This window comes from Herminiimonas sp. (assembly GCF_030655415.1).
Genome location: NZ_JAURVN010000015.1, coordinates 282,698 through 397,448, shown reverse-complemented (window position 1 = coordinate 397,448; position 114,751 = coordinate 282,698). Strand labels below are relative to the sequence as shown.

Annotated in this window: 115 protein-coding genes and 1 tRNA gene (2 of these 116 cut by a window edge); 59 read left to right on the top strand and 57 right to left on the bottom strand. The window is 51.6% G+C overall.

Annotated elements, in window-relative coordinates:
• The 31 genes from Q7T66_RS13410 to tatC all read left to right on the top strand — a co-directional run.
• On the top strand, positions 1–1,076 hold the 3' portion of the coding sequence (locus tag Q7T66_RS13410; protein WP_304933987.1) for an MFS transporter. 118 nt of this gene lie to the left of the window's left edge; 1,076 of the gene's 1,194 nt are visible here — the last part of the coding sequence; the start codon falls outside the window, past its left edge; its stop codon occupies positions 1,074–1,076.
• Between the two features lie 14 nt (positions 1,077–1,090).
• Positions 1,091–1,582, top strand: coding sequence for a single-stranded DNA-binding protein (gene ssb / locus Q7T66_RS13415; RefSeq protein ID WP_304933834.1), 492 nt, complete (start codon positions 1,091–1,093; stop codon positions 1,580–1,582).
• Between the two features lie 398 nt (positions 1,583–1,980).
• On the top strand, positions 1,981–3,675 hold the full coding sequence (locus Q7T66_RS13420; RefSeq protein ID WP_304933835.1) for a methyl-accepting chemotaxis protein: 1,695 nt from the start codon (positions 1,981–1,983) through the stop codon (positions 3,673–3,675).
• Positions 3,676–4,154: 479 nt separating this feature from the next.
• Positions 4,155–5,849 (top strand): bifunctional diguanylate cyclase/phosphodiesterase, encoded by a 1,695-nt coding sequence (locus Q7T66_RS13425; RefSeq protein WP_304933836.1) that lies wholly within the window; start codon positions 4,155–4,157, stop codon positions 5,847–5,849.
• 23 nt (positions 5,850–5,872) lie between these two features.
• The gene (locus tag Q7T66_RS13430; RefSeq protein WP_304933837.1) at positions 5,873–7,390 is read left to right on the top strand and encodes an HDOD domain-containing protein; all 1,518 of its coding nucleotides are present in this window, start codon (positions 5,873–5,875) and stop codon (positions 7,388–7,390) included.
• A 74-nt stretch (positions 7,391–7,464) separates the two neighbouring features.
• Positions 7,465–8,178, top strand: coding sequence for a transposase (locus Q7T66_RS13435; protein ID WP_304933838.1), 714 nt, complete (start codon positions 7,465–7,467; stop codon positions 8,176–8,178).
• 174 nt (positions 8,179–8,352) lie between these two features.
• Complete coding sequence (locus Q7T66_RS13440) at positions 8,353–13,041, top strand: glutamate synthase-related protein (protein WP_304933988.1); 4,689 nt, start codon at positions 8,353–8,355, stop codon at positions 13,039–13,041.
• 78 nt (positions 13,042–13,119) lie between these two features.
• Positions 13,120–14,583 carry a glutamate synthase subunit beta gene (locus tag Q7T66_RS13445; protein WP_304933839.1) on the top strand — a complete coding sequence of 488 codons (1,464 nt, stop codon included), beginning with the start codon at positions 13,120–13,122 and terminating at the stop codon, positions 14,581–14,583.
• Between the two features lie 154 nt (positions 14,584–14,737).
• Positions 14,738–15,541, top strand: a complete 804-nt coding sequence (locus Q7T66_RS13450; protein ID WP_304933840.1) for an ABC transporter ATP-binding protein — start codon at positions 14,738–14,740, stop codon at positions 15,539–15,541.
• Positions 15,538–16,317 (top strand): lipid asymmetry maintenance ABC transporter permease subunit MlaE, encoded by a 780-nt coding sequence (mlaE, locus tag Q7T66_RS13455; RefSeq protein WP_304933841.1) that lies wholly within the window; start codon positions 15,538–15,540, stop codon positions 16,315–16,317. Before Q7T66_RS13450 ends, mlaE begins: the two co-directional genes overlap by 4 nt.
• 144 nt (positions 16,318–16,461) lie before the next feature.
• Positions 16,462–16,935, top strand: a complete 474-nt coding sequence (mlaD, locus tag Q7T66_RS13460; RefSeq protein WP_304933989.1) for an outer membrane lipid asymmetry maintenance protein MlaD — start codon at positions 16,462–16,464, stop codon at positions 16,933–16,935.
• Positions 16,932–17,726 (top strand): VacJ family lipoprotein, encoded by a 795-nt coding sequence (locus Q7T66_RS13465; protein WP_304933842.1) that lies wholly within the window; start codon positions 16,932–16,934, stop codon positions 17,724–17,726. The genes mlaD and Q7T66_RS13465 overlap by 4 nt, the downstream gene beginning before the upstream one ends.
• 145 nt (positions 17,727–17,871) lie before the next feature.
• Positions 17,872–18,519: a phospholipid-binding protein MlaC gene (locus tag Q7T66_RS13470; protein ID WP_304933843.1), complete on the top strand. Its 648-nt coding sequence runs from the start codon at positions 17,872–17,874 to the stop codon at positions 18,517–18,519.
• 6 nt (positions 18,520–18,525) lie between these two features.
• Complete coding sequence (locus tag Q7T66_RS13475; protein ID WP_304933844.1) at positions 18,526–18,813, top strand: lipid asymmetry maintenance protein MlaB; 288 nt, start codon at positions 18,526–18,528, stop codon at positions 18,811–18,813.
• A 178-nt stretch (positions 18,814–18,991) separates the two neighbouring features.
• A complete protein-coding gene (locus Q7T66_RS13480) occupies positions 18,992–19,903 on the top strand; it encodes an ABC transporter ATP-binding protein (RefSeq protein WP_304933845.1) in 912 nt (303 codons plus the stop codon).
• Positions 19,900–20,655, top strand: a complete 756-nt coding sequence (locus tag Q7T66_RS13485) for an ABC transporter permease (RefSeq protein WP_112990669.1) — start codon at positions 19,900–19,902, stop codon at positions 20,653–20,655. Before Q7T66_RS13480 ends, Q7T66_RS13485 begins: the two co-directional genes overlap by 4 nt.
• 57 nt (positions 20,656–20,712) lie before the next feature.
• Positions 20,713–20,949, top strand: coding sequence for a BolA family protein (locus Q7T66_RS13490; protein WP_304933846.1), 237 nt, complete (start codon positions 20,713–20,715; stop codon positions 20,947–20,949).
• 58 nt (positions 20,950–21,007) lie between these two features.
• A complete protein-coding gene (gene murA / locus Q7T66_RS13495; RefSeq protein ID WP_304933847.1) occupies positions 21,008–22,258 on the top strand; it encodes a UDP-N-acetylglucosamine 1-carboxyvinyltransferase in 1,251 nt (416 codons plus the stop codon).
• Positions 22,258–22,947, top strand: coding sequence for an ATP phosphoribosyltransferase (gene hisG, locus Q7T66_RS13500; protein WP_304933848.1), 690 nt, complete (start codon positions 22,258–22,260; stop codon positions 22,945–22,947). The genes murA and hisG overlap by 1 nt, the downstream gene beginning before the upstream one ends.
• A gap of 49 nt (positions 22,948–22,996) precedes the next feature.
• On the top strand, positions 22,997–24,313 hold the full coding sequence (gene hisD / locus Q7T66_RS13505) for a histidinol dehydrogenase (protein WP_304933849.1): 1,317 nt from the start codon (positions 22,997–22,999) through the stop codon (positions 24,311–24,313).
• A gap of 19 nt (positions 24,314–24,332) precedes the next feature.
• Entirely contained in the window at positions 24,333–25,151 is an 819-nt protein-coding gene (locus Q7T66_RS13510) for a site-specific DNA-methyltransferase (RefSeq protein WP_304933850.1), read from the top strand.
• A 264-nt stretch (positions 25,152–25,415) separates the two neighbouring features.
• Positions 25,416–26,012: an imidazoleglycerol-phosphate dehydratase HisB gene (hisB, locus tag Q7T66_RS13515; protein ID WP_304933851.1), complete on the top strand. Its 597-nt coding sequence runs from the start codon at positions 25,416–25,418 to the stop codon at positions 26,010–26,012.
• Between the two features lie 53 nt (positions 26,013–26,065).
• Positions 26,066–26,704, top strand: a complete 639-nt coding sequence (gene hisH, locus Q7T66_RS13520) for an imidazole glycerol phosphate synthase subunit HisH (RefSeq protein WP_304933852.1) — start codon at positions 26,066–26,068, stop codon at positions 26,702–26,704.
• A gap of 54 nt (positions 26,705–26,758) precedes the next feature.
• Complete coding sequence (hisA, locus tag Q7T66_RS13525) at positions 26,759–27,544, top strand: 1-(5-phosphoribosyl)-5-[(5-phosphoribosylamino)methylideneamino]imidazole-4-carboxamide isomerase (RefSeq protein WP_304933853.1); 786 nt, start codon at positions 26,759–26,761, stop codon at positions 27,542–27,544.
• Positions 27,541–28,305, top strand: a complete 765-nt coding sequence (hisF, locus tag Q7T66_RS13530; protein ID WP_304933854.1) for an imidazole glycerol phosphate synthase subunit HisF — start codon at positions 27,541–27,543, stop codon at positions 28,303–28,305. Before hisA ends, hisF begins: the two co-directional genes overlap by 4 nt.
• Complete coding sequence (gene hisI, locus Q7T66_RS13535) at positions 28,302–28,706, top strand: phosphoribosyl-AMP cyclohydrolase (protein ID WP_304933855.1); 405 nt, start codon at positions 28,302–28,304, stop codon at positions 28,704–28,706. The genes hisF and hisI overlap by 4 nt, the downstream gene beginning before the upstream one ends.
• A gap of 42 nt (positions 28,707–28,748) precedes the next feature.
• Positions 28,749–29,090: a phosphoribosyl-ATP diphosphatase gene (locus Q7T66_RS13540; protein WP_304933856.1), complete on the top strand. Its 342-nt coding sequence runs from the start codon at positions 28,749–28,751 to the stop codon at positions 29,088–29,090.
• A 54-nt stretch (positions 29,091–29,144) separates the two neighbouring features.
• A complete protein-coding gene (locus Q7T66_RS13545) occupies positions 29,145–29,519 on the top strand; it encodes a histidine triad nucleotide-binding protein (RefSeq protein ID WP_304933857.1) in 375 nt (124 codons plus the stop codon).
• A 47-nt stretch (positions 29,520–29,566) separates the two neighbouring features.
• Positions 29,567–29,797 carry a Sec-independent protein translocase subunit TatA gene (gene tatA, locus Q7T66_RS13550; protein ID WP_304933858.1) on the top strand — a complete coding sequence of 77 codons (231 nt, stop codon included), beginning with the start codon at positions 29,567–29,569 and terminating at the stop codon, positions 29,795–29,797.
• A 70-nt stretch (positions 29,798–29,867) separates the two neighbouring features.
• Entirely contained in the window at positions 29,868–30,368 is a 501-nt protein-coding gene (gene tatB, locus Q7T66_RS13555) for a Sec-independent protein translocase protein TatB (RefSeq protein WP_304933859.1), read from the top strand.
• Between the two features lie 117 nt (positions 30,369–30,485).
• A complete protein-coding gene (gene tatC, locus Q7T66_RS13560; RefSeq protein ID WP_304933860.1) occupies positions 30,486–31,232 on the top strand; it encodes a twin-arginine translocase subunit TatC in 747 nt (248 codons plus the stop codon).
• Between the two features lie 4 nt (positions 31,233–31,236).
• On the opposite strand, the gene Q7T66_RS13565 is transcribed toward tatC, so the two are convergent.
• A complete protein-coding gene (locus tag Q7T66_RS13565) occupies positions 31,237–31,899 on the bottom strand; it encodes a DUF2461 domain-containing protein (protein ID WP_304933861.1) in 663 nt (220 codons plus the stop codon).
• 39 nt (positions 31,900–31,938) lie between these two features.
• The gene (locus Q7T66_RS13570) at positions 31,939–33,114 is read right to left on the bottom strand and encodes a Do family serine endopeptidase (RefSeq protein ID WP_304933862.1); all 1,176 of its coding nucleotides are present in this window, start codon (positions 33,112–33,114) and stop codon (positions 31,939–31,941) included.
• A gap of 13 nt (positions 33,115–33,127) precedes the next feature.
• On the opposite strand from Q7T66_RS13570, the gene Q7T66_RS13575 reads away from it, so the two are divergent.
• Entirely contained in the window at positions 33,128–33,895 is a 768-nt protein-coding gene (locus Q7T66_RS13575) for a Nif3-like dinuclear metal center hexameric protein (protein ID WP_304933863.1), read from the top strand.
• A gap of 159 nt (positions 33,896–34,054) precedes the next feature.
• On the top strand, positions 34,055–34,786 hold the full coding sequence (locus tag Q7T66_RS13580) for a response regulator transcription factor (RefSeq protein WP_304933864.1): 732 nt from the start codon (positions 34,055–34,057) through the stop codon (positions 34,784–34,786).
• A 46-nt stretch (positions 34,787–34,832) separates the two neighbouring features.
• Here the strand turns inward: Q7T66_RS13580 and mscL are convergent, their stop codons facing one another.
• On the bottom strand, positions 34,833–35,243 hold the full coding sequence (gene mscL / locus Q7T66_RS13585; RefSeq protein ID WP_304933865.1) for a large conductance mechanosensitive channel protein MscL: 411 nt from the start codon (positions 35,241–35,243) through the stop codon (positions 34,833–34,835).
• A gap of 274 nt (positions 35,244–35,517) precedes the next feature.
• Between mscL and petA the strand changes: the two genes are divergently transcribed.
• The 7 genes from petA (at position 35,518) to Q7T66_RS13620 (ending at position 41,147) form a co-directional block, all read left to right on the top strand.
• Positions 35,518–36,126 (top strand): ubiquinol-cytochrome c reductase iron-sulfur subunit, encoded by a 609-nt coding sequence (gene petA / locus Q7T66_RS13590; protein WP_304933866.1) that lies wholly within the window; start codon positions 35,518–35,520, stop codon positions 36,124–36,126.
• Positions 36,126–37,532: a cytochrome bc complex cytochrome b subunit gene (locus Q7T66_RS13595; RefSeq protein WP_304933990.1), complete on the top strand. Its 1,407-nt coding sequence runs from the start codon at positions 36,126–36,128 to the stop codon at positions 37,530–37,532. Before petA ends, Q7T66_RS13595 begins: the two co-directional genes overlap by 1 nt.
• A gap of 22 nt (positions 37,533–37,554) precedes the next feature.
• Positions 37,555–38,319 carry a cytochrome c1 gene (locus Q7T66_RS13600; RefSeq protein ID WP_304933867.1) on the top strand — a complete coding sequence of 255 codons (765 nt, stop codon included), beginning with the start codon at positions 37,555–37,557 and terminating at the stop codon, positions 38,317–38,319.
• A gap of 81 nt (positions 38,320–38,400) precedes the next feature.
• Complete coding sequence (locus Q7T66_RS13605) at positions 38,401–39,012, top strand: glutathione S-transferase N-terminal domain-containing protein (protein WP_011872413.1); 612 nt, start codon at positions 38,401–38,403, stop codon at positions 39,010–39,012.
• Positions 39,013–39,131: 119 nt separating this feature from the next.
• Positions 39,132–39,641, top strand: a complete 510-nt coding sequence (locus Q7T66_RS13610) for a ClpXP protease specificity-enhancing factor (RefSeq protein WP_304933868.1) — start codon at positions 39,132–39,134, stop codon at positions 39,639–39,641.
• Positions 39,642–39,669: 28 nt separating this feature from the next.
• A tRNA-Thr gene (locus Q7T66_RS13615) sits at positions 39,670–39,745 on the top strand.
• 202 nt (positions 39,746–39,947) lie between these two features.
• Positions 39,948–41,147: a cation:proton antiporter gene (locus tag Q7T66_RS13620; protein WP_370691651.1), complete on the top strand. Its 1,200-nt coding sequence runs from the start codon at positions 39,948–39,950 to the stop codon at positions 41,145–41,147.
• A 47-nt stretch (positions 41,148–41,194) separates the two neighbouring features.
• Here Q7T66_RS13620 and msrA read toward each other — a convergent pair whose 3' ends face one another.
• Both msrA and msrB read right to left on the bottom strand, forming a co-directional pair.
• The gene (gene msrA, locus Q7T66_RS13625; protein ID WP_304933870.1) at positions 41,195–41,917 is read right to left on the bottom strand and encodes a peptide-methionine (S)-S-oxide reductase MsrA; all 723 of its coding nucleotides are present in this window, start codon (positions 41,915–41,917) and stop codon (positions 41,195–41,197) included.
• 42 nt (positions 41,918–41,959) lie between these two features.
• Positions 41,960–42,574, bottom strand: coding sequence for a peptide-methionine (R)-S-oxide reductase MsrB (gene msrB, locus Q7T66_RS18065; RefSeq protein ID WP_370691652.1), 615 nt, complete (start codon positions 42,572–42,574; stop codon positions 41,960–41,962).
• A 294-nt stretch (positions 42,575–42,868) separates the two neighbouring features.
• Between msrB and Q7T66_RS13635 the strand changes: the two genes are divergently transcribed.
• Positions 42,869–43,834, top strand: a complete 966-nt coding sequence (locus Q7T66_RS13635) for a tripartite tricarboxylate transporter substrate binding protein (RefSeq protein ID WP_304933992.1) — start codon at positions 42,869–42,871, stop codon at positions 43,832–43,834.
• A 263-nt stretch (positions 43,835–44,097) separates the two neighbouring features.
• Here the strand turns inward: Q7T66_RS13635 and Q7T66_RS13640 are convergent, their stop codons facing one another.
• The 14 genes from Q7T66_RS13640 to Q7T66_RS13705 all read right to left on the bottom strand — a co-directional run bounded on the left by Q7T66_RS13640 (position 44,098) and on the right by Q7T66_RS13705 (position 60,901).
• Positions 44,098–45,306 (bottom strand): PA0069 family radical SAM protein, encoded by a 1,209-nt coding sequence (locus tag Q7T66_RS13640; RefSeq protein WP_304933871.1) that lies wholly within the window; start codon positions 45,304–45,306, stop codon positions 44,098–44,100.
• A 146-nt stretch (positions 45,307–45,452) separates the two neighbouring features.
• Positions 45,453–46,088, bottom strand: coding sequence for a UbiX family flavin prenyltransferase (locus Q7T66_RS13645; RefSeq protein ID WP_304933872.1), 636 nt, complete (start codon positions 46,086–46,088; stop codon positions 45,453–45,455).
• A gap of 1 nt (position 46,089) precedes the next feature.
• The gene (grxD, locus tag Q7T66_RS13650) at positions 46,090–46,404 is read right to left on the bottom strand and encodes a Grx4 family monothiol glutaredoxin (protein ID WP_304933873.1); all 315 of its coding nucleotides are present in this window, start codon (positions 46,402–46,404) and stop codon (positions 46,090–46,092) included.
• 59 nt (positions 46,405–46,463) lie between these two features.
• Entirely contained in the window at positions 46,464–48,815 is a 2,352-nt protein-coding gene (locus tag Q7T66_RS13655) for a Tex family protein (RefSeq protein ID WP_304933874.1), read from the bottom strand.
• A gap of 495 nt (positions 48,816–49,310) precedes the next feature.
• The gene (locus tag Q7T66_RS13660) at positions 49,311–49,910 is read right to left on the bottom strand and encodes a hypothetical protein (RefSeq protein WP_304933875.1); all 600 of its coding nucleotides are present in this window, start codon (positions 49,908–49,910) and stop codon (positions 49,311–49,313) included.
• A 147-nt stretch (positions 49,911–50,057) separates the two neighbouring features.
• Entirely contained in the window at positions 50,058–50,243 is a 186-nt protein-coding gene (locus tag Q7T66_RS13665; RefSeq protein ID WP_304933876.1) for a hypothetical protein, read from the bottom strand.
• A gap of 235 nt (positions 50,244–50,478) precedes the next feature.
• Positions 50,479–53,838, bottom strand: coding sequence for a DUF748 domain-containing protein (locus tag Q7T66_RS13670; protein WP_304933877.1), 3,360 nt, complete (start codon positions 53,836–53,838; stop codon positions 50,479–50,481).
• 210 nt (positions 53,839–54,048) lie between these two features.
• Positions 54,049–54,423 (bottom strand): monovalent cation/H(+) antiporter subunit G, encoded by a 375-nt coding sequence (gene mnhG, locus Q7T66_RS13675; protein ID WP_304933878.1) that lies wholly within the window; start codon positions 54,421–54,423, stop codon positions 54,049–54,051.
• Positions 54,420–54,698, bottom strand: a complete 279-nt coding sequence (locus tag Q7T66_RS13680; RefSeq protein WP_304933879.1) for a K+/H+ antiporter subunit F — start codon at positions 54,696–54,698, stop codon at positions 54,420–54,422. Before Q7T66_RS13680 ends, mnhG begins: the two co-directional genes overlap by 4 nt.
• Positions 54,695–55,201: a Na+/H+ antiporter subunit E gene (locus Q7T66_RS13685; RefSeq protein ID WP_304933880.1), complete on the bottom strand. Its 507-nt coding sequence runs from the start codon at positions 55,199–55,201 to the stop codon at positions 54,695–54,697. The genes Q7T66_RS13680 and Q7T66_RS13685 overlap by 4 nt, the downstream gene beginning before the upstream one ends.
• Positions 55,198–56,826 (bottom strand): monovalent cation/H+ antiporter subunit D, encoded by a 1,629-nt coding sequence (locus Q7T66_RS13690; RefSeq protein ID WP_304933881.1) that lies wholly within the window; start codon positions 56,824–56,826, stop codon positions 55,198–55,200. The genes Q7T66_RS13685 and Q7T66_RS13690 overlap by 4 nt, the downstream gene beginning before the upstream one ends.
• A complete protein-coding gene (locus Q7T66_RS13695) occupies positions 56,826–57,167 on the bottom strand; it encodes a Na+/H+ antiporter subunit C (RefSeq protein WP_304933882.1) in 342 nt (113 codons plus the stop codon). The genes Q7T66_RS13690 and Q7T66_RS13695 overlap by 1 nt, the downstream gene beginning before the upstream one ends.
• Positions 57,167–60,097, bottom strand: a complete 2,931-nt coding sequence (locus Q7T66_RS13700; protein ID WP_304933883.1) for a monovalent cation/H+ antiporter subunit A — start codon at positions 60,095–60,097, stop codon at positions 57,167–57,169. Before Q7T66_RS13700 ends, Q7T66_RS13695 begins: the two co-directional genes overlap by 1 nt.
• A gap of 357 nt (positions 60,098–60,454) precedes the next feature.
• Positions 60,455–60,901 (bottom strand): CopD family protein, encoded by a 447-nt coding sequence (locus Q7T66_RS13705; RefSeq protein WP_304933884.1) that lies wholly within the window; start codon positions 60,899–60,901, stop codon positions 60,455–60,457.
• Positions 60,902–61,120: 219 nt separating this feature from the next.
• On the opposite strand from Q7T66_RS13705, the gene Q7T66_RS13710 reads away from it, so the two are divergent.
• Positions 61,121–62,977: an ABC transporter ATP-binding protein gene (locus Q7T66_RS13710; RefSeq protein ID WP_304933885.1), complete on the top strand. Its 1,857-nt coding sequence runs from the start codon at positions 61,121–61,123 to the stop codon at positions 62,975–62,977.
• Positions 62,978–63,097: 120 nt separating this feature from the next.
• Here the strand turns inward: Q7T66_RS13710 and Q7T66_RS13715 are convergent, their stop codons facing one another.
• The 14 genes from Q7T66_RS13715 to Q7T66_RS13780 form a co-directional block, all read right to left on the bottom strand.
• The gene (locus Q7T66_RS13715; RefSeq protein ID WP_304933886.1) at positions 63,098–64,378 is read right to left on the bottom strand and encodes an MFS transporter; all 1,281 of its coding nucleotides are present in this window, start codon (positions 64,376–64,378) and stop codon (positions 63,098–63,100) included.
• Between the two features lie 161 nt (positions 64,379–64,539).
• Positions 64,540–66,126: a BCCT family transporter gene (locus Q7T66_RS13720; protein ID WP_304933887.1), complete on the bottom strand. Its 1,587-nt coding sequence runs from the start codon at positions 66,124–66,126 to the stop codon at positions 64,540–64,542.
• A 56-nt stretch (positions 66,127–66,182) separates the two neighbouring features.
• A complete protein-coding gene (gene lipA, locus Q7T66_RS13725; protein ID WP_304933888.1) occupies positions 66,183–67,214 on the bottom strand; it encodes a lipoyl synthase in 1,032 nt (343 codons plus the stop codon).
• A gap of 187 nt (positions 67,215–67,401) precedes the next feature.
• Positions 67,402–68,052: a lipoyl(octanoyl) transferase LipB gene (lipB, locus tag Q7T66_RS13730; RefSeq protein WP_304933889.1), complete on the bottom strand. Its 651-nt coding sequence runs from the start codon at positions 68,050–68,052 to the stop codon at positions 67,402–67,404.
• 11 nt (positions 68,053–68,063) lie between these two features.
• Complete coding sequence (locus Q7T66_RS13735) at positions 68,064–68,369, bottom strand: DUF493 family protein (RefSeq protein WP_304933890.1); 306 nt, start codon at positions 68,367–68,369, stop codon at positions 68,064–68,066.
• A 69-nt stretch (positions 68,370–68,438) separates the two neighbouring features.
• The gene (locus Q7T66_RS13740; protein ID WP_304933993.1) at positions 68,439–69,287 is read right to left on the bottom strand and encodes a D-amino acid aminotransferase; all 849 of its coding nucleotides are present in this window, start codon (positions 69,285–69,287) and stop codon (positions 68,439–68,441) included.
• A gap of 210 nt (positions 69,288–69,497) precedes the next feature.
• On the bottom strand, positions 69,498–70,676 hold the full coding sequence (locus tag Q7T66_RS13745) for a D-alanyl-D-alanine carboxypeptidase family protein (RefSeq protein WP_304933891.1): 1,179 nt from the start codon (positions 70,674–70,676) through the stop codon (positions 69,498–69,500).
• Positions 70,677–70,790: 114 nt separating this feature from the next.
• The gene (locus Q7T66_RS13750; RefSeq protein ID WP_304933892.1) at positions 70,791–71,414 is read right to left on the bottom strand and encodes an alpha/beta hydrolase; all 624 of its coding nucleotides are present in this window, start codon (positions 71,412–71,414) and stop codon (positions 70,791–70,793) included.
• Positions 71,415–71,470: 56 nt separating this feature from the next.
• On the bottom strand, positions 71,471–71,791 hold the full coding sequence (locus Q7T66_RS13755) for a ferredoxin (RefSeq protein WP_304933893.1): 321 nt from the start codon (positions 71,789–71,791) through the stop codon (positions 71,471–71,473).
• A 37-nt stretch (positions 71,792–71,828) separates the two neighbouring features.
• Positions 71,829–72,986 (bottom strand): VanZ family protein, encoded by a 1,158-nt coding sequence (locus tag Q7T66_RS13760; protein ID WP_304933894.1) that lies wholly within the window; start codon positions 72,984–72,986, stop codon positions 71,829–71,831.
• A complete protein-coding gene (locus Q7T66_RS13765) occupies positions 72,956–73,570 on the bottom strand; it encodes an ABC-type transport auxiliary lipoprotein family protein (RefSeq protein ID WP_304933895.1) in 615 nt (204 codons plus the stop codon). The genes Q7T66_RS13760 and Q7T66_RS13765 overlap by 31 nt, the downstream gene beginning before the upstream one ends.
• Before the next feature lie 21 nt (positions 73,571–73,591).
• Complete coding sequence (locus tag Q7T66_RS13770; RefSeq protein ID WP_304933896.1) at positions 73,592–74,530, bottom strand: MlaD family protein; 939 nt, start codon at positions 74,528–74,530, stop codon at positions 73,592–73,594.
• An 18-nt stretch (positions 74,531–74,548) separates the two neighbouring features.
• The gene (locus tag Q7T66_RS13775; protein ID WP_304933897.1) at positions 74,549–75,442 is read right to left on the bottom strand and encodes an ABC transporter ATP-binding protein; all 894 of its coding nucleotides are present in this window, start codon (positions 75,440–75,442) and stop codon (positions 74,549–74,551) included.
• Positions 75,442–76,569 (bottom strand): ABC transporter permease, encoded by a 1,128-nt coding sequence (locus Q7T66_RS13780; protein ID WP_304933898.1) that lies wholly within the window; start codon positions 76,567–76,569, stop codon positions 75,442–75,444. Before Q7T66_RS13780 ends, Q7T66_RS13775 begins: the two co-directional genes overlap by 1 nt.
• Before the next feature lie 112 nt (positions 76,570–76,681).
• On the opposite strand from Q7T66_RS13780, the gene Q7T66_RS13785 reads away from it, so the two are divergent.
• The 3 genes from Q7T66_RS13785 to Q7T66_RS13795 are packed head-to-tail and all read left to right on the top strand — an operon-like array spanning position 76,682 to position 79,027.
• Positions 76,682–77,467, top strand: coding sequence for a biotin--[acetyl-CoA-carboxylase] ligase (locus tag Q7T66_RS13785; protein ID WP_304933899.1), 786 nt, complete (start codon positions 76,682–76,684; stop codon positions 77,465–77,467).
• Positions 77,468–77,501: 34 nt separating this feature from the next.
• Positions 77,502–78,281: a type III pantothenate kinase gene (locus tag Q7T66_RS13790; RefSeq protein ID WP_304933900.1), complete on the top strand. Its 780-nt coding sequence runs from the start codon at positions 77,502–77,504 to the stop codon at positions 78,279–78,281.
• Positions 78,275–79,027, top strand: coding sequence for an SPOR domain-containing protein (locus Q7T66_RS13795; RefSeq protein WP_304933901.1), 753 nt, complete (start codon positions 78,275–78,277; stop codon positions 79,025–79,027). Before Q7T66_RS13790 ends, Q7T66_RS13795 begins: the two co-directional genes overlap by 7 nt.
• Positions 79,028–79,065: 38 nt before the next feature.
• Here the strand turns inward: Q7T66_RS13795 and Q7T66_RS13800 are convergent, their stop codons facing one another.
• A complete protein-coding gene (locus Q7T66_RS13800; protein WP_304933902.1) occupies positions 79,066–79,290 on the bottom strand; it encodes a cysteine-rich CWC family protein in 225 nt (74 codons plus the stop codon).
• Positions 79,291–79,502: 212 nt separating this feature from the next.
• On the opposite strand from Q7T66_RS13800, the gene argB reads away from it, so the two are divergent.
• Positions 79,503–80,405, top strand: a complete 903-nt coding sequence (gene argB / locus Q7T66_RS13805; protein WP_304933903.1) for an acetylglutamate kinase — start codon at positions 79,503–79,505, stop codon at positions 80,403–80,405.
• Between the two features lie 455 nt (positions 80,406–80,860).
• Positions 80,861–82,459, top strand: coding sequence for a methyl-accepting chemotaxis protein (locus tag Q7T66_RS13810; RefSeq protein ID WP_304933904.1), 1,599 nt, complete (start codon positions 80,861–80,863; stop codon positions 82,457–82,459).
• A gap of 111 nt (positions 82,460–82,570) precedes the next feature.
• Here Q7T66_RS13810 and Q7T66_RS13815 read toward each other — a convergent pair whose 3' ends face one another.
• Positions 82,571–83,533: a TraB/GumN family protein gene (locus Q7T66_RS13815; protein WP_304933905.1), complete on the bottom strand. Its 963-nt coding sequence runs from the start codon at positions 83,531–83,533 to the stop codon at positions 82,571–82,573.
• A gap of 40 nt (positions 83,534–83,573) precedes the next feature.
• On the opposite strand from Q7T66_RS13815, the gene Q7T66_RS13820 reads away from it, so the two are divergent.
• The 3 genes from Q7T66_RS13820 (at position 83,574) to pabB (ending at position 86,868) form a co-directional block, all read left to right on the top strand.
• Positions 83,574–84,299 carry a pyrimidine 5'-nucleotidase gene (locus Q7T66_RS13820; protein WP_304933906.1) on the top strand — a complete coding sequence of 242 codons (726 nt, stop codon included), beginning with the start codon at positions 83,574–83,576 and terminating at the stop codon, positions 84,297–84,299.
• Between the two features lie 28 nt (positions 84,300–84,327).
• Positions 84,328–84,903, top strand: coding sequence for a nucleoid occlusion factor SlmA (gene slmA, locus Q7T66_RS13825; protein ID WP_304933907.1), 576 nt, complete (start codon positions 84,328–84,330; stop codon positions 84,901–84,903).
• 102 nt (positions 84,904–85,005) lie between these two features.
• Complete coding sequence (gene pabB / locus Q7T66_RS13830; RefSeq protein WP_304933908.1) at positions 85,006–86,868, top strand: aminodeoxychorismate synthase component I; 1,863 nt, start codon at positions 85,006–85,008, stop codon at positions 86,866–86,868.
• Between the two features lie 25 nt (positions 86,869–86,893).
• Here pabB and Q7T66_RS13835 read toward each other — a convergent pair whose 3' ends face one another.
• From Q7T66_RS13835 to Q7T66_RS13845, 3 genes are all read right to left on the bottom strand, one after another.
• On the bottom strand, positions 86,894–88,177 hold the full coding sequence (locus Q7T66_RS13835) for a cell wall metabolism sensor histidine kinase WalK (RefSeq protein WP_304933909.1): 1,284 nt from the start codon (positions 88,175–88,177) through the stop codon (positions 86,894–86,896).
• Entirely contained in the window at positions 88,170–88,892 is a 723-nt protein-coding gene (locus tag Q7T66_RS13840) for a response regulator (protein ID WP_304933910.1), read from the bottom strand. The genes Q7T66_RS13835 and Q7T66_RS13840 overlap by 8 nt, the downstream gene beginning before the upstream one ends.
• Positions 88,893–89,111: 219 nt before the next feature.
• Positions 89,112–89,711 carry a Spy/CpxP family protein refolding chaperone gene (locus Q7T66_RS13845; protein ID WP_304933911.1) on the bottom strand — a complete coding sequence of 200 codons (600 nt, stop codon included), beginning with the start codon at positions 89,709–89,711 and terminating at the stop codon, positions 89,112–89,114.
• Positions 89,712–90,014: 303 nt separating this feature from the next.
• Between Q7T66_RS13845 and Q7T66_RS13850 the strand changes: the two genes are divergently transcribed.
• Positions 90,015–90,818: a type IV pili methyl-accepting chemotaxis transducer N-terminal domain-containing protein gene (locus Q7T66_RS13850; protein WP_304933912.1), complete on the top strand. Its 804-nt coding sequence runs from the start codon at positions 90,015–90,017 to the stop codon at positions 90,816–90,818.
• Positions 90,819–90,908: 90 nt separating this feature from the next.
• Here the strand turns inward: Q7T66_RS13850 and Q7T66_RS13855 are convergent, their stop codons facing one another.
• The 4 genes from Q7T66_RS13855 to gpmA form a co-directional block, all read right to left on the bottom strand.
• On the bottom strand, positions 90,909–91,661 hold the full coding sequence (locus Q7T66_RS13855) for a molybdopterin-synthase adenylyltransferase MoeB (protein ID WP_304933913.1): 753 nt from the start codon (positions 91,659–91,661) through the stop codon (positions 90,909–90,911).
• A 127-nt stretch (positions 91,662–91,788) separates the two neighbouring features.
• Positions 91,789–93,264, bottom strand: coding sequence for a S41 family peptidase (locus Q7T66_RS13860; protein WP_304933914.1), 1,476 nt, complete (start codon positions 93,262–93,264; stop codon positions 91,789–91,791).
• A 2-nt stretch (positions 93,265–93,266) separates the two neighbouring features.
• Entirely contained in the window at positions 93,267–94,649 is a 1,383-nt protein-coding gene (locus Q7T66_RS13865; protein WP_304933994.1) for a murein hydrolase activator EnvC, read from the bottom strand.
• An 83-nt stretch (positions 94,650–94,732) separates the two neighbouring features.
• Positions 94,733–95,479 carry a 2,3-diphosphoglycerate-dependent phosphoglycerate mutase gene (gpmA, locus tag Q7T66_RS13870; protein ID WP_304933915.1) on the bottom strand — a complete coding sequence of 249 codons (747 nt, stop codon included), beginning with the start codon at positions 95,477–95,479 and terminating at the stop codon, positions 94,733–94,735.
• 106 nt (positions 95,480–95,585) lie between these two features.
• On the opposite strand from gpmA, the gene Q7T66_RS13875 reads away from it, so the two are divergent.
• From Q7T66_RS13875 to Q7T66_RS13895, 5 genes are all read left to right on the top strand, one after another.
• The gene (locus Q7T66_RS13875; protein WP_304933916.1) at positions 95,586–95,987 is read left to right on the top strand and encodes a rhodanese-like domain-containing protein; all 402 of its coding nucleotides are present in this window, start codon (positions 95,586–95,588) and stop codon (positions 95,985–95,987) included.
• A gap of 45 nt (positions 95,988–96,032) precedes the next feature.
• Complete coding sequence (grxC, locus tag Q7T66_RS13880) at positions 96,033–96,296, top strand: glutaredoxin 3 (protein WP_304933917.1); 264 nt, start codon at positions 96,033–96,035, stop codon at positions 96,294–96,296.
• Between the two features lie 126 nt (positions 96,297–96,422).
• A complete protein-coding gene (gene secB / locus Q7T66_RS13885; RefSeq protein ID WP_304933918.1) occupies positions 96,423–96,917 on the top strand; it encodes a protein-export chaperone SecB in 495 nt (164 codons plus the stop codon).
• An 83-nt stretch (positions 96,918–97,000) separates the two neighbouring features.
• Positions 97,001–97,450, top strand: coding sequence for an SH3 domain-containing protein (locus tag Q7T66_RS13890; protein ID WP_304933919.1), 450 nt, complete (start codon positions 97,001–97,003; stop codon positions 97,448–97,450).
• A 97-nt stretch (positions 97,451–97,547) separates the two neighbouring features.
• Positions 97,548–98,543 (top strand): NAD(P)H-dependent glycerol-3-phosphate dehydrogenase, encoded by a 996-nt coding sequence (locus Q7T66_RS13895; protein WP_304933920.1) that lies wholly within the window; start codon positions 97,548–97,550, stop codon positions 98,541–98,543.
• A gap of 66 nt (positions 98,544–98,609) precedes the next feature.
• Here the strand turns inward: Q7T66_RS13895 and Q7T66_RS13900 are convergent, their stop codons facing one another.
• The 8 genes from Q7T66_RS13900 to dksA all read right to left on the bottom strand — a co-directional run bounded on the left by Q7T66_RS13900 (position 98,610) and on the right by dksA (position 106,264).
• Entirely contained in the window at positions 98,610–98,942 is a 333-nt protein-coding gene (locus Q7T66_RS13900; RefSeq protein WP_304933921.1) for a cupin domain-containing protein, read from the bottom strand.
• 138 nt (positions 98,943–99,080) lie between these two features.
• Complete coding sequence (locus Q7T66_RS13905) at positions 99,081–99,299, bottom strand: hypothetical protein (RefSeq protein ID WP_370691653.1); 219 nt, start codon at positions 99,297–99,299, stop codon at positions 99,081–99,083.
• A gap of 31 nt (positions 99,300–99,330) precedes the next feature.
• Positions 99,331–100,695, bottom strand: a complete 1,365-nt coding sequence (gene hslU, locus Q7T66_RS13910) for an ATP-dependent protease ATPase subunit HslU (RefSeq protein WP_304933922.1) — start codon at positions 100,693–100,695, stop codon at positions 99,331–99,333.
• 59 nt (positions 100,696–100,754) lie between these two features.
• Positions 100,755–101,291: an ATP-dependent protease subunit HslV gene (gene hslV / locus Q7T66_RS13915; RefSeq protein ID WP_304933923.1), complete on the bottom strand. Its 537-nt coding sequence runs from the start codon at positions 101,289–101,291 to the stop codon at positions 100,755–100,757.
• Positions 101,292–101,458: 167 nt separating this feature from the next.
• Positions 101,459–102,913, bottom strand: coding sequence for a hypothetical protein (locus Q7T66_RS13920; protein ID WP_304933924.1), 1,455 nt, complete (start codon positions 102,911–102,913; stop codon positions 101,459–101,461).
• A 171-nt stretch (positions 102,914–103,084) separates the two neighbouring features.
• The gene (locus tag Q7T66_RS13925) at positions 103,085–105,097 is read right to left on the bottom strand and encodes a TonB-dependent receptor (RefSeq protein ID WP_304933925.1); all 2,013 of its coding nucleotides are present in this window, start codon (positions 105,095–105,097) and stop codon (positions 103,085–103,087) included.
• 105 nt (positions 105,098–105,202) lie between these two features.
• Positions 105,203–105,589 (bottom strand): hypothetical protein, encoded by a 387-nt coding sequence (locus tag Q7T66_RS13930; RefSeq protein ID WP_304933926.1) that lies wholly within the window; start codon positions 105,587–105,589, stop codon positions 105,203–105,205.
• Between the two features lie 222 nt (positions 105,590–105,811).
• Complete coding sequence (dksA, locus tag Q7T66_RS18060; protein WP_370691654.1) at positions 105,812–106,264, bottom strand: RNA polymerase-binding protein DksA; 453 nt, start codon at positions 106,262–106,264, stop codon at positions 105,812–105,814.
• Between the two features lie 61 nt (positions 106,265–106,325).
• Here dksA and Q7T66_RS18055 point away from each other — a divergent pair, with 61 nt between their 5' ends.
• Entirely contained in the window at positions 106,326–106,802 is a 477-nt protein-coding gene (locus Q7T66_RS18055; protein WP_370691655.1) for a hypothetical protein, read from the top strand.
• A 95-nt stretch (positions 106,803–106,897) separates the two neighbouring features.
• On the opposite strand, the gene Q7T66_RS13940 is transcribed toward Q7T66_RS18055, so the two are convergent.
• From Q7T66_RS13940 to Q7T66_RS13970, 7 genes are all read right to left on the bottom strand, one after another.
• Positions 106,898–107,962: a GTP-binding protein gene (locus Q7T66_RS13940; protein ID WP_304933928.1), complete on the bottom strand. Its 1,065-nt coding sequence runs from the start codon at positions 107,960–107,962 to the stop codon at positions 106,898–106,900.
• Positions 107,963–108,036: 74 nt separating this feature from the next.
• Entirely contained in the window at positions 108,037–108,564 is a 528-nt protein-coding gene (locus Q7T66_RS13945) for a Fur family transcriptional regulator (RefSeq protein WP_304933929.1), read from the bottom strand.
• Between the two features lie 125 nt (positions 108,565–108,689).
• The gene (xerC, locus tag Q7T66_RS13950; protein ID WP_304933930.1) at positions 108,690–109,646 is read right to left on the bottom strand and encodes a tyrosine recombinase XerC; all 957 of its coding nucleotides are present in this window, start codon (positions 109,644–109,646) and stop codon (positions 108,690–108,692) included.
• Between the two features lie 8 nt (positions 109,647–109,654).
• The gene (locus tag Q7T66_RS13955; protein ID WP_304933931.1) at positions 109,655–110,323 is read right to left on the bottom strand and encodes a DUF484 family protein; all 669 of its coding nucleotides are present in this window, start codon (positions 110,321–110,323) and stop codon (positions 109,655–109,657) included.
• 148 nt (positions 110,324–110,471) lie between these two features.
• A complete protein-coding gene (gene dapF / locus Q7T66_RS13960; RefSeq protein ID WP_304933932.1) occupies positions 110,472–111,323 on the bottom strand; it encodes a diaminopimelate epimerase in 852 nt (283 codons plus the stop codon).
• 68 nt (positions 111,324–111,391) lie between these two features.
• Entirely contained in the window at positions 111,392–112,291 is a 900-nt protein-coding gene (locus tag Q7T66_RS13965; protein WP_304933933.1) for a lipid A biosynthesis acyltransferase, read from the bottom strand.
• Positions 112,288–113,160 carry a lysophospholipid acyltransferase family protein gene (locus Q7T66_RS13970; protein ID WP_304933934.1) on the bottom strand — a complete coding sequence of 291 codons (873 nt, stop codon included), beginning with the start codon at positions 113,158–113,160 and terminating at the stop codon, positions 112,288–112,290. The genes Q7T66_RS13965 and Q7T66_RS13970 overlap by 4 nt, the downstream gene beginning before the upstream one ends.
• A gap of 190 nt (positions 113,161–113,350) precedes the next feature.
• Between Q7T66_RS13970 and metK the strand changes: the two genes are divergently transcribed.
• Both metK and Q7T66_RS13980 read left to right on the top strand, forming a co-directional pair.
• Positions 113,351–114,514, top strand: a complete 1,164-nt coding sequence (metK, locus tag Q7T66_RS13975) for a methionine adenosyltransferase (RefSeq protein WP_112990751.1) — start codon at positions 113,351–113,353, stop codon at positions 114,512–114,514.
• Positions 114,515–114,589: 75 nt separating this feature from the next.
• A protein-coding gene (locus Q7T66_RS13980; protein ID WP_304933935.1) for a M14 family zinc carboxypeptidase crosses the window boundary here: on the top strand, positions 114,590–114,751 show its 5' portion. It continues 768 nt past the right edge of the window; 162 of the gene's 930 nt are visible here — the first part of the coding sequence; it begins with the start codon at positions 114,590–114,592; the stop codon falls past the right edge of the window.

Sequence of the window (114,751 nt, the reverse complement as noted above, 5' to 3'; positions counted from 1 at the left end):
GCGACAGTGCGACCTTGGTCGGGCTGGCTTTGGGGATTTACGGCCTGACGCAATCCTTCGGGCAAATCCCGTTTGGGATCGCTTCGGATAAATACGGTCGCAAGCGTGTGATTGTGATCGGCTTGATTGTGTTTGCGCTTGGTTCATTCATTGCAGCTGCCGCAGACGATATTGTCTGGGTCATCATTGGCCGCGCGGTGCAGGGCGCAGGTGCGATTTCTGCAGCAGTGACAGCTTTCATCGCAGATTCGACCAGAGAAGAACATCGCACCAAAGCGATGGCGATGGTCGGTGGCTCCATCGGGCTAACGTTTGCTGGTTCGCTGGTAATTTCCCCTTTGTTGTATCAGGCGATTGGTATGGGCGGCATTTTTGCGCTGACCGGCATCTTGTCGGTGCTGGCGATTCTGGTGGTTATATATATAGTCCCTGCCGCGCCTGCATTGCCGCCGGGACGTTCATCAATAAGAGAAGTGTTGGCGAATAGCGAATTGATGCGCCTTAACTATGGCGTGTTTGCTTTGCATGTCACGCAAATGGCGATGTTTGTTGTGGTGCCATCTACGCTGATCAAGTTTGGTAATTTGCCGCTGGCCGAGCATTGGAAAATCTATCTACCTGTCGTGATCGCGTCTTTCATCTTCATGCTGCCGCCAATTTTCATAGGTGAAAAGCGTGGCAAGTCGAAACAGGTTTTTGTCGGCGCGATTGCTTTACTATTGCTGGTTCAGATCGGTATGTGGCTGGTGCTATCGCAAACGCAAGTGCACAGCTCGTGGTTGGTGGCGCTGTTGCTGGCATTTTTTGTTGCCTTCAATATCCTCGAAGCTAGCCAGCCTTCTTTGGTGTCGCGCATTGCGCCACCTGCCAGCAAAGGTGCAGCTTTGGGTGTCTATAACACTCTTCAAGCGCTTGGTTTGTTTTGCGGTGGCGCATTGGGCGGTTGGTTGACGCAACACCTAGGTGGCGCGTCTGTCTTTGTTTTGGGTGCAGCATTAACGGTAGCGTGGCTTATAATTGCTGCCAATATGAAAAACGTACCGCGCCGCAGCCAGGTTCAGGCTGCCGTAGTTTAATCGGAGAAAATTTAATGGCATCAGTTAATAAAGTCATCATCGTCGGCAATCTGGGTCGCGATCCTGAAACACGCTACATGCCAAACGGCGAAGCCGTGACCAATGTGGCCGTTGCCACAACGGAAAGCTGGAAAGATAAAAACAGCGGTGACAAAAAAGAAGTCACTGAATGGCATCGCATCACCTTCTATCGCAAACTGGCAGAAATCGCCGGTCAGTATTTGAAAAAAGGCTCATCGGTTTATATCGAAGGCCGTTTGCAAACACGCAAATGGACAGATAAAGACGGCGTCGAGCGCTACACCACCGAAATCATCGCCGATACGATGCAAATGTTGGGCGGCAAGCCTGGTGCTGGCGGCGGCAGTGCATCCATGGATGATGAATACGGCGGCAGTTCACCAGCGCCGCGCCAAAGTTCGGGTGGCGGTAGCAGCGCACCGCGTCCTGCAGCTAAACCTGCGGCATCCAATTTCAATGATATGGATGACGACATTCCGTTTTAATTACTGAATTTAAAAACTAGTCATCTAGTTTTATACAGAAAGCCCGGCGATCTTTTTTGGATCGTCGGGCTTTTTATTTTTTTGCACATTATTTTTATGGAAGTGCTGCGCGCATGTTGATGGCTTTTAAAGTCATTTGCACTTGATCGTGATGCATACGCCAAATATCTCTCTGAAATTAATGCCGACACGTCAATTTATTTTCTTGGTGGCAACTCAAGTTTGTAATAATTACAGTCGTTATAGAGCGACAGGCTGTAATTCGCGTGCTTGTACGAATGGATGTGATTTCTTTGTTACGAGCAATAAGGTTTAACAGTCTGTAGCGATAGTATTGTCTAGAGGTAGTCGTGGTGATTCCCTAATCACCAGTATTTAATAAATTAACAGCGAAAGAAGTGAATATGAAAAATTTAAAAATAGGCGTACGACTGGGTATCGCTTTCGCGCTGATATTGATACTGATGGGATTCATGACCGTGATGGGAATTGCAAGATTGCAGGATGTTGCGAATGCAACTTCCTTGATGGAAGAAGCGACTATCAAAGAAAGACTTTCTCAAAAATGGGTAGAGGGGATTGCGACGAATACAGTGCGCACCTTCGCGCGCGTGAACACCGATGATCCTGAGGACGCAAAAGCGCTGCAAGCAGAAATGACTGTTGTGAGCGCTGAGGTCAGCAAGGTGCAAAAAGAGTTGGAGCCGCTGATACATAGTGACGACGGTAAGAAATTGCTCGCTTTGGTGGTGGACCAACGTAAAACATATAGCGCGATCCGCGACGCAACTTTCAAACTGAAAGAAGAAAAAGGCGAAGGTCCTGAGTTGAAGACGATGATCGATACCAAGATGGCTCCTGTTGCGAAGAGCTACATTCAATCGGTCAGAGATGTAGCGGACTTCCAGGAAAAAATTTTTGCGGACTCCAAAAAACAAGTTGATGCAATTTATGAAGCCGGTCGCAATTTGCTGATCGTGCTCGGCATTATTGCGACAGCGTTGGGCGTGATGCTGGCATTCTTCCTCACTCGCAGTATTACCAAGCCGTTGGACTACGCCGTGAATGTGGCGCGCATTGTTGCTTCCGGCGATTTGCGTAGCCAAATTGTGGTTGATTCGAAGGATGAAACCGGACAATTGCTGCAGGCTCTGAAGGACATGAACGATAGTCTGGTCAATAGTGTTAGCCAGGTTCGCACCGGCATTGATACGATTGCGACCGCCGCCAACGAGATTGCATCCGGCAATCTGGATTTGTCTTCGCGTACAGAAGAGCAAGCAAGTTCGCTGGAAGAAACCGCATCGTCGATGGAAGAGTTGACCTCTACCGTCAAGCAAAATGCAGACAACGCACGCCAGGCTAATCAATTGGCAGTAACGGCTTCTAGTGTTGCGGTGAAAGGCGGCGCAGTGGTATCGCAAGTGGTTGACACGATGGATGGCATCAATGCATCGGCCAAGAAAATTGTCGACATCATTGGCGTGATTGATGGCATCGCATTCCAAACCAATATTCTCGCGTTGAATGCGGCAGTTGAAGCGGCGCGTGCTGGCGAACAGGGTCGCGGTTTTGCAGTGGTCGCATCGGAAGTGCGCAGTTTGGCGCAACGCTCAGCAGCTGCCGCGAAAGAAATCAAAACATTGATCGACGATTCAGTCAGCAAAGCCGACACAGGTAGCCGTCTGGTAGCAGAAGCCGGTACGACCATGGTGGAAGTGGTCGATAGCGTCCGACACGTCACCGATATCATGTCCGAGATCATGGCCGCGAGCCAGGAACAAAGTGCCGGTATCGAGCAAGTGAATCAAGCGATTTCGCAAATGGATCAAGTGACGCAACAAAATGCGGCCTTGGTAGAAGAAGCTGCCGCAGCAGCGGAATCCTTGAATGAGCAAGCAGGTCGTTTGGCACAAGCAGTCAGCGTCTTTAAACTTGATGGCTTGAAGAGTAGTTCCTCAGCCGCCGCGCCGCAAAGAGTTGCACCTGCTGCAAAAGCGCCACCTAAACGTCAGGTTGCCACGGCGCCGACACCCAAGAAAATCACTAATGAACCCCGCGCTGGCGGATCTGACGATTGGGAAGAATTTTAAGTATTGATAGTTTTGTAAAAGCCCGCTGCGTAAGCGGGCTTTTTTACCTCAGCAGGAACTATAGCTTTTGTGAGCGAACATCCAAATTGCCTATTTGTGTATTCAGCAGAGTTGCTAAATCGGGCCAGTTTTCCCAATTTGAAGGCTTGCCACCATTGGCCTTACGTAGAGTTTTATTTTTAAAGTTGAAATTTCGTTTAGGAAATGTTGTTATTTAACACCCATTTTTGATGCCACTAATAGCAAGCCGCATGAAAACAGTGCAAATGTGATTTTTTATTTTTTTAACTGCAATCTTTTCTATTCATTTCTTTTTTGCTGCATTAAGATTTGAAGCTTAATGTAATGTAATTTTACAATTTGATTGGCGGAATTTATCAATTGAAATTATTGTTTAAAAGCATTTTTGTTATAAAAACAATTAATGAAAAGCGCAAAGTCATTTGCTTAACCTTAGTCAAACCCTAGCCGCCTTCAGTATGTTGCCAAAGCGTAACGACACTCAGAGTACCCAGCTCGCCAGTTTGATGGAGGTCGCTGGGGAGGTTGTGCTGCGCCTCAACACGCGCGGCGAAATTCTGTTTGCCAGTGCACGTGCGGCCGAGGCACTCGGTCACGACATTCAACTACTTGGTAGAAACCTGTTTGAGATGGTGCGCCTGTCTGATCGGCACGCGATCGAAGCCGCATTCCGTCAAACTGTGCAATCCCTTGAAGTCACACGCGTTAGTGTGCGAATGTCGACGCAGGCTTCAGTACTGTGGTTCGAGCTGCAAATGATTGCCTACTCAACCGAAACAACCGAGCTGGAAGTGGTGGTGGTTGGGCGCGATATTTCCAGTCAGCAGAAAACCGAAGAACGTCTGCGCCACATGGCCACGCACGACGAACTGACCAATTTACCGAATAGAACATTGCTCGCAGATCGATTGCGCATGACAATCGCGCAATCGCGTCGCACCAATATCGGCTTTACTGTCATTGCGCTGGATCTCGATGGCTTCAAAAAAGTAAACGATGCCTTGGGTCATCCGGTCGGTGACGCATTGCTGCGTATTGCCGCGAAACGTTTGCGCGAAACCTTGCGCGATGTCGATACGTTGGCGCGCGTAGGCGGTGATGAATTTGTCGCCGTATTGCCAGGCGCAGTCGATGAAGTCGAAATTCAAAACGTTGCACGTCGCATGATTTCAGCCATCCAATTGCCGTTTGAAATCAATGGCAATGCCTTGTATGTGAGCACATCAATTGGTGCCGCGGTTTATCCGATACATGGCGATAGCGAAGTGAAATTGCTGGCGCACGCCGATACCGCGATGTACCGCGCGAAGGAAACCGGCAAAGCACGCTGCATCGTTTATAACGAAGCTGCTTTCAACCACATTGAACATGATGTGTCGATGGAAGCCGCGATGTTTGAAGCCGTCAGAAATGGCGAATTCCTGCTGCACTATCAACCTATCGTTGATGCGCGCACCCGCCAGATCATGGGCTTCGAAGCATTGATGCGCTGGATGCGTCCTGATATCGGGTTGGTGCCGCCTAGTCAGTTCATCGCGATGGCAGAAGACAATGGCTTGATCAATTTGCTGGGCGCATGGGCTTTGAAATCAGCTTGTGTGCAACTCAAACGTTTTGAAGAAGTCGCTGGCCGCAAGCTCTATGTCTCGGTCAATGTCAGTCCGCGCCAATTCCGCAATGATCAGTTTCTTAAAATGATGGACGACGCGCTCAAGTTGTCGGGTGTGAAAGGCGATCAGCTTTTGCTTGAGATCACCGAAGGCATTTTGATGTCCGATCCTGAGCATGCAGAACAACTTCTGACAAAAATCGCATCGCGTGGTGTTCGCATTGCGATCGATGACTTCGGTACCGGTTATTCATCGCTGATTTATTTGAAGCGCTTTCCGATTGCGGCGCTCAAGATTGATCGCACCTTTATCAAGGATTTGCCGAACTCCATCAAGGATGCGGCGATCTGCAACGTTATTTTGAGTTTGGCGAGTCACTTGAGTTTACTGACCGTTGCGGAAGGCGTAGAAAACGAACAGCAATTGGAATTTTTATCTGAACAAGGTTGTTCTCTGATTCAAGGTTTTCATACCGGTTTTCCTGAGTTGCCGGCGACCTTGATCGATATTTTGAAAGCAGATGCCGCTGCACTGCAACACTAATCTGCTACGCACAAGATCAACTCATGACAACACAACCTAGCCCCGCTTCGTTAGCCGACAAAACACTGGAGCTCCTGTGGGCACAGGTGCGCCAACGCGGCGACATGCCTGGTTTTTCCAAAGTCGTAACAGCGATTGTCGGCGCCATGCACGGCGATGACGATCGTGAATTCAACATGACCAGAACCGTGTTGTCCGATCCGACGCTGACACAACGCGTGTTGCGTCTGGCAAATAGCGCGATGTATTCCGCGTTCGGACAAGGTATCAACACAGTTTCAAAAGCAGTGATTGTGCTGGGCACTGAAACCATCGGACATTTGGCGTTGGGCTTGAAGCTGATCGATGGATTGGCTGCGGCATCGACAGGGACTTCGAATACGCGCAACGAAATGGGCCGGGCTGTATTGGCAGGACAGATCGCGCGACAAGTTGCTTCTTCATCGACGCAGCGCGATACGGAAGAAGCCGTTGTTTGCTCCATCCTGCATTCCCTTGGCCGACTGATGGTGACGTTCTATCTGCCTGAACAATGGACGCAAGTGCAGGCTCTGGTTGTACAAAAAAATATTCCAGAAAGTGACGCGACGCGAGAAGTCCTCGGTCTGGGGCTGGACGAAGTTGGTCGTGCGATAGGCAAGCGTTGGGGTTTGCCAAGTGGTCTGGTTGAAAGTTTGAAAGACATACCGCCGCGAACTGAACTTGATAATTCAGAAGAACCGTTAGGTCATTCTGATTGGTTGGCAGCAGTGTCCACCATGTCAACACGCTGCGCCGGCGTATTGAGCGTGGATGGCGATGCGGTACTCGCTGATTTGACGATCATCGCGGAGAACTATGCGGACATGCTTGGTCTGGATCCAGCGTTTGTCATGCAAGCGATAGAAGATGCGCAGAAAGTTGCTGCCAACGAGATCTTGCTGGAAAGCGAAGATGCCACCGCTAGCAATGAGAAAAAACAATCGGCACTACCATTCGGCAAGCCGGTCGATTCGATACAGATTCTGCAGCGCGGCGTCGGCGATATGGGTGGCGGCACGACGGCCAGCAATAACACCGGGCAGTTGATGACGGTAGCGTTGGAAACGGTTTATCAAGGCTTGGGCTTGGGGCGTGCCATTGCATTTTTACGCAATCATGATGAAGGAAAATATGTCGCGCGCATGTCGTTTGGCGAAGGCGCAGAAGAGTTGTTGCCGCGCTTGCGATTCAATGATGCGTATCAGCCTGACGTGTTTCACGCTGCGCTCGCCAACGACAAAATGATTTTTGTTGAAGATGCGCAAGCACCGGGCTTCATCAATAAATTGCCGCGCTGGTGGCGTGATGAGTTGAGCACTTCACGTAGATTTCTGATCTTGCCGCTGATGCTGAATTTTCATCCGGTTGGATTTATATACGGCGACTGGCCTCTGGATTTGCCGTCAGTAGGCATTGCTCCGAATGAGGCTGTTCTATTGGATGAGTTGCGCGCACTGATGGTCAAGGCGATCGAACGTCGCTGTCATTCCGAGCCATCATGGGCACGCGCAATGCAATGACGCGTTATAACTGATTCAGTCAAACGGGTGCGATGTCTGCGCCCGTTTGCGATTCTTGTGGTCCAATATAACTTATGGCCCGACTTCCCCGTCTCGTAATTCCAAACCAAGCACATCACGTTATTCAAAGCGGCAATGACGGCCTCGTCATTTTTCGCGACATCGCAGATCACACCGCATTTCTAAGTCGCTTGAAAGATGCATCCAGGCAGTTCAAGGTCGCTATCCATGCCTACGTTTTAATGCCCACGCATTTGCATCTGTTGGTCACGCCCAGCGATGCTGAAGGTTTGGGAAAAATGATGCAGTGGATAGGACGCTCTTACGTTCCTTACTTCAATCAAAAACATGAGCGCAGCGGCACGCTCTGGCAAGGTCGTTATAAAGCGACGGTTATTGATCCTGAGCGCTACTTCATGACCTGTTCCGCCTACATCGAGCTGAATCCGGTGCGCGGCGGAATGGCGCACACCGCAGGCGAATATCCCTGGTCTAGTTATCAACACCACATCGGCATCCGACCTGATCCGATTATTTCCGATCACCCTTTATATTGGTCTTTGGGCAATACGCCGTTTGAACGTGAAGCAGCTTACAAGGCTCTCGTTGAAAATGGTGTTAATGAAGACGAGGTAAGTCGCTTGACCGAAGCGACCTTAAAAGGCTGGGCTTTTGGCTCTGAGCAATTTCAAACTTCGTTGGAAAAGCAGTTGGCGCGACGCGTCAGGCCTGCAAAACGTGGTCGTCCCGCGACCAAAATGGGCGAAGCGCGCACCAAAATATACTAGTCTGCATGCTGTCTCCGGCGCAATCTGGTGCAAAATCCTCTACTCTGTCCCTATTTAATTCCTAGTCAAAATTTGTGGTTATTTTAATTTACTCTGACCCCATTTTTTGAGGTTGAATTTACTGTTGCTGTGCACTATCCTTCAGCCTCAACTTGAAAAGTAGTGGAGAAGTCTATGCATGCGCAAGGTTTGTACGATCCGGCTAATGAACATGATGCTTGTGGCGTAGGTTTTGTCGCCCACATCAAAGGTAAGAAAAGCCATTCCATCGTTGAGCAAGGTTTGCTCATCCTCAAAAATATCGACCATCGCGGCGCTGTCGGTGCCGACAAGCTGATGGGCGACGGTGCCGGTATTCTGATTCAGATCCCGGACCAGTATTATCGCGAAGAGATGGCGAAGCAGGGCGTAACCTTGCCGCCAGCAGGCGAATACGGCGTTGGTATGGTTTTCCTGCCTAAGGAAAACGCATCCCGCATCGCTTGCGAACAAGAGCTTGAGCGCTCGGTATTGGCTGAAGGCCAGGTCGTTCTCGGCTGGCGCGATGTGCTGGTCGACAAAGACATGCCTATGTCGCCAACCGTGCGCGAAAAAGAACCGATTATTCGTCAGATTTTTGTCGGTCGCGGCCGCGACATCATGGTCACCGATGCGCTGGAACGTAAGCTGTACGTTATCCGCAAAGCATCCGGTCACGCGATTCAGGCTTTGAATCTGTTGCACGGTCAAGAATTCTTCGTGCCATCGATGTCGGCACGTACCGTTGTCTACAAAGGTTTGCTGCTGGCTGATCAAGTCGGCGAATACTATAAAGATCTGCAAGATCCACGTTGCGTATCCGCGCTGGCGCTGGTGCATCAACGCTTCTCTACCAATACTTTCCCTGAATGGCCGCTGGCTCATCCATATCGCTTGCTCGCGCATAACGGCGAGATCAATACAGTTAAAGGCAACTTCAACTGGATGCGCGCACGCGAAGGCGTGATGAAGTCGGCTGTGTTGGGCGACGATTTGAAAAAATTGTTCCCGCTGATTTATGAAGGCCAATCTGATACTGCATGCTTCGACAATGCGCTCGAACTGTTGGTGATGGCTGGTTATCCAATCGCGCAAGCGATGATGATGATGATTCCAGAAGCATGGGAAAACCATACGTTGATGGATGACAATCGTCGCGCCTTTTATGAATATCACGCTGCAATGATGGAACCATGGGATGGCCCAGCTGCGATGGCATTCACCGATGGTCGTCATATCGGCGGCACTTTGGATCGTAACGGTTTGCGTCCAGCGCGTTACATCGTGACTGACGACGATCTGGTCGTGATGGCATCGGAATCCGGCGTGTTGCCAATTCCAGAATCGAAGATCATTCAGAAATGGCGTTTGCAACCAGGCAAAATGTTCCTGATCGATCTGGACGCTGGTCGCATCATTGACGACAAAGAGTTGAAAGATACTTACGCGAACGCCAAGCCATATAAACAATGGATTGAATCGGTACGCATTAAGCTAGATGAACTGAACAAAGAAGCGGCAGAAGCCAAGCCAACGACACCATTGCTCGATTTGCAGCAGGCGTTCGGTTATACGCAGGAAGATTTGAAATTCCTGATGTCGCCTATGGCAAGCACGGCTGAAGAAGCAACCGGTTCCATGGGTAACGATTCGCCGCTGGCTGTCATGTCGAATAAAGACAAGACGCTGTACAACTACTTCCGCCAATTGTTTGCGCAAGTAACCAATCCGCCTATCGATCCGATTCGTGAAGCGATGGTGATGTCGCTGGTGTCTTTCATCGGACCTAAGCCTAACTTGCTAGACACGAACAACATCAATCCACCGATGCGTTTGGAAGTGTCGCAGCCTGTGCTCGACTACGCGGATATCGCGAAGTTGCGCAACATCGGCGCCCATACCGGTAGCAAATTCAAATCGCATGAGCTGAACATTTGCTACCCAACCGCTTGGGGCAAAGAAGGTATTGAAGCGCGTCTGGCATCGCTGTGCGCGCAAGCTGTCGATGCAGTGCAATCAGGTCACAACATCTTGATTATTTCCGATCGCAAGATCGATGAAAACCATGTTGCGATTCCTGCGTTGCTGGCAACCTCGGCTATCCATTTGCACCTGGTTAGCAAAGGTATGCGCACCTCGACCGGCTTGGTTGTGGAAACAGGTTCTGCACGTGAAACGCATCACTTTGCATTGCTCGCAGGTTACGGCGCAGAAGCGATCCATCCTTACCTCGCGATGGATACCGTCAGCGCCATGGCAAAAGGTTTGCCAGGCGAATTGTCGCCTGAAAAAGCCATCGCCAATTTCCAGAAAGCAGTCGGCAAAGGCTTGATGAAAGTCATGTCGAAAATGGGTATCTCTACCTATATGTCGTATTGCGGCGCGCAGATTTTTGAAGCCATCGGCCTCAACCGATCGCTGATCCAAAAATACTTTAAAGGCACTTCGTCCAACGTTGAAGGTATCGGTGTATTTGAAGTTGCTGAAGAAGCGTTGCGCTTGCATAAATCTGCATTCAGCGCTGATCCAGTGTTGGCAAATGCACTCGATGCAGGTGGCGAATATGCGTACCGCGTACGCGGTGAAGAGCACATGTGGACGCCGGATGCGATTGCGAAATTGCAGCACTCTACACGCGCCAATAACTTCAGCACCTATAAAGAGTACGCGCAGATCATCAACGATCAATCGAAGCGTCACATGACTTTGCGTGGTTTGTTCGAATTCAAATTCGATCCAGCCAGTGCGATTCCGTTGGATGAAGTCGAGCCAGCAAAAGAAATCGTCAAGCGTTTCGCGTCTGGCGCGATGTCGCTCGGTTCGATTTCGACCGAAGCGCATGCGACGCTCGCGATTGCGATGAACCGCATCGGTGGTAAATCGAATACCGGCGAAGGCGGCGAAGATACCAAGCGTTATCGTTCGGAACTGCGCGGCATTCCTATCAAGGATGGTTCGACCTTGGCATCGGTGATTGGTCACGACGTGGTTGAAGTCGACATGCCTTTGATGCCTGGCGATTCGCTGCGCTCGAAGATCAAGCAAGTCGCATCAGGTCGTTTTGGTGTCACTACCGAATACCTGACATCGGCTGAACAGATTCAGATCAAGATGGCGCAAGGTGCAAAACCTGGCGAAGGCGGTCAGTTGCCTGGCCATAAAGTATCCGAGTACATCGCACGTTTGCGTTTCTCGGTACCTGGCGTTGGTTTGATTTCACCACCACCGCATCATGATATTTATTCGATCGAAGATTTGGCGCAGCTGATTCATGATCTGAAAAACGTCAATCCAACAGCATCGATCTCGGTCAAGCTGGTTGCTGAAGTCGGCGTTGGTACAGTTGCAACTGGTGTCGCTAAAGCGAAGGCCGATCACGTTGTGATCGCTGGTCATGACGGCGGCACAGGTGCCTCGCCATTGTCATCGGTCAAATATGCTGGTTCACCTTGGGAATTGGGTCTGGCTGAAACACAGCAGACACTGATCTTGAACGGCTTGCGTACACGTATTCGCGTACAAGCTGACGGTCAAATGAAAACCGGTCGTGACGTCATCATCGCTGCTTTGTTGGGCGCAGACGAAATGGGCTTCTCGACAGCACCGCTGGTCGTTGAAGGCTGCATCATGATGCGCAAATGCCATCTGAACACTTGCCCAGTCGGCGTTGCGACACAAGATCCTGTCTTGCGTGCGAAGTTCTCCGGCAAGCCTGAGCACATCGTTAACTATTTCTTCTTCATCGCAGAAGAAGCACGTCAGATCATGGCGCAATTGGGTATCCGTACATTCGACGAACTGATCGGTCGTGCTGATTTGCTCGACAAGTCGAGAGCGATCTCGCATTGGAAAGCGAAAGGTCTGGATTTCAGCCGCATGTTCTATCAACCACCAGTGGCAGAAGGCGTGGCGCGTTATCACACCGAAGGCCAGGATCACGCTTTGGAAAAAGCGCTGGACAACAAGTTGATCGCGCAAGCAAAAGCCGCAATCGACAATGGCGAAAAAGTCTCGTTCATTTCGACGATCAAAAACGTCAACCGTACAGTGGGCGCAATGTTGTCGGGTCAGGTCGCGAAGAAATACGGTCATGAAGGCCTACCTGACGACACGATCCACATCCAGTTGCAAGGTACCGCAGGCCAATCGGCTGGCGCTTTCCTCGCACATGGCATTACTTTGGATCTGGTCGGTGAAGGTAACGATTACGTTGGTAAGGGCTTGTCGGGCGGTCGCATCATCGTGCGTCCAAACACCGAGTTCCGCGGTCGCGCAGTAGAAAACATCATCAGCGGGAACACGCTGTTGTACGGCGCGGTTGCTGGCGAAGCATTCTTCAACGGCGTTGCAGGCGAACGTTTCGCTGTTCGTAACTCAGGCGCGGTAACGGTTGTCGAAGGTACTGGCGATCATGGTTGCGAATACATGACAGGTGGCACCGTTGTTGTATTGGGCGAAACCGGTCGTAACTTTGCTGCAGGTATGTCGGGCGGTATCGCGTATGTCTACGATCCAAAAGGTGACTTCGCTGGCAAGTGCAATATGTCCATGGTTTCACTGCACCCTGTGATGTCCGCAGCTGAGCAAGAAGACAAGGCAGAGCACAACTCCTGGCACAGCCATGTACGTGGCGCCGACGCGCAAACCGATGAAGCAATTCTCAAAGGTTTGATCGAACGTCACTTCAAGTACACCGGCAGCACACGCGCCCGCGCATTGTTGGATGAGTGGAGCAGCGCACGCAGCAAGTTCGTCAAAGTATTCCCATCGGAATACAAACGCGCGCTGGCTGAAATGCACGCGGCCAAGGCTGAGCAGGCAGTGTCCACCAAGGTCGCAGTGTAAGACTGCTGTCAACAAACGATGACATGGCCAGCTCGCACAGAGCTGGCCGCAACGAATGGTTTAGAAGGCGAGAGAAACATGGGAAAGATTACCGGCTTTATGGAATTTCAGCGCTTGCGTGAAGCGAGCGAAGAACCGGAAAAACGCACCGCGCATTACAAGGAATTCACGCTGCATTTGAGCGATTCCGAAGCAAAAATTCAAGCAACACGTTGTATGGATTGCGGCATCCCGTTTTGCAATAACGGCTGCCCGGTCAATAACATCATCCCTGACTGGAATGACCTGGTGTACAGCGGCGCTTACAAGCAAGCGCTGGACACTTTGCACTCGACAAATAATTTCCCGGAATTTACCGGTCGCATTTGCCCGGCACCATGCGAATCCGCATGCACGCTCGGTATCAACAACGATCCAGTCGGCATCAAATCAATCGAGCATTTCATCATCGACAAAGGTTGGGAAAGCGGTTGGGTTGTGCCGCAACCAGCAACAGTTAAAACCGGCAAAAAAGTTGCTGTGGTCGGCGCTGGTCCTGCAGGTATGGCAGCAGCGCAGCAATTGGCGCGCGTTGGTCACGATGTAACCGTATTCGAAAAGAACGATCGCGTTGGCGGCTTGCTGCGTTATGGCATCCCTGACTTCAAGATGGAAAAATCGCACATCGACTTGCGCGTCAAGCAGATGGAGGCCGAAGGCGTGAAATTCCGCACCAGCGTTTTAGTTGGCAAGGATTTCCCATCGAACATTATCAACTGGGCAAAAGAAACGATTTCGCCAGAACAGTTGAACAAGGATTTCGACGCAGTGATCATCAGCGGCGGCGCAGAACAACCACGCGATTTGCCAGTTCCTGGTCGCGAGTTGAAAGGCGTACATTTCGCGATGGACTTTTTGCCTTTGCAAAACAAGGTCAACGCCGGCGACAAGGTCAAGGATCAGTTGGTCGCAACTGGCAAGCACGTGATCGTGATTGGTGGCGGCGATACAGGTTCTGATTGTGTCGGTACCTCGAATCGTCATGGCGCTGCATCGATTGCACAATTCGAATTGCTGCCGCAACCACCGGAAGAAGAAAACAAACCGATGGTCTGGCCTTACTGGCCAACCAAATTGCGCACCTCGTCTTCGCATGAAGAGGGTTGTGAGCGTGATTGGGCGGTTGCGACCAAACGCCTGGAAGGTAAAAACGGCAAGGTTGAAAAACTGATTGCTGCACGCGTTGAATGGAAAGACGGCCGCATGCAGGAAGTGCCAAATTCGGAATTCGAAATGAAAGCCGATTTGGTCTTGTTGGCGATGGGCTTTGTTTCGCCAGTCGCACAGGTTCTGGAAGCATTCGGCGTCGAGAAAGATGCACGCGGCAACGCCAAGGCAACTACCGATGGCGAAAATTGCTATCGCACTTCAGTCGATAAAGTTTTTGCTGCCGGCGATATGCGCCGCGGTCAATCTCTGGTCGTTTGGGCAATTCGTGAGGGTCGTCAATGCGCACGTGAAGTCGATATTTTCTTAATGGGCGATTCGGTTCTGCCACGTTAATTAGTATCGCTTGAATAAAAGCCCGCTACTTTTTACGAAGTAGCGGGCTTTTTTACAACGCTTTACGAAAATGCAGTTATTCAAAAATCGTATGAACAAGAGTGATTTCTCGTTCTGAACTACAATTACGGCATTGCAATAGAAATACGCCGCTGTGTCTAATCTCGTTGAAATCCGTGATCTCCATTTTAGCTATGATGAACGTTCGATTCTGTCGACGCTCAACATGGATTTCCCGCGTGGAAAAGTCATTGCTGTCATGGGCGGTTCGGGCTCGGGTAAAACCACCGTTTTGCGTCTGATAGGCGGGCAGTTGCAGCCGCAGTCGGGCAAAGTAACGGTTGATGGCAACATCGTGCACGAGATGGAAACCAAGGCGCTGTATCAGATGCGCCGCAAAATGGGCATGCTGTTTCAGCACGGCGCATTGTTCACCGATATGTCGGTATTCGACAATGTCGCTTTCCCTTTGCGTGAACATACCAATCTGTCGGAAGAACTGATACACGATCTGGTCTTGATGAAATTGCACACAGTCGGTTTGCGTAACGCTGCGCAATTGAAGCCAGCTGAAATCTCTGGTGGTATGGCGCGTCGTGTTGCATTGGCACGCACGATTGCACTTGATCCGCAGTTGATCATGTATGACGAGCCGTTTGCCGGCCTCGACCCGATTTCTATGGGCATGACTGCCAATCTGATCCGTAAATTAAATGATGCACTGGGTTCGACCACGATCCTGGTGTCGCACGATGTGCATGAATCGTTTTTGATTGCCGATTACGTCTACTTCTTGTCCAGCGGCAAAGTCGTGGCGCAGGGTACGCCGGCAGAAATGATGGTTTCTACTGATCCGTATGTGAAGCAGTTTGTGAATGCTGAGCCTGATGGCCCGGTACCGTTTCACTATCCTGGTACGTCGCTTGCAGATGATCTCGGTTTGGGGGCGCGCGCATGATTGCTGCGTTTCTGACGTCGATAGGGCGAGGTGTACGTGAATTCGTTACGAATCTCGGTTTTGCTACACGTATTTTTTTCAGTGTGATTGCTGCATCTGGTGGCCTGCTGCGTAGGCCGCGTTTAGTGGTTAGCCAGATTCACTTTATCGGCAACTATTCGCTGGTATTGATTGCGGTTGCCGGTTTGTTTGTTGGCTTTGTTCTCGGTTTGCAGGGTTATTACACACTGAATAAATACGGCTCAGAGCAAGCTCTAGGCTTGCTTGTTGCTTTATCACTGACACGTGAACTTGGCCCGGTTGTAACTGCACTCTTGTTTGCCGGCCGTGCTGGGACTTCGTTGACCGCGGAAATCGGTTTGATGAAAGCCGGCGAGCAGTTATCAGCAATGGAAATGATGGCGGTCAATCCGATACAACGTGTGTTGGCGCCGCGTTTCTGGGCAGGCGTGATTGCTATGCCGGTACTGGCGGCAATTTTCAGTGCTGTCGGCATCATCGGTGGTTACATCGTCGGCGTGAAAATGATCGGGGTCGATGAGGGTGCGTTCTGGTCACAAATGCAAGGCGGCGTTGACGTTTGGAATGATGTCGCGAACGGTGTGATTAAAAGTATTGTGTTTGGTTTTGCTGTGACCTTTGTCGCTTTGTATCAGGGCTATCAAGCGCAGCCGACGCCGGAAGGTGTTGCAAGAGCGACAACCCGCACCGTGGTCATCGCGTCTTTATCCGTGCTGGGACTGGACTTTTTGTTAACGGCCTTGATGTTCAGTTAAGCGCACGAGTACGAAGCGCTTATTGTGCTTTTCGATTAAAATGTGCGCCCCCTCGATACTTTGATTGTGGCGCAGGGTAAGGCGATTTATATTGAGTTTTATGTCGATAAAAAGCGCTTTCTCCCATATTTGAGGTATCTGTTTATGCAAAGAAAATCATTAGACTTATGGGTTGGCCTCTTTGTGCTGCTGGGTGCAGCCGCCTTGTTCTTTCTGGCGATGAAGGCTGGCAACATGAGTTCGCTGTCGTTCGAGAAAAACTACACGGTAGTGACTCGTTTTGACAATATTGGTGGTTTGAAACCACGTGCGCCGGTTAAAAGCGCAGGCGTTGTGGTTGGTCGAGTTGCAGATATTAAATTCGACGACAAGAGCTATCAGGCATCGGTGACGCTGGATATTGAAAGCCGTTATCAATTTCCAAAAGATACGTCAGCCAAGATTTTGACTTCGGGTTTGTTAGGTGAGCAATATATAGGGCTTGAGGCCGGTGGCGATACCGCCAATCTGGTTGCAGGTGACAGAATTACAATGACACAATCGGCGATGGTGCTGGAGAATTTGATTAGTCAATTCCTCTTCAGTAAAGCAACCGAAGGGAAAGAAGAGCCAAAATGAAAAACATGAATAAAGCCATTCTATTCGCCTCAGCAGTATTCCTGAGCGGCTGTGCAACCACTAACGGCAGCAATACGGATGATCCTCTCGAAGGTTTCAATCGCACGATGTTTGACTTCAACGACGGACTGGATCGCGTCGCCTTGAAGCCAGCTGCGACTGCCTACCAGGAAGTGTTGCCATCGTTTGTGCAAACCGGCGTGAATAACTTCTTCGGCAATATTGGCGACGTATGGACCATGGTTAATAATTTCCTGCAAGGGAAAGCAGATCAAGGTTTTTCAGACGTGATGCGCGTGACGTTTAACACGACCTTCGGTCTGGGTGGTTTGCTTGATATCGCATCAGAAGCCGGCATTCCAAAACACAAAGAAGATTTCGGTCAAACCTTGGGTAAATGGGGCGTAGCTCCAGGTCCGTACGTCGTCCTGCCTTTGTTTGGCCCATCGACAGTGCGCGACACCGCTGCATTGCCGGTCGACATCTACGGCGACTTGTGGACTTACACAACACCGGTTGATGTGCGTAATGTCGGCGCTGTGGTTCGTGTGATCGATGCGCGTGCATCGGCATTGAACGCTACCAATTTGCTGGAAGATGTTGCTCTCGATCGTTATACCTTTATCCGCGGCGCTTATTTGCAACGTCGTGAGAGTCAGGTAAATGACGGCGAAGAGTCGGTCAAGCCGAAAGCAGACAAGGCTGTTAGCCCACAAAGTGATGCAGCACCATCGCAGCCAGCATCCGATGCTGCCGTTGCTGTAGATAAAGCTTTGGAACCACAAGGTTAAGAAACTGTCGAAAGCCTTGCAAAAGAGCCAGTCGCACTCATGTAGCGTAAAGGCGCGTTGGATAGGATAGTGTTAATCCGGCGCGTATGGCATCCGCAAGTCTTGGGCTATTTAAATAGCTAGCTATAAACCGAATTGGGAAAAGATGAAATTATTGCAAAAATTCATGTTGGCGTTTGCGGCGATGGCTTTCACCGCATACGCAGCCGCGCAAGAAGCGCCTGACGTATTAGTCAAACGCATCAGTGAAGAAGTCATGGCGCTGGCCAAATCCGACAAAGATATCCAGGCAGGAAATCCTCGTCGTGTGCAGCAAGTCGTCGAAGAAAAAATTCTGCCGCATGTCGATTTTCAACGTATGACTTCGTTGGCTGCGGGCCGTCACTGGCGCGAAGCGACGCCTGATCAACAAAAGCAATTGACGACTGAATTCCGCAGCTTGCTGGTGTACACATATTCCGGCGCGATTTCGCAAATCCGCGATCAAAAACTGGAATATCGTCCATTGCGTGCCGATCCTGCGGACACAGACGTGATCGTAAATACGCAAGTGTTGCAACCACGTGGCGAGCCAATTCAACTCAGCTATCGTCTTGCGAAGTCGGCTAATGGCTGGAAAATCTACGATATCAATGTACTCGGCGCATGGTTGGTTGAGACATATAAAGGTAGTTTTGCTGCGGAAATCAGCAAAGGCGGCATCGATGGTTTGATTAAAGCCCTGTCCGACAGAAACAAGAAACTTGCCGGCAGCATTGCTAAAACCGGTAAAACCCCTGCTCCTGCGCAGTAATTAATCATGTTCCAACCCGGCGCATCGCTCACCTTCGACAATGCCAAAACGGCATTGGATGCGGGCTTGCAGGCGATCGCCGGTGGTCAGACCGACATTGATTTTTCCAATTTGGTCACGGTTGATTCGGCTGCCGTAGCGACGATATTGGCTTGGCAACGCGTGGCTTCAGCCAAGGCTGTTTCTTTATCTTTTCGCAATATCCCTGCAAATTTGCTCAGCCTGATTTCCCTGTATGACGTGACTGCCTTGATAGCGCCGAATATTGCTCGCGCCGATCTGCCGCATCATTGACCTTTTTTTCGCGGTCAATTCTCTGAAGACTCCTTCGCCACTCGCTGTATAAGTGCCCTAAAACGGCGGCGTGTAGCGAAAATCCAATATAATCAAGGGTTTCGCCGTTCGGTCAGCGTGTTTGCGCAACGAACAGCGGTATCAGCGTTTCATTTTCCGTAAAGTGCGATTAGCCACCATGGCTGCAATTCAAATAAACAATGTCGAAAAAAGCTATCGCGCGCTGAAAGCGGTGAATGGCATTTCACTTTCTATCGAAGAAGGTGAATTTTTCGGCTTGCTCGGCCCTAACGGCGCGGGCAAAACCACCTTGATCTCCATCATTGCCGGCTTGAATCGCGCAGATTCCGGCACGGTAGAAGTGCACGGTCACGATGTCGTGACCGACTATCGCCAAGCGCGCAAGTTGCTCGGAGTCGTACCGCAAGAATTGGTATTCGATCCTTTCTTCACGGTTCGTGAAACCCTGCGCATGCAGTCCGGTTATTACGGCTTGAAGAATAACGATCCGTGGATAGACGAGGTCATGCATCACCTTGATCTGACCAACAAGGCCGATGCGAATATGCGCGCTTTGTCTGGTGGCATGAAGCGTCGCGTGTTGGTCGCGCAAGCGCTGGTGCACAAGCCACCTGTGATCGTGCTGGATGAGCCGACGGCTGGTGTCGATGTCGAGTTGCGCCAGACCTTGTGGAAGTTCATTTCGCGTCTGAATCGCGAAGGGCACACCGTTGTACTGACCACGCATTATCTGGAAGAAGCACAAGCCTTGTGCAATCGCGTTGCGATGTTGAAAGCCGGCCAAGTGGTCGCGCTTGATTCAACCTCTGCGCTGATCAAACGCATCTCCGGCTCGCAACTTGTGGTGCAACTCGCATCAGGATCTTTGCCGGATGAGCTGAAGGATTTGGTTTCGCATCCTGAAGAACTGGTGCTGGGCAATAAATATACTTTGCGCGTTAGCGAATACAAAGACGTCGAGCCGATACTCGCCAAGCTGCGTTTGTCCGGTGCCGTCATAGAAGATATGCAATTGCAGCAAGCCGATCTGGAAGATGTATTTATTCAGATCATGGAAGGTGAAAAATGACCGGCTTCCAAACGCTGTTCTATAAAGAGATGCTGCGCTTCTGGAAAGTGGCGACGCAAACTGTTGCCGCACCGATTTTGACTGCTGTGTTGTACCTGCTGATTTTTGGTCACGTGCTGGAAGATCATGTGCAGGTTTATCCCGGCGTGAAATACACAGCCTTTTTGGTGCCTGGCTTGGTGATGATGAGCGTGTTGCAAAACGCGTTTGCCAATTCGTCATCATCGCTGATTCAATCCAAGATCACCGGCAATCTGGTGTTCGTGTTGCTGACGCCTTTGTCGCACTGGGAATTGTTCGGTGCTTACGTATTGGCTGCGGTGGTACGCGGTGTGGTGGTCGGCAGCGGTGTGTTCCTCGTCACTGCATGGTTTGCGGATATGTCGTTCGCGGCGCCGTGGTGGATTTTGATCTTCGGTATTCTCGGCGCGAGCATGCTGGGTACCATGGGTTTGATCGCTGGCATTTGGGCAGAAAAATTTGATCAGCTGGCAGCGTTCCAGAACTTCTTGATCATGCCGGCGACTTTCTTGTCTGGCGTTTTTTATTCGGTACATTCCTTGCCGCCGTTTTGGCAAACCGTGTCGCACCTCAATCCATTCTTTTACATGATCGATGGCTTCCGTTATGGCTTCTTCGGTCAATCAGACGTTGATCCTTTAATCAGCTGTCTGGCTGTTGCGTTCTTTCTGTTGCTGCTTTCAGGTTTGGCAGTTCAGTTGCTGAAAAATGGTTACAAGCTGCGTCATTGATCGTTCGCGTGACGCTTTTATTTATTCACTTATCATTCAATATTAAAAGGCAAAATCATGTTGCCCACACCAGAATTAGTTAAAAGTTATATCGCTGCAGGCATGGATTGCACGCACGTAGAAGTAAGTGGCGACGGCGCGCATTTCGAAGCGGTAATCGTATCGAATGCATTTGCCGGCAAGCGTTTGATCCAGCGTCATCAATTGGTCTACGCCGCGCTCGGCGATCGCATGCGTGAAGAAATCCACGCCTTGTCGATGAAGACAATGACGCCGGAAGAATTCCAAAAGTAATACGCTTGCAGAGTTTGCATGCATTACTTAAACCAACTCATTAATGGACAAGCTTTAAATGGATAAGCTTTTAATTCAAGGCGGTCATCGTCTTTCCGGCGACATCGACATCTCCGGTGCGAAGAACGCTGCTTTGCCTATTTTGTGCGCAGGCCTGTTGACTGCTGACTCTGTTCAGCTCAGCAATGTACCTTTGCTGCAAGACGTGGCGACGATGTTGAAGTTGCTGCGCCAAATGGGTTTGCAGATCGAGCAAGATGGCGAGAACGTCACCTTGAATGGCAGCGGCATCGACAAGCTGGAAGCACCGTACGAAATGGTGAAAACCATGCGCGCATCTATCTTGGTGCTCGGTCCATTGCTGACACGTTTCGGCGAAGCTAAAGTATCTTTGCCTGGCGGTTGCGCGATTGGTTCGCGTCCTGTCGATCAGCACATCAAAGGTTTGCAGGCGATGGGCGCAGAGATCACGATCGAAGCTGGCTACATTCATGCAAAAGCAAAGCGTCTGAAAGGCGCACGTATCGTCACCGACATGATTACCGTCACTGGTACTGAGAATCTGTTGATGGCGGCTGTGCTGGCAGATGGCGAAACGATTTTGGAAAACGCTGCACGCGAACCAGAAGTCACTGATCTTGCGAATCTGCTGGTGGCGATGGGCGCACAAATTGCCGGCATCGGTACCGATCGCTTAGTGATTCAAGGTGTAGAACGTTTGCACGGCGCATCGCATGCAGTGATTCCTGATCGGATCGAAACCGCGACTTTCCTGTGTGCGGTGGCCGCGGTTGGTGGCGACGTTACCTTGCGCAAGGCGCGCACCGATACGCTGGATGTGGCATTCGACAAGTTGCGTGAAGCGGGTGCAATTTTGACTTCGGCGGATGATTGGATACGCGTGCAAATGTCGTCGCGTCCTAAAGCAGTGAGTTTCCGTACCACCGAATACCCGGGTTTTCCGACCGACATGCAGGCGCAATTCATGGCGATGAACTGTATCGCCGAAGGTAGCAGCCGCGTGATCGAAACGATTTTCGAAAATCGCTTCATGCATGTGCAGGAAATGAATCGTCTGGGCGCATCGATTACGATTGAAGGCCATACAGCGATTGTGAATGGCGTCGAAAAATTGGTGGGTGCGCCTGTGATGGCGACTGATTTGCGTGCCTCCGCTTCGCTGGTGATTGCTGCATTGGCAGCCGAAGGCGAAACCTTGATCGACAGGATTTATCATCTGGATCGCGGTTACGATCGCATGGAAGTCAAACTGTCCGCAGTCGGTGCACATATTCAGCGAGTGAAATAATGACGCAATCAGATTTAAAAGTGGATGCACAAAATAATCCGCAGCAACTGACGCTGGCTTTGTCGAAGGGCCGCATCTTTGAAGAAACCTTGCCGCTGCTGGAAGCTGCCGGCATCAAGGTCACCGAAGATCCAGAAACTTCGCGCAAATTGATTTTGCAAACCAACGACGCAAATGTGCGCGTGATTATCGTGCGGGCATCCGACGTGCCGACTTACGTGCAATACGGTGCTGCCGACTTCGGCGTGGCAGGCAAGGATGTCTTGCTTGAGCACGGCGGCGAAGGTTTGTATCAGCCCATCGATTTGAATATCGCAAAATGCCGTATGTCAGTCGCGGTGGAAGACGGCTTTGATTACGCCAGTGCAGTGCGTCAAGGCGCACGTTTGCGCGTCGTGACTAAATATGTACAGACTGCGCGGGAACATTTCGCCGCTAAAGGTGTGCACGTTGATTTGATTAAACTGTACGGCTCGATGGAGCTCGGCCCGCTGGTTGGTCTTGCTGACGCGATCGTCGATCTGGTCAGCACTGGCAGCACCTTGCGCGCGAATCATCTGGTTGAAGTCGAGCACATCATGGAAATTTCATCGCGCCTGGTCGTGAATCAGGCCGCATTGAAATTGAAGCGTGAACGTTTGCAGCCCATACTTGAAGCATTTGAAAAGGCGTCGAAACGCCAGTCTTGAAATAATGAACCAGCAACTTCATTTCTACATGACTAGATAGAGAACAATGATGTCCATACAAATCCGAAAATTTGATTCCACTCATCCTAACTTCAAGGCGCAACTCGCCGATGTGTTGGCATTCGAGGCGAGCGAAGACGAAGCGATAGATCGCGGCGTCATGCTGATTCTGGATCATGTAAAGCGCGAAGGTGATGCAGCGGTATTGCGATATACACAGCAGTTCGATCATGTAGCCGCTGCGGATATGAGCGCGCTGGAAATTTCACAAGACGAATTGCAAGCTGCGCTGAATAACCTGTCGCCAGTCCGTCGCGCTGCGTTACAAACCGCAGCAGATCGCGTGCGTGCGTATCACGAACGTCAAAAGGCTGAAATCGGTTCTAACGGTTTTAGTTATACCGAGGCGGACGGCACAGTATTGGGACAAAAAGTTACGCCGCTGGATCGCGTCGGCATTTACGTTCCTGGTGGTAAAGCTGCGTATCCATCATCGGTATTGATGAATGCGATTCCCGCCAAAGTGGCAGGCGTGCAAGAAGTCATCATGGTAGTGCCGACGCCGAATGGGGTGAAGAATGAATTGGTGTTGGCCGCCGCTGCGATGTCGGGCGTTGATCGCGTGTTCACGATTGGTGGCGCGCAGGCCGTAGGCGCACTCGCGTACGGCACCGCAACGATTCCGCAAGTCGATAAAATCGTCGGTCCTGGCAACGCATATGTGGCAGCCGCTAAACGTCGCGTGTTTGGCACAGTCGGTATCGACATGATTGCAGGTCCATCGGAAATTTTGGTGATCTGCGATGGCACCACGGATCCTGATTGGATCGCGATGGATCTTTTTTCGCAAGCCGAGCACGATGAATTGGCGCAATCGATTTTGATTTGCCCTGATGCTGCTTACATCGAGGCCGTTGCAGATAGTATCAATCGCCAATTGGCCGGGATGCCGCGCAAGGATGTGATCGCGACTTCGCTGACCAATCGCGGTGCGATGATCAAAGTACGCGATATGGATGAAGCGTGCGAGATCGCGAATTCGATTGCTGCTGAACATCTGGAAATTTCTACAGAAAATCCACAACATTGGGCAGACAAGATTCGTCACGCAGGCGCGATGTTCCTTGGTCGTTTTTCGTCCGAATCTTTAGGCGATTATTGCGCGGGTCCAAATCACGTGTTGCCTACTTCGCGCACTGCGCGTTTCTCATCCCCTCTCGGCGTTTATGATTTTCAAAAGCGTTCCAGTATGTTGCAAGTAAGTGAAGGCGGGGCACAGACTTTAGGCAAAGTCGCAGCAGAACTTGCCTACGGTGAAGGTTTGCAGGCACACGCTCGTTCAGCTGAATATCGGCTGAAAAAATGACGTGCTTCCAGGCCCCGCAATGACGGAATGGCGCGATCGCATTTTTTGCGAAGATGCGCTGGCAGGCCTGGCGCGTATTCCCGATGGCGCTATCGATTTGATCATCGCGGATCCGCCTTACGGTTTGGGCAAGGATTACGGTAACGATTCAGATAAGCTCGATGCCGATGCTTATCTGTTATGGATGGAGCAATGGGTCGATGCAGCATTGCCCAAGCTTAAGCCCAACGGCAGCCTGTATATTTTCCTGACGTGGCGCTATTCGCCGGAAGTATTTGTCATGCTGAAGAAGCGCATGACGATGGTCAATGAAATTATCTGGGACAGACGCGTGCCATCGATGGGCGGCAGTACACGCCGATTTTCATCGGTGCACGACACAGTCGGATTCTTTGCCAAAGCCAAGGATTATTACTTCGACCTCGACGCGATACGCATTCCCTACGACGCGGTAACCAAGAAAGCCCGTTCGCGTTCGATTTTCGTTGGCGCAAAATGGCTGGAACTGGGTTACAACCCGAAAGATGTGTGGAGCGTTTCGCGTCTGCATAAAGAGCATAAAGAACGCGCCGATCATCCAACCCAAAAGCCGCTGGAAATTATCGAGCGCATGTTGAAAGCATCGTGTCCGCCAGACGGCGTGGTACTGGATCCTTTCATGGGCAGCGGAACCACGGCGGTGGCGGCCAAACGCTGCGGCCGCCATTTTGTTGGTTTCGAACTGAATACCGAATATTGCGATTTGATAGCAAAACGGCTGGCAGCGCTTGATGTAAAAGATGACGAAGCGGTGGTCATCCTCGACGATCAAGGAAAATCTGTCCCAGAAGAGATCTGACAAGCTTCTTATCGGATTCATTAGTTGCTCTGAAGAAGAGCCACGAGTCGTTTAACGCTGTTTTTGCATCCGCATTACCACTCGCAAATGTAAAAAATGCGGAGATAGGCAGATTCAGTCGCTGGAACGCAAAGTGCTTGCTGAAAATATGGGTAAAATGCATGTATTGTCAGAAAACGCTTTCGGTTTGGCCTAGCAACATCAGGAAATATCTACACCTCGACGGTTTTAAAACCTCATTCTCATCGTAACGGTCAATCGAATATGTCTACGCCACGCACCGCAGAAATCACCCGTAATACCAACGAAACGCAAATCCGCGTTGCGATCAATCTCGACGGTACAGGTAAACAAAATCTGAACACCGGCGTGCCTTTCCTCGATCACATGCTGGATCAAATTGCACGTCACGGTCTGATCGATCTGGATATTGAAGCCAAAGGCGATTTGCATATCGATGCGCATCACACGGTGGAAGACGTCGGCATCACGCTCGGCCAGGCTTTTGCCAAAGCGCTAGGCGATAAAAAAGGCATCCGTCGCTACGGCCATGCCTATGTACCGCTGGATGAAGCGCTGTCACGCGTCGTTATCGATTTCTCCGGTCGTCCAGGCTTGGAATTCAACGTGCCATTTACGCGCTCGATGATCGGTGCATTCGACGTCGATCTGACCAGCGAATTCTTTCATGGCTTCGTAAACCACGCGTTGGCGACCGTGCACATTGATAATCTGCGCGGCGTAAACGCGCATCATCAGTGTGAAACCGTATTCAAGGCATTCGGCCGCGCATTGCGCATGGCTGCAGAGCTGGATCCGCGTTCCGCTGGCACGATTCCATCGACCAAAGGCAGCCTGTAAGCTGTTGTTTGCGAACAAGAATGTTTCAATTCACTGAAATCTGAATCATCGGTATGAACAAAATAGTTGTAGTGGATTACGGAATGGGCAATTTGCGTTCAGTGGCGCAGGCCCTGCGCCAAGTCGCGCCGGAAGCAGATGTACGTATTTCTGGCGAGGTTGCCGATATCCGTTCTGCTGACCGCATTGTGTTGCCAGGGCAAGGCGCAATCCCGGATTGCATGCGTTCGCTGCAGGAATCCGGTTTGAAAGAGGCGGTGCTGGAAGCGGCTGCCAATAAACCATTATTCGGCGTCTGCGTAGGCGAACAATTGATGTTCGACTGGAGCGAAGAAGGCGATACGCCAGGCTTGGGTCTATTCCCCGGCAAGGTCATCAAGTTCCGTTTCGAAGATCGCCTGCAGGAAGACGGCTCGCGCTTCAAAGTCCCGCAAATGGGTTGGAACCGCGTGCATCAATCCTTGTCCCATCCTTTGTGGAACGGGATTGCCGATGACAGCTATTTTTATTTCGTGCATAGTTATTACGCAGTCCCTACAGATCGTGCGCACATCGTTGGTGAAACGCCATATGGCGCACCGTTTTGTAGTGCGATTGCTCGCGACAATATTTTTGCAACGCAATTCCATCCGGAAAAAAGCGCAAGCGCCGGTTTGCAACTGTATAAAAACTTTGTTCACTGGAAGCCTTAAGCACTCATCGGCAAGCTTCATTTCTCTAACTAACTTTTTAAACTCAACGCATCCATGCTGCTCATACCTGCCATCGATCTCAAAGACGGTCACTGCGTTCGCCTGAAACAAGGCGATATGGAACAAGCTACCGTATTCTCCGAAGACCCAGCCGATATGGCGCGCCACTGGCTGGAGCAAGGTGCACGTCGCCTGCATCTGGTTGATTTGAACGGCGCGTTCGCCGGCAAGCCTAAGAATGAGCCCGCAGTCAAAGCCATTCTGCAAGCAGTCCGCGAATACGCAGAGAAAAACGGGATTGAAGAAATCCCGGTTCAGCTCGGCGGTGGGATCCGTGATTTGGATACGATAGAACGTTACCTCGACGATGGTTTGAGCTACATCATCATCGGCACCGCTGCGGTCAAGAATCCTGGCTTTTTGCACGATGCATGCAGCGCTTTCCCGGGCCAGATCATTGTCGGCCTCGATGCCAAGGACGGCAAAGTCGCAACTGACGGCTGGAGCAAATTGTCCGGTCACGAAGTGATCGACCTGGCGAAAAAATTTGAAGATTACGGTTGCGAATCGATCATCTACACCGACATCGGCCGCGACGGCATGATGGGCGGCGTAAACATCGAAGCGACGGTCAAGCTGGCGCAAAGCATGACAATTCCGGTGATCGCATCCGGCGGCGTGCACAATATCAAGGACGTTGAATCCTTGTGTGCAGTGCAGGACGAAGGCATTGAAGGCGTGATCTGTGGCCGTTCGATTTACGAAGGCACATTGGATCTGCGCTCAGCGCAGGACAGGGCAGACGAATTGAGCGGTTTCGAACCGGAAGCAGACGAATGACATTGGCAAAACGCATCATCCCTTGTCTGGATGTGACTGCTGGTCGCGTCGTCAAGGGTGTCAATTTTCTGGAATTGCGCGACGCCGGTGATCCGGTAGAAATCGCCAAACGTTACGATGATCAGGGCGCGGACGAAATTACTTTTCTCGACATCACCGCGACCTCGGATGGCCGCGACCTGATACTCGACATTATCGAAGCTGTCGCATCGAAGGTATTTATTCCATTGACGGTTGGTGGTGGCGTGCGCGCCGTCGACGATGTGCGGCGTTTGTTGAATGCCGGCGCAGACAAAGTTGGTATTAACAGTTCAGCGATCAGCAATCCACAACTGGTATTCGACGCGTCGCAAAAGTATGGTTCGCAATGCATAGTCGTCGCCATCGATGCGAAGAAAGCATCGGATGGCCGTTGGGAAGTTTTTACACATGGCGGCCGCAAGGCAACCGGTCTGGATGCGATCGAATGGGCCAAGAAAATGGAAAGCCTGGGCGCGGGTGAAATCCTGCTGACCAGCATGGACAGAGACGGCACCAAGATTGGTTTTGATCTTGACTTGACGCGTTCGGTATCGGATGCGATCAGTATTCCGGTGATCGCATCGGGCGGCGTCGGTGGTCTGCAGGATTTGGCAGACGGTGTAAAAATAGGTCGTGCCGATGCTGTATTGGCAGCGAGTATTTTTCATTACGGTCAGCACACAGTGCAGGAAGCCAAGCGCTTCATGGCCGAACAAGGTATTGCGATGAGGTTGGTATGAGCGGCAGCGCAAAATGGTTGAATAAAGTGAAGTGGGATGAGCACGGCCTAGTGCCGGTCATCGCACAAGAAGTTGGTACTAACGATGTATTGATGTTTGCGTGGATGAATCGCGAAGCATTGGAAAAAACCATCACCTCCGGCGAAGCAATTTACTGGAGCCGCTCGCGCAAGAAGTTGTGGCACAAGGGTGAGGAATCCGGTCACACACAAAAAGTGCATGAAGTGCGCCTCGATTGCGACGAAGATGTGGTCTTGCTAAAAGTGGAGCAGGTCGGTGAGATTGCTTGCCACACCGGACGTCACTCGTGCTTCTTCCAGAAATTTGAAGGCGATGTAAAAGAGGGCGAATGGCAAACGGTAGAGCCGGTGCTGAAAGACCCGAAGACGTTTTACAAATAAAATTTAAAAATAAGTTTAAAAATAAAACAAGGCAAACTCGTCATGAGTGAAACACTGAAACGTTTGTCCGATGTACTAGAGTCGCGCAAACCAGCGAATGGTGGTGACCCGGAAAAATCGTATGTGGCCAAACTGTTCGTCAAAGGCGACGACGCGATTTTAAAAAAAATCGGCGAAGAAGCGACAGAGTTGGTCATGGCAGCAAAAGATGCGCGTGTTGATGGCGATAAATCGCATGTGCTGTATGAATGTGCCGACCTCTGGTTTCACACCGCAGTGTTGCTCGCGCAATTTGATCTGAAGCCACAAGATGTACTCAACGAACTGGCGCGCCGCGAAGGCATTTCCGGTATAGCCGAAAAGGCCAGTCGCAAAGCCGACTGACATGCGTTGCATTTACTTGCGCCTGATTTGATCATAGCCCCCACGGAGATTCATTTGGATAATTGTATTTTTTGTAAAATTGCCGCCAAACAAATTCCTGCGCAAATTATTTACGAAGACGACGATGTGCTCGCATTCAACGACATCAATCCGGCTGCGCCTATTCACTTCCTGATCATTCCAAAAAAACATCTGGCAACTTTGGCAGATTGCAATGAAAGCGATGCCGCTTTGTTGGGTAAAATATCCTTGCTTGCTCCCAAGTTGGCAAAAGAGCTTGGTTGCGGTTACAGCGTGGATGCGAACGGTGCGCCGCAAGGTGGTTTTAAAACACTATTCAATACCGGGCCTGATGGTGGGCAAGAGGTGTACCATCTGCATATGCATGTGATAGGCGGTCCGCGTCCGTGGCAGCGCTCACTGGCTTAACGAACGATTCTGAATTCCGGACGACAGCGTCCTTTGAGGAGAAAATAATGGGTTCATTTAGTATCTGGCACTGGTTGATCGTACTGGTTATTGTTGCACTGGTTTTCGGCACCAAAAAAATCGGCAGCATGGGTACCGACGTCGGCAAAGCAGTCAAAGGATTCAAGGATGGCATGAAAGGTGAAGATGAAAAACCTACTGCCCAGAACGCTGCGCCTACACAAGTTGTAGACAAAGGTACTGTTGATGTTGAAGTGAAAGAGAAGTCGAACAGCTGATGTCTTGTGCGTTGCGTAACGGCTATCGCCATGACGCTGCTCACAAATCATTTAGCCTATCGTCCATCCTATGATCGATATTGCCTTCTCCAAACTTGCGATCATTGGTGTTGCGGCACTGGTGTTCATCGGGCCGGAAAAATTGCCTAAAGTAGCGCGCATGGCCGGCACTTTGTTTGGTCGTGCGCAACGCTATATCAATGACGTCAAATCCGAAGTAAGTCGCGAGATGGAGCTGGATGAGCTGCGCAAGATGCACAAGGATGTGCAGGATGCGGCCAGCGATGTTGAGCGCAGTATTACGAAAAATATATCCGCAGCAGACAGTGGTTTGCATTCTGCGTGGGAAGGTTCGGATACCGACATCAATCCTTTGATGGAGCCGCCGACCTACGATCAGTCATCAGACAAATCGAAAAATTTTCGCAAGAAAAAACTGGCTGCGACTTCTGCAGTGCCTTCCTGGTACAAACGTCAAAGCGGACAAAAATCGCGCGTCATTTCTGGTGCGGCACGCATGGCAAAATTTCGTCCGGCGAGTGCGCGCAAGTCCACGCCTTTTTTCAATTGATGCACCGATAAAAATAAACGGTCGCAGCAAATATGTTTGCGCAGCCGTTTAATTTGAATAATTAATTATTCTCTCCGGTGCTTGCAACGCTGCAGCACACTGAATGAAGATAAAGACATGCTAGGTAACGAAGATTCATTCATTTCACATTTAGTCGAGTTGCGCAGTCGCTTGATGAAGGCGTCTATCGTCGTGATTGTGATTTTTCTTTGCCTGATGCCTTGGGCCGGCGACATTTACGACTTCCTCGCGCGTCCGATGATGTTGGCATTGCCCGAAGGTAGCAAGATGATCGCGACCGGCGTGATCACACCATTCCTGATCCCGGTCAAGGTCACGATGCTGGTGGCCTTTATTATCTCGTTGCCGTGGGTGCTGTATCAGCTATGGGCTTTCGTTGCGCCAGGTTTGTATACGCACGAAAAGAAGTTGATCGCCCCGCTGGTGATATCGTCGTCAGCCTTGTTCATGATCGGCGTTGCCTTCTGTTATTTCTTTGTGTTCGGCGTCATTTTTCATTTCATCAATAACTTTGCACCTAAGTCGATTTCTGTCGCGCCGGATATCGATAGCTACTTCGGCTTTGTGATGACGATGTTCATCGCCTTCGGCCTGACGTTTGAAGTGCCGGTGATTGTGATCGTGCTGGTGCGCATGGGACTGGTCTCTGTGGAGAAACTCAAACAGATACGTCCTTACGTGATTGTCGGTGCATTTGTGATCGCAGCGGTGGTGACGCCGCCGGACGTGATGAGCCAGTTATTGCTGGCCGTTCCTTTGTGTATTTTGTACGAAGTAGGTTTGCTGTTGGCGCCGCTGTTCGTGAAGATCACGCAGGCGCCTAAAGAATCCGAATCGACCTGAATCACTAAGCCTGGCGCAGCCAGGTAATCAGCGGATAGGCATCCTTGAATTCGGATGCCAAGGTCTTTTCCAGGTCCGTCACTTTCTTGATGTCGACTTCTTTCCATACGATGAAGCTTTTCAACTTGATGTATTCAAGATGCGGCACATCGGCGTCAAAACCTTTTGGTGGGCGCGTCAATTTCCCTTCCTGCTGCAAATCGCCGTAAGTCTCTTTCAACTTCTTGTTTTTCAATAGCTTTGAAAATCCCGTTGCATCGGCGATGACGTATTCACGTATCGCGCGCAAGCGCTCAGCTGGCGGCATCCATTCGCCACCTGCAATCAGCAATGTTCCAGTTTGATCAATGTGGAAGTAATAAGTCGGGCCGCCGCCTTGACTGGGCTTCTTCAAGCCGCTGGCATTGATCGCTGCAGAGAAGTGCGTCTTGTACGGAATCTTCTCTTTCGAAAAACGCATATCGCGATTGATGCGGAACAAGGCTTTCTTTGGATTGCAGCCTGCAACTGCTGGATCAAACTTGCTAATGTCCGCGATCAAGCCAGTTACCAACTCCAAAAATTCAGCGCGCAAAATATCGTAGCGTGGTTTGTTCATGACAAACCATGCGCGATTATTGTTTTCCGATAACTCGGCCAGGAATTGTGTGAGGTCGCGAATATGCATAAAGGTGTGTCTGATTAAGTGCGTCTATCTTTTTGGATATTATTCAGCGGTGCGTGGCGGCGCTTTCGGACGCATACCAATTGTGATGTTTAGCGTAGTTTCCTGATTCCTGCGCAACACGACCATTTTGGCTTTTTTGCCTGGCGAAAGTTGCGCGATTTGGTTCAGCATATCCGCCATATCCGTTACCGCTTTGTCTTCCACGGAAACCAGAATATCTCCCGGCTGCATCCCCGCTTTATCTGCTGGGCCGCCTTTCAATACGCCGGCAATAATGGCGCCATTGGTTTTCTTCAGGCCAAAGCTTTCTGCCAGTTCAGGTGTGATGTCTTGCGGCTCGACGCCGATATACCCGCGGACTACCTGACCGTTCTTGATGATTGCATCCATCACCGATTTGACGGTGGTGACTGGGATCGCGAAGCCTATGCCTAGCGAGCCTCCACTACGTGAATAGATTGCGGTGTTGATGCCGAGCAGATTGCCGTTGGCATCGATCAATGCACCGCCAGAGTTGCCCGGATTGATCGCCGCGTCGGTTTGAATGAAGTTTTCAAACGCATCCAGAATGCCCAGATGATTGCGGCCCAGGGCAGAAATAATACCCATCGTGACCGTTTGGCCCACGCCGAATGGATTGCCGATTGCCAGTACTGCATCGCCGACGCGCGCATCTTCTACATGACCAAGCGTGATGGCAGGTAGATTATCCAGATCGATTTTGACGACGGCCAGATCAGTTTCTGGATCGGCGCCAACCACTTTGGCAATTGCTTTGCGGCCGTCAGCCAGCGCAACTTCGATTTCATCCGCCGCTTCAACCACGTGATTGTTGGTGAGGATGTAACCTTGTGCACTGACGATCACGCCTGAGCCGAGGCTGACTTGTTTTTCTTGTTGATCATCAAAACGATCACCGAAAAACTTCCGGAAAAACGGATCGTCCATGAATGGATTTTGCGAAGGCGCGGCAGTTTTGCTGGTGAAAATGTTAACTACCGACGGCATCGCTATTTTGGCAGCATCGCGAAATGAGCCTTGCGTTGCTGCGGCATTTGGCGGCGCCTCCAGCATCGGCACCGATGTCGCGCTGCGGATTTTTTGCCCGCCGCCTAATACGCCACCTGCCCACTCGGGCTTCAAGGTCGTTACAATAAACAAAATTGCTAAACCGACAGTTACGGTTTGCGCAAACAACAGCCAGAGACGTCGCATAAAGGTAGGGAAAATGAGTCAGAAAATGATAGATAGAGATGATCTTGCCAAATATCTGGCGAGAACGCTTGATATTACTCGTTTTCGAGATTTTTGCCCAAACGGCTTGCAGGTTGAAGGTCGTAAAGAAATTAAAAAACTGGTGAGTGGCGTGACTGCGAGTCAGGCTTTGCTTGAGGCAGCGATTGAAAACGGTGCCGATGCAATTCTGGTGCATCACGGTTATTTCTGGCGCGGCGAAGATGCCCGCGTGATCGGACAAAAACACAAGCGTTTGAAATTGTTGCTGGCAAATGACGTCAATTTATTCGCCTATCATTTGCCGCTCGATATGCATGCAGAGTTTGGCAACAATGCACAGCTCGCGCGACGCCTGGGCTTGCAAGCTGAATCCCGTTTTGGTGAAGATGATCTGGGCTGGTTGGGCGCAATGAACGATGCCTCGATTACATCGGTAGCGGATTTGGCGCAGCAAGTCGAACGCCAATTAGGCCGCAGGCCGCTGGTGATTGGCGATCCCGCACAAAAGCTAGGCAAGATTGCCTGGTGCACGGGCGCTGCGCAAAGTTTGTTGGGCGATGCGATTGCCGCTGGTGCCAACGTATATTTAAGCGGTGAAATTTCCGAACCAACAGTACATTTGGCGCGTGAGAGTGGCGTCGCTTATCTTGCATGCGGGCATCACGCCACCGAGCGTTATGGCGTGCAGGCTTTGGGCGAACATCTGGCTGCACAATTCGGCATCGCCCATCACTTTATCGACATTGATAATCCAGTGTGATTTATTGACGTGTATATAGATGTGTTTATTAATTCGCGCATTGATTCGTTTCAACACGGTACGTATGACAAATCTATAAATTGCTATGGTATAACTACCAATTCGAAAATAGACAGAGCGCGCATCGTATGCGTGCCAGAGACAGGGATACCGATAATCATGTCGCAACCGATAACGGATACGCCGTCTAAGCCCATCACAGTTTTAGTTGTTGAAGACGACGCGGTAACACGGCGCGCATTGTGTTTAGGGATAGAAAAAGAACCTGCATTCAAATTGCTGGACGCACTCGATAGTGTGAAGTCAGCATTGAGCTGGTTACTGCAACAACAGCCAGATGTCTTGCTGGTTGATCTGGGTTTGCCAGACGGCTCGGGGATAGACATCATACGTTTTTGCGCCGAGCGCTATCCCGACTGCAACATCATGGTTATCACCACCTCCAGCGATCAAGACAGCGTAGTCGACAGCATAGAAGCCGGCGCATCCGGATATGTTTTAAAAGATGCGGGTCAACTTGATATCGGACGTTCTTTGCTGGAACTGCATACCGGCGGTTCGCCTATTAGTCCAACGATTGCCCGCAAGCTTTTGTCACGCATGCGCGATGATAAAAAAGTGACCGATGCGGCGTCTGAGCAAGTCGATAAGGAAACCGGTCCGCAAGTATTTTTGACCAAGCGTGAAGCGGCTATTCTTGATTTGATCGCATGTGGCGATAGTTACGGTGATGTCGCCAAACAGCTGACCTTGTCAGTCGGCACCGTGCAGACGCATATTAAAAATATTTACGACAAGCTGTCTGTGCATTCGCGCGGCGAAGCCGTGTATGAAGCCAATCGTCGTGGTTTGCTGCAGATGGATCAGCTTAAATCCAAGCGTGATGCTTGATGTAGAGGTATCAAATAAAAAGCCGCCAAATCTGGCGGCTTTTTATTTATTTTTTCAGTGAGTCGCGAATTTCGCGCAGCAACACAATATCTTCTGGTGTTGCAGCTTCCACTACAGGCTCATCTTTTTTCAATTTATTCAGAATGCGTACCATCTGAAAAATGATGAATGCCAAAATAAGGAAGTTGATCGAAATCGTGATGAAGTTACCGTATGCGAAAACAGCGCCAAGCTTCTGCGCCTCTACCAACGGCAGGCTTGGATCTTGATTATTCAATGGTAAATAATAATTGGCGAAATCGAGTCCGCCGAAAATTTTGCCGACGATAGGCATGATGATGTCCTTAACCGCCGAATCGACAATTTTGCCGAATGCTCCGCCGATAATGACCGCAACTGCCAAATCAACAACGTTTCCTTTTATTGCAAAAGCTTTAAATTCCTGCATCATGCCCATGGCAATTCTCCGTTTAACATGTTTGTAAAAGTGCAATGCGCCAGCGTATCCTAGATTTAGGGGGCTTAAACGTCAAATTAAATTTCCGCTATTTCAGGCAAATTCGATGGATAATGCGTCGCAAATAAGTAGATACAACAACAGAATTATTATAAAAGTTCAGCAAAATGGGCTTTGAGACAGCGATTCTCTTCAAAACGGACGTTGCCTTCGATATAATCAAAGGTTGCTAGAAGTTTCGTACAGATTTCGCATTTTGACGATTGGGGTTGGTATGAGTAACGAAAAGCAGGTCGATTCCGGTCGACGTGGCTTGCTCGTCGCCACGTGCGCAGCAGGCGGTGTGGCTGGGTTGGCTACAACAGGCGTTTTAGTATCTACATTTCAGCCTTCGGAACGTGCGAAAGCTGCCGGTGCACCTGTCGAAGTTGACATCAGTTCTCTGGTACCAGGCGAACTCAAGACCGTGGAATGGCGCGGTAAGCCAGTCTGGATCTTGAAACGTTCGCCCGAAATGCTGGCAGGTATCAAACAGGTTGACGGTGAAGTGGCCGATCCGAACTCGGAACGCAAGCCGGATGAATTGACACCGGAATATGCTCGCAATGAATATCGCTCCATCAAGCCAGAAATCCTGGTTGCGGTTGGTATCTGTACTCATCTCGGCTGCTCGCCTGTAACCCGCTTCCAGACCGGCGCACAGCCTTCGCTGCCAGATGATTGGCATGGCGGCTTCTTGTGCCCATGCCACGGATCGACCTTCGATCTGGCTGGTCGTGTATTCAAAAACAAACCTGCGCCCGACAATCTCGAAGTACCACGTCACATGTTTGTGGGTGATTCCAAACTGGTCATCGGTAAAGACGAGAAAGGCGAGGCGTAATCATGGCTTTCCACGAAAAACAACTTCCTGCCGACGCACCTATTGCAGAAAAAGCATTGAACTGGGTCGACGCGCGTTTCCCGCTGTCGTCTACTTATAAAGCGCATCTGTCCGAGTACTACGCGCCGAAAAACTTCAACTTCCTGTACGTATTCGGTTCGCTGGCATTGTTGGTGCTGGTGATTCAAATCGTTACCGGTATTTTCCTCGTGATGCATTACAAACCGGACGCCGCTCTGGCATTCGCTTCGGTTGAATACATCATGCGTGATGTGCCTTGGGGCTGGTTGGTGCGCTACATGCATTCGACTGGTGCTTCAGCGTTTTTCGTGGTGGTCTATATTCATATGTTGCGCGGCCTGTTGTACGGCTCGTATCGCAAGCCACGTGAATTGGTCTGGTTGTTCGGCGTCGGTATTTTCTTGTGCCTGATGGCTGAAGCGTTCTTCGGTTACTTGCTGCCTTGGGGCCAAATGTCGTATTGGGGTGCGCAGGTTATTGTTAACTTGTTCGGCGCGATTCCTTTCATCGGCCCTGATCTGTCGCTGTGGATTCGTGGTGACTATGTCGTTTCCGATGCAACCTTGAACCGCTTCTTCGCGTTCCACGTGATCGCGATTCCATTAGTGTTGATCGGCCTGGTTGTGGCGCACATCGTTGCCTTGCACGAAGTAGGTTCGAACAATCCGGATGGCGTTGAAATCAAGGAAACATTGGATGAAAAAGGCGTTCCGCGCGACGGCATTCCTTTCCATCCTTACTACTCGGTGCACGATATTTTCATCGTGACGATTTTCCTGTTCGTGTTCACCAGTGTGGTGTTCTTCGCGCCGGAAATGGGTGGTTACTTCCTCGAGTACAACAACTTCGTTCCAGCTGACCCGCTGAAAACGCCGCCGCATATTGCTCCGGTCTGGTACTTCACGCCTTTCTATTCGATTCTGCGTGCGGTTACTTCAGACTTCATGGTGTGGCTGGCTGCAGGTGTCGCCGCATACGTCGCGCTGATCATTTTGAAAACGCGTTTGGCGACCAAGTTCAAAGCTGCCGCTGCGGTAATCGGTCTGCTTGTCATCGTAGCGATGTTTGTTACCGATGCAAAATTCTGGGGCGTGGTGTTGATGGGCGTATCGGTCATGATCATGTTCGGTCTGCCATGGTTTGATGTGTCGCCGGTTAAATCGATACGCTATCGCCCAAGCTGGCACAAATACATTTATATCGTTTTCGGCATTATGTTCGTCGTCCTCGGTTATCTTGGTGTGCAAGCGCCTACACCTATCGGTACTGCGGTTTCGCAGATTGGTACCTTCATCTACTTCGGCTTCTTCCTGCTGATGCCATGGTGGAGTTCGATGGGAACGTTCAAGCCTGTGCCGGATCGCGTCGTTTTCCATCCGCACTAAGCCGCAAAGGGATAATAGAATCATGAACTTGATGAAAAAACTGATTGCGACGCTAGTACTTTTACCAGGCTTGGCATTGGCCGCGGAAGGTGGCTTCCCACTGGATAAAGCGCCAGACCACACCAAAGACCTCGCGGCTTTGCAGAACGGCGCCAAGCTCTTTGTTAACTATTGCTTGAACTGTCATTCGGCATCCTCTTTGCGCTACAACAAGTTGCAAGACTTGGGTCTGACCGAAGAACAAATCAAGACCAATTTGCTGTTCACGTCCGACAAGGTCGGCAGCATGATGACGATTGCGATGACGGCGAAAGATGCGAAGGAATGGTTTGGCGCAGCGCCACCGGATTTATCGGTGATCGCCCGTGCCAAAGCATCCAGCGCAGGTTCGGGACCGGATTGGCTCTATACCTATCTGCGTACCTACTATAAAGACGATACGCGCGCGACTGGCTGGAATAACCTGACTTACCCTAACGTGGCAATGCCGCACGTATTGTGGGAGTTGCAAGGTACACGTGCAGCCAAGTTCGTCGACGAAAAAGATCCGCATGATGCGAGCAAGGTGATCCATAAATTTGCTGGTTTTGAGCAAATTACTCCTGGCACGCTGACTGCACTTGAATACGATAAATCCGTTGCTGATCTGGTGTCATTCATGACCTGGATGGCTGAGCCTGCTCAAAATACCCGCAAACGCCTAGGCGCTTGGGTATTGATGTTCCTGGGTGTATTTATCGTAATCACCTGGCGCTTGAACGCTTCCTACTGGAAAGATATCAAGTAATTTGTTGCCCGTACTCTGCGGGCATTTGTTTTGGGGTGAGCCGCCTGCGTCTCACCCCTTTGTTTCTAAGGAACTATAAAAATGATGGTTCTCTATTCGGGCACCACTTGCCCATTTTCGCAACGCTGCCGCCTGGTCCTGTTTGAAAAAGGCATGGACTTTGAAGTACGCGATGTGGATCTGTTTAACAAACCAGAAGACATCTCGACAATGAACCCGTACGGCCAAGTGCCGATTCTGGTTGAGCGCGATTTGATTTTGTACGAATCCAATATCATCAATGAATACATCGATGAGCGTTTCCCGCATCCACAATTGATGCCGGCTGACCCATTGATGCGTGCTCGTGCTCGTTTGATGTTGTTCAATTTTGAAAAAGAATTGTTCATCCACGTCCACGTGTTGGAAAACGACAAAGGCCGCAGCGGTGAAAAAGCGCAGGAAAAAGCACGCAATGAAATCCGCGATCGCCTGACCACGCTGGCACCATTGTTCCTGAAAAACAAATACATGCTGGGCGATGAATTCTCGATGCTGGATGTCGCGATCGCTCCATTGCTGTGGCGTTTGGATCACTACGGTATCGAATTGTCGAAAACTGCTGCACCGTTGATGAAGTACGCAGAACGCATCTTCTCGCGTCCTGCTTACATCGAAGCGTTGACCCCATCTGAAAAGGTCATGCGTCGTTAAAATTTGCGCCATGCATCAAGGTCGTTGAGTGAAAGCCTGATTTCTATCTTGTACTTCATTCAACGACATTGTCTACATTTCATGGCACACTTTTTACCTGCATCGCATCGATAGGCATCATGTCTGAAACTTCTACCAAACCTTATCTGTTACGTGCCATTTACGAATGGTGCACGGACAACGGCTATACACCGTACATGGCCGCGGTAGTCGACGCGGGCACACGCGTGCCTATGGAATTCGTCAAGAACGGCGAGATCGTCCTCAACATCAGCTTCAGCGCCACGAGTGGCTTGAAGATGGACAACGATCTGGTTCGTTTCAGTGCGCGTTTTGGCGGCGTCTCTCGCGACATTTCGGTTCCTGTCGATAATGTTGTTGCCATCTATGCACGCGAAAACGGGCAGGGCATGGCGTTCGAGGCGACTGTCAAGTCAGACGATGCAGAGGGCGCGGACGAGCAAGCTGAAGATTCTTCAGCCCAGCCTATCCAGTCTTCATCAGGGCCTGCATTGACTTCGGTGCCTACCGCACCCAAGCCAAATGAAAAAAATGTGGCGGTTGAATCGGACGATGAGCCTGATCCACCAAAAAAAGGTGGAAGACCTACACTAACTCGGATTAAATAGCGTAGAATACGCGCTGCGAAAAAGTTTCGCCGACTTAGCTCATTTGGTAGAGCAGTTGATTTGTAATCATCAGGTGGCCAGTTCGAAACCGGCAGTCGGCACCAAATAAAAACCCTCTGTAACGAAAGTTGCAGAGGGTTTTTTCTTGCCTGCTCGCATCGCGTCTGCAATTTGCGACAGCCCTAATTCGGTCGCAAGCGAATAGGCTTGGCTAGACTAGGGAAGTTATTTACACTCGCTGGGTTTTGACTGTTAGCGCGGTTGCAACGGACTATCTACCCACTAAGGCAGACTTATATGCATGCAATGACCACTACTGAAATTTTCCTGATCGCGATGCTGCTGATTTTCAGTGTGCCGTACCTGATCTGGCGCATTTTCAAAACCGATTACTACGCGCCTCTCGTCGTGGTGCAAATCATTGCCGGCATTTTGCTCGGGCCCGGCATCCTCGGCGCAGTTTTCCCTGACTATTACAAATTCGTATTTACGCCACCGGTTATTCAATCGCTGAACGGCATTGCCTGGTGGGCGGTCATGTTGTTTGTCATGATTGCCGGTATCGAGCTTGATTTGAAAAAGGCTTGGGAGCATCGACGCGAAAGCTGTATTACAGCTGGCTTGGCATTAGGTAGTCCCTTGTTCTTCGGCTGCATCGCTGCTGCGGGCATGCTGATGTACAGCGGTTGGATCGGTCCCAAAGCAATGACCTGGCAATTTGTGTTGGGCGTAGGCATGGCATGCGCGGTAACAGCATTGCCGATTCTTATTTTGCTGATGGAAAAACTCAATATTTTGCGGCAGCCGATCGGCCAACGCATCTTGCGTTACGCCAGCTTGGACGACATCGCGATATGGGGCGTCCTCGCAATCATCTTGCTAGACTGGACACGCGTCGGCAGGCAGGTCGGATTTTTGCTGGCATTTGCAGTGGCTACATTCCTGTTTCGCCGGCTCATGGTCAAGCTGGAAGAAAGTGACCGCTGGTATGTAAGCTTGATCTGGTTAGCGGTCTGCAGTTTTGCGGCTGATTGGGCTGGCTTGCACTTCATGGTTGGCGCCTTCCTCGCTGGCGCAGTGATGGACGCGCACTGGTTTAATCAGGAGAAGATGGACCTGTTGCGACATCACGTGCTGCTGACCATTATGCCGGTATTCTTTCTGAGCACAGGCTTGAGAACAAACTGGGATGTCGGTGGGATCGCGGTATTTGCGGCGGCGGCAGTATTGCTGATTGCCTCCGTATTCGGCAAGCTGGCGGGCATTCATGCCGCCGGTAAAATTCTTAAGTGGGAAAAAGGTGAAGCTTCGATTATCGGATGGTTGTTGCAGACCAAAGCGCTGATCATGATCATCTTCGCTAATATTCTGCTGGATAAGCAGATCATCACCAATGAAACATTTACCGCATTGTTACTGATGGCGGTGGCTAGCACGATGCTTACGGTACCTATCGTGTATCCAAAATTGCAAAAATTGAAGTCACTGATTTTCAAGTCGAACTGAGCTGCTTACGATGCGAGCACATAGCATGTGCTCGCATTTCATCAAAATCAGAATTTCATTTGCTGTGCCTTGTTCGAGGCTACCGGCTCGTCCACATATACAGCAGGGAATATCCGCTTCAAGTTGCTGATTTTCGGCAGATCGTTATAGACGATATAAGGATGCCGCGGATTACGCTGTAAGAAGTTCTGATGATATTCCTCCGCTGGATAGAACTCTTTCAGCGGCGTGATTTGCGTAACGATGTTGCTGCGAAAAACATGCGCCTGATTCAATTGCGCGACGTACGCATCCGTTACTTTTTGCTGTGCGTCATCAGTATAAAAAACCGCAGAGCGATACTGTGTTCCGCTGTCTGGCCCTTGACGATTCAATTGCGTTGGGTCGTGCGCGACAGAGAAGAATATCTGCAATAACTCACCGTACGATACTTCCGCTGGGTCAAAAGTGATTTGCACTGCCTCGGCATGGCCGGTGCTGCCGCGACTCACCAGATTGTAATTTGCATTCGCCTTGTCACCGCCCGCATAGCCCGACACCACATTGCGCACGCCGCGCACATGTTCGAATACGCCTTCCACTCCCCAAAAACATCCACCTGCAAACACCGCCGTTTGCAAAGCGCCCTTGGCTTTGGCATTGTCGATTGCCGGGCGCGCGATTACTACCGGTGCTTCGGCCGCTTGCAGTATTGGGGATGCGAAACCCCCTAGTGTCAGCAAGGATAGAAAAGCAATTTTAGCGCTGAGTATTCTGTTGCTTGATTTCATTGAATGCTCCTGAAGATACAGCGTACAAAAACGATCTGTTATTTATCCGCGAGGCACAAAATTCAGCGACACGGAATTCATGCAATAACGCAAACCAGTAGGTTTCGGACCATCGTTAAAGACGTGGCCCAAATGTGCGTCACACAGCGAGCAAGAAATTTCATCGCGCTGCATGCCGAAGCTGCGATCAGAACTCTTGCTCACATTTAACGCAGAGATCGGCTGCCAGAAGCTAGGCCAGCCGGTGCCAGATTCAAACTTGGTTTTGGAATCGAACAAGGCGTTGGCGCAGCAAATGCACCGATACAAGCCGTCGCCATGACTCTTCGCATACTCGCCGCTGAATGCGCGTTCAGTGCCGGCTCTGCGTGCGACTTTGAACGCTTGCACAGACAACTGCTTGCTCCATTGCTCATCGGCCTTGATGACTTTTGGGATCGTCACAATTTTTTCGCTCTTGCCGGACGCTGAAAAAATCTCCACCGATACTTCACTTGGTTTGGCTGCAGATTCCTTCGCAGTGCTCGCAGCAACAACTTCGCGTGAAAAGATGCCGCTGAACAAAGCCGCGATGCCGCCTTTCAATAAAGTACGGCGCGAACTGGTTTCATCATCAGGCTTCTTAGTCCCGCTGACGCTAGGTCCATCTTTGATCATCTTGTCTCCTTGATAAAGCATGCGAAAAATTCGCGCTCGTATGGATGTATACGTTCCGCGAGCATCAACGGATTCGCTTTCACCTGTTATTTCGTCGTACAGCGAAAAAGGTTACGGATGGTCAACGATAAATAGTCGCTGGTATATGGGTGTGCCGGATTTATGGCGAATTAGCTTGACAAACGTTTCCATAAATATAATCCTGCGCATTAAGAGGTGCTTGTATACAAAAAATGGTTATATTGTATGCAGAATACTCTTTAATATAAAAAATACAATTTTGGAGACAAGATGATGAAACTTAGAATCCCCCTCTTGGTGATCGCTGGACTTTGCCTATCCGTCAGTGCATTTGCGCAGACCTGGCCCACGAGACCGGTGACGTTGATCGTGCCGTTCCCTCCGGGTGGCGGAACCGACGCCTTTGCACGCCCGTTGGCGGCGCAGCTGACCAAACAGCTCGGAAAGGCGGTCATCATCGATAATCGCGGTGGCGCAGGTGGCACTCTTGGTGCGGGCGTAGCAGCGAAGTCAGCACCTGATGGCTACACGTTTTTCGTTGGCGCAGCGCATCATGCGATTGCACCGGCGCTGTATTCAAAGCTCGCTTACGATCTCCAAAAAGATTTCATCCCGATTACCGTCATTGCCACACCGCCACAGGTGATCGTGGTCAACACGCAGCGCGTTCCGGTGCAGGATCTAAAAGGTTTGCTGGAGTACGTAAGAAAGAATCCTGGCAAGCTGAATTTCGGCTCGGCCGGTAACGGCACCTCGCATCATTTGGCGGGTGAGCTATTCAAGATCCAAACCAAGACCTTCATTACCCATATTCCATACCGCGGCGCAGGTCCGGCGCTACAGGACTTGATCGGGGGGCAGCTCGATCTCATGTTCGACGGACTCGGTTCCTCGGCCAGTCATGTAAAGAGCGGCCGCATCAAGGCACTTGCCGTCGCATCTGCCAAGCGCGCACCTGGCTTTCCCGACGTTCCGACGGCTGCGGAAGCCGGTGTGCCAGGCTATGAAGTATCCACTTGGTACGGTCTGTGGGCAATCAAGGGCACCCCACCCGAGGTGGTCGAGCGCATGACCGAAGAAGTGAAGAAAGCGCTGGCGTCCCCGGAGATCCAGCGAAACTGGACGAGTGCCGGCTCGGATATTCCGAACATGTCACAGGCGGAATTCACCGCGATGATCTCGTCCGAAATGGCGCGCTGGGCGGAGGTTGTCAAGAGCTCCGGCGTCAAGCTGGAATAGGGCAAGAGCACACTGCCGACTGAGCATGAGATGCCGGCTGTGCGCATCGTCGCCCTGGAAATAATTTATGCAGGAAAAAGCTTTAAGGGCATATTTTTATAGGTGTCGGGAGGTTGTTCATATCGGCATGAACGTTTCGGAATGGATGCTTGTGCTGATGTAATCAGCAGCTAGCCAGCTCGAAACAGACGGCCGGCTCCACACTAAAAACCCTCAGCCACGAAAGTTGCGGAGGGTTTTTTCTTGCGCGCGGCATTCTCTGTTTAGAAAAGATCTTGCTGATCGCAAGCCTTGCCATTTGATTTTGCCTGCGCCGGAATATGCAAGGGCCGGCGAAAGCGTGAAGCATCGAGCGCGTGAAAACGATGTGAATGTCCAGTGAGGCCTAACCGCTTTGCCGCTTTCTCAAAGCGTTGCCGAATCAGGTCGGCCCAAATCCCTTCGCCGCGCATGCGGGTACCAAAATTGGCATCGTAATCTTTGCCGCCACGCATTTCCCGCACGTGATTCATGACGCGTTGCGCGCGATCCGGGAAATGCGTCTGCAACCATTGCTGGAACAAGGGACTAACTTCCCACGGCAAACGTAGCACGATGTAATGCGCACTGATGGCACCTGCCTCCGCGACTGCGGCTAGTACGCGTTCCAGATCCGGTTCGGTAATAAAGGGGATCACGGGCGCGATACTGACGCTGACCGGAATGCCGGCATCTGTCAGCGTGCGTATCGTGCGCAAGCGTCGCACTGGTGCCGCGGCTCTGGGTTCCAGCGTGCGTGCGATGGCGGGATCGAGCGTTGTGATGGTGATCGCTACGGCCGCTTGTCGCTTGGCGGCCATTGCGGATAACAGGTCGATGTCGCGCTCGATCAATGATGATTTGGTGATCAAGCCCACCGGATGTTCGCACTCGTGCAATACCTCGAGCACGCGTCGGGTCAATTGGTATTCACGCTCGCAAGGTTGATAGGCATCGGTGTTGACGCCGAGCGCGATGGGCTGCGCGACATACGAAAATTTGGCTAGCTCCTGACGCAATAATTCTGGGGCGTTGATCTTCGCAAAAATTCGACTTTCAAAATCCAGGCCGGGCGAAAGTCCCAGATAACTATGCGTGGGCCGCGCAAAGCAGTAGATACAACCATGTTCGCACCCGCGATACGGATTAAGCGAAACGCTGAACGGAATATCAGGTGACGCATTGCGCGTCAGGATGCTTTTCGCTTTTTCTTCAGTGACATAAGTTTTCCAGGTAGGCGGCGCAGTGTTATTGCTTCCATCTTCGTTGAATAGGTGATCACCATTCTCATCAGATCCATTGCCGCAACTATCATTCAGCCAGCCGTCATCAAACCGTTCGCGCGCCTGCATTTCATAACGGCCTTGCAGGTTGGAAACAGCACCGCGACCTTTACGCGCTGTGGGCATCTGCACCAGCGGCTGCGTTTCATTACTGAAGTCGTCATCGGACATTTCTTCCTCATAAATACTGTGTTTATGTACAGTATATTATGCGCAGGAAGCCATGCGATCAATCAGGAAATCCCAATCGTTTGCGGATGCTTGGTAGATTTAAATTGCGGAATGAAACTGAGGAAGTTTAGAAAAAAACACGCAGATTATTGCGCGTCCGGCTTAACTTTCAAGCCTTGCCAGCGTGGCGTCAACGCATGCTGTATCTCGAATAAATCCAGTACGCGACCAACGGTGTGATCGACCATATCTGCAATCGATGCAGGGCGATGATAAAAACCGGGGAGAGGTGGAAAAATGATGCCGCCCATTTCGGTAACAGCAGTCATATTGCGTAGATGCGCCAGATTGAATGGGGTTTCACGCACCATCAAGACCAAACGGCGGCGCTCTTTTAAAACCACATCAGCCGCGCGCGTGATCAGATTGTCGGACAAGCCATGCGCGACGGCAGCCAGCGTTTTCATCGAGCAGGGCGCGACGATCATGCCGTCAGATTGAAAAGAGCCGCTGGCAATCGATGCGCCCACATCACGCACGTTATGCACGACATCTGCCAACGCTTCGACGTCTTTGCGCTTCATGTCGAGTTCTTGATGCAGATTCAGCATGCCAGCTTCAGAGATCAGCAGATGCGTTTCTACCTCTGCATGATCGCGTAAAACTTGCAGCAGCCGCACGCCATAGATGACACCGGTCGCACCGGTGATCGCGATGATTAATCGCTTCCGGCGCGGTGCTTGCGGCTGCGCTAATGAGAGTGCGTCAGCAGACGCAGTCACATTAAGCTTTCAACAAAGTTTGCAGTTCGCCGGACGCGAACATCTCGTTCATGATGTCGGAGCCGCCGATGAATTCACCTTTGACATACAACTGAGGAACGGTAGGCCATTGGGAGTAATCCTTGATGCCCTGGCGAACTTCTGCGTCATCCAATACGTTGACGGTGATCAGATCCGTTACGCCGCTTTCTTTCAGCAATGCAATCGCTTTGCCTGAGAAGCCACACTGTGGAAATTGTGCCGTGCCCTTCATGAATAAAACAACCTCATTTTGGGTTACGGTTTCTTTGATCCAGGATTGTACGTCGTCGCTCATTACTGCCTCGCTGTGTAAGTTAATGCGTCATTATAAGAAAAACCGGCCGCTTCTGCTGCTTATCCCTTGAGTTTGGCAAAAGCCGCTGCCATCGCGCTACTACCGGACTCCGCTTGCCGTCCTTGTTGGTTCTGATGCTGCGACAGGCGCTTGCTATCGTTACGATCTGCGCGTTGCTCAGGTTTGCTGCCAGCCACTGGTGCGGCATCGGATAAACGCATTGTCAAAGCGATACGTTTTCGTTTCTCATCCACTTCCAGCACTTTGACCTTCACGACCTGACCGGCTTTTACCACCGTGTGTGGATCTTTGACAAAGGTGTTCGACAGCGCGGAAATATGTACCAGCCCATCCTGATGCACGCCGATATCGACGAACGCTCCGAAGGCTGCAACGTTAGTCACCACGCCTTCCAGAATCATGTCAGGACGCAAATCGCGCATCTCTTCCACGCCATCCTTGAAAGTCGCTGTGGTGAACTCTGGACGCGGATCGCGACCTGGTTTCTCCAGCTCTTTCAAAATGTCGGTAATCGTCGGCACGCCAAACTTCTCATCCGCATATTTGGCCGGATTCAAAGACTTCAATGTTTTTTCGTCACCGATGATACTTTTTACATCGCGCTTGATGTCAGCCAGGATTTTTTCAACCAGCGGATACGACTCCGGGTGCACTGCCGACGCATCAAGTGGATTGTCGCTGACCATCACGCGCAAGAAACCTGCAGCTTGTTCAAACGTCTTGTCGCCCAAACGCGGCACTGCGCGCAAATCGGCACGCGATGCAAACATGCCCTTCATGTCGCGATAGCTGACGATGCTTTGTGCAACGCTATTGTTCAAGCCCGACACGCGCGCCAGTAATGGTGCAGAGGCAGTGTTGACGTCAACCCCGACCGCATTCACGCAATCTTCGACGACCGCATCGAGCGAACGCGCCAATTGGGTTTGGCCGACGTCATGCTGATACTGGCCGACGCCGATTGATTTCGGATCGATCTTCACCAGTTCGGCCAATGGATCTTGCAAGCGGCGTGCAATGGATACTGCGCCGCGTATTGAGACGTCCATATCCGGTAATTCGCGCGACGCAAATTCAGATGCTGAATACACCGATGCGCCGGCTTCCGACACAACGATTTTCGTCAGCTTTAATTCAGGACGCAGCTTGATCAAGTCTTGCGCCAGCTTGTCGGTCTCGCGCGATGCGGTGCCGTTGCCGATAGAGATCAATGCAACTTTGTGCTTCTCTGCCAATTGCGACAGCGTGTGCAAAGTGCCTTCCCAATCGTTGCGCGGTTGATGCGGATAGACGGTCGCGGTATCGACCACTTTGCCGGTCGCATCGACCACCGCAACCTTGACGCCGGTACGCAAACCTGGGTCGAGACCCATGGTTGCGCGCGGGCCAGCCGGTGCTGCCAGCAGCAGCGCTTTCAGATTCAATGCAAAAACGTGAATCGCTTCGACTTCTGCTTTCTCACGCAAGTTGGTCATCAACTCGGTTTCCAGATGCATGAAAGTTTTCACGCGCCAGGTCCAGCGCACGGTATCGGCCAGCCATTTATCGGCAGCACGATTTTTATTGCTGATACCGAAGCGCGCTGCAATGCGGCCTTCACACGGATTGTGCGGCGCATCCCACTTTGGTTTTTCTTCTTCGGTATCCAGACGCAAATTGACGTTCAACATTTCTTCGCGGCGACCGCGGAACAATGCGAGTGCGCGATGCGAAGGAATGGTACCGATGGTCTCCGAGTAATCGAAATAATCGGCGAATTTCTCACCGGCATCCTGCTTACCTTCGACTACTTTGGATTCAACGATGCCGTGCTCAGTCAGGTATTCGCGCAAGGCTTGCAGCAACGTTGCATCTTCGGCAAAGCGCTCCATCAAAATCTGGCGTGCGCCATCGAGGGCAGCTTTGGTATCAACCACGCCGGGATTGTCGATGCCATCCACGGTGAACGCAGGCTTCAAATATTTCGCCGCTTCTTCTTCAGGATTCAATGTTGGATCAGCCAGCAATGCATCGGCTAATTCTGTCAGGCCGGCTTCGACTGCGATCTGCGCCTTGGTGCGACGTTTTTGCTTGTATGGCAGATACAGATCTTCCAGACGGGTTTTGTCTTCTGCATGTGTGATAGCGTCGAGCAGCGCCGGCGTCATCTTGTTTTGTTCTTCGATGGATGCAATGACGGCTGCGCGTCGGTCTTCCAGTTCGCGCAAATAGCGCAGGCGTTCTTCCAGCAAGCGCAGCTGGATGTCATCCAGGCCGCCGGTTGCTTCTTTGCGGTAACGGGAAATAAAAGGCACGGTCGCGCCTTCATCCAGCAAGGCGATTGCCGCAGCAACTTGTACGGGTTTGGCCGCGAGTTCGACGGCGAGACGTTGTTCTATGGAAGGCAGCATGAATATTGATTAATGAGTGTAGCGAGCGCTAGATGATACGCAATCTAGACGATTGCGCCAGTCTTGACAGAGGTGAAAACTCGGGAGATGAAATGCAGTTTATTGAGGGATGTTTCTTGTTGTCACGTTTGCTGGTAGCTGATGGGGTGTTTTCTTCGGGCTGGCTCAGTTGCCGGGGGTAGCCCGGCGGCTAGTTACCCTTTTTTGCTTCGCCAAAAAAGGTAACCCAAAAAAGCGACCGCAAGCCGCTGCCCTTCGGGTTCCCGTTTGTGCAAATCAAAAAATGGGAAGCGAACGAAACTCGCTGCGCTCAGACAGCGTTCACTTCTTTTTCCATTTTCTGCTCCGCACAAACGGCAGCGTCAAAGCGGAAGAACGATTGGTTCGGCTCGCCTTCTGCATTGCAGAAGCACAAACCTTAATGACGATGAATTGAAATAGCCGTGTTTGCACTCAGCTAACAAACAAGCTTGCGTGCCTAGGTTCAGCGACGAGTCAGAATACTTTTTCTGTGTCATGAATAATGTCTTCCTTACGCCATAAAAACGGAGCCCACAAAAGATATAGGGCACCTACACGCCAAACTATATAGTTTGCAAGTGCTTTGTGATTTTGGGTACCAATATCCATTTCTAAAATAGCCATAACGTTCACACCGAGAGTAACTAGTTGGAAAACACTAAGTGCAATTGCTGGCTTCACGCCTGGCTTCTTTATCAGCCATATAAGACCAATACACGGAAGACTCATATCTATTAAGAGAAACGTTGCTGATAGTGGCATTAACCCTTTTAGGTAAAGAATTAAGTAAAAGGTCGTAGGAATGACTATCAAACTAATTTGTACTGCGATAGTAGGAAGGAATGGAATTGCTTTTCGATTTAAGAATTTCTTCCCGCACCAAGACGTCACGCCGTAAGCCGCTAACAGCAGCAGTACAAATATGCCGGAATATAGACCAACTGCTAGCCCTGCGATACCTGTAAAAAGGCCTATGCCGTCGTTTGATTTCTTGATGGGAGATTGAAGTTTAGGCCTTTCCTCAAAGAAGGTCTTCCCGCATTGAATGCAATGGGTACTTTTGTCTGAACTCAATGTGAAACATTTATCGCAATACATAAAATCCTAACGTTGAAGGTAAGGGGCTGCGACGCGATGGCGGTTGAAGAATTTCGCCACGTCAGTTCTGCAGTCACTTATGATTGATGGGGTTAGCCCGCGAAGTTAATTGGAGTATTCGTTTTAGTCCTTCCTAGGCGGCCAAAACTCGAAAAACATTCCAACAGCAGTAGTAGCAACAACAACCAATGCTTGAGGCGTTATCAAATCTTTTTCTGGAAATAGCCAATTCAAACCAACAGCAATAGCTATCCCGATGACACAACCTACGGCAGTGCCGGGAGCAACGATAAGGTCGATGATGCTCATAGCGCCTAACTCGGTTTAAACCGGAGAAGTGATGGATAATTTGGGAGCCGCTATGTAACTGGGCGCGCCTTTCCCGTAAAAATTCACATGGTTACTTCATAAAAAAAGTACTGCGAGAATCAGTAGCCGTAAACAAAATCAAAAGCGGCAACATCAATTCTTCTGTAGCGTTGGTCTTTTCCCCTGATTAAAAGCGATTAAAAGTCTGTATCGCTCTGTTTTTTTGCAAGCGCCGTTATTTCAAAGAAAAATCCACACGATTCGCCTTCGCTTTAGCCGCGTCGTCTTTAGCACCTTGATTACCCGACTTCGAACCCAGTATGAAAATCCGCGTATCCGGGACTTTGCCTTCACCGGTCAGCCAGTCCTTCACCGCTTGTGCGCGGCGATTGGCTAGTGAATTCAAATCGTCGTCGCTGACGGTGGCGTTGGTGCTTAAAAGATTTTCCATTTCTTCAACCTGTATATCTTTTTGCAGGCCGACCATATTGCGTGGTTTCTTGAAGTCGGCGTCTTTATAAACACGTTTCAACAAGGCTGGATATTCTTGTGGCGTAATGGTGATGCTGTTTGCTTCAGCGGATTCGCCGCGACCGACCATGTCTTTTAATTTCAAGGCGCGGACTCTGCGGTCTATGGATGCTTTTTTCAAACCTTCGCGATCTGCTTCAGGATCGGTGCGGCCTGTGATTTCGAGTTTCAGCGCAGGGCGATCCACTAATATTTTCGCCATGCTTTTCAGTTTGGTTTCGCTAGCGTCATTGATGCGGGCGCGGCCTGCGTCGAATTCAAGCATCGATAATTCTTCGCCGCCACCGAACATCGAACTCAGCAAGCTGAATGGTGCTGTTACTGCTTTCGTCAGGATATTGACGATGACCTTGACGATCAAGCCGCCTACGGAAAACTGAGGGTCATCGAGTGAGCCGCCTATCGGTAGATTGATGTCGATCACGCCGTTTCTGTCACGCAGCAGCGACAGGGCAAAGCTCACAGGTAGCGTTGTTGCAGTTGGGCTTTCAATTTTTTCGCCTAGCGTTAGTTGTTCTAGAACTAGTCGATTCTGCGCAGTGAGTACGCGATTCTCTACCTTGTAGGCGACGTCAAAAGAGAGCTTGCCTTTCTCGATGCCATAGCCGATGTAACGGCCGGAATAAGCGGATAGCGGCGCCAGTTCCATGCCTTGCACTGCGGCTTTGATATCCATCGTCAAATCGCCCTTGAGCGGATTGATCTTGCCGTCGATGTTGAGCGGTGCGCTATTTACTTCGCCTTTTAAATTGACGTTGGCGCTGGAATTTACATCCGACGACAAGCCACTAACCACTCCACCAAATTTCATCAGGTTGGCGGTGTAGTTTGGTTTGATGAAATTATCGGTAAAGCGAACGTGGCCGCCTTGCATCGTCAATTTCTTGATTTTGATAGGTGGAATATCGCTGGCTGCTTTTGCTGGCGGCGGTAGTACTGCGGTTTTTTCTGCGACGGGTGCAATCGGTGCCGGTGCTACGGTCGGTGCTGCTTCTGTCACGCTTTTTTGTACGCCGCCGGTGTTCACTACGCGGATATCTTGCAAGTTGATGCGGCCGTTTGGATCGAGAATTACGCGTGCAAAGAAATCATTGAGCGCAATTTGATCGATGTTCAGGGCGAGCGGTGAGAGGCGTACATCCATGCCGCCGAAATACAAAGACTTCCAGCGTAAAAATTCACTGGTGCTGAGTTTGTCTACGGTCGCGAGATTGCCCAGCGTCAGATCGCCTTTGAAGCCGCCCAGCAGTTCGCCATTTTTTCCTTCGTCTATTTGCAGCGTGCCTTTGCTGGAGATGTCAGCGCGCGTCAAAAGAATATTGATCTTGTCGGTGATGTAGGGCTGCACTTGCATGATGTCGACGTTCTTCAAGTCGAGCGCCAGATTTGCATGCAAAGGTGCCATGCCGAGATCGCCGCTGACTGCCAGCTTGCCGGTTTTATTGACCGCAGCTTGCAAGTCGAGTTTGCCGCGTGCTCCAGCCTTGGTCGAGATGTCTTGCAGGGCTAACTTCAATGGTTCTATAGTGGTGACAGCGGGACGTTTCAGGCTGCGATCTTCCAATCGTGCTGACCAATTATCGATGCCAATTTTTTTGACATTGACGACGTAAGCAGCGCTGGCATCGTTACTTTTAGTTTTGCTGCTAGCAGGCGCTGCGACTTTGCCGGAGTCTGCGCGTGGTTTGTCTTGTTGCAAAAAGAAAGCGGCTTGATTCGAAACGACTTCATCGACGCTGACGATTTTGCTGCCAGTATCAACTTCAATTTTGCGCACGCTCAGATCAAACTTTTCTGCCTTGGCTTGCATAGGATGCGCAGTCTGCATATCGGTAAAACGCAGCGCGGCATTTTTAATATCCAGTTCTGCCAATGCAAAACTGAGTGCAGCTTTCGGTTTGGTAGGTTCCGCAACCACTGCCGGTTTTGCTGTTGTAGTTGGATCTGCAGTCGTGATTGTTGCAGGTTCGACCGCAGGTTTTTTCGCTGTTTTTAATGGCGCTGCGCCTGTCGGTGGCACCAGCAGATTTTCAAAATTGAACTGCTGATTTGCATTGCGTGTAATGTCAGCTTCTACACCGTTGATTGCTAGCTTGGCGACTTCTATACGATCGCTCAGCAGGCTCGCATCTTTTAATGTGACGGCAAGCTCAGGCAGTTTGATGATGGATTTATTGTCTTGATCATTCAGCTGCAGCGATTTCAACTTGATGTCGCCGCTCAGCAGCAGCGCTGGCGCTTTATCTTTTGGTTGCTGAAAATTCGCGATCAAATGTAGATCAAGGCGTGCACTTGGCACTTTGAAACGCGGCGTGCCCGGGATGTATTTCAAATACGTAGTGAGATCCAGATTGTCCAGATTCAGGTCAACCACAGCTTGTACAGGATCGGCAAAGGGGAGTGTTTTTCCCTTGATCAGCAGCGGCGTGTCGTTGACGTTGGCGCTTAATAATGGCTCGACGAATACATCGATTTTGGAATGCAGTGATGAAATAAAGGGCACGCCGATTTTCAAGTCAGTGACCTTGTGCACGGTCTTGGCTGGTTTGTCATCGAATTCAATATGTCCTCTATCGATCTCGATATTGAAGACAGAAAAGCGCGCCGGTTCTGGCGAAGGCGGTTGGCTATTGATCAGTTCGATGATGTCATCGATGTTGTAATGCGTGTCGTCCTTGCGCACCAGATGCACATACGGCGCGCTGACTTGCAATTGTTCGACTACTGGTGCGAAGCGGAATAGTGATTGGATGGATAAATTGACGGTCAGTGCGTCGAAGCCTGCAAACTTCACATCGCCTTCCGGCTCCATCATCTTGACGTCGCGCAAGGTAAGACGCATCGCGTAAGGGCTGACTTCGACCTGGCCTATTGTGGTTTGCCGATTCAGTTTTTCGGAAATGATTTTTTCAGCTTGCGACTTGATAATGCCGGGCAGCGCAAAGTAGCCAAACAAGCCGATAAAGACGATGAAAATCACCAGCCCGATCGCAGTTCGTCTGAAAGCCGGCTTGCCGGAAAGTTGACGTAAAGACTGGGGCAACTGCTGGAGGGATTTTTGCATGGGAGTCAGCACTGACCAAGAGTGGCGGTGTTCTGATTCTACCAGCGGGATAGGCGAAATGTTGCTGATCTGAATACGCTTTTCTGCAATAAAGAAAAGCGTAGAACTGCGCTCTGCGGATAGTTGAAACTCAGCGCCAACTTGAAGTGTGGCGCTGCATGCCCAGTTTTTTAATTGATGAAGTTTGAATTCAAAACTTCAAATCAACATTCAATCCTTTTTGGAGAATTGATAAACCTCAGCCGCGTCTGCTGGCTCAGCGCGTTTGCCCAGACGCAAATCGCGATAAACCGCTGCACGCATGATCAGCATGGCGACGACCGGCGCTGTCAGCAGAACGAATAAAGAGATGATAATTTCATGAATCACCACGCGCGATTGCAGCACCGAGAAGTACAGCATGGATGCCAGCAATATGCAGCCGGCTCCCAGCGTAACGGTGATCGCCGGGCCGTGTATGCGTTGATAAAAACTCGGCAAGCGCATCAAGCCCAGTGCGCCTATCAAGATGATCGCGCCACCGAGTATCAATAGTAGCGATACCGGTAATGCTGCCCAGGCGGGCAAACTCTCAAAAGTCTTCATTCAATAATCTCCCCACGCATCAGGAATTTGGTCAGCGCGATGGTGGATACAAAACCAAGCAGCGCAATCAACATCGCTGCCTCGAAATAAATCTGACTGCCGAAGGTGATGCCCATCATTAACGACAGCAGCATCGCACACATCCACAGGGTGTCGAGCGCGAGTACGCGATCATGCGCGGTAGGGCCGAGCAACAAACGTACGGTACAAAACAGCATTGCCAGCAGGATGCAGATGAAGGCGAATGCGATAGACCATTCCAGTAGCGTCGTCATGCGTTCTGCTCCTGTTCAAAAATTTCCATCAATGGTTTTTCGTATCGCGTCGTGATGGTCTTTATCCACCATTGCTCGTCATGCAAGTCGAATACATGCAGCGCGAGTTCATGTTTCTCTGAAAGAATTTCGACCCACACTGTGCCCGGCGTTGAATTGATCAGGCACGACAACAGAGCCAGCCCGTAAGGATCGCGCATCGTCAGCGGTATCTTGATGAACTGCGAATTCAATTTGCTCTTGGGCGTAAACAGAATCAGCCAACTAACGTTGAAGCAGGAACGCACAATTTCCACCAAAGCCATGCCGATCAATCGAAATAGCGTGAATGGTTTTTTGATGCGTGGATAAGGCATCGGTTGCAATGATTTTGTCAGCAGCGGCACTACAACAGCAAGGAATGCGCCCAACAGTAAATGGGCCGGCTCTAAAGTTTGATTCAGCAGCAGCCAGAACAGCAGCAATGCAAAAGACATCCAGGGCGAAGGTAGCCAGCGCTTCATGGCGTGCCTCCTTCTTTGCGCGGACTCGGCACCGCCGTGGCATCCAGCACTTTATGAATATATTGCGTAGGCTGATGCAGGTCTTTGCTGGTGCGTGCCAGATATTCGTAGACAGGCCCGGCTTGCACAGTCAAGCCCACGCACAAGATCAATAACAAGCTGATCGGCGCGACTTCTGAAATATGCAGACGTGGCGCAGCGATGGCGCCTGATGCCCAGAAGGTACGCACACCAAAACGCAGCATCGAGATGATCGCGGCTAAACCAGACAGTACGATCAGCGCCATCAAGACCCAGGTCGTTGTGCCGATAATCGTATCCTTAGCCTCAGGATTAAGCATTGCATGGATCAGACCGAACTTCGCAACGAAGCCGGACAAAGGCGGCAAGCCTGTGATGATCAATGCGCACGCGGCGAATGCCAAGCCGAGAAAAGCCAATGCGCCTGGAATGCCGATGCCGGCGGTTTCTTCAGGTGCTTCTTCAATCGCGAACGCTTCCATCGTCAGTGCCAGCATCGCCGCACCCGGTGAGCGTATACGTTCAACCAATTCGATCAGCAACACGAAGGCAGCCATCGCAAGTGTCGAGCCGATCAGATAATACAAGCCGGCTGTGACCAAGGACTCTTGTCCATAACCGATCACCGAGAGCAGCGTGCCGGATGAAATGATCGCGCCATACGCCGCCATGCGACCCGGTGTTTCACTCGCCAACATGCCGGCTGCGCCGAACACGATGGTCGCCATGCCACCCCACAACAATGCTTCGAAGCCAAAGCCGACAGCCGCGCTGGCATCGGAAGAAAAAGCCAGCAACCACAAACGCAAAATCACATAAGCGCCGACCTTGGTCATCAGCACCAGCATCGCAGCAACTGGTGGCGAGGCGGCGGAGTAAGTGGTCGGCAGCCAAAAGCCTAGCGGCCACATCGCGCTTTTCACCAGGAAGGCAATCGCCAAGATCGCCACGCCTATCTTCAACAAGATCAGATCGGTGGTCGCGATGTTCACCAGACGCACTGCCAGATCCGACATATTCATCGTGCCGGTGCTCGCATAAATCAAGGCGACGCCGATCAAGAACAAGAGTGATGCCGCCAGATTGACGGCGATGTATTGCATGCCGGCACGTATGCGATTGGTGTTGTAGCCATGCAGAACCAGACCATACGATGCGGCCAGCATGACTTCAAAAAACACGAATAGATTGAACAAGTCATGCGTCAGGAACGCACCGTTAATTCCCATCAACAGAAACTGGAATAGCGTGTGGAAATGCACGCCTATGCGGCTCCAGCGCAGCATAGAGAACAACAATGCAGCAGTCGCCAACACTGCGGTCAGCAATAACATCATAGCCGCCAGTCTATCGGCGACCAAAGCTATCCCGAATGGCGCTGACCAGTTCGCGGCCAAGTAGACGCCCATGCCTTCAGTCCATTTGCCACTGTCGGTCAGATGGATCAATGCGACCGCAACGGCGAGCTGCAACAGCACGGAGGAAAGATTGACGAAGAACTTGAACTGATGGCGTTTCTCGTTAATCAGGATCAGCAATGCGCCGCACAGTAGCGGCAACAGCACCGGCAGAATGATCAGGTGTTGCATCCAATCCAGCTTCATCAATCGGACTCCTCACCATCGACGTGATCGGTGCCGGTCAAGCCGCGCGAACCGATCATGACGACCAGATAAAGAGCGGTAGTCGCAAAGCCGATGACGATTGCGGTCAATACCAGTGCTTGCGGCAATGGATCACTGAACATCGTGGGATCGGGCACGCCAGCGCCCAGCGTCAGCGGCGGACGATTAACCCACAGCCGACCCATGATGAAGATAAACAGATTGACCGCATACGACATCAACATCAATCCGGTCAGCACCTGAAAACTACGTGGACGCAAGATCAGCCAGATACCCGATCCGAACAACACGCCGATAGCAAGCGAGATAACAATTTCCATTAAATGACTCCTCGCTTGTTGCTTGTCGTGGCCGCTTCATTGGCAATGCCAGCTTGCGGACGACGACTACGTATGGATTGATGCGCCAGCGCGACCAGGATCAACATGGTGGCACCGACCACGACCACGAAGACGCCGAGGTCGAAGAAGAACGCACTAGGAATATGAATTTCTCCCAATAGCGGGAAGTTCACGTGCGCGGTGTGACTGGTCAGGAAAGGATAGCCAAGCGCGACCGCACCGAGGCCGGTAACGCACGCGGTGATCAACCCAAATGACAGCCAGCGTAGCGGCCGCAGATGCAAATGCGATTCCAGCCAGGTGGTACCAGTCAACATATAGTGCACGATGATGGCGACGGCGAAGATCAAGCCGGCGACGAAGCCGCCGCCCGGCAGATTGTGGCCGCGCATGAAGAAGTACGCGACGATCATCGCCATGAATGGCAGCAAAAAGCGCAGATACACGGCAGGGATCATCAGGTAACCGCTCTCAACTTGTTCCGCCGGCATTTGTTTGGCAGCCGGGTCGATGTTGTTGAGTTGTTGCTCAGGCAGTGCCATGCTTTCCGGCGTTGGACGGAAGCGTCGCAGCAAGGCATAAACCGTCAATGCGACGATGGCGAGTACGGTAATTTCCCCCATCGTATCGAAACCGCGGAAGTCGACCAGCAACACGTTGACGACATTGGTGCCGCCACCTTCTGACAACGCGCGCAGCAGGAAGAAGTCACCTATGCTGGCCGGTTGTGGATGCATCAGCACGATGTAACTGACCGCGGCAATACTCAGACCACCTATGATCGCCAGCACCATATCGCGTGAACGGCGCAACCATACTGTGCGTGGAATTTGCATATTCAATTCGCGCGGCACCAGACGGCGAGGCAACCAGCGCAAACCAAGCAGGATCAAAACGGTGGTGACGGTTTCCACCATCAACTGCGTCAAGGCCAGATCAGGTGCCGACATCCAGAGGAAGGTCATGCTGACGACCGCGCCTGTACCGCTGATTAAAATCAAGGCGGCGAGTCGGTGATACTTCGCTTGCCACGCGGCCGCGATTGCGCAGGCACAACCGATCACCCACATCATCGCGAACAGCGGATCGACATTGGTAAAAGAGATATTGCCTAATGTTGGTAAAGGTCTGACGAGTAAAAGCGGTATCGCAATCATCGCCACAATCATCAAGAATAATTGCGGCTGCAGACGTCGCGTGCCCAACCATTTGACCAAAAATGCGGCACCGGAAGACAAGCGCAACATCGTGCTTTCGTAGGCTTGTGCGCCGCTTAATTTGTGGAATACCGGCACGCGATCGCGTGACTGCAAGGTGAAGTATTTGCGCAAGATGACATACAGAGCTATGCCGCCAGCGAGTGCAGCAAAGCTCATTAACAGCGGCAGGTTGAAGCCGTGCCACATTGCCAGATCGTATACTGGCGCGCGCGCGCCAAGTACCGATACCACTGCGCTATCCAAAAACGGTTTGATACTAATGCCAGGAGCAACACCGACGATCAAACAAAGCAAGACTAAACATTCAACCGGGAAGCGCATCCAGCGCGGCGGCTCATGCGGAGTTTTTGGCAAGTCTTGATTCAGCTTGCCGAAGAACACACTAATGAAGCGCAAGGAATACGTCACGCTGAAAATACCCATCGCGACCGCCGCATAGGACATCCACCAGCTATCGTTGCCACCGACCAGCGCGGTTTCGGCAAAGAACATTTCCTTAGACAGAAAGCCATTCAACAAAGGCACGCCGGCCATCGCTGCGCTCGCGACAATCGCCAGCGTCGCCGTGATCGGTAGAGCATGTCGCAAACCGCGCAAGACGCGCATATCGCGGGTGCCGGTTTCGTGATCGATGATGCCGGCAGCCATGAACAACGATGCTTTAAAAATCGCGTGATTCACTGTGTGGAAAATCGCCGCGACCATGCCTAGCGGTGAGCCTATGCCCAGCAATACCGTGATCAAGCCAAGATGGCTGATGGTGGAGTAGGCCAGCAAGCCTTTGAGATCGTGCTGAAAAATCGCGACGAAAGAACCGAGTAGTAGGGTGCAGACACCAGCGCCAGCAATGATCCACATCCATTCTTCCGTGCCGGACAAAGCTGGCCAGAATCGCATTAACAGGAAAATACCGGCCTTCACCATCGTCGCCGAATGCAGATATGACGATACCGGTGTAGGCGCAGCCATCGCATGTGGCAGCCAGAAATGGAAAGGGAATTGCGCACTTTTGGTCAATGCGCCCAGCGCGACCAGTATCAATGCCGGCAAATACAAATCATGTGCGCGTATCAGGTCGCCAGCTTCAAGCACGGTATCGAGGTCATAACTGCCGACGATATGACCGATGATCAGCACGCCGCACAGCAGGCACAAGCCGCCAGCACCGGTCACCGTAAATGCCATACGCGCACCACGTCGCGCATCGATACGGTGATGCCAGTAACCAATCAATAAGAAGGATGTGATGCTGGTCAGTTCCCAGAACACCACGAGTTGAATCAGATTGCCGGACAACACCACACCCAACATCGAGCCCATGAACGCCAGCAGAAACGCGAAGAAGCGCGGCACTGGATCTTGCTCGGACATGTAATAGCGCGCATACAGCACGACGAGCAAGCCGACGCCCAGCACCAGCATCACGAACAGCCACGCCAGCCCATCCATGCGCAACATGAATTCCGCGCCGAAGGCCGGCATCCACGCAGCTTGATAACGGACTACTTCTCCTGCGCCGACTTGTTGATACAGATATACCGAAATGAGCAGACCGAGCAATGCGACGCCACCGGCCAATATTGATTCACGATTGCGGGCGTTAGCCGGCATGCATGCGGCGATCACGCTACCGATGAAGGGCGCGATAACGATGGTGAGTAGCAATATGGATTCGGGAATTCTGTACATGCGCAGTAAATCTTCAGGAAAAATAATCAGCCAATATCAGTAAAAATCAGCAGACACGGCTCGCATCGCATGGGCGCGAGAATTCTTGATTGATAAAAATATCTCCTCAATGTGTAGAGATCAGCGTATGACTTGCGTCGGTCACAGTCCAGGACTGGATACAACTCTCAACAACCAGACTAAAGGCCTGACAGGTTTGCGTTGAGTGCGATGTGTTTAAACGTCGCGGTACTTACTTGATACTGAAGATTTGATGCAAATGTTGCACGCATCAAGTTTGCTTCAGCCAATATTATAAGGGCATGATGAAAAGTCGCGGACAGAAAATCATCCGCGATCTTTTTCGACGAGCAATTTTTACAGTGCAAGTGGTCCCAAGGTGCCAATCGTAATCGTCAGCAAGCCGATGATCAGATTGACGGCGACCAGTTTGCGTATGGTGGCCATTGCGGCGCCGCCGGCTTTCCAGTCTTGTGCTGCGACTGCGCGTTTCAAGCGACGATAAGGCGCAAAGAAGATGTGAGAAAAAATCAGCAGCATCACAACCGCGAGCACAAACATCAGCATGACGTGCAGTGGCGGTTTGCCCATGCCGGCCATCATTGCCATTCCGCTACCGAAAATCAGCGCAATTGAAATCCATACCCACAAGAAAAATTTGGTGAATACACCTGCCAATAAAGTCAGGCGTTGCGGCGGTTCTAATGTCACTGCGACAACAGGGCGCAACGCGTTATGGGCGAAGAACATGCCGCCTACCCAAATAGTGAATCCGAGGATGTGTAGAAATTTCGCAATGATCATGAGATTTTCTTTGGGAAATGAATAGTGAGAGCCATAGAGTAGCCGATGCACCGCACATCACAAAGTAGTTTGACGACCGACGTTGATGTGTCGAGTAAGCGATAATCTGTCTTCGCGAATTTTTCGGCGAGAATTATTTAGTGCACATAAGAAGTAATAGCGAAAAGTAACAACGAGAAGTAACAGCGATCCGTGAATGATCGTTATTTGGAGAATTAAATGCTGGGCTGGTTTGAAAAATTGTTGCATCCGTATCAGGAAGAAGTGCCGGCGACACCGCCGCGCGGCTTTCTTGCATTTATCTGGTCGTGTACCAAAGGCGCGCGTCGTTACATCCTGGCGATGACGGTGGTCACGGCTGCGACTGGTGCGTTCGAGGCATTATTGTTCGCGATGATGGGTCGCATTGTCGATTGGCTGGCGCATGTCGAGCCGGCAATGTTGTGGCAACAGGAAGGCGACAATCTTTTGTGGCTGGCGGCCATCGTCATGCTGAGCGTGATCCTTGTGGCGTTGCAGACTTTCTTCAAGCATCAGACGCTGTCCGGTAACTTCCCTATGCAGTTGCGCTGGAATTTTCACCGCATGATGCTGAATCAAAGCATGGGTTTTTATCAGGATGAATTTGCCGGTCGTGTCGCGACCAAGGTCATGCAGACAGCGCTGGCGGTGCGCGATGTGTGCATGATCACGTGCGACATTCTGGTGTTCGTCCTGATTTACTTCGTCACGTTGGTGACCGTGGTCGGCAGCTTTGATCGCTGGCTGCTGGTACCGTTTTTGACGTGGGCATTTTTCTATTTGTGCGCCTTGCGTTACTTCGTCCCGCGTTTGAGCAAGGTTTCGCGCAAGCAGGCTGATGCGCGTTCGCTGATGACCGGCCGTATCACCGATGCGTACACTAACATCAGTACCGTCAAATTGTTTTCGCATGCTGGTCGTGAAGCCGGTTATGCCCGCAGCGCGATGAAAGAGTTCATGGTTTCGGTACATGGACAAATGCGTTTGGTCAGCGGTTTTGAAGTCGTCAATCACAGCCTCAGCATGTTGTTGATCCTCGGCACTGCTGGTGTCGCGTTGTGGTTATGGGCGATGGGTCAGATCGGGGTAGGTGCCGTTGCCGCCGCGACCGCAATGGCTTTGCGCCTGAACGGTATGTCACATTGGGTCATGTGGGAAATGTCATCGCTGTTCGAGCAAGTCGGTACCGTGCAGGACGGTATCAACACGCTGTCACGCGTACATACAGTGACCGACGCTGCTGATGCAAAACCTTTGCAAGTAGCCAAGGGCGAGTTGACCTTCGATAACATCGGCTTCGCTTATGGCGGTACGCGTGCAGTGATCGATCAGATGGATCTGACGATACGTCCAGGCGAGAAGGTCGGACTGGTCGGCCGATCCGGTGCGGGTAAATCGACGATCGTTAATTTGCTGCTGCGCTTCTATGATCTGGAGTCAGGTCGGATTTTGATTGACGGCCAGAATATTGCACACGTCACGCAAAACAGTCTGCGCGCGCAGGTCGGCATGGTCACGCAAGATACTTCGCTCTTGCATCGTTCGGTACGTGACAACATTTTGTATGGCAGACCCGATGCTAGCGATGCCGACATGACCGATGCGGCCAAGCGCGCTGAAGCCCACGATTTTATTTTGAACTTGAGTGATGCCAAAGGCCGTACCGGTTACGACGCGCATGTCGGTGAGCGCGGCGTCAAATTATCCGGCGGTCAGCGTCAGCGGATTGCGATCGCGCGCGTGATGTTGAAAGATGCGCCAATACTGTTGCTGGATGAGGCAACCAGTGCGCTCGATTCAGAAGTCGAGGCCGCAATTCAAACCAGCTTGTATGAACTGATGGAAGGCAAAACCGTAGTAGCGATTGCGCATCGACTATCGACGATTGCCGCGATGGATAGATTGATCGTGCTGGATAAAGGCCGCATCGTCGAACAAGGTACACATCACGAACTGCTGCAACAGAATGGTTTGTATGCGCGCTTGTGGGCGCATCAAAGTGGTGGCTTCCTCGGTGAAGAAGCAGATGACGATCAATTAATCGCCAATGGTTGATGGTGAATTTGAAGCGCGTTTAAAACATCAAATGGTGTGAACTGCCAGTCTGATGAAAATAAAAAAGGGAGCATGTAATCACATGCTCCCTTTTTTTGTAAGATTTTATTTTATAAAAACTTACATAGCTTGTTTCGGTTTGCCGACCAAGGCTAAAGCAATCAGACTCAAGGCCGCTGCGCCCGACAGATAAAAGCCGACGTAGTGCAAACCATAATTGGTCGCCAGCCACGTCGCGGCATACGGCGCCAGCGATGCGCCAAAAATCCCGCCCAGATTGAAGGTCAAAGAAACGCCTGTGTAGCGAATTTCTGGAGGGAAGAGCTCAGACAGCATCGTGCCGAGCGGACCGTAAGTCATGCCCATGAATGCCAATCCCAGCGATAGAAATATCGTCACGCTAACCAGGTCGTTAGCTACAAACATAGGCGTCATCACCAAGCCAAAAATAATCATGCCGATGGACACCAGAATCATCGTGATACGTCTACCGTATTTGTCGGCTAGCAAAGCGGAGACCGGAATCGTGATCGCAAAGAACACGACCGCAAACAATTGGACGATCAGAAATTCTTGACGTGAATATCCGAGCGCTGTGGTACCCCAACTCAAGGCGAACACCGTCATCAGGTAAAACAAAACGAAGGTTGCGAGCGCGATGATGGTGCCCAACACCAGCATGCGACCATGATCGCGGAATACCGTCGCGAGTGGCAGTTTGACGCGCTCGCCTTGGTCCAACACTTTTTGGAAAGCGGGTGTTTCCGTAATTTTCAAACGCACATACAAACCGACCAGCACCAACACTGCACTGGCGAGGAAAGGAATGCGCCAGCCGTAGCTGAAGAATTGTTCATTGGTCAGCGTTTCGCTCAGCAACAAGAAAATTCCGCCCGACATGAAGAAGCCCAGCGGCGCACCCAATTGTGGAAAGCAACCATACCAGGCGATTTTTCCCGGTGGTGCATTTTCAGTAGCGAGTAAAACTGCGCCGCCCCATTCGCCGCCAAGTCCCAGACCTTGACCGAAGCGACACAAGGCCAGCAGCAACGGCGCCAATGTACCTATCGTTTCGTAGGTCGGCAGCAAACCAATCGCAACAGTTGATATCCCCATGGTCAGCAGTGCAGCAACCAGCGTCGCCTTGCGTCCGATGCGATCACCGTAATGGCCGAAAACGGCAGAGCCGATCGGGCGCGCAAAAAATGCGATGGCAAAAGTTGCCAGCGATTGCAGCACCGCAGCAGTCGGACTGGATGAAGGGAAAAACAGATGAGGAAAAACCAGCACCGCCGCAGTTGCGTAAATATAAAAATCAAAGAACTCGATCGTGGTGCCGATCAGGCTGGCGAACAGAACTGTGGACGGAGAATTTATTTTTTTGGAGTCAGAATTGCTCATCGTGCGTTACCCAGGATTTTATTATTTTTTAAATTATGCAGAGGCTGCACAATCCAGCTAAAAAGGTGATTCTTAGTTGCGTTGCATTGTAATAGTTGCTCGCCGCTTCGTCATTTTGCTGATGTCTGCGTCGAGCTGCTTAAAATATATGCACTGATTTATCATTGCGGTTCAGCGCTGCCATCAGTCGCCTTGCCGGTTGGCTGAGCGATGTTCTTCTCACGCTGCTCACGTGCAATCCAGTCTTCAATCGCACGGCGCGCACGTCTTTCTTCGGCTTTCTCGCGTGACGCTTCCACGCTTAGCACACGGTACAGTCCGATCATCACGGCAAGCATTAAGAGCGCAAACGGTAGTGCGGCCACAGTGATCAGCGTCTGCAGTGCCTGTAGACCGCCAGCCATCAGCATCGCCACGGCGATCAGTGCGATGGCGATACCCCATGCAAACTTGCGTGGCAGTGTCGGATCGCCAGAGGATTCACTGGACATCGATCCCAGCACGAGCACAGCCGAGTCAGCGGAAGTGACGAAGAAAATCACTAACAACAGAATTGTCAGACCAGACAGCAGCGAGGATAGCGGCAGGGCGTCATACATGCGGAATAGCACCGTCTCGTGCCCGGCTGCAAGCGCACCTGCCATGTCTACTCCACCGAAAATCTGACTCCATAGTGCGGTACCACCAAAGGTGGCAAACCACACAAAGCCCAGCAGGCTGGGCGCGACGACCACACCGAACACAAACTCGCGCACGGTGCGCCCGTACGATACGCGCGCAATGAAAGCGCCCACGAATGGTGACCAGGAAATCCACCAAGCCCAGTAAAAAATTGTCCAGTCGGCCACCCAGGTGTTGGCAGAGAACGGCGACATACGCAGGCTCATATCCACCAGATGGTCGAGGTAGCTGCCTAGCGTCGTAGTAAAGTTTTCAAAGATGAAGCTGGTTGGCCCCAGCAATGCGACTGCCAGCAGCAGTACCCCGGCCAATGCAAGATTGAAGCTTGATAGCCATTTGATGCCGCGATCAACTCCGCTAATGCTGGATGCCATGTATAGCACGAAGCAAATGGCAATCACCGATAACTGCATGACTATGCCATTTGGCAGGCCGAAAACGCGATGAATACCTGCGCTGATCTGCATGGTGCCAAAGCCCAGCGTAGTCGCCACGCCTATCGCAGTGGCGACGACAGCAACAATGTTGACCAGCTTGCCTATCCATCCGAGATGCCGGTCGCCGATTAGTGGTTGCAGCAAGTCGCTGATCAGACCGCGGCCGTTGCGGTTGTATTGAAACCAGGCGATGGCCAATCCCATCAACGCGTAGATTGCCCACGGATGCAGACCCCAGTGGAAGAAGGTGTAGCGCATCGCAGCTCGAGCGGCTTGTGATGTATGTGGTGTCAATCCTTCCGGCGGTGTGACCAGATGCGAGATAGGCTCAGCCGCGCCCCAGAAAACCAGACCTATGCCCATGCCCGCGGCAAACAACATGGACAGCCAGGTCGAGTTCGAAAATTCTGGTTCGGCATCGCGTCCGCCTATCCGCAATTTTGCAGTGGGGCCGAATGCAAGGTAGGCAAGAAACACCAAAGTCAGGAACACGATGAGCAGATAGAGCCAGCCGGCATGCTGGATGACCGCTGCCAGCGCTGCATTGCTGACAGCCTCAAATGGTTGCGGTGCGAACCCCGCAACCACTGCCAGTAAGATCACCAGAATTAATGAAATACCGAAAACCATTCGTTTCCTCTTGGTGATGCTGCATCTGCGGCTGAAACCATCTTGCGCTGCTTCGTTTATTGGCTACTGATTCCGCCGCCGGTGGTTACACCATGCGCCTGCTGATCTGCGTGATAAGAGCTGCGTACCATCGCGCCGACCGCTGCATGTGCGAAGCCCATTTTGTAGGCTTCTTCTTCATACATTTTAAAAGTGTCGGGATGCACATAGCGACGTACCGGCAAATGGTCGCCGCTAGGCATCAGGTACTGGCCTATGGTCAGCATGTCGACATCGTGAGCGCGCATGTCGCGCATGACTTGCAATACTTCTTCGTCGGTTTCGCCGAGGCCGACCATGATGCCGGATTTGGTTGGCGTATTTGGATGCAGTGCCTTGAAGCGTTTCAGCAAATTCAATGAGTAGGCGTAATCGGAACCAGGGCGCGCTTCTTTGTAGAGGCGCGGTGCGGTTTCCAGATTGTGGTTCATGACGTCTGGTGGTGCGAGATTCAGAATCTCTAATGCTTTATCCATGCGGCCGCGGAAGTCGGGTACCAACACTTCAATGCGGGTATTCGGCGAAAGTTCGCGTACGCGACGTATGCATTCGGCGAAATGGCCAGCACCGCCGTCGCGCAAATCGTCGCGATCAACTGAGGTGATGACGACATAGCTGAGGCGTAAAGCAGCGATGGTTTTTGCGAGATTCTCGGGTTCGTTCACATCGAGTGGATCTGGGCGGCCGTGGCCGACGTCGCAGAATGGGCAGCGACGCGTACATTTGTCGCCCATGATCATGAAGGTTGCGGTGCCTTTGCCGAAGCATTCGCCGATGTTCGGGCAACTGGCTTCTTCGCATACCGTCACCAGATTATTGGCGCGCAGAATATCTTTGATTTCGTAGAAACGGGTAGATGGCGAGGCGGCTTTGACGCGTATCCAGTCCGGCTTCGGCAGCCGTTCCATCGGGATCACCTTGATCGGGATGCGTATGGTTTTGGCTGAGCCTTTTTGCTTTTCGCTTGGGTTGTAAGCGCGGGCAGGGACTGCAGTTTGAGCAGCAGCTTCAGCTGTTGCGGAGGATTCTGGATTCGTTTCGATCGTCATTGGGCTGGTCGCTCTTCGTCAAATGTTGCCATTACAGTGCTGGGTGCGGCGCTGGATAACAACGCGTAGCTTGGACGTTCGTCTTTGCCACGATAAAAATGGATGCTGCGGGTAATAAATACGGTAATACAAAAACGGCGATGCAAAAACGGGAATGCGGATGGTGAATGCTGCGTGCTTATCGCTTTTATCTGGACAGGCTTTGCGTCAACTTTTCCGCGAGCGCATTTTGCACGGCACTTAATGTCGTTTGCACGCCCAGACTTTGCATATCGATCGTGGCCAAACCTTCATAACCGCAGGGGTTGATCCACGAAAACGGCGTCAAATCCATCGCAACATTCAGCGATACGCCGTGATAGGTGCAGCCATTGCCACGTATCTTCAAACCGAGTGCGGCGATTTTCGCGCCTTGCATCGGGCCGTCCGACAGGTAAATACCGGGCGCACCGAGCTTGCGTTCACAGGCGAGATTATACGCCGCCAGCGTATCGATCACCGCCTGCTCAATTTTGTTGACGAGTTCGCGGGCAAAGACGCGGGAATTGGCTTGATTGCGCCGCAAATCCAGCAGTAAATAAATGACAACCTGACCTGGGCCGTGATACGTGACTTCGCCGCCTCTATCGGTTTGCACGACTGGAATGTCGTGCGCGTCGAGGACATGCGTAGGATCAGCCGCCAGCCCGAGCGTAAAGACTGGCGGGTGCTCGACTATCCACAATTCGTCGGCAGTCTGCGGCGTGCGCGCATCGGTAAATGCGCGCATCGCTGCGAATGTGATGTCGTAGGCTTCGCGTCCACGTTGCAGAACCAGCGGACGGTTGAGTGCTGTCATTCGTGCGTGGCTTACAGCACAACCTTTACCATCGGATGCGAGGACAAAGCACGATATAGATTATCGAGTTGTTCACGACTGGTCGCGCGTATCGTTACTGTCAGCGCGAGATAATTGCCGCCGGAAGACGGGCGAGTTTCCAGTTTTCCCTCATGGAATTCAGGATCGTGCAGCGTCACCAGTTCGACGATGGTTGCGGCGAATTCATCATGCATCGCACCCATGATTTTGATGGGGAAGTCGCTAGGATATTCGATCAGGCTTTCTGACGGATCTATCGGTTTGGTCAAATCAAGCGGTTTAGTCGGTTCGGTCATGATGATGCTCTCTGTAGTTGCCAAGTCGCGCAACGATGTAAATGAATGATGTCGTGAAGCGCTTGATTTTTACGCAATTTTTACCGCTTGGTAAGCGGCATATAACTTCTTGTATATGGGGCCGGGTTTGCCATTTGCTATGGCTTTGCCATCGATGGTGACGACCGGCAGTATTTCTTTTGATGCTGATGACAATAATACTTCGTCTGCCTCAAACACTTCTGCGCGCGAGATGCGTTGCGTCTTGAATGGGATGTGGTCGGCAGCGCACAATTCTTCCATCAAGCCGTAGCGTATGCCTTCCAGAATCAGGTTGTCACGCGGAGGGCCGATCAGGCTGCCATCCTTGACTATCCACACATTCGATGCCGAACCTTCTGTCAAAAAACCATCACGAAACTGTATCGTTTCATTCGCATCATTGGCGGCTGCATTTTGCGCTGCGAGTACATTGCCGAGTAGCGAGATGGATTTGATTTCGCAACGCAGCCAGCGCTTGTCTTCCATTGTGACGCAGGCCACACCATTTTCGCGTGCTGTATCCGGCAATGGAATCAGCGGATTGCTCATGATAAAAACTGTCGGCGTTGGTTCACTGTTCGGGAAAGCATGCACGCGTTTTGCAACGCCGCGCGTGACTTGAATATACGCGAGTTGATCTGCAGCCGGATGCAGGCGCACGACTTCTTCAATCAGATCCAGCCATTGTCGTTCGGTATGCGGATTATCTATGCTCACCGCAGCCAGACCACGGAACAGGCGCACTAAATGTTGCTCTGGCCTGAATAATTTGTGGCCATAAACCGGGATCACTTCGTAAATACCGTCACCGAAAATAAAGCCTCTGTCCAGCACCGGCACTTTCGCTTCGGAAAGCGGAGTCATCGTGCCGTTCAGGTATACGAAGGGATCATCCATGGCTGCGGTCAAATCGGGATTGAAGGGTGATTTTGGCACAAAGCCACTCAGCGCGCGTTGAAAAGCTTGCAACATAAAGCGAATACCCGCTCAGACTATGCGCAGGGAAAAGACGAGAACAAAAGAAAAGCGGCACATTCAAAAGTTTGAATGCGCCGCTTTTCTTTTACTTGTTCTTACTTGTCAGTCAGGTACCTATGCCCGACAGCATTAATGTATCCACAAACGGATCGAATCAAGTGCGCGGCCGAACATGCCGGCTTGCGCTACTTGTTCCAAGGCTACTACCGGCAATTCGGTAATGACTTTATTTTCGGACGACATCACCTTGATAGTGCCAACCTGGCTGTTTTTGTCGATAGGCGCGACCAGTGGATCTTTGCGCGACAGCAGTGGTTTGATTTTGTCGCCTTGGCCTTTTGGCACGGTCACATAAACATCATGCGTAAAGCCGATCTTGACGCTGTTTTGCGAACCTTTCCAGACACTAGGCGTGGCGATTGCCACATCTTTTGAATACAGTTTGACCGTGTCGAAATTCTGGAAGCCCCAGTTCAACAGCTTCTGGCTTTCTTGCGCGCGGGATTGATCTGAAGTGGTACCCAGCACAACAGAAATCAAGCGACGTTCATGATTGCCATTCGGACGTTTAGCTGTCGAAATCAGGCAGTAACCAGCTTGTTGCGTATGGCCAGTTTTCATACCGTCCACGCTTGGGTCCAGCCACAGCAAACGATTGCGGTTGGATTGCTTGATCTTGTTGTACGTGAAATCCTTGGTCGCATAGATCTTGTAAAACTCTGGGTGGTCGTTGACCAAATGCTCGGCCAAAATCGAAAGATCGCGTGCGGTCGAATAATTATTCGGGCTAGGCAAGCCATGCGAATTGGCGAAACGGGTGGACTTCATGCCCATGCGTTCTGCTTCACGGTTCATCAACACTGCAAAGGCATCTTCAGTGCCTGCAACTGTTTCTGCCAATGCCACTGCAGCATCGTTACCCGATTGCACGATCAAGCCGTACAGCAAATCGTTAACCGAAACCGGCACGCGCGGCTCGATAAACATTTTCGAGCTTTCTGCATCGACTTTCCACGCATTGGTCGAGACGGTCACCATTTGATTCAAGCTGATGCGTTTTTCCTGAATTGCAGAAAAGGCAATGTACGCCGTCATTAATTTGACCAGCGACGCCGGCTCTATGCGCATATCCGGCTCGCTTGATGCCAGGATTTGATTGCTGGTCGAATCGAGTAACAGCCACGATTTGGCAGCGATGGTCGGTGCCGGGATAGCTTGTGCAAAAGATGTCTGCGCAACGGCGTTGCTGGTGACGACGGCGGAAAGGGAAAAGATGGAGGCTGCGATGACCGCAAATAATTTTTTCATAAGACTTTGCATTGCGCACAAGCGATGATCATGTCGATCATGCATCTGCTGATTGAAGAAAGGGTAATTATAGACGTGCGGCACTTGGACGGACAGAGATGGAAACAAGTTCCATCAAGCACGCCACAATGCAATGACGTGATTTTTGATGTGATGCAGCTTGCGGCCAAAGAAATGATCGGCACCCGGCACGACGATTACAGGCAGATCTTGCGGACGCGCCCATTCAAAAACATTCGTTAATGGAATCGTTTCATCGAACTCGCCGTGTATCAAAATGGTATCGGCTGGCACATCAGGCAAAGGCCATTTGCCCGGCGCGGAGCCGACCAATACCAGACGCTCGGCCGGCGTGCCTTGTTCTTCCAAACGCTTTTGCAATTGAGTTTGCACGAAGGTACCGAAAGAAAAGCCGGCCAATGCAAACGGTACATCCGGATATTGTTCACGCATATGCGTCAGCAATTGCGCCATGTCGTCGGTCTCGCCCACGCCTTCATCGTATGCACCTTCAGAAGCACCGACGCCGCGAAAATTCATGCGTACCGCTGCATAGCCAAGTGCCACGAATGCGCGTGTCAAGGTATGTACAACCTTGTTATCCATCGTGCCGCCGAACAGCGGATGCGGATGGCCGATCAGCGCGAGGCCGCGCGGTGTCGTTTCAGGAATATCCAATGCGCATTCAAGCGCGCCGGCTGCACCTTGCAAGGAAAAACGTTGGGTTTGGGCGTTCATGTTTTATCTTGAATGAAGGATGGCTGTATGGCGATTTGAATATCGAATGAAGAACTTCAGATTTTCAGGCGACTTACAATTTTTCCGCCAACCAGATGTTCGTCGATGATTTCATCGATGTCGTCGTTGTCGATATAGGTGTACCAGGTGCCTTGCGGATAAATTACAAGTACAGGGCCTTCTTCGCAGCGACCGAGGCAGCCGGATTGATTGACTCGCACCTCGCCGCTGCGGCTCAAGCCCAGCTCTTTGACGCGTGCTTTCAGATGCTGTTGCGCGGCGTGCGCACCTTTTTCAGCACAACATTCGCGGCCATCGTCGCGTTGATTCATGCAGATAAAAAGATGCTGGCCAAAATGTTGTTTGTTTTCGGTCATCAGGGTATTCCTCAAAGACCGGAATGATACACCCGCATCATTTTCGTTTCACGCGATGGCTCGCATGCAGCAGGAACCACAATGCGGCAACCGTCCATAGCAGCGAGAGGAATTGCGCCGCACCGTTGAAGTTGAGGAATTTGCCCTGCACCCAGGTTTCCAGTGTGGCGACAAAATAAGGATTAGTTGGCGCAACATTGATCACGATCAGCGCCGCAATCAAGAGTCCGACGGCGCAGCGTCTTTGCGTGGATGACGGCAGAAAAGCGAAGCCAGTCAACAATCCCAAGCCCAGCAAGACGCCGCCTTGCGCGCCCGGAGTGATCCAGGTAAATGCGTTTTCTGGTGTAAAGAATAATGCGGTCGATAATGTTTTGACGGCCAGCGCGGCAACCAACAATGCCAGTAACAGCACGACGCGTGGCGCCTTGTCGCGCAACATGCATAGCAAGGCGAGCAAAGCGCCGCTCATGCTCAAAGCCGTAATGATCGCTTCTGCCATCCAGTATTGTTCGACTGAAAGTTGCACGCCATTGCGTAACAAACTACCCAGATCGATGGGCATTTCCAGCAGCATCGATAACCAGTCGGACAAGATAGGCAGCATTTGTCCATTGCCGAATAAATAGCTTTGCGGATAAATTTGCGCCAAAGGCCATAGCGCAAAAATGATCAAACCGCGACTCGCTTGTGCCGAAAACCAGCGCTGTCTGTAATAGCGCAAGCGACTGCGCTCCAGCACCAGATGGCTGCTGACACTGCCGATGACGCCGCCTATCAATGCGCCCAGGCTATTGGTAAAAAAATCCAGATTGGATGCGACGCGATTTGCCAATAAGGTTTGAGTTGCTTCCATAGAGCCGGACAACACGATGCCAAAAAGCATCGCCAGCACAATGGCAATCGCACCGCGAATTTTGGGATGGAGCGCGTATACAGTCAGGATGCCGAGGGGAATATAGCCGAGGATGTTGATCGCAACGTCGAAGCCTGTCCAGTAACGCGGGAAGCCTGCCAGCAAATAAGTTTGCAGCGGCAGGCCCATGCTTTGCCATCCTGAAAATGGATACAAACTGGCATAGACGATCAGCAGTAGATACGCCAGCAGCGCACCACGCGAAAAAGCCGACGCTTGTGGCGTCGGCGCGAGCGGTGGTAACGGACTTATTTTTTCGGCGGCAGTGTCGCTAACCATACGGCCATTTCATCGATGATTGCATCACTCGCAACTGCCAATGCAGCAGCGCCACCTTGGGCGTCTGCGCTGCTGGTAGGCATTTGTTTCACGAACATTTTCTGTGCGCGCAAAATGCGGCCGTCGAATAAGGATGCGCGTATGGCGATATTTGCACTGCTTTTACCTGCGCTATCGAAGCCTTGCGAAAAATCATCGGCTTCAATTCGCAAGACCGGCAGATTGACTGCGCCATCCGAAGCTGGAACCACCACGCCGCCAGCTTGCGACAGTCGCGACTTCAAACGCAACTGGAATAACTGTGCCGGTGCCATCGTCCATTTGCTCGCCGAATACGGCCGCGGTTGTAAATCGTTGGCGTAATTCAGTCTATAAAACATGGCCTGACTATCGAGCCAGACCGGTGCTTTGATATCGGCAATGCTGATGGCAGGCAAGGGTGCACCTGCGCTCACAGGCGCTTGCGCGCGCAAGGGGCCCAGATCAAAGAGCGCGGCAGATTGCTGGTCGGTTGCACACGCTGTGAGCAGCAAGCTGGAACTGAGTGCGAACAGGGTAAAAAATCGGCGAGTCATGTTTTTCATCGGAAGCCTTGAGCAATGATTTTATTTACTTGCAGGTGCGCTGAAGCCGGCTTCGCCTGGCCCTGGTTGCGCCGGCGTGGTGCCAAACAAGATACTTTGTGGTTGCTGATTGACCGTCTCCAAGGTGCGATTCAGTGCGCGCATGGTGGTGCGAGTTTCATCGATCAGCGGTACGACTTGATATTCCACGGTGGAAGCAGCCGAGCCGATATTATTGACTGCGCCGTTGAAACCGTTCAATGGGCCGTCAGGTGCATTCAACTTGGCGGTGAATTCATTCAGGCTGCCGGTTAAACGAGTCGCGTCATCCGAGAGTTTATTGAACGAAGCCAATGCCTTGTCTGCCTTGCGTGTCAATTCAGGCATATTTTTTAATGCTGGTTCGAGGTCATCCCGAATCATGCCGACCTTGTTGGCCGCGGCGCTGACATCCTTGAAAGCGGCCAGAATATCTTTCTGATTTTCTTCAGACAAGAGTGTATTGATTTGGCTCATTACGACTTCGGTTTGTTTGAGAATCTCCAGACCACGTTGCTGTAAGGTGTCGAGGAAACCCGGACGCAATTCTATGCGCGCTACTTTTTTTGCTGTCGATGGCAACAAAGTAGGCTTGGTGCCATCGTCATCCAGTTGTACGTAAGCGATGCCGGTCACGCCTTGATAGCTCAAAGTTGCAAAGGTCGAGTGCGTGATGGGCGTATCTTTCGACACGCTGAAGCGAATCAGGATCTGACCAGGTTTTTGCGGATCAAACAGGACGGCATCCACGCGACCGACGTCGAGGCCGCGATAGCGCACGCCAGCTTGTGGATTGAGGCCCGGCACTGACAGCGTGGTGGCGATTTCGTAGGGGACACGTTCCACGCGATCGCGGTTGAACCAGAGGGCAATCAGCACGGCAGCGATCAATAAAACGATCGTGAAAATGCCGGCCATTAATGCGTGCGCTTTATTTTCCATAATTATTTTTTAGAATGTTCACGATGCGTTGTCCTGATGATGGTGTTGCTGCGCTTGACGTTTTTCTTCGTTGTTTTCCGGTGAGTCTGGTAATGCTTCGATGGCGCGCAAACCACGCTCACCACGGAAAAACGTTTCAATAAACGGATGCTTGAACTCGACCACATTGGCCGGATCACAGTACGCAATGATGTGTTTGTCGGCCAACACTGCGACACGCGATGACAGCGAAAAAAGTGTATCCAGATCATGCGTGACCATCACCACTGTCAAGCGCATTTCATCACGCAAGGTACGGATCAGATCGACAAAACTCTCCGATGCATTCGGGTCCAGTCCTGCAGTCGGCTCATCGAGGAACAGCAACTCCGGCTCCAATGCCAGTGCACGTGCCAGTGCTACGCGCTTGATCATGCCGCCGGATAAATCGGATGGCATCTTCAGTGCATGCTCAGGACCGATGCCTGCCATTTGCAATTTCAGCAGTGCTGCTTCGCGTATCAATTGCTTGGGCAGTACGCGCAATTCGCGCATAGGCTGCGCCACGTTATCGAATACTGTCAGTGCCGAGAACAGCGCGCCGTGCTGGAACAACATGCCCCAGCGATTGCGTAATTTTTGCAACTCTTCCTGGCTGATCTGATTGATGTCTTCGCCGAAGATGCGCACCGTACCGCTCGCCGGATGATTCAAGCCCAGCATCTGGCGCAATAAAACTGTTTTGCCTGAACCAGAACCACCAACCAGCGAAACAATTTCGCCTTGATTGATGGTCAAATTTACATTTTCATGGACAACGGTATCGCCGAATTGCGTGCGCAGATTTTCGATCTGGATGATAGGGCGTGCGCTTTCGTCTGCAGCGGGGCAGTCGATTACATTTTCCGGTACTTTTTCGCTGGTGTGTTCCATTAAAACCCCACTCCGGTGAAGATGATGGCAAACACCGCATCCGCCAGAATCACGATGGTGATGGCGCTGACCACTGAAGTCGTGGTGCCTTCACCCAAGCTCTCTGTATTTGGTTCTATGCGTAATCCGAAGTGACATGCGACCAATGCAATCAAGCCGCCGAAGACAACGCCCTTGCCCAAACCTATCCAGTAATTCGCAATCGGCACGGCATCCGGCAATTCGCGAATAAAATATTTGTACGACAAACCGAGCTCCAGATTGGCCGCGACCATGCCGCCTATCAAGGCCATCGCATCTGTCCACACCACCAACAAAGGCATCGCTATCGCCAGCGCAATCACTTTCGGCATGATCAAGCGATAGCCGTGCGGCAAGCCCATCACCAGCATCGCGTCGAGTTCTTCATTGACGCGCATCACGCCTAGCTGCGCCGTGATCGATGAGCCGGACCGACCCGCCACCAGAATTGCTGCCAGCAAAGGGCCGAGCTCACGCACCACACTCATGCCCAGAATATTGACGAGGAAGACATCGCCGCCAAATTGATGCAATTGTTGTGCCGATAAATAAGACAGCACGACGCCGATTAAAAATCCCACCAGCGCGGTAATTCCCAGTGCCTGATAACCGGTATGAAAAATATTCGCGGAAATTTCTTTCCAGGGGCCGCGCACAGGTTCTTTGACGAAACGGCCCAGATCCATTACCAACTGGCCAATCAGGCTGACGAAGCCGATCAGATGATCCTGCAGCTTGTCCTTGAGTAAGCGCAAAGAGGTAGGCGCGTACCAGTATTTTTTAGGCGGCTTCTTTAAAGCCAGCGGGCCGGTTTCTTCCAGTCTATGGAAAAAATCTTCATGTTGCGGTGCCAGCGTCAATTGCGCTGGCCGCTTTTTGCCCCACGCGTCCCACAATAATTGGGCGCCTATATAATCCAGTGCTGTCACTTGCGACAGATCCCAGCGCACTTCATCCGTCACTTTGGCAGGTGCTTGCAGTGCTGCGGTGATGGTTTGCATCGTGTTGCCCTCCGCCAGTGCGCGTACCTGCCACGATCCGGTTAGCGTCGCAGTGGCATTGTCGTCTGAGGTGTAGCTGAGAGTAGGGGATGCATCGTTGGGCATGCGGGAAGTGTAAGGGAGAAACGCGCGGGCGTCACGTGCGGCACCGCACATCCGCGAGCTGCCGGTCGCTGGATTGGTTCCGTCGGCGTAGCCATCCCGCTACAATGCGCACATGACATTGACCGCCACAGTAAAAACCCTTGCTTCATTGTGTGAATCAAGCGCACAGAATATTGCCATCCATATCGTCGCCGAAACTGGGTCGACCAATGCCGATTTGCTGTCTGAAGTGGGGCGGCTCACTGGTCCGACCTTGTTGTGGGCCGAGTCGCAAACGGCGGGTAAAGGCCGCGCTGGCCGCAACTGGCATTCGTCGGCTGGCGCCACGCTGACATTTTCTCTGGCGTGGAAATTTGACTTGCCGGCTCAAGCGCTGGCGGGCTTATCGCTTGCGGTTGGTGTCGTCGTGGCAGAAGCGCTGACATCGTTCGGCGTCGCTGCCAGCTTGAAATGGCCTAATGATGTATTAAAAGACGGCGACAAGTTGGCCGGCATCTTGATTGAAACCGCAGTGGATAAAGACGATCGCTCAGCGATCTGGACCATCATAGGCATAGGCATCAATCTTGCGCAGGCTGAGCAATTAAGCGAGCAACTAGGTCGTGCTGTAGCCGATGCGCCCGAGTTGCTGGCGCAACGTGAACCAGTCATGGCTGCCTTGCTGAATCGTTTTAGCGTCGCCTTGCCGGCATTCGAGCAACATGGATTTTCTGCTTTTGCAGCCGCGTGGAATGCGCTGGACGCCTATGGCGGACTTGATGTGAATATTCTGGATCAAGGAAAAATTCTGCATAGCGGTACAGCGGCCGGCGTTGATGATGCGGGTCGCTTATTGCTGGATACAGCAGATGGCCGTATTGCGATTGTCGCTGGCGATGTGTCCTTGCGAACTGCATAAGAATACACAGAGAAATACACGGAGAAACAAGACGATGTTGTTATTGGTCGACGCAGGCAATACGCGTATCAAATGGGCGGTGGTCGATAGATCGATCGCGCAGACGCCGGGCATCTGGCATGCATCAGGCAACGTGGCGCGCGCCGATGCAGCGCAACTGGTGCAGGCGTGGAGTGCTTTTAAAATCGGTCGTATTCTTTTGTCAAACGTGGCCGGCGCCGGGATGCGCGACGAACTTGAAAAAGCGGTATCGCATTCGGCCGGCATGAAGCCAGTCGCGATGGAATGGTTTGAGTCTGCTGCTTTGTTAGGCGGTGTGCGCAATCAATATTTGAATCCGAACCAGCTCGGCAGCGATCGTTTTGCCGCAGTCATCGGTGCGCATGCCTTGTTCCCGAATAAAAATTTGCTGGTCGCGACTTGCGGTACGGCGACCACCATCGATGCCGTGAATGCAGACGGCACTTTTGTCGGCGGCATGATTTTGCCCGGATTGGGTTTGATGGCATCGTCACTCGCAAAAAATACTGCGCAGCTGCCGGAAGTTGCCTTGCACGCGGATGCCTCGCAACCATTTGCCGATCATACGGATGCGGCGATCGTCAGCGGTTGTTTGGCGGCGCAGGCCGGCGCGATAGAACGTGCATTTGCGGCGCACTCAAACGCGCATCCTGACGACGAGGTTTGCTGTATTCTGGCTGGCGGCGCGGCGGATTTGATTGCGCCGCAGCTGTCGATTGCTTATCAGCGCGTCGATAATCTGGTGTTGATCGGTTTGCATACTGTGGCTACTCAAACTTTACCTACATGCTAAAAATTCTGTTCGGCTTACTGTTATTGCTCAACGGCGGCTTGTTCGCTTATCAACAAGGTTATCTCGACACCTTGTCGCCATCGAACCGTGAACCGTCGCGTTTGGCGCAGCAATTGAATGCTGACAAACTCAAATTGATTTCAACGACGACTGCCGCAACTACCAACGATAAAGCTGGTGCTAAATCCGAAACCAAATCGGAAGTGAAAGAGGCTGCTGTTGTAGCGCCTGCTGAGCCGGAAAAAAATCTGGCCCGCGCAGACAAGATGTCGAATGGGCTGGCATGCGCCGAGGTCGGCAATTTCGATACAGCAGAAGCTAAGAAATTCGAAGCGCAACTGGCCGCACTGTCACTTGGTGACAGACTGACGCGCCGTGCCATTCCTGAGAATGTACGACACATGGTCTACATCCCGTCTTTGGGAAGCAAAGACGCTGCCGATAAAAAGGCCGGCGAACTGAAGCGACTAGGCGTGGAAGACTTCTTCGTCATTCAAGACAATTCGCCTTTGCAATGGGGAATTTCGCTGGGGATCTTCAAATCCGAGGAAGCCGCACGTAATCAACTCGCCGCCTTGAATCAAAAAGGCGTGCGTAGTGCGCGCGTGGGTGCGCACACGCCAAGCGCGACCAAAGTTGCGTTTCAACTGCGTGGGCTGGATGTAGCTGCGAAGAACAGCGTGACTAAAATCAAGGAAGCTTTCCCCAAGCAAGAGCTGCGTGAATGCAGCGCTGCTGCTGGCTAAACTCTCGCGAGGCCTTACAGAAATATCGCGAACATGAGTCAGCTAGTTTGCGATAGCTTGTCTTCAAGACGCTGTTGCGCACGTGATGCGCGCAAGACGGCTAAACACTTTTCGCACATGCAGTTTTTTGCCTGACCGTTTGCATCCAATACCAATTCAGATTTGCTTGCCGTCGGCAAGGCGGTGCACCAGCACCGTTGCGCTGATATCGTATCGACCATGCCGCATGAAAACGTAGCGCCGCATTGTGAGCAATGGCTCATAGGTTTATCCGATCATGCATCAAAGTAGGGCGTAAAGCGGGATGCTGGCTTGTGAACTGGGGCAGATGGCAGGCGCGCATGGCGCAAGATTTTTGTCGCATTTTGTCAAACGTGCAATATGTGTGCGGAAATTTTGTGGGAATTCAGACAAGAGCCGGGAAAACATTCGGCATTCACTGTAAAATCGCGGTCATCTATTTTCAGGACTTGCCATGACTGACACGAATGCCGATCTTACTGTAGTTTCGCCGCAAATACAGGCGCAAATTCTGGCCGAGGCGCTGCCGTATATCCGCAAATTTCACGGCAAAACCATCGTCGTCAAATACGGCGGCAATGCGATGACCGAAGAGCGTCTGAAGCACAGCTTCGCTCGCGATGTGATTTTGTTGAAACTGGTCGGCATGAACCCGGTTGTGGTTCACGGCGGCGGTCCGCAAATTGACAACGCGCTGAAGAAAATCGGCAAGCAAGGCACCTTCATCCAGGGCATGCGCATCACCGATGAAGAAACCATGGAAGTTGTCGAATGGGTTTTGGGCGGCGAAGTGCAGCAAGATATCGTCATGCTGATCAATCATTACGGCGGCCAGGCTGTTGGCTTGACCGGCAAAGATGGCGGCCTGATTCGTGCGCACAAAATGAAAATGCCAGATCGTGAAAACCCAGGTCAGTTCCTCGACATCGGTTTTGTCGGCGAGATCGAAGCGATCAATCCTGCGGTCGTAAAAGCATTGCAGGACGATGCCTTCATCCCGATCATTTCGCCTATCGGTTTTGGTGATGACGGCCAGGCTTACAACATCAATGCCGACGTCGTCGCTGGCAAAATCGCGGAAATCCTGAAAGCTGAAAAGCTGATCATGATGACCAATATCGCTGGCGTACAAGACAAGCAAGGCAATCTGCTGACCGATTTATCCGCGCGTGAAATCGACGAAATGTTCGACGACGGCACGATCTCTGGCGGCATGTTGCCGAAGATTTCTTCCGCGCTGGATGCGGCGAAATCCGGCGTCAACACCGTGCATATCATTGACGGTCGTATCGAACATTCCTTGCTGCTGGAAGTGCTGACCGAGCAAGCATTCGGTACGATGATACGTTCGCACTAAACAGAATTTCGCTTTAGCGATTCACTCGCAAAAAAGGCCTGCTGACTTCACTGTTAGCAGGCCTTTTTGTTTGCTTGCAGATTTCCTGCTTGAGCTATTCACGTCTTCATTTTTACCTGTATGTAGTAGTGAATTTCCATGTGGAAATTATTCATTCGAGAAAATGCATCAAGCGAGTGCGGCTAAGGGAAAGTGTTGTCCCGCCTGATTTTTTCGCAACATTCTCAAATGAAATGTTGATCATTCGAACCATAAACATGGGATATTAATGTTGCATTCTGTCAGCAATACTTCAATACCTGTCGTTGAATGGAGCGTTCGCACAGCAAAGGATTTCAATTCCTTTTGAGAGCATTCTAAGTGAATATTTAAGGGACGGAGGGTGGCGATTCGATCGACTTGATTGAGTGAGCTGCCGAAGCTGTAAAACAATAATTAAAATTTTGGAGATTCCTATGTCCAGCCTGCAAACACGCAGTTCAATGACGATCGCCAAAAAGCTCGGGCTGCTCATCGCCAGCGCGATTCTCGGCATTATTATTCTCACCGCCTTATCCCTGATCTCTGAACGAAAACTCATTCTTGAAGAGCGCAAAAGTAATGTGCGCCAGGTAGTAGAAGCGGCGCACGGCATACTCGCTTATTACCAGCAGTTGGCCAGCAAAGGGACGCTGACCGAGACTGACGCCAAACAACAAGCGATGCAAACCATCAAGGGTTTGCGTTACAGCGGCAACGAATATTTCTGGATCAATGACATGCAACCGCGCATGTTGATGCATCCGATCAATGCAGCGCTGGACGGCAAGGATCTGACGGAAAATAAAGATCCGACTGGCAAACATCTATTCGTGGAATTCGTCAAAATCGTCAAGGCAGAAGGCGCTGGTTTCGTGCCGTATATGTGGGCCAAGCCGGGCAATTCCGAGCCGGTGCCGAAAGTGTCTTACGTCAAAGGTTTTGAACCTTGGGGCTGGATCATCGGTTCCGGTGTCTATATGGATACCGTGGAAGCCACGATCATGCAGCGCCTGATTTACTTCGGGATAGGCGCGGCGATTCTGGCCATAATCTTGTTTGTCATCGGCATGGTGATTACCCGCGGTTTGCTCAAACAACTTGGTGGTGAGCCAGGCTACGCGGCAGCGATCGCAGGCGATATCGCGAACGGCGATTTGACGGTAGACGTCAAGACACGTCCAGGTGATAGCACCAGTCTGTTATTCGCGATGAAGAGCATGCGCGACAGTCTTGCGAAAGTAGTCGGTGAAGTGCGGGTCGGTACCGATACCATCGCCACTGCTTCGGTCCAGATCGCAGCCGGCAATCTGGATCTGTCATCGCGTACCGAACAGCAAGCAAGCTCGCTGGAAGAAACCGCATCGTCGATGGAAGAACTGACTTCCACCGTCAAACAAAATGCAGACAATGCTCAACAAGCTAATCAACTCGCGGCGCAGGCTTCCGCAGTTGCGGTCAAAGGCGGCGAAGTTGTTGCGCGCGTGGTCGATACGATGGGATCCATCACTGATTCCTCGAAGAAGATTGTCGACATCATCAGCGTGATCGACAGCATCGCGTTCCAGACCAATATTCTGGCTTTGAATGCGGCGGTCGAAGCTGCACGTGCTGGTGAGCAAGGCCGTGGTTTTGCCGTCGTCGCAACCGAAGTAAGAAATCTGGCGCAACGCTCCGCCTCCGCCGCCAAAGAAATCAAGAGCTTGATCGGCGACTCGGTAGACAAGGTTGATTCAGGTAGTCACCTGGTCGCGGAAGCGGGCGTCACGATGAACGAAATCGTCAGCAGCGTGAAACGCGTGACCGACATCATGGCTGAAATCACTGCGGCGAGCAGAGAGCAAAGCGCAGGCATCGAGCAGGTTAATCAGGCGATCGCGCAGATGGATCAAGTGACGCAGCAAAATGCTGCATTGGTAGAAGAAGCCGCCGCAGCAGCCGAAGCGATGCAGGATCAGGCGCGTAAATTGAATGACGTGGTTGGTGTTTTCAAACTGTCGGGTACTAACCAGCAGGCGGCTTTGCAACTGCGTTGAGCAAGATGGTAGTGGCGATTGCTTTGCGTTTTTGATCACTCACAAGAGCGCAAGTACGTAGAGCAAACACGGGGTCGACAAGTTATTTCTCGACCCCGTGTGCATTTGGATTCAATACAACTTCTCAACCTTGTAGCCTTGTTTTTGCAATAAGGCCGGTACGCCTTTATCACCGATCAAATGCAGGGCGCCTACTGCGACAAAACTTTTCTTGTCTGTTTTCAGTAGTGTCCCTATCTTGTCCGCCATGTTTGGATTGCGTTCATCCAGTAGCACGTGCTGCAAGAATTTGGCGGACGTAGATTCTTCGTTTTGCAACTCCAACAATGCCGCTTCCAAAGCTGGATTATCTGCATGCTGCCATGCGGTGATCAGGGCTAATCCCTTTTTGATGGCGCTACCGTCGGCCAGTTGAGCGAGTGTTTCCAATAGATATTCTTCTTGCTGCTTATCAGTCAAACCATTGAAAAGAGAGAGTTGGTAATCTGCAGTTTCAAGCTGCGCTACGGTTTTCTTTTCATTCTTTGCGATCGTCAGAAAATACAGTTCTATGCCTTGTTCAGCCGGGTAACCTGCGCGCGCCATGGCTTGCACGATCAACAGATTGGTGACTAGCCACGGCTTCATGCGGACTATGCTTTCAAATGGAATGCTCGCGCTTTGCAGTGCTTGTTTCAATTTTTCCAGACTGGCCGCTGAAATATGCTGATCTATGGTTTGGCCGTCTGGATAAATGCTATGTCTGGCGGCGGCTTGTTGCAGCGCTGTCGTATCGCGGATATCGACTTCAAGCACCAGCTTGTCGGCGGCCGACAAGGCGCGTGTCACTTGCGGTTCGAGTGGGTAGAATGCAGCTTGCCCGACGTGAATGGTGCCGAACAGATAGCTGGTGTTGCCCTTATGGCTGACCCGATATAAAACGCCGCGCTGTGGCGCTGTCGATTTCTGCGAGTGTACGGCTGGCGTTTTGAGTGCGGTGTTTTTTGCATTAGCGTCAGCGCTAGCATCCGCATGCGCCTGCGACAAGAAGCAACTGAATAGTAGGCTAAGGACAAGAACAAAATGACGATGCATGTAACTCCTTTTTCTGTATTGATAATGCGCTGCCTGCATCATGCGTAAGCTGACCTGGCTGTTCGATCTGGACAATACGCTGCACGATGCGTCGCATGCGATTTTTCCCGCGATCCATCTGAATATGAATGTCTTTATCGAGCGGGTGCTGCACAAGTCCGGCTTGCCCTCTGATGAAGCCGCCGTCAATGCCGCGCGCGTCATGTACTGGCAGCGTTACGGCGCCACCTTGCTCGGTATGGTAAATCATCATCAGGTGCGGCCTGAAGATTTCTTGCGTGAGGCGCATCGGTTTGATGATCTGGCGACGATGATTCGTGCCGAGCGTGGTCTGGGAAAATTATTGCGTAGACTTCCAGGTCAAAAAATTTTACTGACCAATGCACCCCGCCGCTATTCGGCTGACGTCTTGCGACATCTTGGCTTGCATAGGCATTTCGCCAAACACATTCCGATAGAAGCGATGCGCGTACATGGCCGCTTGCATCCCAAACCATCGAAACAGATGCTGCGAAAGCTGCTGGCGCGCCAGCGCATTTCAGCTCGTGATTGCATACTGGTCGAAGACACAGTCGCGCATTTAAAAGGCGCGAAGGAACTCGGCATGCACACGGTCTGGGTGACGCAATATCTGGCCAGCGATTCGATAAAAGGAGCGGCAGACGACAAGCACGCAACAGTCGCCTACACAAAACGCCCTATTTATGTCGATGTCAAAGTAAAATCCGTTGGGCAACTATTCAGGAAGTTGCACCGACTGCGCTAGTCCGATTGCTTACCTACTTATAAAAAATATGGCAACCACCAAACCAGGCGAACGCAAGCTGCAAATACTTCAGACATTGGCGACGATGTTGGAGCAGCCCAAGGGAGAAAAAATTACGACCGCAGCTTTGGCTGCGCGCGTCGAAGTTTCGGAGGCGGCCTTGTATCGACATTTCGCCAGCAAGGCGCAAATGTTCGAGGGCTTGATCGAGTTCATCGAATCGACGGTGTTTGGCTTGATCAACAAAATTACCGAACAGCAGGAAAATGGTTTGTCGCAAGTGCAAGCAACCGTACTGATGCTGCTTAACTTTGCTGAACGTAATCCTGGCATGACGCGCGTGATGATAGGCGACGCATTGGTGAATGAAGATGAACGTCTGCAAGCACGCATGAATCAATTCATTGAGCGCATAGAGCTGGCGATCAAACAATCTTTGCGTGTCGCTGCCAGCCAGGGGCAGGCCAACGAAGCAGAAGTCGCCGCGCGCGCCAACTTGATTACAAGTGCAGTGCTTGGTCATTGGCAGCGTTATGCCAAAACCGGCTTCAAACAAAATCCATCCGTCTATGCCTCCGCGCAGATCGCGATGTTGCTGGCTTAATAGCTGGTTCGTCATCGTTTTTTAAATCGTATGCTGACGTCGGCAAGGTCAGGTCGCTTGGTCGTACAATAGCGCCTTGCCCAGCATCGCTTTTCCTGACTTATGTCCCTGTTCGTTCCCGCTGATTCCTCTTCCAACTGCTTCGCTCTGCTTGATGATAATGATGCAAGCGCGGTAGATGCGCGCTCGCGACTTTATTCCTCGCATGTTGGCACTCTAGTCTGCGAGAGAGCGGATCAGCTGCCAGCCATGTTGCAGCAAATGCAGCAGGCTTTGCTGCAAGGACAGTTCGCGGTCAGTTTGTTTGCCTATGAACTCGGTGCTGCCATGCATGGCATCGCGCCGCATGAAACAGCATCAGATGCGACGGCTGTGCCTTTGGCAGAAGTACTGCTGTTTCAGCGCTGTGAAAAACTCTCCGCCGAACAGGTCAGCGCATGGCTAGCCCAACACGCATCTTCCTCACCAGCGGGAATCGCCAACGTACATCCTGATATATCTGAAGCAGCATTCGATAGCGCGCTGGCACGTATCCACGATTACATCGCCGCCGGCGATACCTATCAGGTCAATTACACCTATCGCTTGCGCTTCGATGCCTACGGCTCTGTGCATACGCTGTATCGCCGTTTGCGTGAACGTCAGCCGGTGCCGTATGGTGCGTTGATAGGATTGCCGGATGGTCGCGCGGTGCTGTCCTTATCGCCGGAATTGTTTGTACGACACGATGATGGTTTGTTGACTGTGCGGCCTATGAAGGGCACGGCTGCAGCCAGCGGTAACCCGCAGCAAGATGATGTATCGGCGCATGCCTTGGCCGCCGACCCAAAAAATCGTGCAGAGAATTTGATGATTGTGGATTTGCTGCGGAATGATTTAGGACGGATTGCTGAAGTGGGTACTGTCGTCGTCGATAAGTTGTTCGATGTGCAGCGTTATAGCAGCGTGTTGCAAATGACTTCGACTGTGCATGCGCGATTGCGTGACGATATTGCACTGCCCGAGATCTTCGATGCTTTGTATCCTTGCGGCTCGATTACCGGTGCGCCCAAACATAGAACGATGCAAATCATTCGCGAGCTGGAAGCCAACCCACGCGGCATTTATACCGGCGCGATAGGCTGGTTCGATCCGCCGCAGTCCACGCAAACGGTTGGTAATTTTTGCCTGTCGGTTCCTATCCGTACCTTGCAGTTGCAAGCGCAAGACGAATTGCAAATTCGTCGCGGCGAAATGGGCGTAGGTGCTGGCATCGTGCATGACAGCGTTGCAAAAGCTGAATATGAAGAATGCCGCATCAAGGCAGGTTTTTTGATCGATATGCCGGCTGAATTTGAATTATTTGAAACCATCTATGCAACCCGCGCTGATGGTTGCCGACATATTGATCGCCATTTGCAACGCTTGCGTGGTTCAGCAGAGTATTTTGGTTTCGCGTTTGATGATGTGAAAATACGCGACGCCTTACGCGATACCTGCTTACAATTTTCCGAGGCGACGCCATATCGCTTGCGACTTGCTTTGCAGGCTGATGGCGCATGCATCATTCAATCAGCGCCATTGTCAGCAATAACAAGTCCGGTAAAAGTTCTGCTGGCAGAAACGCCGACCGATGCTGGCGATATCTTTTTGCGACACAAGACTACGGTCCGTTCTGGCTACGACGCCGCATGGCGTGCCGCTGAGCAGCAGGGCGCTTTCGATCAATTATTCTGCAATCAAGATGGCCAATTGACGGAAGGTGGCCGCAGCACAGTGTTCATCAAACTCGATGGCCATTGGTACACGCCGCCTTTGAGTGTCGGTGTATTGCCTGGTGTGATGCGTGCCGTATTGCTGGAAGATGCGACCTTGAACGCAGAAGAAAAAATATTAACCCTGACCGATTTGCGCAGGGCAGAGGAAGTTGTGATCTGCAATGCCTTGCGTGGCGCATTACCTGCGACGATCGTTTGGAATAACTAAAAAACGATCGTCGCGGTTTTGACAATCAGGCGGGCAAGCTGACGTTGAAACAACTGCCAGGTTCGTTACGCACAACGCAGGTGACATCGCCGCCGTGCCTGCGCGCGATTTGTCGCACCAGACTTAAGCCCAGACCAACACCGCCTTCCCGCTCGCTGGCACCAGCTACGCGATAGAAGGGTTCAAAGATTTTTTCACGTTCTTTGTCCGGAACGCCAGGGCCGCCATCACATACCTGCAGCAAGATATTATTTCCATGCTTTGAAAGCGTCACGTCGATTGCTGTGCCATTGCCATAGCGCTTTGCGTTCTCCAACAGATTGCGCACCATGCGACGCAACAGCCGCGCATCGCCGGGTAGTTCAATCGCTTGTGCTTCGAGTTGCGCATCGAGGCGCGCGCATTCTTCAGCAACCAGCGCAGTGAGATCGATATTCTCAAACGCTTGTGCCGTATCTGCAGTCGCATCGAGTCGGCTGGCGAGCAAAATCTCATCAATCAGTTGATCGAGTTCGCCGATGTTGCGCTTCAGTTCGCCGCGTATTTCCGGCTGCGCTTCGTTGCCCATTAATTCGATGGCCATGCGTATGCGTGCCAATGGTGAGCGCAATTCGTGCGATGCATTCGCCAGCAAAGCTTTTTGCGCATCAACCAATGCTTCTATACGTGCGGCGGAACGATTGAAACTGGTCGCGAGTCGTCCGACCTCATCTTGTCCTTCTACTGCAATGCGTGTCGATAACTGACCCGCACCTAAGGCCTCAACACTGGTTTGCAGACGTTCCAGCCGGCGCGTCAAACGACGCACAATCGGATAAGAACCTATACCCATCGCCAGACCTATCAAGACCAGCGTGGTAAAAAAACTGAAGGGTGGTTTGCGTCGCCCCGGATGCTGACCGACCAGCCATCGATCATCCGGTAATTTGACCGCAAACACTGGCGGACCACCGCCCATCCAGCCGCTAGTGGTTTGTGCTTCATCGAGTGGCGGCAATTCACGACCAGCGGAAGCGATTTTTTCCCGCTTGGCTGAGTACAGCGTCAAGTCTGCGCGCATCCGTGATTGCCAGCGTTCGAGCGCTTGCTGCTGCTCTTCGTTGCTGGCTTCTGGCGGCGGCAAAATGTCGGATGCAATCGCGGCGAACGATTCCAGACTCGGGCCGATCTGTCGCGAATCTGCATTCATGCGCCACGCGGCAGCGAACAACAAACCAGCCACAGTGAGGCTGATCAGCATCGCCAGATAGATGCGCACATACAAGCGGTGCGACCAGCGGAAACGTGATCGTGTCGCTGCTTCAGACATCTTGTGCTTTCGCGAATACGTAGCCCGCGCCGCGTACGGTGATGATGCGCTTAGGCTGTTTAGGGTCGTCTTCAATCGCTGCGCGCAAGCGGCCTATGTGTACGTCGATTGATCGATCGAATGCTTCCAGCGGTTCGCCTTTGACGGCGTCCATCAATTGCTCGCGCGATAAAACACGTCCGGCTCTATCCGCCATCGCTGCCAATAAATTGAATTGATAAGCCGTCACAGGTTTGTCTTGATCGTCGAGACGAATCACACGCGCATCGAGATCGATTTCCAAACGGCCGAAACGCAGCACACGTTCGCCACCCGTTGTGGCGATGCCTTGCTGCCTGCGCAAAACGGCGCGCAATCGCGCCAGTAATTCGCGCGGTTCAAATGGTTTGGGTATGTAATCGTCGGCACCTAGTTCAAGCCCGACTACGCGGTCCATAGGATCGCCCTTGGCCGTCAGCATGACAATCGGCAGTGCGCCTGTCGGCTGCGGTTGTGCGCGTATCTGACGGCAGACGTCCAAGCCGTCTGCATCTGGCAGCATCAGGTCGAGCAGAACAATGGCAAACGGCTGCGTGGCATCGGCTTGCTGTAATTGATGCAAACCATCTTTTGCCGTAGCACTGTGTTGCACTTCGAACCCGTTTTGGTTCAGGTATGTGGCGACCATGCTGGCGAGGCGTTGGTCGTCTTCTATCATCAGTAGGCGTTGTGTCATTTTGTTAGTGTAATTCCATTTCGTAATCAAAACGAGAATCGTACTGTTTGCTTCCGCTTGTAAATGTGTTCGATGCGATTGCGGAATGAAAAATCTGATGCGTTACTTTGAAAACGTTATTACAAATTCGCTGCAAAATTTTGTACCGGCGTTCTAAAACGCCCGCGCCAGCATGACCGATTTCCGGTGATGCTGGCGCTGTTCCTACAAGCCCTAGGCTTATGGTTTTGCTGCTGGTGCAGGACCGCCGCGATGATCAGGGCGTGGGCCTTTACCATCAGGACCAAAACGATGGCCGCGTTTGCCAATTTCTTCCGCTGCTTTGACGCGTTGCGCAGGTGTCAGCACTTCGGCGGCATCGGCAAATGCCTGTGACATGCGACGTGAACGCTGATCGTCCAATTGCTGTTGCGTTTGACGGACTTGTTCAAGCGCATTGCGATCGATCGTTGGCTGCGCCAGCAATTTCACGCCTTGTGCACGTGCTTCGCGGCTTTTTTCCTGGATAGGGCGCAGGTCAGTGAAGGCTGCTTTTGCGATCGCGCTCAATTTGGTTTTTTGTTCCGCGGTTGCATCTGGCACCAAACGTTTCAACATGTGCTGAAAGCGTTTTTCTGCTTTTGCCGGATCCATTTTTCCGTGCGGGCCGAAATGGCGTTCTGCTGTTGGCTTTTGCGCAGCAGGGCCTTCTTGTGCGTAGCTGACTCCGACGATGGAAAGAGCGCTGACCAGCGCGGCGCCAGCAGTGATCATCATCAGGCGACGACCGTGTGGCGTACTTTTAACGAAAGATGCTTTACCTGCGATTTGCTTGTTCATTCGAAACTCCTTTGTGGTTCAAGTGGTGCTCGCTGTGTTTTGCGGGCATGGAGTTACTGTAGTGCGGCTCTGTTGCGGCCACGCTAGCGAGCGGTAAAGTTATGTAAAGGGATGTCATCGTCTTTGTTGGTGCAATGGCATGCTGACTCAGCTTGATCACGCACCAATTTGGCGATGATGCGAGAGCCGCATGACTGGCGTTTGCCTAGTGCTGCAGGGCGCGGCTGGCACATCTTTTGCAGTCAGGAATCTATACCGATCCTGTCTCAATTCGACGGTAGCCCAAAATAATAAGGAATAAAAATGAACAGGCGTCACTTTCTTCAAGCCAGTTTGGCTGCCAGCACAAGTTTGCTGGTTTTTCCGGCCGCGTATGCGGATGGGCCTATCACGCACATCAATGACGCCATCAATAAATCCGGCCGTCAACGGATGCTGTCGCAGCGTATGGCAAAAAGTTATTTGCAGATCGGCCAATCCATCGATTTGCCACGTTCGAAAAAAATATTCAGCGCCTCCATCGCTTTGTTTGAGCGTCAACTGTATGAGCTGGAAGCGTTCGCTCCCACGCCGGAAAACAAGGCAACCTTGGCTGACTTGAGAAAAACCTGGGCTGGCTACAAGACCGTGTTGGTGGGCAATGCGCCGAATCGTCAGGATGCGAAAACCATCATGGTGGTCAATGAACAAGTCCTGGCACTGGCACATGCGTCCACGGTCCAGTTGGAAAAAACTTCAGGTTCGGCAGCAGCGCGGCTGGTTAATATTTCGGGACGTCAGCGTATGTTGTCGCAACGTATGGCGAAGTTTTATCAAGCGATCAATTGGGGTGTGGCATCGTCGGATGGGCTGATCAATCTGGCCAAGGCGCGCGACGAATTTTTGCTGGGGATGACGGAGCTATCGACGTCGCCGAAGAATACGCCAGCGATCAACGCAGAAATGACACTGGCACAACAGCAATGGTTTTTCTTCGATCAAGCGTTGAAGAGTAGTGCGGATAGTATGGAAACCAAGGTGCGCTTTGCGACCAATGTGGCTACCACCAGCGAACGCATTCTGGAAACGATGGACAGGATTACCGGGATGTACGAGCAGTTGAGTTAAGCGCGTATGTTGTAGTTTGAGTTGCGGCGAGACCGCAACTCAAAAAGTTTTACTGATGCACTTCTAGCTGACTAATTTCTGAATCTGAATTTAATGAGCATGCCCGCAAACGCTGCAATTGGCATTGCGTGCAAACTTGATGCTGTTCCATTCCATCGTCCGCGCATCCAGCAATAACAGGCGGCCTTTTAACGGCTCTCCGATGCCTGCAATCACCTTCAATGCTTCCGCCGCTTGCATGCTGCCTATGATGCCCACCAGTGGTGCGAATACGCCCATCGTGCCGCAATTCACTTCTTCAAACTGCTGATCTTCCGGGAACAGGCAGGAATAGCACGGCGCGTTTTCATCGCGTTTATCGAACACACTGATTTGACCATCGAACTTGATCGCCGCGCCGGAAACCAGCGGCACGCGATTCGCAACGCAAGCGCGATTGATGGCATGCCGGGTGGCGAAGTTGTCGCTGCAATCCAATACTACTGATGCATTGCGTACGAGTTCATTCAGACGTTCGCCTGAAACACGTTCTTTCAGCGCGACGATTTCTATCGTTGGATTAATTTCAGTCAGCGTGTGCTGTCCCGATAAAACCTTGGCCTGACCAACCCGTTCTGTCGTATGCAAAATCTGCCGTTGCAGATTGGTCAGATCGACTGTGTCGTCATCGACCAGCGTGATGGTGCCGATGCCGGCGGAGGCTAGATAGAACGCTGCAGGCGAACCCAAGCCACCTGCACCTATGATCAACGCATGCGCCGCCAACAATTTCTCCTGGCCTTCGATATCAATTTCATCGAGCAGGATGTGGCGTGAGTAACGCAGTAATTGTTGGTCGTTCATAAGGTGTCCGAGTTGCTTGATGAGTGATGCATGCTGCGTAAATTATTTGCAGAACTGTTGGAAGAAAACACTGTGCTGCAATCAAAAAAAGCCGCATCGCTGCGGCCTTTTTTGCGAATGCTGGCGACTATTTCTTGTCGTCGGTTTTCGGTTCAGTTTTTGAATCTGTTTTTGGTTGGTTGATGCCAGGTTCTTTCTTCACTTCGACTTTTGCTTTCGAAAGAATGACAGGCAAGCCTTTCAAATGATTCAAAGCTTGTGCCAACTGGAAGTCGTCTTTGCTGCCGAATTCCAGTGGTTTGCGTTTTTTCTCCAACGCAGCGATGCGTTGTTCTTCTTCCAGTTCATCAACTGCAGGACGGGCTTCAGCTTCTTTGTCCTTGTCGTTGATCAAATGCTTTTGCAGATCGGCTTCACGCAGACGCAAGCCGTTCAAGCCATCGCCTTCTGCGGTTTCATCCACCATCAGATCCGGCACGATGCCTTTGGCTTGAATCGAGCGGCCACTAGGTGTGTAGTAACGCGCGGTCGTCAATTTGACCGCGGTATCAGCGGAAAGCTGACGTATGGTTTGTACCGAGCCTTTGCCGAAAGTTTGCGTACCCATGATGGTGGCGCGCTTGTAATCCTGCAATGCGCCGGCCACGATTTCAGAGGCAGAAGCTGAACCGGAGTTGACCAAGACCACCATAGGGATTTTCTTGATCGCATCAGGTAATTTTGCGAGTGGATCACCGACTGCGCGCGTTGCATAGAATTCGCGACGTGCGTAGAAGCTGGCTTTCGAATCAGGCAACTGACCATTGGTCGAAGTAACGACTACGTCTTTCGGCAAGAAGGCTGCAGAGACGCCGATCGCGCCCGGCAATACGCCGCCCGGATCGTTACGCAAGTCGAGTACCAGACCTTTCAAGTTAGGATCTTGTGCGTAGAGCGCAGCGATTTTTTTCGCCATGTCATCGACTGTCGGTTCCTGGAATTGCGCAACGCGCAGCCATGCATAACCAGGTTCAACGATTTTGGATTTCACGCTTTGTACGCGAATTTCCTGACGTGTAATGGTGGTGATGATTGGTTTGTCTTCGTCTTTGCGGGCAATCGTCAGCGTGATTTTGGTATTCGGTTCACCGCGCATTTTTTTGACTGCTTCGTCCAGCGTCAAACCTTTGACCGGAGTCGAATCCAGGCGCGTGATCAAATCGCCAGCCTTGATGCCCGCACGATATGCAGGCGAATCTTCGATAGGCGAAATGACTTTGACGTAACCATCTTCCATGCCGACTTCGATACCGAGTCCGACAAACTTGCCTTGCGTACCTTCACGCAATTCCTTGAATGCTTTTTTATCAAGATAGGCTGAATGTGGGTCCAGTGACGAGACCATGCCGGAGATTGCTTCGGTCAACAATTTTTTATCATCGACCGGTTCGACGTAATCCGATTTGATGAGTCCGAATACATCGGCTAGTTGGCGCAATTCCTCGATAGGCAAAGGATTACCGGCACTTTTCTGTGCCATGGCATCCAGCTGCGTGCCCATACCGATCGCGCCGGCAACCATGCCTAAACCGATCAATCCGATATTCTTGAGTTTCGTTCCCATGTTCACCTAATAGTTACCCAACTGAGTGGGTCAAACGCACGACCTTGGTGTCGCATTTCAAAGTATAAACCTGATTGTTCATTGCCGCCGCTATTACCTGTGCTGGCAATCACTTCGCCGGTTTTAACCGCATCGCCAGCATGTTTCAACACCGACTGATTATTGCCGTAAATCGTCATGTACTGGCTGCCATGATCAACAATGATCAAATTGCCAAAACCGCGCAGCCATTCGGCAAATACCACGCGGCCGGGCGCGACCGCTTTGACTTCGGTGCCTTCATCGGCGCGAATAAACAAACCTTTCCAGGTCGGGCCTTCGCCGCGCTTATTGCCAAATTTGGCAGTGACGTCGCCGCGTATAGGCAGGCGTAATTTGCCGCGCAGTGCTGCGAAGGCTCCATCTTGGACGCTGGCGTCGGGCGTCAGGTCATTGCGGGCCAAGGCTTGTGATGGTTTTTCGCGTACTGGCGGCTCGTCGTCTTCAATCGCATTCGGATTGGTAATTTTGCCACTGGATGTTTTGTCGTTTTGTTCACTACGTTTTTTTGCCAGCGCTAAACGTCTTTCGCGTTCTTCGCGTTCGCGTGCGGCGCGTTCCTGCTTGCGCTTTTCTGCTGCGGCAGCTTCGGCTTTACGTTGTTCTTGAATTAACACGGCGAGTTTGTCGACCAGACTGGCCAAGCGTTTTTCATCGCGTTCGATGTTGCCGACTTCCTTGCGTTGTGCCGTGAGTTTGTTGGACAACTGTGAGAGTAAAGTCGCGCGTTGGGCTTTTTCTTTTTGCAGAATCGCGTGCTGTTCGCGCGCTTCGCCAGCAATTTCGTCTAGTTCTTCCTTGGCGTTTTGCACGCTGGCCTGGTTGTCTGCAATCGCTTGCAGATTGGTGCGCAATGATTCGATCAACGTTGCTTGCGCGCGCGAGACGTAGCCCATGTATTGCAGTTCGCGGTTGATGCGGTTCGGATTGTCGCCAGACAGCAGCAGCTTGATGCGATCTTCATTGCCGGCGATGTATTGTTCGCGCAGCAGTTTGGCGAGCTGGCTCTGCTGGGCGTCGACGATTTTTTGCAGCGCGGCTTGCTGACTGGATAAATCCTTCAGCTTGGCTTGGGTTTTTTGCTGTTCTTCAGCCAGGTCGCGCAAATTGCGTTGTGCATCCGATATCGCTTCTTCGGATTTGGCCAAAGCATCGGCTGCAGAACTCTTGGCGGTTTCTGTCTTGTCTATGCTGCGTTTGAGTGTCGTCAGCTTTTGACGCAAATCTGCGCGCTCACTCTCGGCCACGATTTTTTGCTTGCTGCGATCTGTGGCTTTTTGTGCTCTGGCGTTGGTAACTATGCTGGCACAGAGTGCCAATACGACGCACGACGTGATGAAACGCATACCCGGAAAGCCTTGAAGTTGGTCACCGACGGGTATGCGCGTGTTGCGAGTGAAGGACGAAAGAAGCGAAATTGGCACGGAATTTATGGGGTTGGTCCGTGGCTGGCGGCTGCTTTGACGGCTGCTTCCAGCGATGCCTGATCGCCGAGATAGTAGTGGCGTATCGGTTTCAAGTTGTCATCCAGCTCATAGACGATAGGGCGGCCATTTGGAATGCTGAGCGAAACGATGTCTTGATCGCTGATGCCGTCCAGAATCTTGATCAGCGCGCGCAGGCTGTTGCCGTGCGCCGAGATGATGATTTGTTTGCCGGCACGGATTGATGGAACGATGGTGTCATTCCAATATGGTTCTACGCGCAGCAATGTATCTTTCAGACATTCGCCCAGCGGAATTTCTTCACGCTTCAGATTGGCATAGCGCGGATCGTTGTACATCGTGCGCGGATCGTCTTCTGCCAGTGGTTTTGGCGGAATGTCGTAGCTGCGACGCCATTGCAGAACCTGGTCAGCGCCGTATTCTTTTGCCGTTTCCGCTTTGTTCATGCCTTGTAACGCGCCGTAATGGCGTTCGTTCAGGTGCCAGTCGCAGACGACCGGTATCCACATCAGATCCATCTCGTCGAGCGTGATCCACATCGTGCGTATCGCGCGTTTCAAGACTGAGGAATACGCCAGATCGAAGGTAAATCCGGCTTCGCGCAGCAGTTGACCGGCGTGCTTTGCTTCAGCACAACCTTTTTCCGTCAAATCGACATCGGCCCAGCCGGTAAAGCGGTTATCGAGGTTCCATGTGGACTCGCCGTGGCGCATCAATACGATTTTGTACATGGTTCTAATAGGTAAGTAATGGTTTTTTGATGCAAAATGCCGAATCCGAATTGTATTCGGTCTTCTATTTTATAATGCGAACATTCTTTCTACTCATTGGAACAACGTGAAATTCATCATTGATAACATTATTCTGATTGTCCTCGTCTTGGTATCCGGCGGCGCATTGGTCGCACATACACTGCAACGCATGGGTGCAAAACTTACGCCATTACAGGCAACCCAGATCATTAATCAGGGAAAAACCCTGATTCTCGACGTCAGAACTGCAGATGAATTTGCTGCCGGACATATCCGTGACGCGAAAAACATTCCATTAAAAGAATTGAAAACACGCATCGATGAATTGGAAAAATTCAAGGCGCGTCCAGTGGTTGTTGTCTGCGCCAAGGGATTGAAATCGGCACAAGCGACCGCACAACTGAAGAAAGCGGGCTACACCGAAGCCGCTAGTTTACTAGGTGGCTTGGATGCATGGCAATCGCAAGGTTTGCCTGTTACCAAGTAAGACTCGGTAAGCATCAAGTAATTCAAAGTTAAAGAAGGAAAAATTATGACTGCGCATGTGACGATGTATAGCACTGGCGTTTGCCCTTATTGCACGATGGCAGAACGTTTGTTGGCTGCCAAAGGCATAGACAATATTGAAAAGATTCGCGTCGATCTCGATCCTGCGCAACGTATTGCAATGATGGAGAAAACCGGTCGTCGTACCGTGCCGCAGATTTATGTTGGCGATACGCATGTCGGTGGCTTCGACGACTTGAACGCGCTGGAACGTGCGGGCAAGCTGGATGCTTTGTTGCAAGCTGCCTGACGAGTTTGGCTCACTTAGAGTTGACGATGCGGTAACCTGTACCAAATGAAATCAAGTAAATGAAATAAGCGGTAACTGTTAGGAGGGCTGATCGCCCTCCATTTTTAATCTGACTGAAAGTGCTTCATGGCTGACGAAAATCTGCAACCTGTATTCCAGATCCAACGTGTTTACCTGAAAGATCTGTCGCTGGAACAACCTAATTCGCCAGCAATTTTCCTCGAACAAGAATCGCCAGAAATCGAAGTAGCGGTTGATGTCGGCGCAGAACAAATCGCTGATGGCATTTTTGAATCGACTGTCACGATTACTGTCACTGCAAAAATCAAAGACAAGATCGCATTTTTGGTCGAAGGCAAGCAAGCCGGTATTTTCGAAGCGCGCAACATCCCTGATGAACAACTCGATCCATTGATCGGCATCGGTTGCCCAAGCACGATTTATCCGTATTTGCGCGCGAATATTGCTGATGCGATTACCCGCGCCGGCTTCCCTCCTGTGCACCTGACCGAAATCAATTTCGAAGTGTTCTACCAACAACGTCTGGCAGCTTTGGCGCAGCAACAAGCTGATAGCAGCTCAGGCATCGTGATGGCTGACGGTTCCGTCGCAAAGCATTAATTCAAGCGTACAGTGCGCACCCGTTCGATCGTGGATCAATCGGGTGCGCTGCACTTTCCGAATAATGACTTGAAGGTAAGCGCATGAAATGGTCTTTCCCCGCTTATGCCGCACTGCTGATGTCAACGCTGGCAACCGGTGTGACGCATGCCGCCGATTTCAAAGCTGTGGGTGCAAATCCTGCGATCATGTACAACGCGCCGTCTGAGCGTGGCCGCAAAATATTCATCGCGCCGCGCGGCATGCCGGTCGAAATTATTTTGACGCAAAACGGCTGGAGCAAAGTGCGTGATGTCGCCGGCGATTTATCTTGGGTTGATGCGTCAGCACTGACGTCAAAACGCAATGTGATTGTCACGTCCGCGAATCTCAAACTGCATGCCACGGCTGAAGAAAATTCCGCTGTTGTTGCTACCGTTGATAAGAACGTATTACTGGAATTAGTTACGCCCCCAGCATCCGGGTGGGTCAAACTGAAACACAAAGACGGACCCATCGGTTTTGCAAGAACCAATGAAGTGTGGGGCGAGTAATTCGTTTCCCATGATTGCGCGGAGGATCAGCGTTTGATCAAAGCTTTGCCATCATTTGCAGTCTTCGATATTTAATCTTCTTAAGCAAACTCACTGCATGAACATCACAATACTAGGCGCGGGCGCATGGGGTACGGCTTTGGCGATGTCGCTGGCTGAACGGCATGCGGTTGTATTGTGGGGCCGCGATTCCGCAGTGATGCAGCAGGCACAACAGAGTCGAGAAAATTCTGCGTATCTGCCGGGTTTTCGTTTACCCGACACCTTGTCTGTAAGCGCTGATTTTTCGTCCGCCATCGCGCATGCAGGTACAGATGGTTTGCTCATCGTTGCCAGTTCTTTGTCTGGTCTGCGTCCTTTGGCTGAACAGCTGAAGTCACATGCGATCCCGAATATTGTTTGGCTATGCAAAGGCTTTGAAGCCGACACGCATTTACTGCCGCATCAGATCGTGCGTGAAGTGCTGGGCAAGGATATTCCTGCGGGCGCATTGTCTGGCCCTTCGTTTGCACAAGAAGTCGCGCAAGGCTTGCCATGCGCCTTGGCGATTGCATCCGATAGCGCCGCCTTGCGGGAGCTGGTTGTCGCTGCGGTGCACGGGCCTAGCATCCGCGTTTACACAACCGATGATTTGATCGGCGTGGAAGTTGGTGGCGCGGTCAAAAATATTCTGGCAATTGCCACCGGCGTTATTGATGGACTTAAGCTCGGCTTGAATGCGCGCGCAGCGTTAATTACGCGCGGCCTGGTAGAGATCACGCGCTTTGGTGTGGCTTTGGGCGGACGTGCCGAAACCTTCATGGGTTTGGCCGGCATGGGTGATTTGATTTTGACTTGTACTGGCGATTTATCGCGTAACCGTAAGGTTGGCTTGGGTTTGGCGCAAGGGAAAAAACTGGAGCAGATCGTGACCGAGTTGGGTCACGTTGCCGAAGGCGTACGTTGTGCGCAAGCCGTGCGCGAATTGGCGATTAAGCACGGCATAGACATGCCGATTACCAATGCAGTCGCGGCAGTTCTTTTCGATGGTGATTCACCGCTGGAAATGGTCGGACGCATACTTGCACGCGATGCGCGGGATGAAGCAGCTTAAGCCAAGCTCTTCCTGCCCCAAACCTGGTTATCAATCCAGCCGCATAAACGCCGCACTACCGCCACATCAATGTGGTTGCAGCAATAGCGTCAACAAAACCGACGAATCTTCCAACGCATGCAATGCATGCGGTTCACCACCTGCCAGATAAACCAGTTCGCCGGCTTTCACTGTTTGCGTCTGCTGATGCGCGTGCAATTCAATCGCGCCTTCCAGGCACTGAATGGTGACTGCGCCGGGCACAGAGTGCTCAGGCATGCCTTTGCCGCGCGGTAGCACGAGGCGCATCAATTCCAGTTGTGGCGTTTTAAAAAGGGCATTCGAAACGGATGTTGTAATCCGCGAGCCTAGTGGACGTATGTCGATCAACTGGCCGGATGTTGCATGCGGTAGAGCCATTATCTTCTCCTCAATGTGGTTCGAGTGCGATCAGGCAAATGTGCTTCGCCTTGGCGATTTCCCCCTTTGTTATAACAAACAAACCGGGCTGAATCAATCTCTCGCTAAATGAGCTCTGGAAGCAAGTAGCAGCGCGACTTACTCTTCGTCCGGCTTGGTGAGTTTTTTCTGCAACTGCAATTTTTGGATTTGTCTCTGTGCCGAGACGGACTTTTGATGTGAGCCACCGATGCGCGTTTTTGCCGCCAACGCAACGTGGTTGCGCGGTTTCAGTGCCTGTTGTGAAGGCTCTATGCGTATCGTGAGTTTTTGACGTTTGGCGAGTGCTTTATTGGCCATGATGTGAATGACGCGCATGCTGCGATGCGCGTCTTTTCTCCATGATTAATTACAGCACATAGCGCGACAGATCTTCGTCGACAGACAATGCCCCCAGTCTTTCATCAACATACGCCGCACTGATAGTCATGGTTTGATCCGGGCTGTCGCTGGCGGAAAACGAAATTTCTTCCAGCAGTTTTTCCATCACTGTATATAGACGACGCGCACCTATGTTTTCGGTTTTTTCATTGACCGAATACGCAATTTCCGCCATTCGTTGTATGCCATCTTGTGCAAACTCGATTTTGATTCCTTCGGTTGCGAGCAAGGCTTCATATTGCTTGGTCAAGCAGGCATCGGTGCCAGTCAGAATACGTTCGAAATCGGCGATAGACAAGGATTCCAGTTCGACGCGAATCGGGAAACGACCTTGCAATTCCGGGATCAGATCCGATGGTTTGGCCAGATGAAATGCGCCCGATGCAATAAACAGAATGTGATCGGTTTTGATAATGCCATACTTGGTGTTGACGGTGGTACCTTCGACCAATGGCAGCAAATCGCGCTGTACACCGGCGCGGGATACTTCGCCGCCGCCGGTTTCCGAACGTGTTGCAATCTTGTCGATTTCGTCCAGAAAGACAATGCCGTTTTGTTCAACATTGTTGATCGCTTTTTGCTTCAGCTCATCTTCGTTAACCAGCTTGCCGGCTTCTTCTTCGACCAAGAGTTTGAGTGCTTCCTTGATTTTGATCTTGCGTGCTTTCTTGCGATTGCCGCCTACGCCGGAAAACATCGATTTGATTTGCTCTGTCATTTCTTCCATGCCGGGCGGCGCCATGATTTCCATGGACGGCCCTGCTTCGGACAGTTCAATTTCGATCTCAGTATCGTCCAGTGAACCTTCACGCAAACGCTTGCGGAATGTTTGACGCGTGGTGTTGTCTGGCGTGCTGCTCGCACCCGTTGATCCTGCGGCGGCATTGGCATTGGTCGATGAGGTGAAGCCAAAATCACGTGCTGGCGGTACAAGAATATCGATGATGCGATCTTCGGCGGCATCTTCTGCGCGAGCGCGGACTTTGCGTGTTTCCAGTTCGCGCGTCTGCTTGATGCCGATGTCGATCAAGTCGCGAATGATGGTTTCGACGTCGCGACCAACGTAGCCGACTTCGGTAAATTTGGTCGCTTCAATCTTGATGAACGGCGCGTCTGCCAATTTGGCGAGACGACGAGCGATTTCAGTTTTACCGACGCCGGTCGGTCCTATCATCAGAATATTTTTTGGCGTAATTTCGTGACGCAGCGGCTCTTGCACTTGCTGACGGCGCCAGCGATTACGCAATGCAATCGCGACGGCGCGTTTGGCATTGGCTTGGCCAACCACGTGTTTATCCAGTTCGGAAACGATTTCTTTGGGTGTCATGTTCATGATGTCTTTCGCCTAAATGCAGGCGCTTTCCTGTATTGATCTCGCAATTAATCGGGAGCTTAGTCCAGCGTTTCTATCGTGTGCGAGAGATTGGTATAGATGCACAGTTCGCCCGCAATCGTCAGTGATTTCTTGACGATATCGAGCGGCGACATATCTGTGTTTTCTTGCAGGGCCTTGGCCGCCGATTGAGCAAAAGTACCACCAGAACCGATCGCGCCTATGCCGTCTGTAGGTTCCAGCACATCGCCATTGCCAGTGATGACTAATGTGGTTTCGTGATCTGCGACCAGCAGCATGGCTTCAAGGCGGCGCAACATGCGATCGGTGCGCCAGTCTTTGGCTAGTTCGACTGATGCGCGCATCAAATGGCCTTGATGTTTTTCCAGCTTGGATTCAAAACGTTCCAGCAAGGTGAATGCATCTGCGGTGCCGCCGGCGAAGCCGACCAATACCTTGCCGTTATAAACCTTGCGCACTTTGCGCGCAGTGCCCTTCATGACGATATTGCCTAATGTGACCTGGCCATCGCCGCCTAGTGCGACGATGTTGCCGCGTCGCACCGAGAGTATGGTGGTGCCGTGAAATTGTTCCATGCTTGCCTCTGAAATGAAGTGGCTGACTCAATGCAAAATGCTGCTGCAAAACGGATGACGTTGGATAAAACTTGCGCGCTTGATGTGTGAGGCATCAAGAGGCATTCTAGAAAAAATGGGGGCGGACGATTCGATTGCAAGTCGAAATTTCGTCCTTGATTGCAGAGTTAGTTTTTGCGCGGGACGATACGTACAAGTTCGGCAACACCCATGACGTGACAAAGCGCGACAATAAAATGATTCGCATTATGCAATTCGATACTTTTGCCAGCGCTGATGAGCGGTGTCAAACCGCCAAACAAGCGTCCCGCCGCATTGAAATCCATACGCGTCAGGCGTGTGCAATCGAGGATCAAGGGATTGTGCGTGTGGGCATACGCAGTGATGCTTTGGACGAGAGTATCGGTGCGGGCATCGATCACTACCGGCATGGCGAAATGGTCGCCTGCCGCTTCATCAGAATTGACGCTTTCTTCCGCAGCGGTGACGACCTTGTTTTGCGGCGATACGAAGGAGGGCGGCGATACTTCGAAGGTGACGCAGTAATCGATACTGGTTTCTTCAAAATCGGATTCGCGATTCAACAAGCGCAACAGCTCCAGCAGCAAAAGCCACGGTGCTTCGGTTTCATCACGGCGACCAACCATCAGGATCGCACGAATTTTTTCTGCCAGTTCGGGCGCGCCAACCAGTATCAGGTTGTGGCCGGATTTTTGCAGTTTTTGCAATACGCTGAATAACAGGCCGCAACCGACAGGATCGACTTCGGTAACGCGCGCGAACTCAAGCTTGATGATATTGCTCATCTCAGCCATGTTTTTGATGCGTTCCAGTTGCTTGATGCTGGTCGCATCGAGCTTGCCGGAAAATGCCACGCTAGGCGTGGTGCCGGGACGTGGTGCGGCTTCTTGCGCTTTTGGCTCGACGTTATTGCTGTCTATCCATGCCGGTGGCGACATCTCGAATTTGTTGGCGTATTCGATGGACAGGTTTTCAAACGACATGCGCTGACCGGTAATTTGATACAGATCGAACAACATGCCCCACACAGTTAATGGTGTGTTGCCTAGCGCATCTTCGGCTATTGCATTCAATAGAATAGGTTCGACCAGATCGGTCTGACCATTGGCAAACAGAATCGCTGCTTCTTCAATGACAGGTGCGGCTTCCGAAGCCGAGATCGCGACCGGCCCGATGACTGTTTCTGCACCTAGCAGGAAGGCGGTGCTGGCGCCCATGATGTCAGGCAGCATGGACGGCTGATCGAGCGCTGCGGCATCCGTGTTTTTTGCTTTTGCTTGAGCGCGCACTTCAGGCAGGCGCTGCTCGGTATTCATGAATTGGCTGGATGGGCCAGGCATCGTATTGCCGCTGAAGGGCAGCGGTTTGACGAACTCGGATGACATTTCAGATTCAATGGCATCGATCTTCATGGCGGTCGCGTGGGCTGCTTTACGCTGCACTTGTTGCGTTTGTTCGTTTTCGGTTTTTGCGGCGCGAGCGGCATTATCGTCGCGTTTTTTTTGCGAAATCTCTTGCTCAGTCGGCTTGCGCGCCGATTGGCCGTCCTTCTTTCCAAATAGCGAAAAAATCCCCACGTCTATCCTGGTGAACAACGGCATGCACTTGCCAAATATTTAACAGTGCGCCAAGTTTATAAATGCCCTGATCGGATCTACGCCCGAAAAAGACCAGACAAAATTCTCGCCTAAAGGTAACACAGGCCGACAGCACAAAGCGACCCGCAGTGCTCCTGCAGGTCACTAGTGTAGCCAAAAAACGAAGAACTATCTTTAAAAACTTGTACGAACGCCAACGATCAGGTTTCTACCCGGTAGTGGAGCTTCTTCGCGTAACACCGACGTTGCCAGGCGTATGTCGTCGTTCAACAGATTTTTGACGATGGCGAACCAGGTTACGTCGTTGGAATTGATGCGTTGTGTGTACGACAAATTGGCGTCGACCTGTGTGTAGGACGGTGTGACAAAGTTTTCAAAGCTGGCCAGTTTGTCCTGCTCTTGCGCATGCAATACCTTGACGCCCGAGCGCCAGCCGCCTTGACGGTATCCAACTTCGCCGCCAAAACGCGTCGCTGGTTGCAAAGGCAGGTTGTCTAGGCCAGTCAGTTTGCCGCGCGATGTGTCGGCAAAACCACGCAGTGACCAACCTTCGCCGCGCAGGTTGTAACTGATCTCTGCTTCGGCACCGCGTATCGTCGCGCTGTTTTGCGACCAGAAACGCTCGGTGAATTCGCCTGTTGGATCTACCACGCCAGCTTCATCAACTGTGGTGCCATCAGTGCGGCCGTAGATATAATTTTTTACGCGATTCTGGAACAGGTTGGCTTTCCAGCGGATCAAGCCTTCAGTCTTTTGCAGGCTGATTTCAAAATTGCGTGAAGTTTCCTTGTTCAGGTTGTTGTCACCGATATCGTAGGTCGCGGTCGACTCATGCGGACCGTTGGAATACAACTCTTCGATTGCAGGTGCACGTTGCGCGACAGACGCAGTAGCGCCCAAGCCATAACCCGGCGTGAAGGTCCACAAACCTCCCAGCGAATACGAGCCGAGATTAAAGTCGCGTTGCGTCAATCCCGATACCGCATCCGGCTTGCGTTTGACGGATTCTATCCGTGCGCCCGCGCTGGCGCGGAACGGGCCGAAGTCACGTTCTTCCACCAAGAAACCCGCGATGGAATTGGTTTTGGTCAGAGGTACTGTTTCCGGTCCGCTGCCATCTGCGGCGAGTGCCGAGAACTCTGAGTTTTCAGTTTGCAGACCGAAGGTGCCGCGCCAACCGGCCATCGGTTTATGCGTCAATTCGATGCGGCTTTCCAGCGCATTGTTTTTGAAATCGGTAGCCGGTGTGCCGTCTTCCAGATTTTCTGTGTGCTTGTAATCTGTATGACCCAGTTTGAAGCGCAGGGATTCAAAGTTGCCGAATGGCTCCTTGATCAAGCCATCGATGTCGAAGCGAGTTTGCTTCAGCGTGATGAAGGATCTTTCTTCAGTTGGAATGCCGTAGCGATCGTCATTAACGCCGACCGAAGCACCGATGTGACCCCAGCTTTGGATGTAGGAAGCACCGAATCCAAGACTATTGGTACGTGCAAACGAGTTCGGCAAACGGCCTGAGCCCAAGCTCGGATCGCTGAGGCTGACATCGCCAGGAATTTTATAATCGTCGGCATCCCGCAGATTGCCATCGACGTGCAAGCCGATATCACCGGCTGCGCCATCAACCGACAAGGACATATTCTTAGTGCGATCTACTGTGCCGTAACGGACTTCGGCGTCGCCGGTTGGTTTGGCATTCAAGACGGTTGGAATGCGGTCATTGATGATGTTGACCACGCCGCCAATCGCACCTGAGCCGTATAGCAATGCGGCAGGGCCGCGCAGGATTTCAATCTGGCGCGCGGTTGATGCTTCGCCGCCGACCGCATGATCGTTAGAAAGACTGGATGCATCCAGGATCGACATGCCATTTTGCAGAATTTTGACGCGTGGGCCTTCCATGCCGCGAATAATAGGGCGCGACGCGCCTGCGCCAAATGCGGAGGCAGAGACGCCGAGTTCTTGTGACAAGGTGTCGCCGAGTGAGTTACCAAGTTTTTCGCGCAGCTCATCACCGTATAGAACTTTGGCTTGAGTTAGCACTTGCGCGCCTTCATCGCTGTTGAATGGAGTAGAGGTGACGACGACAGCAGGCAGGGTTTGTTCTTGCGTTTGCGCAAAAGCAGAGTGTGACAATGTAGCGAGCGCAGACAGAACGGCGCTGGCCAACAGGGTGCGTTGGGCGATCATGATACTTCCTTGAAAAATCGAATAGAAATCGATATGAATCGATTAAAAGCAGCCGCACTGAATCGCGATGCGATCAGGCAGGTGCTACAAGCAGGAAAAAATCAGTTACGCGTTTGGCGGTGCGCGGGAAGAGAAATGACAGAGGAAGGGCGCGTCCCATGAAGCATGGGCAGCCCACAGCGCCAGAACTTGCACGCTGGTTTGTAGTAGAGGAATAAATGGAAGTGCAGGTGCGCTATCGGCCAGCGCCATGCCGTCAAACAAGGTACAGGAATGCGACTTGTCACCTGCGTATTCAGTGCTTGAATCCGACGTTGAGTCGGACGATGTTTGAACGGCGGTTTGCAAGGCGTGGTGATTATCTACTCTGTCCGCATGTGCTATACGATGCTGCAATCCCATCCATTGCGCGAACAATACAGCGATCACCAACAATGCAGCGAAGCAGAGTCGTGTGGCTGTTGGCGTGCGGGAGGAAAAAGCAGGTTTCAAAAAATCACTCGTTTATTTACGGGACGTTTGCATCAGACTAAATACGCTGAAGAGTAGAGCATAGCTTTGCACCGAGTCGAGGGCGGGCAAAGATTAATGCCTCACCGTCTATGCAGTGAATCGTATATTGCAACACAATTGCATTCTACAAAAAAACAAAGCGCGCGGATAGAGGGCCGCGCGCTTTGTTTGTAAATGAATCGCGATTAATTCCAGCTGGAATTAGTCACCATACAATTTTTGTTTCAATTCGCGACGTTGCTGTGCTTCCAGCGACAAAGTTGCTGTAGGACGTGCGAGCAAACGTGGGACGCCGATAGGCTCGCCAGTTTCTTCGCACCAGCCATAGTCGCCGCTGTCGATACTGGCGATCGATTGCTGTACTTTTTTCAGCAGCTTGCGTTCGCGGTCACGCGTACGCAATTCCAAAGCGTGTTCTTCTTCAATCGTTGCGCGATCAGCTGGATCCGGAACGAGTACGGTTTCACGCAAATGTTCAGTGGTTTCGTCAGCGTTTTTCAGTAAATCTTTTTCAAGTTGCTGGAGGCGATTTTTGAAGAATGCGAGTTGTGCAGCATTCATGTAATCCTTTTCGCCCATCTTCATGATTTGCGCTTCGGATAACAAGGTGCCGTCATTATCGGCGGTAGGGGTTGCTTTTGATTTAGTTGCCACTTCGCGTACTTTCGAAACTACAGGTTGTTCAATTTTATCTACTGGTGCGGAGAGGACCTTTTTGCTGCTGTCTGCTCCAGACCGAGATGCGTCTTTTTTTACGGTTACCGCAATTGCCTTGGTCGCGCTTGCAGTAACTTTCTTAATTGGTTGCGCTACTGCCTTAACAGGAGCTTTTGCTTTGACTGCAGGTTTCGCTACAGGTTTCACATTCTTTGCCGCGGCGGTTTTCTTGGCCACCACTTTTGTTTTTGCAGCGACCTTGGTGGATTTTACCGCACTCTTCGCTGGCGCTTTTTTTGCTGCCTTGGCTGCCGATTTAACAGCAGGCTTGGTCGCCGGTTTGACTGCCTTTTTCAGTGCCTTGACGATTTTCCCTGCGAGCGTTTTTGTCGCTGACTTTGCAGTTGACTTCGCCGCGGTCGTTTTGGCTGCCGGTTTGGAACGAGCAGGTGTAACGGCCTTTTTAGTGGCAGTTTTTTTTGCGCTTTTTGCAGATTTTGTGACGGTTGCGTTCATAGTCCCTTATCCTCAATGAACTTTCCCACACTCGGATCCATCGTGCTCTGCGTGCGATTTAATGCCTTTCGCATCGCCCCGGCCGCTCTATCCTGAGCTAAAAACTGGGCTAGTTTATACCAAACATTGTTCCAATCCGTAAATAAAAGTTTCTTTTGGCAGATTCTGTCCGATAAATACCATTTTGTTAGAGCGGATTTCATCCTCGCCCCACTTGCCGCCTATGTCGGTGCCCATGATCTGGTGCACGCCTTGGAAGACCACTTTGCGGTCAGCGCCATCCATCCACAAGACACCTTTATAGCGCAACATGCGCGGCCCGAAAACCTGCACGATACCGCCGAGGAATTCATCCAGCTTCTCGGTATTGAATGGTCTGTCGCTCTTGAATACGAAAGCGGCGATGTTATCGCTGTGATGGCCGTGATGGTGGTCATGATGATGGTGCGCATCGTCGCCATCGTGAGTGCAGGCGGCATCGCAGGAGTGGTCGTGATGCTCGTGATCGTGTGCATGTTCTTCGGCCGCGATGAAGTCGGGATCGATTTCCAGTTTGTCGTTCAGGTTGAAGCCGCGCAGGTCCAGCACGTCAGCGATTACTACTTTGCCGAAATCGATAGTGCTGATCGGTGCACGCGGATTGATGCGTTTGATGCGTTCGGTCAACATCTTTAATTCGTCTGCGCTCACCAGATCTGTTTTGGATAACAGCAATTTGTCGGCGAAACCTACCTGGCGTTGTGCTTCTTCATAGGTGTCGAGTTGGTGCATCGCATGCTTGGCATCGACCACGGTGATGATGGCATCGACCAGATAGTCGGCTGCTACTTCTTCATCGATGAAAAAAGTTTGCGCGACCGGGCCGGGATTGGCGAGCCCTGTGGTTTCGATGACGACGTGATCGAATTGCAGCTCACCATCACGACGACGTTGCGCCAATGCAGTCAGTGCGACGATCAAGTCGCCACGCACGGTGCAGCAAATGCAACCATTGTTCATCTCGACGATTTGCTCGGTGCCATCCTGCACCAGGATTTCGTTGTCGATATTTTCCTGGCCGAATTCGTTTTCAATCACCGCAATCTTGAAGCCGTGTGGCTCTTGCAGAATGCGATTGAGCAGCGTGGTTTTGCCTGCGCCCAGAAAGCCGGTCAGGATGGTAGTAGGAATGAGTGCCATGAGTTTTAATTCTTGCGTTAAAAGCGTTGGTTCAAATGAGCTATTGAATCGTGAGCTGAATTACCACTGTGTATTTAATGTGCGGCGCAGTCGGCGCAAAACCCCTTGATGGTCAGTTCTATCTCGTGGCTTTGAAAGCCTTTACCCAGCGTGCTTTGCAAAACCTTTTGTAATTGCTGGCGCAAGGTTGCAGCCGATGGGTTGATGTTCTGTTTAGCGTCCGGTGCCAGCAATTGTTCATCGACGTTATCGATGCAAAACACCTTGGCGCAACGCGTACATTTGAAGTGACCGTGCTGATGTTGTTGCGTCGGATGTTTGCCGTGTGCGATTTCTTCCATGCCGGCGTTATAGCGGAACACGCGATCATCGCCAGCGATCTTGTGCGCCAATCCCGCGTCGGTCAGGCTATCCAGGGCGCGGTACAGCGTGACTCTGTCCATCTCGAGCAGCGTGTCTTGTATGTCCTGATGCGAAAAAGCATAACGCGCGCCCAGCAATGCGGCCAGCACCTTGATGCGTGCATCGGTGGCGCGCACTGAGGTGGTACGTAACTGGCTTTCAGCCAATGCCAGCAAATCTGGAGCGGTGGATTTTTTCATGATGATGCAGTGATGAAGTGATGCGCAGATTATGCCGCAATTTGCAATTGAGTTGCAATATACCTGTTTCTTGTAAAGTCTGGCTTTGGTGGGTTGCCGGTATCGCCGGCCTGTCAGAATGTTTGCTAGATCTTTTTCTTGGCGCGTGGATGCGCCGCGTCGTAGACCTGCGCCAGTCTTTGAAAATCCAGCGAGGTATAAATTTGTGTAGCTGAAATGGACGCATGACCTAGCATTTCCTGCACAGCGCGCAAGTCGCCGGATGATTGCAAAACATGCGAAGCAAAAGAGTGCCGCAGCACATGCGGATGCACATCCATAGGTAAGCCAACCGCCTGAGCATGCGCTTTCAGACGCAGTTGAACCACGCGCGCTGACACACGTGTGCCACGCTCACTCAAGAACAGCGGATGTGGATCGAGTTTTACCAAGGTGTCGCGTATCGCCAGCCATGACTTGAGTGCGTCTATCGCCGCTTGCCCGATAGGCACGCTGCGCATCTTGTTACCTTTGCCGGTAACCATGACTTCGTGTGCATCGAAATCTATCCAGCCTGCGGAAACGTAGTTTTTTTCCTTGGCATATCTAAAGTCTAGTCCGACCAGTTCTGAAACGCGCAAGCCGCTGGAATACAGTAATTCAAACATCGCGTGATTGCATTGCTGCATCGCGGAGTCTGCATTTTTCCCTGGACTGGTTTCTGCTACCAGGCGCACCGCATCGTCGGCTGCCAACGCTTTCGGCAAGGGTTTGGTGCGCTTCGGTGCCTTGATGCCATCGACCGGATTCGACGTAATCGCGTTTTGTTCAGATAGCCAGTTGAAGAAGCCGCGCCATGCAGAAAGCTTGCGTGCAATCGAGCGCGCGTTCAAACCATGCGCATGTAATTGAGCGGCGAATTTTCTGACCTGGAAATGAGTGACAGCTGAGAGAGATGCGGTGCCGTCAGTTGCGGTCGCCAGCGCGAGCAATTCAAGCAAATCGCGTCTATAGCTGGTGACGGTGAGCGGCGACAATTGTCGCTGGCTGATCAGGTTATCGAGATAACCATCCAGATAAGCCTGATTGCCTGCAACGCTCACGATGGGATTTAGTCGAGCAAACTCGACAGCGCAGCGCTGGCGGTTTGACCAATGTTGGTCAAAAAGTCAGTCGCCATATCCGAAGTGAAACGATGTGGATCGGATGAGCCGAGCACCAGCAAACCGAAGGCTTCAGTCGCATCATCCAAACGCAAAGGCAGCAAGGCCAGCGATTGAATTGACGGCGCATCTTCCAACCATGAAGCCGCTTCAAAATCGTTGTTGCTGCCGCAGAAAGGCACGGTCAAGCCGTTCGAGAACAAACGTGAATCTGCAGAAACCGGCGCCGCAAACCATGTGTGTGCGAATTCTTCGGACACGCCCCACAAACGTAAAGTGACGTGCGGCACAGAGAACGCGTTTTGCAAACCGGTCGTCAATGTGTGCGGCAGATCGACATCGTTGCGTGCTAATAACAGCGAGCGCGTCCATGCATGAAACTTGTGTGAAATTTGATCGTTCTCTTGGCCGATGCGGATCAAATCAGCCATGCGCATTTCCATGATCTTGAACTTTTCGCGCATCACATCCATTTGTCGTTCTTGCAAAGACAAGGTGCGGCCGCCGAGTGGGCTAGACAGTTTTACCTGTGCCAATACTTCAGCATGTTCTTCAAAAAAATGCGGAGTGTTCAGCAAGTAGTCGGCAACGGCGTTGGAGTCCAGTGGAGATGTCATGTGTCTTGTTTGAATAGAGAAAACTGTGGGCAAAAGCGCCAAATCGACATCGTGCGGATTTGCGATCGATGTTCGGCTAATTTGCGATGATTTTAACCGACATCGGCGCTTGGCAAGCAATTCTGCTGATGTCGATTAAGGTTGAATTCTAAAGTTCGATTTCGCCTTCGAATACCGTGACGGCCGGGCCGGTCAGCAAGACCGGCGATGAGCTGCCAGCCCATGCTATCGATAATTCACCGCCGCGGGTTTGTACCTTGACTGGTGATGTCAACAAGCCACGTCGAATGCCGGAAACCACCGCCGCACAAGCGCCGGTGCCGCAAGCCAATGTTTCGCCGGCGCCACGTTCAAACACGCGCAATTTGATTTGATGGGTGTCGATGACTTGCATGAAGCCTACGTTGACGCGTTTTGGAAAGCGCGGGTGATGCTCGATCAAGACGCCGTCTTCGCGCACCGGCGCGGTTTCGACATCGGCCACAACTTGCACTGCATGCGGATTGCCCATAGACAATGCAGCGATCCAGTAGGTCTCACCTTTGATATCCAGCGGCCACAAGGTTTCGTCGCCATCTGCTTTGCAGAGCAAATCGGTGGTGTTGAAAGGTACGTCTTCCGGCGTCAAAATCGGCGGGCCCATATCAACCGTGATCTGACCATTCGCTTCCAGCCGCGGCTCGATAATGCCGGACATGGTTTCTACCTTGATCGCATGTTTGTTCGTCAGTTTTTTGTCGGTGACAAACTTGACGAAAGCGCGCGCGCCGTTACCGCATTGCTCGACTTCGCCGCCATCGGCGTTATAGATCCGATAGCGAAAATCAACGCCCGCTGCCTGCGGTTTTTCGACCACCAGCATTTGATCGGCACCGACGCCAAAGCGACGGTCTGCCAGATATTGCCATTGCGTTGGCGTGAAATCGATGGCTTGATTGATGGCATCGATGACAACGAAATCGTTGCCGGCGCCATGCATTTTTGTGAATTTGATTTTCATTTTTCGATTATAAAGCCGCTGACCGTGCATGGTAAAAATGCCTGCACGTATTCGCATTCATGCATTGCTTAGTAAGCAGGAGGCACTTCATCCGATGTAATGGATTCGTAGAAGCTGGTTTCTCCTGCTGGACGCGTTTTGAAGCGCTTGTGTGTCCAGAAATATTCGGCTGGCGCTTCACGCGCGCGGTCTTCGATGAATGCGTTCATCGTGCGCGTCGCTGCGGTGACGTCATCGCCCGGGAAGTTTTCCCAAGCCGGGTAAAACTTGATAGTCCAGCCGCGGTAATTCGGCAAATAAGTGGCGACCACCGGAATTACTTTGGCATTAGTTGCTGCCGCGATGCGCGCGGGAGCGGTCAACGTAGCTGCGGGAATCCCGAAGAAAGGAACGAACTCTGCATCCTTCTCGCCAAAATCCATATCCGGCAACATGAAGAAAGGCAGATGTTCGCGCATGGCGCGGATAATGGGTTTGACGCCATCGCTGCGCGAAAATAATTTGACCGGACGAAAGCGCGAACGGCCCTTGCGCAATACTTCATCGAAGACCGGATTCAATTGTTGTGTATAGATAGAGCACAACGAAGATTCCAGCATCACCGCGACGCCGGCGACATCCAGGCTGACGAAATGCGGGCACAAAAGAATAGTCGGGCTGGCATTGATTTCAGCCAGCGGTACGGAGGGTTCAACTATGATCAATCTGCGCAAACGTGCTTCAGATCCCCACCACAAAATGCCGCGTTCCAGCACGCTGCGCGCGTAATACTGGAAATGTTTTTTCGCAATGCGCTGGCGTTCTTCTGCAGTCCATTCAGGAAAACATAATTCGAGATTAATCAGCGTAATGCGGCGCCGTTTTTTCTTGTAAACAAACAGCAGACTGCCGATGGCTTCGCCCAAACGGGCAATCACTGGTAAGGGAAACCAATGCAGTAGCCACATCAAGATGACCATCAATCTCATGCGAGGTCCTTGTCTGGATTGGCGGTTTGCGATTCACTTGGAGCTGCAACGCCAGCTGGCACTTTGTAATGGTTATAGCTCCAGAAATATTGTGCAGGGCAGAGCGCGATTAGTTTTTCCATTGCGGCATTGATGGCGCGTACTTGTTGTTCAGGGCTGAGGTCTGCTTTCATCGTGAATGACTGCAGATGCAAGCGATAACCTTGGCCGCGTGGCAGACGTTCGGCGAATGCCAATATCATCGCGGCGCCTGTCATTTCCAGCATCTTGGCTGGCAAGGTCATGGTGTACGCAGGTTTGCCAAAGAAATCAGCCCACACGCCTTCACCATTTTGCGGGACCTGGTCCGGCAGCAAGCCGATGGCGCCGTTACGTTTCAATACTTTGAACAGGCTGCGTACGCCGCTCAAATTTGCAGGAGCCAAAGACAGATTGTGGCGCGTGCGCGCATCTTCGATCAGCGGCTTTAATGCTTCCTGCTTAGGCGGGCGATATAAAACAGTCAGTGGCAATTTAGCGGCAGCAACCTGGGCTGATATTTCAAAGCAACCTAGATGTGGCGTCAAAAATATAATGCCGCGCTTGGCCTCTTGTGCGGCTTCGACCACATTCCAATTGTCGACTTGAATAGACTTGAGTACGCGCTGTGGGGATGCGCACCAGACGAAGGGCAACTCCAGCATGTTCTTGCCGGCTTCGGCAACGGCAGCCGATAAATGCTCGCCAAAACCCGCTTGTTGAATATTTTCTTGCAGGCGGCTACGGTATTTTGATGAGGAAAGATAAACAGCCCAACCGAGCGCGCTGCCAATTGCATGCAAAAGTGGCAAAGGCAAAAAAGATAACAGGCGGAAAGTGAGGACGAGCATGCGATTTTTTGGAGGATTCGACCCTATCTCACAAGAGACTTTGCCGATTTATTTCAAGAGGCGTAAAATAGCACAAAGCAGCAACCGCCGAGTTAATGACAACTTGCGAGACGGTATATAAATTTCGCTAAAGCGTCGCAGGCTCACTTAGTTGACCGCGACATCCAACCAACTATAGAAAGACCCTGCGATGGCTAATGATTTTTTGTTCACCTCCGAATCCGTCTCTGAAGGCCACCCTGATAAGGTTGCCGATCAAATCTCCGACGCGATCCTCGATGCAATTTTCCAGCAAGACCCAAAAGCGCGCGTAGCGGCTGAAACTCTTTGCAACACTGGCCTGGTTGTTTTGGCTGGTGAAATCACCACGTTTGCCAACGTCGATTACATCGAAGTCGCGCGTCAAACCATCAAGCGTATCGGTTACGACAACGCTGATTACGGTATCGATTACAAAAGCTGCGCAGTTTTGGTCGCATACGACAAGCAATCGCCAGACATCGCACAAGGTGTCGATGAAGGCGCAGGTATTGATCTCGATCAAGGCGCTGGCGATCAAGGCTTGATGTTTGGTTATGCTTGCGACGAAACGGCAGAATTGATGCCGGCCGCGATTCACTATGCGCACCGCATCGTTGAGCGCCAATCAGAATTGCGCAAAGATGGTCGTTTGCCATGGCTGCGTCCGGATGCAAAATCGCAAGTCACCTTGCGTTATGTTGATGGCCGTCCAGTGTCGATTGACACCATCGTATTGTCGACGCAGCACGCTCCAGAAATGCAACACAAAGACATCGAAGAAGCTGTCATTGAAAGCATCATCAAACCTGTCGTACCGGCTGAATGGTTGAAAGACACACGTTTCCTGGTCAATCCAACAGGTCGTTTCGTCATCGGCGGTCCGCAAGGCGATTGCGGTTTGACCGGTCGTAAAATCATCGTTGACACCTACGGCGGCGCAGCTCCACACGGTGGCGGCGCGTTCTCCGGCAAGGATCCATCGAAGGTCGATCGTTCCGCTGCTTACGCTGGCCGTTATGTTGCGAAAAATATTGTCGCAGCTGGTTTGGCAGAGCGCGCGCAGATTCAGATTTCGTACGCAATTGGCGTGGCTAAACCAACCTCGGTGATGGTCACAACATTTGGTACAGGCAAAATCAGCGATGAAAAAATCGCGCAATTGGTGCTCGAGCATTTCGACCTGCGTCCAAAAGGCATCGTGCAAATGCTGGATCTGTTGCGTCCGATTTATCAAAAAACTGCAGCCTACGGTCACTTCGGTCGCGAAGAACCAGAGTTCACCTGGGAACGTACCGACAAGGCAGCAGCATTGCGCGCAGCAGCAGGACTTTAATTTCAGTCTTTAATTGTGCGTAGCCGGATCAACCCTGTCGGGTTGGCCGGCTTTTTTTCTTTTCAAGGTTTCTCGATGCGCGTTTCAAGCTTGATTGGTAAGTGGACTATTTTCATGGCGACGGTATGCACGCTGGCCTTGCCGTTTTCCACGCATGCTGAAAACGCAGTTGCCTCGAAGTCTGGCGAATTGTGCGATCGCTTGATTACACGCATGCCGACTGTCAACAAAGCCATG

Excerpts from the sequence above, each read along its gene's own strand:
- argB (WP_304933903.1), top strand. The coding sequence starts at position 79,503 with ATGACTGACACGAATGCCGATCTTACTGTAGTTTCGCCGCAAATACAG.
- Q7T66_RS13430 (WP_304933837.1), top strand. The coding sequence starts at position 5,873 with ATGACAACACAACCTAGCCCCGCTTCGTTAGCCGACAAAACACTGGAG.
- Q7T66_RS13925 (WP_304933925.1), bottom strand. The coding sequence starts at position 105,097 with ATGATCGCCCAACGCACCCTGTTGGCCAGCGCCGTTCTGTCTGCGCTC.
- Q7T66_RS13635 (WP_304933992.1), top strand. The coding sequence starts at position 42,869 with ATGAAACTTAGAATCCCCCTCTTGGTGATCGCTGGACTTTGCCTATCC.
- gpmA (WP_304933915.1), bottom strand. The coding sequence starts at position 95,479 with ATGTACAAAATCGTATTGATGCGCCACGGCGAGTCCACATGGAACCTC.
- grxD (WP_304933873.1), bottom strand. The coding sequence starts at position 46,404 with ATGAGCGACGACGTACAATCCTGGATCAAAGAAACCGTAACCCAAAAT.
- Q7T66_RS13890 (WP_304933919.1), top strand. The coding sequence starts at position 97,001 with ATGAAATGGTCTTTCCCCGCTTATGCCGCACTGCTGATGTCAACGCTG.
- Q7T66_RS13605 (WP_011872413.1), top strand. The coding sequence starts at position 38,401 with ATGATGGTTCTCTATTCGGGCACCACTTGCCCATTTTCGCAACGCTGC.
- lipB (WP_304933889.1), bottom strand. The coding sequence starts at position 68,052 with ATGACAGCACTCAACCGTCCGCTGGTTCTGCAACGTGGACGCGAAGCC.
- mlaE (WP_304933841.1), top strand. The coding sequence starts at position 15,538 with ATGATTGCTGCGTTTCTGACGTCGATAGGGCGAGGTGTACGTGAATTC.
- Q7T66_RS13835 (WP_304933909.1), bottom strand. The coding sequence starts at position 88,177 with ATGTCTGAAGCAGCGACACGATCACGTTTCCGCTGGTCGCACCGCTTG.
- Q7T66_RS13770 (WP_304933896.1), bottom strand. The coding sequence starts at position 74,530 with ATGGAAAATAAAGCGCACGCATTAATGGCCGGCATTTTCACGATCGTT.
- Q7T66_RS13920 (WP_304933924.1), bottom strand. The coding sequence starts at position 102,913 with ATGCCGTTGTTCACCAGGATAGACGTGGGGATTTTTTCGCTATTTGGA.
- msrA (WP_304933870.1), bottom strand. The coding sequence starts at position 41,917 with ATGAAATCAAGCAACAGAATACTCAGCGCTAAAATTGCTTTTCTATCC.
- Q7T66_RS13490 (WP_304933846.1), top strand. The coding sequence starts at position 20,713 with ATGTTGCCCACACCAGAATTAGTTAAAAGTTATATCGCTGCAGGCATG.
- Q7T66_RS13745 (WP_304933891.1), bottom strand. The coding sequence starts at position 70,676 with ATGAAAAAATTATTTGCGGTCATCGCAGCCTCCATCTTTTCCCTTTCC.
- Q7T66_RS13945 (WP_304933929.1), bottom strand. The coding sequence starts at position 108,564 with ATGAAAAAATCCACCGCTCCAGATTTGCTGGCATTGGCTGAAAGCCAG.
- Q7T66_RS13575 (WP_304933863.1), top strand. The coding sequence starts at position 33,128 with ATGAGTCAGAAAATGATAGATAGAGATGATCTTGCCAAATATCTGGCG.
- Q7T66_RS13480 (WP_304933845.1), top strand. The coding sequence starts at position 18,992 with ATGGCTGCAATTCAAATAAACAATGTCGAAAAAAGCTATCGCGCGCTG.
- Q7T66_RS13720 (WP_304933887.1), bottom strand. The coding sequence starts at position 66,126 with ATGGTTTTCGGTATTTCATTAATTCTGGTGATCTTACTGGCAGTGGTT.
- mlaD (WP_304933989.1), top strand. The coding sequence starts at position 16,462 with ATGCAAAGAAAATCATTAGACTTATGGGTTGGCCTCTTTGTGCTGCTG.
- Q7T66_RS13570 (WP_304933862.1), bottom strand. The coding sequence starts at position 33,114 with ATGCGACGTCTCTGGCTGTTGTTTGCGCAAACCGTAACTGTCGGTTTA.
- Q7T66_RS13955 (WP_304933931.1), bottom strand. The coding sequence starts at position 110,323 with ATGACATCTCCACTGGACTCCAACGCCGTTGCCGACTACTTGCTGAAC.
- Q7T66_RS13715 (WP_304933886.1), bottom strand. The coding sequence starts at position 64,378 with ATGAGCAATTCTGACTCCAAAAAAATAAATTCTCCGTCCACAGTTCTG.
- hslV (WP_304933923.1), bottom strand. The coding sequence starts at position 101,291 with ATGGAACAATTTCACGGCACCACCATACTCTCGGTGCGACGCGGCAAC.
- murA (WP_304933847.1), top strand. The coding sequence starts at position 21,008 with ATGGATAAGCTTTTAATTCAAGGCGGTCATCGTCTTTCCGGCGACATC.
- Q7T66_RS13970 (WP_304933934.1), bottom strand. The coding sequence starts at position 113,160 with ATGCTCGTCCTCACTTTCCGCCTGTTATCTTTTTTGCCTTTGCCACTT.
- Q7T66_RS13425 (WP_304933836.1), top strand. The coding sequence starts at position 4,155 with ATGTTGCCAAAGCGTAACGACACTCAGAGTACCCAGCTCGCCAGTTTG.
- Q7T66_RS13865 (WP_304933994.1), bottom strand. The coding sequence starts at position 94,649 with ATGCGTTTCATCACGTCGTGCGTCGTATTGGCACTCTGTGCCAGCATA.
- Q7T66_RS13785 (WP_304933899.1), top strand. The coding sequence starts at position 76,682 with ATGACATTGACCGCCACAGTAAAAACCCTTGCTTCATTGTGTGAATCA.
- Q7T66_RS13445 (WP_304933839.1), top strand. The coding sequence starts at position 13,120 with ATGGGAAAGATTACCGGCTTTATGGAATTTCAGCGCTTGCGTGAAGCG.
- Q7T66_RS13760 (WP_304933894.1), bottom strand. The coding sequence starts at position 72,986 with ATGGTTAGCGACACTGCCGCCGAAAAAATAAGTCCGTTACCACCGCTC.
- hisI (WP_304933855.1), top strand. The coding sequence starts at position 28,302 with ATGAGCGGCAGCGCAAAATGGTTGAATAAAGTGAAGTGGGATGAGCAC.
- Q7T66_RS13580 (WP_304933864.1), top strand. The coding sequence starts at position 34,055 with ATGTCGCAACCGATAACGGATACGCCGTCTAAGCCCATCACAGTTTTA.
- hisA (WP_304933853.1), top strand. The coding sequence starts at position 26,759 with ATGCTGCTCATACCTGCCATCGATCTCAAAGACGGTCACTGCGTTCGC.
- Q7T66_RS13755 (WP_304933893.1), bottom strand. The coding sequence starts at position 71,791 with ATGACCGAAAACAAACAACATTTTGGCCAGCATCTTTTTATCTGCATG.
- Q7T66_RS13940 (WP_304933928.1), bottom strand. The coding sequence starts at position 107,962 with ATGGCACTCATTCCTACTACCATCCTGACCGGCTTTCTGGGCGCAGGC.
- Q7T66_RS13840 (WP_304933910.1), bottom strand. The coding sequence starts at position 88,892 with ATGACACAACGCCTACTGATGATAGAAGACGACCAACGCCTCGCCAGC.
- Q7T66_RS13780 (WP_304933898.1), bottom strand. The coding sequence starts at position 76,569 with ATGCCCAACGATGCATCCCCTACTCTCAGCTACACCTCAGACGACAAT.
- metK (WP_112990751.1), top strand. The coding sequence starts at position 113,351 with ATGGCTAATGATTTTTTGTTCACCTCCGAATCCGTCTCTGAAGGCCAC.
- Q7T66_RS13810 (WP_304933904.1), top strand. The coding sequence starts at position 80,861 with ATGTCCAGCCTGCAAACACGCAGTTCAATGACGATCGCCAAAAAGCTC.
- Q7T66_RS13435 (WP_304933838.1), top strand. The coding sequence starts at position 7,465 with ATGGCCCGACTTCCCCGTCTCGTAATTCCAAACCAAGCACATCACGTT.
- Q7T66_RS13700 (WP_304933883.1), bottom strand. The coding sequence starts at position 60,097 with ATGTACAGAATTCCCGAATCCATATTGCTACTCACCATCGTTATCGCG.
- Q7T66_RS13690 (WP_304933881.1), bottom strand. The coding sequence starts at position 56,826 with ATGAAGCTGGATTGGATGCAACACCTGATCATTCTGCCGGTGCTGTTG.
- Q7T66_RS13845 (WP_304933911.1), bottom strand. The coding sequence starts at position 89,711 with ATGAACAAGCAAATCGCAGGTAAAGCATCTTTCGTTAAAAGTACGCCA.
- Q7T66_RS13895 (WP_304933920.1), top strand. The coding sequence starts at position 97,548 with ATGAACATCACAATACTAGGCGCGGGCGCATGGGGTACGGCTTTGGCG.
- secB (WP_304933918.1), top strand. The coding sequence starts at position 96,423 with ATGGCTGACGAAAATCTGCAACCTGTATTCCAGATCCAACGTGTTTAC.
- grxC (WP_304933917.1), top strand. The coding sequence starts at position 96,033 with ATGACTGCGCATGTGACGATGTATAGCACTGGCGTTTGCCCTTATTGC.
- Q7T66_RS13855 (WP_304933913.1), bottom strand. The coding sequence starts at position 91,661 with ATGAACGACCAACAATTACTGCGTTACTCACGCCACATCCTGCTCGAT.
- Q7T66_RS13665 (WP_304933876.1), bottom strand. The coding sequence starts at position 50,243 with ATGAGCATCATCGACCTTATCGTTGCTCCCGGCACTGCCGTAGGTTGT.
- mscL (WP_304933865.1), bottom strand. The coding sequence starts at position 35,243 with ATGGGCATGATGCAGGAATTTAAAGCTTTTGCAATAAAAGGAAACGTT.
- Q7T66_RS13610 (WP_304933868.1), top strand. The coding sequence starts at position 39,132 with ATGTCTGAAACTTCTACCAAACCTTATCTGTTACGTGCCATTTACGAA.
- Q7T66_RS13680 (WP_304933879.1), bottom strand. The coding sequence starts at position 54,698 with ATGACGACGCTACTGGAATGGTCTATCGCATTCGCCTTCATCTGCATC.
- hisH (WP_304933852.1), top strand. The coding sequence starts at position 26,066 with ATGAACAAAATAGTTGTAGTGGATTACGGAATGGGCAATTTGCGTTCA.
- Q7T66_RS13750 (WP_304933892.1), bottom strand. The coding sequence starts at position 71,414 with ATGAACGCCCAAACCCAACGTTTTTCCTTGCAAGGTGCAGCCGGCGCG.
- ssb (WP_304933834.1), top strand. The coding sequence starts at position 1,091 with ATGGCATCAGTTAATAAAGTCATCATCGTCGGCAATCTGGGTCGCGAT.
- pabB (WP_304933908.1), top strand. The coding sequence starts at position 85,006 with ATGTCCCTGTTCGTTCCCGCTGATTCCTCTTCCAACTGCTTCGCTCTG.
- Q7T66_RS13510 (WP_304933850.1), top strand. The coding sequence starts at position 24,333 with ATGACGGAATGGCGCGATCGCATTTTTTGCGAAGATGCGCTGGCAGGC.
- Q7T66_RS13900 (WP_304933921.1), bottom strand. The coding sequence starts at position 98,942 with ATGGCTCTACCGCATGCAACATCCGGCCAGTTGATCGACATACGTCCA.
- msrB (WP_370691652.1), bottom strand. The coding sequence starts at position 42,574 with ATGATCAAAGATGGACCTAGCGTCAGCGGGACTAAGAAGCCTGATGAT.
- lipA (WP_304933888.1), bottom strand. The coding sequence starts at position 67,214 with ATGACGATCGAAACGAATCCAGAATCCTCCGCAACAGCTGAAGCTGCT.
- hisG (WP_304933848.1), top strand. The coding sequence starts at position 22,258 with ATGACGCAATCAGATTTAAAAGTGGATGCACAAAATAATCCGCAGCAA.
- dapF (WP_304933932.1), bottom strand. The coding sequence starts at position 111,323 with ATGAAAATCAAATTCACAAAAATGCATGGCGCCGGCAACGATTTCGTT.
- Q7T66_RS13485 (WP_112990669.1), top strand. The coding sequence starts at position 19,900 with ATGACCGGCTTCCAAACGCTGTTCTATAAAGAGATGCTGCGCTTCTGG.
- Q7T66_RS13800 (WP_304933902.1), bottom strand. The coding sequence starts at position 79,290 with ATGAGCCATTGCTCACAATGCGGCGCTACGTTTTCATGCGGCATGGTC.
- Q7T66_RS13735 (WP_304933890.1), bottom strand. The coding sequence starts at position 68,369 with ATGACCGAACCGACTAAACCGCTTGATTTGACCAAACCGATAGATCCG.
- tatB (WP_304933859.1), top strand. The coding sequence starts at position 29,868 with ATGATCGATATTGCCTTCTCCAAACTTGCGATCATTGGTGTTGCGGCA.
- Q7T66_RS13860 (WP_304933914.1), bottom strand. The coding sequence starts at position 93,264 with ATGGGAACGAAACTCAAGAATATCGGATTGATCGGTTTAGGCATGGTT.
- hisF (WP_304933854.1), top strand. The coding sequence starts at position 27,541 with ATGACATTGGCAAAACGCATCATCCCTTGTCTGGATGTGACTGCTGGT.
- Q7T66_RS13620 (WP_370691651.1), top strand. The coding sequence starts at position 39,948 with ATGACCACTACTGAAATTTTCCTGATCGCGATGCTGCTGATTTTCAGT.
- Q7T66_RS13765 (WP_304933895.1), bottom strand. The coding sequence starts at position 73,570 with ATGAAAAACATGACTCGCCGATTTTTTACCCTGTTCGCACTCAGTTCC.
- Q7T66_RS13470 (WP_304933843.1), top strand. The coding sequence starts at position 17,872 with ATGAAATTATTGCAAAAATTCATGTTGGCGTTTGCGGCGATGGCTTTC.
- Q7T66_RS13655 (WP_304933874.1), bottom strand. The coding sequence starts at position 48,815 with ATGCTGCCTTCCATAGAACAACGTCTCGCCGTCGAACTCGCGGCCAAA.
- Q7T66_RS13475 (WP_304933844.1), top strand. The coding sequence starts at position 18,526 with ATGTTCCAACCCGGCGCATCGCTCACCTTCGACAATGCCAAAACGGCA.
- Q7T66_RS13565 (WP_304933861.1), bottom strand. The coding sequence starts at position 31,899 with ATGCATATTCGCGACCTCACACAATTCCTGGCCGAGTTATCGGAAAAC.
- Q7T66_RS13465 (WP_304933842.1), top strand. The coding sequence starts at position 16,932 with ATGAAAAACATGAATAAAGCCATTCTATTCGCCTCAGCAGTATTCCTG.
- Q7T66_RS13540 (WP_304933856.1), top strand. The coding sequence starts at position 28,749 with ATGAGTGAAACACTGAAACGTTTGTCCGATGTACTAGAGTCGCGCAAA.
- tatA (WP_304933858.1), top strand. The coding sequence starts at position 29,567 with ATGGGTTCATTTAGTATCTGGCACTGGTTGATCGTACTGGTTATTGTT.
- Q7T66_RS13670 (WP_304933877.1), bottom strand. The coding sequence starts at position 53,838 with ATGCAAAAATCCCTCCAGCAGTTGCCCCAGTCTTTACGTCAACTTTCC.
- Q7T66_RS13710 (WP_304933885.1), top strand. The coding sequence starts at position 61,121 with ATGCTGGGCTGGTTTGAAAAATTGTTGCATCCGTATCAGGAAGAAGTG.
- Q7T66_RS13815 (WP_304933905.1), bottom strand. The coding sequence starts at position 83,533 with ATGCATCGTCATTTTGTTCTTGTCCTTAGCCTACTATTCAGTTGCTTC.
- Q7T66_RS13695 (WP_304933882.1), bottom strand. The coding sequence starts at position 57,167 with ATGGAAATTGTTATCTCGCTTGCTATCGGCGTGTTGTTCGGATCGGGT.
- Q7T66_RS13705 (WP_304933884.1), bottom strand. The coding sequence starts at position 60,901 with ATGATCATTGCGAAATTTCTACACATCCTCGGATTCACTATTTGGGTA.
- Q7T66_RS13850 (WP_304933912.1), top strand. The coding sequence starts at position 90,015 with ATGAACAGGCGTCACTTTCTTCAAGCCAGTTTGGCTGCCAGCACAAGT.
- mnhG (WP_304933878.1), bottom strand. The coding sequence starts at position 54,423 with ATGAAGACTTTTGAGAGTTTGCCCGCCTGGGCAGCATTACCGGTATCG.
- Q7T66_RS13685 (WP_304933880.1), bottom strand. The coding sequence starts at position 55,201 with ATGAAGCGCTGGCTACCTTCGCCCTGGATGTCTTTTGCATTGCTGCTG.
- hisB (WP_304933851.1), top strand. The coding sequence starts at position 25,416 with ATGTCTACGCCACGCACCGCAGAAATCACCCGTAATACCAACGAAACG.
- petA (WP_304933866.1), top strand. The coding sequence starts at position 35,518 with ATGAGTAACGAAAAGCAGGTCGATTCCGGTCGACGTGGCTTGCTCGTC.
- Q7T66_RS13795 (WP_304933901.1), top strand. The coding sequence starts at position 78,275 with ATGCTAAAAATTCTGTTCGGCTTACTGTTATTGCTCAACGGCGGCTTG.
- Q7T66_RS13640 (WP_304933871.1), bottom strand. The coding sequence starts at position 45,306 with ATGTCCGATGACGACTTCAGTAATGAAACGCAGCCGCTGGTGCAGATG.
- tatC (WP_304933860.1), top strand. The coding sequence starts at position 30,486 with ATGCTAGGTAACGAAGATTCATTCATTTCACATTTAGTCGAGTTGCGC.
- Q7T66_RS13600 (WP_304933867.1), top strand. The coding sequence starts at position 37,555 with ATGAACTTGATGAAAAAACTGATTGCGACGCTAGTACTTTTACCAGGC.
- Q7T66_RS13740 (WP_304933993.1), bottom strand. The coding sequence starts at position 69,287 with ATGGATGATCCCTTCGTATACCTGAACGGCACGATGACTCCGCTTTCC.
- Q7T66_RS13790 (WP_304933900.1), top strand. The coding sequence starts at position 77,502 with ATGTTGTTATTGGTCGACGCAGGCAATACGCGTATCAAATGGGCGGTG.
- Q7T66_RS13775 (WP_304933897.1), bottom strand. The coding sequence starts at position 75,442 with ATGGAACACACCAGCGAAAAAGTACCGGAAAATGTAATCGACTGCCCC.
- Q7T66_RS13905 (WP_370691653.1), bottom strand. The coding sequence starts at position 99,299 with ATGCGCGTCATTCACATCATGGCCAATAAAGCACTCGCCAAACGTCAA.
- slmA (WP_304933907.1), top strand. The coding sequence starts at position 84,328 with ATGGCAACCACCAAACCAGGCGAACGCAAGCTGCAAATACTTCAGACA.
- Q7T66_RS13820 (WP_304933906.1), top strand. The coding sequence starts at position 83,574 with ATGCGTAAGCTGACCTGGCTGTTCGATCTGGACAATACGCTGCACGAT.
- Q7T66_RS13440 (WP_304933988.1), top strand. The coding sequence starts at position 8,353 with ATGCATGCGCAAGGTTTGTACGATCCGGCTAATGAACATGATGCTTGT.
- hslU (WP_304933922.1), bottom strand. The coding sequence starts at position 100,695 with ATGAACATGACACCCAAAGAAATCGTTTCCGAACTGGATAAACACGTG.
- hisD (WP_304933849.1), top strand. The coding sequence starts at position 22,997 with ATGTCCATACAAATCCGAAAATTTGATTCCACTCATCCTAACTTCAAG.
- Q7T66_RS13965 (WP_304933933.1), bottom strand. The coding sequence starts at position 112,291 with ATGAGATTGATGGTCATCTTGATGTGGCTACTGCATTGGTTTCCCTTA.